The sequence below is a fragment of the Georgenia satyanarayanai genome (genome assembly GCF_009193135.1).
In the GTDB taxonomy this organism is placed as follows: Bacteria; Actinomycetota; Actinomycetes; order Actinomycetales; family Actinomycetaceae; genus Oceanitalea; species Oceanitalea satyanarayanai.
This window is the reverse complement of record NZ_VUKC01000008.1, coordinates 1-109,974: the sequence shown is the minus strand read 5'-3', so window position 1 is coordinate 109,974 and position 109,974 is coordinate 1. Positions and strand designations below refer to the sequence as shown.

Annotated in this window: 111 protein-coding genes, 4 tRNA genes, 1 other RNA gene and 1 pseudogene (1 of these 117 only partly in view); 56 read left to right on the top strand and 61 right to left on the bottom strand. The window is 73.2% G+C overall.

The genetic code is table 11. The features are described from left to right. Nucleotides 1-1,577 carry the 3' portion of a stealth family protein gene (locus GD632_RS10540; protein WP_152191852.1) on the top strand. It extends 253 nt beyond the left edge of the window, so the window shows 1,577 of its 1,830 coding nt (coding positions 254-1,830); its start codon lies off the left edge, out of view; it ends in the stop codon at nucleotides 1,575-1,577. An 80-nt stretch (nucleotides 1,578-1,657) separates the two neighbouring features. After that, nucleotides 1,658-2,134: a hypothetical protein gene (locus tag GD632_RS10535; RefSeq protein ID WP_152191850.1), complete on the top strand. Its 477-nt coding sequence runs from the start codon at nucleotides 1,658-1,660 to the stop codon at nucleotides 2,132-2,134. 129 nt (nucleotides 2,135-2,263) lie between these two features. On the opposite strand, the gene GD632_RS10530 is transcribed toward GD632_RS10535, so the two are convergent. From GD632_RS10530 to GD632_RS10520, 3 genes are all read right to left on the bottom strand, one after another. After that, nucleotides 2,264-3,217, bottom strand: a complete 954-nt coding sequence (locus tag GD632_RS10530; protein ID WP_152191848.1) for a TIGR03557 family F420-dependent LLM class oxidoreductase — start codon at nucleotides 3,215-3,217, stop codon at nucleotides 2,264-2,266. A gap of 192 nt (nucleotides 3,218-3,409) precedes the next feature. Then, on the bottom strand, nucleotides 3,410-4,021 hold the full coding sequence (locus tag GD632_RS10525) for an alpha/beta hydrolase family protein (protein ID WP_152191845.1): 612 nt from the start codon (nucleotides 4,019-4,021) through the stop codon (nucleotides 3,410-3,412). A gap of 179 nt (nucleotides 4,022-4,200) precedes the next feature. Continuing rightward, complete coding sequence (locus tag GD632_RS10520) at nucleotides 4,201-5,439, bottom strand: MFS transporter (protein ID WP_226924802.1); 1,239 nt, start codon at nucleotides 5,437-5,439, stop codon at nucleotides 4,201-4,203. A gap of 67 nt (nucleotides 5,440-5,506) precedes the next feature. On the opposite strand from GD632_RS10520, the gene GD632_RS10515 reads away from it, so the two are divergent. Beyond that, complete coding sequence (locus GD632_RS10515) at nucleotides 5,507-6,352, top strand: SMP-30/gluconolactonase/LRE family protein (protein WP_152191841.1); 846 nt, start codon at nucleotides 5,507-5,509, stop codon at nucleotides 6,350-6,352. Between the two features lie 4 nt (nucleotides 6,353-6,356). Continuing rightward, entirely contained in the window at nucleotides 6,357-6,695 is a 339-nt protein-coding gene (locus tag GD632_RS10510; RefSeq protein ID WP_152191838.1) for a YnfA family protein, read from the top strand. A 156-nt stretch (nucleotides 6,696-6,851) separates the two neighbouring features. Here GD632_RS10510 and GD632_RS10505 read toward each other — a convergent pair whose 3' ends face one another. Together GD632_RS10505 and GD632_RS10500 are read right to left on the bottom strand one after the other, a co-directional pair. After that, nucleotides 6,852-7,886 carry a sigma-70 family RNA polymerase sigma factor gene (locus tag GD632_RS10505; RefSeq protein WP_152191836.1) on the bottom strand — a complete coding sequence of 345 codons (1,035 nt, stop codon included), beginning with the start codon at nucleotides 7,884-7,886 and terminating at the stop codon, nucleotides 6,852-6,854. A 74-nt stretch (nucleotides 7,887-7,960) separates the two neighbouring features. Continuing rightward, nucleotides 7,961-8,431, bottom strand: coding sequence for a VOC family protein (locus tag GD632_RS10500; RefSeq protein WP_152191834.1), 471 nt, complete (start codon nucleotides 8,429-8,431; stop codon nucleotides 7,961-7,963). Nucleotides 8,432-8,572: 141 nt separating this feature from the next. Here GD632_RS10500 and GD632_RS10495 point away from each other — a divergent pair, with 141 nt between their 5' ends. After that, nucleotides 8,573-8,995 (top strand): VOC family protein, encoded by a 423-nt coding sequence (locus GD632_RS10495; protein WP_152191832.1) that lies wholly within the window; start codon nucleotides 8,573-8,575, stop codon nucleotides 8,993-8,995. Here the strand turns inward: GD632_RS10495 and GD632_RS10490 are convergent. The 3 genes from GD632_RS10490 to GD632_RS10480 are packed head-to-tail and all read right to left on the bottom strand — an operon-like array spanning nucleotide 8,971 to nucleotide 12,642. Beyond that, entirely contained in the window at nucleotides 8,971-10,191 is a 1,221-nt protein-coding gene (locus GD632_RS10490; RefSeq protein WP_152191830.1) for an amidohydrolase, read from the bottom strand. The genes GD632_RS10495 and GD632_RS10490 overlap by 25 nt on opposite strands. A gap of 46 nt (nucleotides 10,192-10,237) precedes the next feature. Then, a complete protein-coding gene (locus tag GD632_RS10485; RefSeq protein ID WP_152191828.1) occupies nucleotides 10,238-11,869 on the bottom strand; it encodes a thiamine pyrophosphate-binding protein in 1,632 nt (543 codons plus the stop codon). Between the two features lie 2 nt (nucleotides 11,870-11,871). Then, nucleotides 11,872-12,642: a cyclase family protein gene (locus tag GD632_RS10480; RefSeq protein WP_152191825.1), complete on the bottom strand. Its 771-nt coding sequence runs from the start codon at nucleotides 12,640-12,642 to the stop codon at nucleotides 11,872-11,874. 103 nt (nucleotides 12,643-12,745) lie between these two features. Between GD632_RS10480 and GD632_RS10475 the strand changes: the two genes are divergently transcribed. Together GD632_RS10475 and panB are read left to right on the top strand one after the other, a co-directional pair. After that, nucleotides 12,746-13,141 (top strand): DUF2237 family protein, encoded by a 396-nt coding sequence (locus tag GD632_RS10475; protein ID WP_152191823.1) that lies wholly within the window; start codon nucleotides 12,746-12,748, stop codon nucleotides 13,139-13,141. A gap of 85 nt (nucleotides 13,142-13,226) precedes the next feature. After that, nucleotides 13,227-14,090 carry a 3-methyl-2-oxobutanoate hydroxymethyltransferase gene (gene panB, locus GD632_RS10470; RefSeq protein ID WP_152191821.1) on the top strand — a complete coding sequence of 288 codons (864 nt, stop codon included), beginning with the start codon at nucleotides 13,227-13,229 and terminating at the stop codon, nucleotides 14,088-14,090. A 57-nt stretch (nucleotides 14,091-14,147) separates the two neighbouring features. Here the strand turns inward: panB and GD632_RS10465 are convergent, their stop codons facing one another. Then, nucleotides 14,148-14,396 carry an SPOR domain-containing protein gene (locus GD632_RS10465; protein WP_226924801.1) on the bottom strand — a complete coding sequence of 83 codons (249 nt, stop codon included), beginning with the start codon at nucleotides 14,394-14,396 and terminating at the stop codon, nucleotides 14,148-14,150. 37 nt (nucleotides 14,397-14,433) lie between these two features. On the opposite strand from GD632_RS10465, the gene map reads away from it, so the two are divergent. Continuing rightward, the gene (map, locus tag GD632_RS10460) at nucleotides 14,434-15,306 is read left to right on the top strand and encodes a type I methionyl aminopeptidase (protein ID WP_152191819.1); all 873 of its coding nucleotides are present in this window, start codon (nucleotides 14,434-14,436) and stop codon (nucleotides 15,304-15,306) included. A gap of 89 nt (nucleotides 15,307-15,395) precedes the next feature. Here the strand turns inward: map and GD632_RS10455 are convergent, their stop codons facing one another. After that, a complete protein-coding gene (locus tag GD632_RS10455) occupies nucleotides 15,396-16,247 on the bottom strand; it encodes an AraC family transcriptional regulator (RefSeq protein WP_152191817.1) in 852 nt (283 codons plus the stop codon). 27 nt (nucleotides 16,248-16,274) lie between these two features. On the opposite strand from GD632_RS10455, the gene GD632_RS10450 reads away from it, so the two are divergent. From GD632_RS10450 to GD632_RS10440, 3 genes are read left to right on the top strand one after another with little or no spacing between them, the layout of a single operon-like run. Further along, nucleotides 16,275-16,754: a VOC family protein gene (locus tag GD632_RS10450; RefSeq protein WP_152191814.1), complete on the top strand. Its 480-nt coding sequence runs from the start codon at nucleotides 16,275-16,277 to the stop codon at nucleotides 16,752-16,754. 56 nt (nucleotides 16,755-16,810) lie between these two features. Beyond that, entirely contained in the window at nucleotides 16,811-17,575 is a 765-nt protein-coding gene (ppgK, locus tag GD632_RS10445) for a polyphosphate--glucose phosphotransferase (RefSeq protein ID WP_152191812.1), read from the top strand. Nucleotide 17,576: 1 nt separating this feature from the next. Beyond that, complete coding sequence (locus GD632_RS10440; protein ID WP_152191810.1) at nucleotides 17,577-18,329, top strand: MBL fold metallo-hydrolase; 753 nt, start codon at nucleotides 17,577-17,579, stop codon at nucleotides 18,327-18,329. A 66-nt stretch (nucleotides 18,330-18,395) separates the two neighbouring features. Here the strand turns inward: GD632_RS10440 and GD632_RS10435 are convergent, their stop codons facing one another. The 4 genes from GD632_RS10435 to GD632_RS10420 are packed head-to-tail and all read right to left on the bottom strand — an operon-like array spanning nucleotide 18,396 to nucleotide 22,100. Continuing rightward, on the bottom strand, nucleotides 18,396-18,764 hold the full coding sequence (locus tag GD632_RS10435; protein ID WP_152191808.1) for an RNA-binding S4 domain-containing protein: 369 nt from the start codon (nucleotides 18,762-18,764) through the stop codon (nucleotides 18,396-18,398). Nucleotides 18,765-18,791: 27 nt separating this feature from the next. Next, nucleotides 18,792-19,955 (bottom strand): ABC transporter permease, encoded by a 1,164-nt coding sequence (locus GD632_RS10430; protein ID WP_152191806.1) that lies wholly within the window; start codon nucleotides 19,953-19,955, stop codon nucleotides 18,792-18,794. Beyond that, nucleotides 19,952-21,100: an ABC transporter permease gene (locus GD632_RS10425; RefSeq protein WP_152191804.1), complete on the bottom strand. Its 1,149-nt coding sequence runs from the start codon at nucleotides 21,098-21,100 to the stop codon at nucleotides 19,952-19,954. The genes GD632_RS10430 and GD632_RS10425 overlap by 4 nt, the downstream gene beginning before the upstream one ends. Before the next feature lie 19 nt (nucleotides 21,101-21,119). Then, complete coding sequence (locus GD632_RS10420) at nucleotides 21,120-22,100, bottom strand: ABC transporter ATP-binding protein (RefSeq protein ID WP_152191801.1); 981 nt, start codon at nucleotides 22,098-22,100, stop codon at nucleotides 21,120-21,122. Between the two features lie 340 nt (nucleotides 22,101-22,440). Between GD632_RS10420 and GD632_RS10415 the strand changes: the two genes are divergently transcribed. Continuing rightward, a complete protein-coding gene (locus GD632_RS10415) occupies nucleotides 22,441-23,337 on the top strand; it encodes a class I SAM-dependent methyltransferase (protein WP_152191799.1) in 897 nt (298 codons plus the stop codon). Here the strand turns inward: GD632_RS10415 and GD632_RS10410 are convergent. From GD632_RS10410 to GD632_RS10385, 6 genes are all read right to left on the bottom strand, one after another. Then, nucleotides 23,324-23,977, bottom strand: a complete 654-nt coding sequence (locus tag GD632_RS10410; RefSeq protein WP_152191797.1) for a hypothetical protein — start codon at nucleotides 23,975-23,977, stop codon at nucleotides 23,324-23,326. The two genes, GD632_RS10415 and GD632_RS10410, sit on opposite strands and share 14 nt — an antisense overlap. Nucleotides 23,978-24,146: 169 nt before the next feature. Then, nucleotides 24,147-24,528, bottom strand: an RNA gene (gene rnpB, locus GD632_RS10405) — RNase P RNA component class A. 14 nt (nucleotides 24,529-24,542) lie between these two features. Continuing rightward, entirely contained in the window at nucleotides 24,543-25,736 is a 1,194-nt protein-coding gene (locus tag GD632_RS10400; protein ID WP_319633115.1) for a histidine phosphatase family protein, read from the bottom strand. Further along, entirely contained in the window at nucleotides 25,733-26,470 is a 738-nt protein-coding gene (locus GD632_RS10395) for a zinc ribbon domain-containing protein (RefSeq protein ID WP_152191795.1), read from the bottom strand. Before GD632_RS10395 ends, GD632_RS10400 begins: the two co-directional genes overlap by 4 nt. Further along, entirely contained in the window at nucleotides 26,467-27,651 is a 1,185-nt protein-coding gene (locus GD632_RS10390) for a Nif3-like dinuclear metal center hexameric protein (RefSeq protein WP_152191793.1), read from the bottom strand. The genes GD632_RS10395 and GD632_RS10390 overlap by 4 nt, the downstream gene beginning before the upstream one ends. Before the next feature lie 143 nt (nucleotides 27,652-27,794). After that, nucleotides 27,795-28,229 carry an OsmC family peroxiredoxin gene (locus GD632_RS10385; RefSeq protein ID WP_152191791.1) on the bottom strand — a complete coding sequence of 145 codons (435 nt, stop codon included), beginning with the start codon at nucleotides 28,227-28,229 and terminating at the stop codon, nucleotides 27,795-27,797. A 143-nt stretch (nucleotides 28,230-28,372) separates the two neighbouring features. Between GD632_RS10385 and GD632_RS10380 the strand changes: the two genes are divergently transcribed. Beyond that, nucleotides 28,373-29,362 carry an aldo/keto reductase gene (locus GD632_RS10380; RefSeq protein WP_152191789.1) on the top strand — a complete coding sequence of 330 codons (990 nt, stop codon included), beginning with the start codon at nucleotides 28,373-28,375 and terminating at the stop codon, nucleotides 29,360-29,362. 83 nt (nucleotides 29,363-29,445) lie between these two features. Here GD632_RS10380 and GD632_RS16395 read toward each other — a convergent pair whose 3' ends face one another. Further along, the gene (locus GD632_RS16395) at nucleotides 29,446-29,568 is read right to left on the bottom strand and encodes a hypothetical protein (protein WP_264371888.1); all 123 of its coding nucleotides are present in this window, start codon (nucleotides 29,566-29,568) and stop codon (nucleotides 29,446-29,448) included. A 92-nt stretch (nucleotides 29,569-29,660) separates the two neighbouring features. Between GD632_RS16395 and GD632_RS10375 the strand changes: the two genes are divergently transcribed. Further along, nucleotides 29,661-29,867 (top strand): hypervirulence associated TUDOR domain-containing protein, encoded by a 207-nt coding sequence (locus GD632_RS10375; RefSeq protein WP_152191787.1) that lies wholly within the window; start codon nucleotides 29,661-29,663, stop codon nucleotides 29,865-29,867. Nucleotides 29,868-29,870: 3 nt separating this feature from the next. Next, a complete protein-coding gene (locus GD632_RS10370) occupies nucleotides 29,871-30,176 on the top strand; it encodes a hypothetical protein (RefSeq protein ID WP_152191784.1) in 306 nt (101 codons plus the stop codon). A 19-nt stretch (nucleotides 30,177-30,195) separates the two neighbouring features. Here GD632_RS10370 and GD632_RS10365 read toward each other — a convergent pair whose 3' ends face one another. Both GD632_RS10365 and GD632_RS10360 read right to left on the bottom strand, forming a co-directional pair. Further along, nucleotides 30,196-30,609: a hypothetical protein gene (locus tag GD632_RS10365; protein ID WP_226924800.1), complete on the bottom strand. Its 414-nt coding sequence runs from the start codon at nucleotides 30,607-30,609 to the stop codon at nucleotides 30,196-30,198. An 89-nt stretch (nucleotides 30,610-30,698) separates the two neighbouring features. After that, nucleotides 30,699-31,190 carry a beta-class carbonic anhydrase gene (locus GD632_RS10360; RefSeq protein ID WP_152191782.1) on the bottom strand — a complete coding sequence of 164 codons (492 nt, stop codon included), beginning with the start codon at nucleotides 31,188-31,190 and terminating at the stop codon, nucleotides 30,699-30,701. Between the two features lie 205 nt (nucleotides 31,191-31,395). On the opposite strand from GD632_RS10360, the gene GD632_RS10355 reads away from it, so the two are divergent. From GD632_RS10355 to GD632_RS16025, 3 genes are read left to right on the top strand one after another with little or no spacing between them, the layout of a single operon-like run. Then, nucleotides 31,396-33,102, top strand: coding sequence for an FAD-dependent oxidoreductase (locus GD632_RS10355; protein WP_152191780.1), 1,707 nt, complete (start codon nucleotides 31,396-31,398; stop codon nucleotides 33,100-33,102). Nucleotides 33,103-33,119: 17 nt separating this feature from the next. Further along, nucleotides 33,120-33,395: a metal-sensitive transcriptional regulator gene (locus GD632_RS10350; RefSeq protein WP_152191777.1), complete on the top strand. Its 276-nt coding sequence runs from the start codon at nucleotides 33,120-33,122 to the stop codon at nucleotides 33,393-33,395. A 30-nt stretch (nucleotides 33,396-33,425) separates the two neighbouring features. Then, nucleotides 33,426-33,584, top strand: a complete 159-nt coding sequence (locus GD632_RS16025; protein WP_193311440.1) for a hypothetical protein — start codon at nucleotides 33,426-33,428, stop codon at nucleotides 33,582-33,584. 51 nt (nucleotides 33,585-33,635) lie between these two features. On the opposite strand, the gene GD632_RS10345 is transcribed toward GD632_RS16025, so the two are convergent. Next, entirely contained in the window at nucleotides 33,636-34,055 is a 420-nt protein-coding gene (locus GD632_RS10345) for a VOC family protein (protein WP_152191775.1), read from the bottom strand. Between the two features lie 96 nt (nucleotides 34,056-34,151). Between GD632_RS10345 and GD632_RS10340 the strand changes: the two genes are divergently transcribed. After that, nucleotides 34,152-35,141, top strand: a complete 990-nt coding sequence (locus tag GD632_RS10340; protein ID WP_152191773.1) for a helix-turn-helix transcriptional regulator — start codon at nucleotides 34,152-34,154, stop codon at nucleotides 35,139-35,141. Nucleotides 35,142-35,290: 149 nt separating this feature from the next. Beyond that, nucleotides 35,291-36,670 (top strand): heparan-alpha-glucosaminide N-acetyltransferase domain-containing protein, encoded by a 1,380-nt coding sequence (locus tag GD632_RS10335; protein ID WP_152191770.1) that lies wholly within the window; start codon nucleotides 35,291-35,293, stop codon nucleotides 36,668-36,670. Between the two features lie 17 nt (nucleotides 36,671-36,687). Here GD632_RS10335 and GD632_RS10330 read toward each other — a convergent pair. The 4 genes from GD632_RS10330 to GD632_RS16230 form a co-directional block, all read right to left on the bottom strand. Beyond that, nucleotides 36,688-36,761: transfer RNA gene (locus tag GD632_RS10330), tRNA-Val, on the bottom strand. 36 nt (nucleotides 36,762-36,797) lie between these two features. Continuing rightward, nucleotides 36,798-37,250 (bottom strand): VOC family protein, encoded by a 453-nt coding sequence (locus GD632_RS10325; RefSeq protein ID WP_152191768.1) that lies wholly within the window; start codon nucleotides 37,248-37,250, stop codon nucleotides 36,798-36,800. Between the two features lie 26 nt (nucleotides 37,251-37,276). After that, nucleotides 37,277-37,723 (bottom strand): redoxin domain-containing protein, encoded by a 447-nt coding sequence (locus GD632_RS16235; RefSeq protein WP_226924799.1) that lies wholly within the window; start codon nucleotides 37,721-37,723, stop codon nucleotides 37,277-37,279. Continuing rightward, the gene (locus GD632_RS16230; protein WP_226924798.1) at nucleotides 37,707-38,129 is read right to left on the bottom strand and encodes a DUF3052 domain-containing protein; all 423 of its coding nucleotides are present in this window, start codon (nucleotides 38,127-38,129) and stop codon (nucleotides 37,707-37,709) included. The genes GD632_RS16235 and GD632_RS16230 overlap by 17 nt, the downstream gene beginning before the upstream one ends. A gap of 268 nt (nucleotides 38,130-38,397) precedes the next feature. On the opposite strand from GD632_RS16230, the gene aceE reads away from it, so the two are divergent. Further along, the gene (gene aceE, locus GD632_RS10315; RefSeq protein WP_152191763.1) at nucleotides 38,398-41,139 is read left to right on the top strand and encodes a pyruvate dehydrogenase (acetyl-transferring), homodimeric type; all 2,742 of its coding nucleotides are present in this window, start codon (nucleotides 38,398-38,400) and stop codon (nucleotides 41,137-41,139) included. Nucleotides 41,140-41,227: 88 nt separating this feature from the next. Here aceE and adhP read toward each other — a convergent pair whose 3' ends face one another. Further along, nucleotides 41,228-42,259 (bottom strand): alcohol dehydrogenase AdhP, encoded by a 1,032-nt coding sequence (gene adhP / locus GD632_RS10310; protein ID WP_226924797.1) that lies wholly within the window; start codon nucleotides 42,257-42,259, stop codon nucleotides 41,228-41,230. A 201-nt stretch (nucleotides 42,260-42,460) separates the two neighbouring features. Continuing rightward, on the bottom strand, nucleotides 42,461-43,129 hold the full coding sequence (locus GD632_RS10305) for a hypothetical protein (RefSeq protein WP_152191761.1): 669 nt from the start codon (nucleotides 43,127-43,129) through the stop codon (nucleotides 42,461-42,463). A 129-nt stretch (nucleotides 43,130-43,258) separates the two neighbouring features. On the opposite strand from GD632_RS10305, the gene GD632_RS10300 reads away from it, so the two are divergent. The 7 genes from GD632_RS10300 (at nucleotide 43,259) to lipA (ending at nucleotide 49,975) form a co-directional block, all read left to right on the top strand. Continuing rightward, nucleotides 43,259-44,452, top strand: coding sequence for a PucR family transcriptional regulator (locus GD632_RS10300; RefSeq protein WP_152191759.1), 1,194 nt, complete (start codon nucleotides 43,259-43,261; stop codon nucleotides 44,450-44,452). Nucleotides 44,453-44,574: 122 nt separating this feature from the next. Next, the gene (locus GD632_RS10295) at nucleotides 44,575-45,501 is read left to right on the top strand and encodes an ACP S-malonyltransferase (RefSeq protein ID WP_152191757.1); all 927 of its coding nucleotides are present in this window, start codon (nucleotides 44,575-44,577) and stop codon (nucleotides 45,499-45,501) included. Continuing rightward, entirely contained in the window at nucleotides 45,498-46,505 is a 1,008-nt protein-coding gene (locus GD632_RS10290) for a beta-ketoacyl-ACP synthase III (RefSeq protein WP_152191755.1), read from the top strand. Before GD632_RS10295 ends, GD632_RS10290 begins: the two co-directional genes overlap by 4 nt. An 81-nt stretch (nucleotides 46,506-46,586) precedes the next feature. Further along, nucleotides 46,587-46,838 (top strand): acyl carrier protein, encoded by a 252-nt coding sequence (locus GD632_RS10285; protein WP_152191752.1) that lies wholly within the window; start codon nucleotides 46,587-46,589, stop codon nucleotides 46,836-46,838. Between the two features lie 67 nt (nucleotides 46,839-46,905). Continuing rightward, nucleotides 46,906-48,147: a beta-ketoacyl-ACP synthase II gene (fabF, locus tag GD632_RS10280; RefSeq protein WP_152191750.1), complete on the top strand. Its 1,242-nt coding sequence runs from the start codon at nucleotides 46,906-46,908 to the stop codon at nucleotides 48,145-48,147. 141 nt (nucleotides 48,148-48,288) lie between these two features. After that, entirely contained in the window at nucleotides 48,289-48,957 is a 669-nt protein-coding gene (lipB, locus tag GD632_RS10275) for a lipoyl(octanoyl) transferase LipB (RefSeq protein ID WP_452176653.1), read from the top strand. 19 nt (nucleotides 48,958-48,976) lie between these two features. Beyond that, nucleotides 48,977-49,975: a lipoyl synthase gene (lipA, locus tag GD632_RS10270; RefSeq protein WP_152191746.1), complete on the top strand. Its 999-nt coding sequence runs from the start codon at nucleotides 48,977-48,979 to the stop codon at nucleotides 49,973-49,975. 35 nt (nucleotides 49,976-50,010) lie between these two features. Here the strand turns inward: lipA and GD632_RS10265 are convergent, their stop codons facing one another. From GD632_RS10265 to def, 3 genes are all read right to left on the bottom strand, one after another. Further along, complete coding sequence (locus GD632_RS10265; protein WP_110850683.1) at nucleotides 50,011-50,511, bottom strand: DUF3145 domain-containing protein; 501 nt, start codon at nucleotides 50,509-50,511, stop codon at nucleotides 50,011-50,013. A gap of 149 nt (nucleotides 50,512-50,660) precedes the next feature. Beyond that, on the bottom strand, nucleotides 50,661-52,097 hold the full coding sequence (locus GD632_RS10260; RefSeq protein WP_152191744.1) for a dicarboxylate/amino acid:cation symporter: 1,437 nt from the start codon (nucleotides 52,095-52,097) through the stop codon (nucleotides 50,661-50,663). Between the two features lie 312 nt (nucleotides 52,098-52,409). After that, nucleotides 52,410-52,898 carry a peptide deformylase gene (def, locus tag GD632_RS10255; protein ID WP_152191742.1) on the bottom strand — a complete coding sequence of 163 codons (489 nt, stop codon included), beginning with the start codon at nucleotides 52,896-52,898 and terminating at the stop codon, nucleotides 52,410-52,412. 391 nt (nucleotides 52,899-53,289) lie between these two features. On the opposite strand from def, the gene GD632_RS10250 reads away from it, so the two are divergent. From GD632_RS10250 to GD632_RS10240, 3 genes are all read left to right on the top strand, one after another. Then, the gene (locus tag GD632_RS10250) at nucleotides 53,290-56,661 is read left to right on the top strand and encodes an immunoglobulin-like domain-containing protein (protein ID WP_152191739.1); all 3,372 of its coding nucleotides are present in this window, start codon (nucleotides 53,290-53,292) and stop codon (nucleotides 56,659-56,661) included. Between the two features lie 177 nt (nucleotides 56,662-56,838). Further along, nucleotides 56,839-60,846: an endo-1,4-beta-xylanase gene (locus GD632_RS10245; protein WP_152191737.1), complete on the top strand. Its 4,008-nt coding sequence runs from the start codon at nucleotides 56,839-56,841 to the stop codon at nucleotides 60,844-60,846. Between the two features lie 67 nt (nucleotides 60,847-60,913). Beyond that, nucleotides 60,914-61,114 (top strand): hypothetical protein, encoded by a 201-nt coding sequence (locus GD632_RS10240; protein WP_152191735.1) that lies wholly within the window; start codon nucleotides 60,914-60,916, stop codon nucleotides 61,112-61,114. Between the two features lie 23 nt (nucleotides 61,115-61,137). On the opposite strand, the gene GD632_RS10235 is transcribed toward GD632_RS10240, so the two are convergent. The 4 genes from GD632_RS10235 to GD632_RS10220 all read right to left on the bottom strand — a co-directional run bounded on the left by GD632_RS10235 (nucleotide 61,138) and on the right by GD632_RS10220 (nucleotide 62,918). After that, nucleotides 61,138-61,212, bottom strand: a tRNA-Asn gene (locus GD632_RS10235). 72 nt (nucleotides 61,213-61,284) lie between these two features. Beyond that, on the bottom strand, nucleotides 61,285-62,130 hold the full coding sequence (locus GD632_RS10230; RefSeq protein ID WP_152191936.1) for an aldo/keto reductase: 846 nt from the start codon (nucleotides 62,128-62,130) through the stop codon (nucleotides 61,285-61,287). 127 nt (nucleotides 62,131-62,257) lie between these two features. Beyond that, nucleotides 62,258-62,330 (bottom strand) — tRNA-Asn (locus tag GD632_RS10225). Between the two features lie 81 nt (nucleotides 62,331-62,411). After that, the gene (locus GD632_RS10220; protein WP_226924796.1) at nucleotides 62,412-62,918 is read right to left on the bottom strand and encodes a hypothetical protein; all 507 of its coding nucleotides are present in this window, start codon (nucleotides 62,916-62,918) and stop codon (nucleotides 62,412-62,414) included. 65 nt (nucleotides 62,919-62,983) lie between these two features. On the opposite strand from GD632_RS10220, the gene GD632_RS10215 reads away from it, so the two are divergent. Then, nucleotides 62,984-63,057: transfer RNA gene (locus tag GD632_RS10215), tRNA-Ile, on the top strand. A gap of 80 nt (nucleotides 63,058-63,137) precedes the next feature. Here GD632_RS10215 and GD632_RS10210 read toward each other — a convergent pair. Continuing rightward, nucleotides 63,138-64,349: a tyrosine-type recombinase/integrase gene (locus tag GD632_RS10210; protein WP_193311438.1), complete on the bottom strand. Its 1,212-nt coding sequence runs from the start codon at nucleotides 64,347-64,349 to the stop codon at nucleotides 63,138-63,140. Continuing rightward, nucleotides 64,346-64,897 (bottom strand): hypothetical protein, encoded by a 552-nt coding sequence (locus GD632_RS10205; RefSeq protein WP_152191730.1) that lies wholly within the window; start codon nucleotides 64,895-64,897, stop codon nucleotides 64,346-64,348. The genes GD632_RS10210 and GD632_RS10205 overlap by 4 nt, the downstream gene beginning before the upstream one ends. A 36-nt stretch (nucleotides 64,898-64,933) precedes the next feature. Here GD632_RS10205 and GD632_RS16485 point away from each other — a divergent pair, with 36 nt between their 5' ends. The 5 genes from GD632_RS16485 to GD632_RS10180 all read left to right on the top strand — a co-directional run bounded on the left by GD632_RS16485 (nucleotide 64,934) and on the right by GD632_RS10180 (nucleotide 67,870). Continuing rightward, complete coding sequence (locus GD632_RS16485) at nucleotides 64,934-65,263, top strand: helix-turn-helix domain-containing protein (protein ID WP_152191728.1); 330 nt, start codon at nucleotides 64,934-64,936, stop codon at nucleotides 65,261-65,263. Then, complete coding sequence (locus GD632_RS16020) at nucleotides 65,260-65,514, top strand: MerR family transcriptional regulator (RefSeq protein ID WP_193311436.1); 255 nt, start codon at nucleotides 65,260-65,262, stop codon at nucleotides 65,512-65,514. The genes GD632_RS16485 and GD632_RS16020 overlap by 4 nt, the downstream gene beginning before the upstream one ends. A gap of 11 nt (nucleotides 65,515-65,525) precedes the next feature. Beyond that, nucleotides 65,526-65,885 carry a hypothetical protein gene (locus tag GD632_RS10190; RefSeq protein WP_152191725.1) on the top strand — a complete coding sequence of 120 codons (360 nt, stop codon included), beginning with the start codon at nucleotides 65,526-65,528 and terminating at the stop codon, nucleotides 65,883-65,885. Continuing rightward, on the top strand, nucleotides 65,882-67,039 hold the full coding sequence (locus GD632_RS10185) for an AAA family ATPase (protein WP_226924795.1): 1,158 nt from the start codon (nucleotides 65,882-65,884) through the stop codon (nucleotides 67,037-67,039). The genes GD632_RS10190 and GD632_RS10185 overlap by 4 nt, the downstream gene beginning before the upstream one ends. Before the next feature lie 387 nt (nucleotides 67,040-67,426). Next, entirely contained in the window at nucleotides 67,427-67,870 is a 444-nt protein-coding gene (locus tag GD632_RS10180) for a hypothetical protein (protein ID WP_193311435.1), read from the top strand. Here GD632_RS10180 and GD632_RS10175 read toward each other — a convergent pair whose 3' ends face one another. After that, complete coding sequence (locus tag GD632_RS10175) at nucleotides 67,871-68,101, bottom strand: hypothetical protein (RefSeq protein WP_152191723.1); 231 nt, start codon at nucleotides 68,099-68,101, stop codon at nucleotides 67,871-67,873. A gap of 168 nt (nucleotides 68,102-68,269) precedes the next feature. Between GD632_RS10175 and GD632_RS10170 the strand changes: the two genes are divergently transcribed. Both GD632_RS10170 and GD632_RS10165 read left to right on the top strand, forming a co-directional pair. Then, nucleotides 68,270-69,781, top strand: a complete 1,512-nt coding sequence (locus GD632_RS10170; protein WP_152191720.1) for a terminase large subunit domain-containing protein — start codon at nucleotides 68,270-68,272, stop codon at nucleotides 69,779-69,781. A 21-nt stretch (nucleotides 69,782-69,802) separates the two neighbouring features. Then, entirely contained in the window at nucleotides 69,803-70,543 is a 741-nt protein-coding gene (locus GD632_RS10165) for a hypothetical protein (protein ID WP_152191717.1), read from the top strand. 106 nt (nucleotides 70,544-70,649) lie between these two features. Here GD632_RS10165 and GD632_RS10160 read toward each other — a convergent pair whose 3' ends face one another. Continuing rightward, nucleotides 70,650-71,369 carry a hypothetical protein gene (locus GD632_RS10160; RefSeq protein ID WP_152191715.1) on the bottom strand — a complete coding sequence of 240 codons (720 nt, stop codon included), beginning with the start codon at nucleotides 71,367-71,369 and terminating at the stop codon, nucleotides 70,650-70,652. Nucleotides 71,370-72,243: 874 nt separating this feature from the next. Here GD632_RS10160 and GD632_RS16015 point away from each other — a divergent pair. Next, nucleotides 72,244-72,396: a hypothetical protein gene (locus tag GD632_RS16015; protein WP_193311434.1), complete on the top strand. Its 153-nt coding sequence runs from the start codon at nucleotides 72,244-72,246 to the stop codon at nucleotides 72,394-72,396. Nucleotides 72,397-72,706: 310 nt separating this feature from the next. Further along, nucleotides 72,707-73,363, top strand: a complete 657-nt coding sequence (locus GD632_RS10155) for an SMI1/KNR4 family protein (protein WP_152191713.1) — start codon at nucleotides 72,707-72,709, stop codon at nucleotides 73,361-73,363. 9 nt (nucleotides 73,364-73,372) lie between these two features. On the opposite strand, the gene GD632_RS10150 is transcribed toward GD632_RS10155, so the two are convergent. Further along, nucleotides 73,373-73,939 (bottom strand): nucleotidyltransferase family protein, encoded by a 567-nt coding sequence (locus GD632_RS10150; protein WP_152191711.1) that lies wholly within the window; start codon nucleotides 73,937-73,939, stop codon nucleotides 73,373-73,375. Nucleotides 73,940-73,996: 57 nt separating this feature from the next. On the opposite strand from GD632_RS10150, the gene GD632_RS10145 reads away from it, so the two are divergent. Beyond that, nucleotides 73,997-74,770, top strand: coding sequence for an endonuclease/exonuclease/phosphatase family protein (locus GD632_RS10145; RefSeq protein WP_152191930.1), 774 nt, complete (start codon nucleotides 73,997-73,999; stop codon nucleotides 74,768-74,770). A 4-nt stretch (nucleotides 74,771-74,774) separates the two neighbouring features. Here the strand turns inward: GD632_RS10145 and GD632_RS10140 are convergent, their stop codons facing one another. The 4 genes from GD632_RS10140 to GD632_RS10125 all read right to left on the bottom strand — a co-directional run bounded on the left by GD632_RS10140 (nucleotide 74,775) and on the right by GD632_RS10125 (nucleotide 80,675). Next, complete coding sequence (locus GD632_RS10140; RefSeq protein WP_152191708.1) at nucleotides 74,775-75,176, bottom strand: DUF6632 domain-containing protein; 402 nt, start codon at nucleotides 75,174-75,176, stop codon at nucleotides 74,775-74,777. A 111-nt stretch (nucleotides 75,177-75,287) separates the two neighbouring features. Next, a complete protein-coding gene (locus GD632_RS10135) occupies nucleotides 75,288-77,207 on the bottom strand; it encodes an amidase family protein (RefSeq protein ID WP_152191705.1) in 1,920 nt (639 codons plus the stop codon). A gap of 122 nt (nucleotides 77,208-77,329) precedes the next feature. Then, nucleotides 77,330-79,369: a DNA primase gene (gene dnaG / locus GD632_RS10130; RefSeq protein WP_152191703.1), complete on the bottom strand. Its 2,040-nt coding sequence runs from the start codon at nucleotides 79,367-79,369 to the stop codon at nucleotides 77,330-77,332. Between the two features lie 49 nt (nucleotides 79,370-79,418). Continuing rightward, nucleotides 79,419-80,675: a deoxyguanosinetriphosphate triphosphohydrolase gene (locus tag GD632_RS10125; protein ID WP_152191701.1), complete on the bottom strand. Its 1,257-nt coding sequence runs from the start codon at nucleotides 80,673-80,675 to the stop codon at nucleotides 79,419-79,421. 78 nt (nucleotides 80,676-80,753) lie between these two features. Between GD632_RS10125 and GD632_RS10120 the strand changes: the two genes are divergently transcribed. From GD632_RS10120 to GD632_RS10110, 3 genes are read left to right on the top strand one after another with little or no spacing between them, the layout of a single operon-like run. Continuing rightward, nucleotides 80,754-81,173: a pyridoxamine 5'-phosphate oxidase family protein gene (locus GD632_RS10120; protein ID WP_152191699.1), complete on the top strand. Its 420-nt coding sequence runs from the start codon at nucleotides 80,754-80,756 to the stop codon at nucleotides 81,171-81,173. Nucleotides 81,174-81,177: 4 nt separating this feature from the next. Beyond that, nucleotides 81,178-81,789, top strand: a complete 612-nt coding sequence (locus tag GD632_RS10115; protein WP_152191697.1) for a GNAT family N-acetyltransferase — start codon at nucleotides 81,178-81,180, stop codon at nucleotides 81,787-81,789. Nucleotides 81,790-81,793: 4 nt separating this feature from the next. Further along, the gene (locus tag GD632_RS10110) at nucleotides 81,794-82,981 is read left to right on the top strand and encodes a DUF3459 domain-containing protein (RefSeq protein ID WP_152191695.1); all 1,188 of its coding nucleotides are present in this window, start codon (nucleotides 81,794-81,796) and stop codon (nucleotides 82,979-82,981) included. Between the two features lie 18 nt (nucleotides 82,982-82,999). Here GD632_RS10110 and GD632_RS10105 read toward each other — a convergent pair whose 3' ends face one another. From GD632_RS10105 to GD632_RS10095, 3 genes are all read right to left on the bottom strand, one after another. Next, a complete protein-coding gene (locus tag GD632_RS10105) occupies nucleotides 83,000-83,899 on the bottom strand; it encodes a sugar ABC transporter permease (protein WP_152191693.1) in 900 nt (299 codons plus the stop codon). A gap of 1 nt (nucleotide 83,900) precedes the next feature. After that, on the bottom strand, nucleotides 83,901-85,514 hold the full coding sequence (locus GD632_RS10100; protein WP_152191690.1) for an ABC transporter permease subunit: 1,614 nt from the start codon (nucleotides 85,512-85,514) through the stop codon (nucleotides 83,901-83,903). An 83-nt stretch (nucleotides 85,515-85,597) separates the two neighbouring features. Then, entirely contained in the window at nucleotides 85,598-86,842 is a 1,245-nt protein-coding gene (locus GD632_RS10095; protein ID WP_152191688.1) for a sugar ABC transporter substrate-binding protein, read from the bottom strand. A 175-nt stretch (nucleotides 86,843-87,017) separates the two neighbouring features. Here GD632_RS10095 and GD632_RS10090 point away from each other — a divergent pair. After that, nucleotides 87,018-88,030, top strand: a pseudogene (locus GD632_RS10090) (LacI family DNA-binding transcriptional regulator). On the opposite strand, the gene GD632_RS16010 reads toward GD632_RS10090, so the two are convergent. Continuing rightward, nucleotides 87,926-89,773: an asparaginase gene (locus GD632_RS16010; protein ID WP_193311433.1), complete on the bottom strand. Its 1,848-nt coding sequence runs from the start codon at nucleotides 89,771-89,773 to the stop codon at nucleotides 87,926-87,928. The pseudogene GD632_RS10090 and the gene GD632_RS16010 overlap by 105 nt on opposite strands. A 168-nt stretch (nucleotides 89,774-89,941) precedes the next feature. Between GD632_RS16010 and GD632_RS10080 the strand changes: the two genes are divergently transcribed. From GD632_RS10080 to GD632_RS10070, 3 genes are all read left to right on the top strand, one after another. After that, a complete protein-coding gene (locus GD632_RS10080) occupies nucleotides 89,942-91,738 on the top strand; it encodes a glycoside hydrolase family 13 protein (RefSeq protein WP_152191686.1) in 1,797 nt (598 codons plus the stop codon). A 165-nt stretch (nucleotides 91,739-91,903) separates the two neighbouring features. After that, nucleotides 91,904-92,887 carry an ATP-binding cassette domain-containing protein gene (locus GD632_RS10075; protein ID WP_152191684.1) on the top strand — a complete coding sequence of 328 codons (984 nt, stop codon included), beginning with the start codon at nucleotides 91,904-91,906 and terminating at the stop codon, nucleotides 92,885-92,887. Beyond that, entirely contained in the window at nucleotides 92,884-93,711 is an 828-nt protein-coding gene (locus tag GD632_RS10070; RefSeq protein WP_152191682.1) for an ABC transporter permease, read from the top strand. The genes GD632_RS10075 and GD632_RS10070 overlap by 4 nt, the downstream gene beginning before the upstream one ends. Nucleotides 93,712-93,726: 15 nt before the next feature. On the opposite strand, the gene dusB is transcribed toward GD632_RS10070, so the two are convergent. The 3 genes from dusB to GD632_RS10055 all read right to left on the bottom strand — a co-directional run bounded on the left by dusB (nucleotide 93,727) and on the right by GD632_RS10055 (nucleotide 97,861). Further along, a complete protein-coding gene (gene dusB / locus GD632_RS10065) occupies nucleotides 93,727-94,941 on the bottom strand; it encodes a tRNA dihydrouridine synthase DusB (protein WP_152191680.1) in 1,215 nt (404 codons plus the stop codon). Between the two features lie 86 nt (nucleotides 94,942-95,027). After that, nucleotides 95,028-96,266, bottom strand: a complete 1,239-nt coding sequence (locus tag GD632_RS10060; RefSeq protein WP_152191678.1) for a YibE/F family protein — start codon at nucleotides 96,264-96,266, stop codon at nucleotides 95,028-95,030. A 206-nt stretch (nucleotides 96,267-96,472) separates the two neighbouring features. Then, a complete protein-coding gene (locus GD632_RS10055; RefSeq protein ID WP_152191676.1) occupies nucleotides 96,473-97,861 on the bottom strand; it encodes a glycine--tRNA ligase in 1,389 nt (462 codons plus the stop codon). A 227-nt stretch (nucleotides 97,862-98,088) separates the two neighbouring features. On the opposite strand from GD632_RS10055, the gene GD632_RS10050 reads away from it, so the two are divergent. Genes GD632_RS10050 through GD632_RS10030 form a run of 5 tightly spaced genes read left to right on the top strand, consistent with a single transcriptional unit; the run spans nucleotide 98,089 to nucleotide 101,647 of the window. Beyond that, nucleotides 98,089-99,024 carry a metal ABC transporter substrate-binding protein gene (locus tag GD632_RS10050; protein WP_152191672.1) on the top strand — a complete coding sequence of 312 codons (936 nt, stop codon included), beginning with the start codon at nucleotides 98,089-98,091 and terminating at the stop codon, nucleotides 99,022-99,024. Nucleotides 99,025-99,059: 35 nt separating this feature from the next. Further along, nucleotides 99,060-99,842, top strand: coding sequence for a metal ABC transporter ATP-binding protein (locus GD632_RS10045; RefSeq protein WP_152191668.1), 783 nt, complete (start codon nucleotides 99,060-99,062; stop codon nucleotides 99,840-99,842). Beyond that, on the top strand, nucleotides 99,839-100,744 hold the full coding sequence (locus tag GD632_RS10040; protein ID WP_152191666.1) for a metal ABC transporter permease: 906 nt from the start codon (nucleotides 99,839-99,841) through the stop codon (nucleotides 100,742-100,744). Before GD632_RS10045 ends, GD632_RS10040 begins: the two co-directional genes overlap by 4 nt. Nucleotides 100,745-100,752: 8 nt before the next feature. After that, entirely contained in the window at nucleotides 100,753-101,148 is a 396-nt protein-coding gene (locus tag GD632_RS10035; protein WP_319633114.1) for a Fur family transcriptional regulator, read from the top strand. Then, on the top strand, nucleotides 101,141-101,647 hold the full coding sequence (locus GD632_RS10030; RefSeq protein ID WP_152191662.1) for a DedA family protein: 507 nt from the start codon (nucleotides 101,141-101,143) through the stop codon (nucleotides 101,645-101,647). Before GD632_RS10035 ends, GD632_RS10030 begins: the two co-directional genes overlap by 8 nt. Here GD632_RS10030 and GD632_RS10025 read toward each other — a convergent pair. Further along, the gene (locus GD632_RS10025) at nucleotides 101,644-102,426 is read right to left on the bottom strand and encodes an isoprenyl transferase (protein WP_152191660.1); all 783 of its coding nucleotides are present in this window, start codon (nucleotides 102,424-102,426) and stop codon (nucleotides 101,644-101,646) included. The two genes, GD632_RS10030 and GD632_RS10025, sit on opposite strands and share 4 nt — an antisense overlap. After that, nucleotides 102,423-103,154: a DNA repair protein RecO gene (gene recO / locus GD632_RS10020; protein ID WP_152191657.1), complete on the bottom strand. Its 732-nt coding sequence runs from the start codon at nucleotides 103,152-103,154 to the stop codon at nucleotides 102,423-102,425. Before recO ends, GD632_RS10025 begins: the two co-directional genes overlap by 4 nt. 130 nt (nucleotides 103,155-103,284) lie before the next feature. Between recO and GD632_RS10015 the strand changes: the two genes are divergently transcribed. Together GD632_RS10015 and GD632_RS10010 are read left to right on the top strand one after the other, a co-directional pair. Beyond that, the gene (locus GD632_RS10015; protein ID WP_152191655.1) at nucleotides 103,285-103,815 is read left to right on the top strand and encodes a flavodoxin family protein; all 531 of its coding nucleotides are present in this window, start codon (nucleotides 103,285-103,287) and stop codon (nucleotides 103,813-103,815) included. After that, nucleotides 103,812-104,291, top strand: coding sequence for a GyrI-like domain-containing protein (locus tag GD632_RS10010; RefSeq protein WP_152191653.1), 480 nt, complete (start codon nucleotides 103,812-103,814; stop codon nucleotides 104,289-104,291). Before GD632_RS10015 ends, GD632_RS10010 begins: the two co-directional genes overlap by 4 nt. Nucleotides 104,292-104,416: 125 nt before the next feature. On the opposite strand, the gene leuA is transcribed toward GD632_RS10010, so the two are convergent. The 6 genes from leuA to GD632_RS09980 all read right to left on the bottom strand — a co-directional run. Beyond that, nucleotides 104,417-106,174 (bottom strand): 2-isopropylmalate synthase, encoded by a 1,758-nt coding sequence (gene leuA, locus GD632_RS10005; RefSeq protein ID WP_152191651.1) that lies wholly within the window; start codon nucleotides 106,172-106,174, stop codon nucleotides 104,417-104,419. Nucleotides 106,175-106,356: 182 nt separating this feature from the next. After that, nucleotides 106,357-107,514, bottom strand: a complete 1,158-nt coding sequence (locus GD632_RS10000) for an FHA domain-containing protein (RefSeq protein WP_193311432.1) — start codon at nucleotides 107,512-107,514, stop codon at nucleotides 106,357-106,359. A gap of 2 nt (nucleotides 107,515-107,516) precedes the next feature. After that, nucleotides 107,517-107,912 (bottom strand): hypothetical protein, encoded by a 396-nt coding sequence (locus tag GD632_RS09995; RefSeq protein WP_152191646.1) that lies wholly within the window; start codon nucleotides 107,910-107,912, stop codon nucleotides 107,517-107,519. An 11-nt stretch (nucleotides 107,913-107,923) separates the two neighbouring features. Beyond that, nucleotides 107,924-109,177: a WXG100 family type VII secretion target gene (locus GD632_RS09990; protein WP_152191644.1), complete on the bottom strand. Its 1,254-nt coding sequence runs from the start codon at nucleotides 109,175-109,177 to the stop codon at nucleotides 107,924-107,926. Continuing rightward, on the bottom strand, nucleotides 109,177-109,479 hold the full coding sequence (locus GD632_RS09985; RefSeq protein WP_152191642.1) for a hypothetical protein: 303 nt from the start codon (nucleotides 109,477-109,479) through the stop codon (nucleotides 109,177-109,179). The genes GD632_RS09990 and GD632_RS09985 overlap by 1 nt, the downstream gene beginning before the upstream one ends. A gap of 87 nt (nucleotides 109,480-109,566) precedes the next feature. Further along, nucleotides 109,567-109,974: FHA domain-containing protein (locus tag GD632_RS09980; RefSeq protein WP_152191639.1), on the bottom strand; the 408-nt coding region annotated here is incomplete at its 5' end.

Here is a 109,974-nt window from a genome sequence, read left to right as displayed (position 1 = left end):
TCGGCCGCCGGCCCGGCGCGGACGCGCGGGCGTGCCCGGACGAGCCGGGCGGCATCGCGCGCCACGACCCCGCCTCCGAGGTCAGGCGCCGGGAGCAGGTCCTCGCGGCCCTGCGCGACGCCGGGGTCCGCGCGACCGTCATGCCCGCGGGTGCCGGGAAGCCGGCGGCCGTCGTCGTCCGCCGGGGCGACCGGGAGCGCGCGGCGGCTGCCCTCGCGGACGGTCTGGACCGGACCTGGCGGGTCGTCCCGCTCGACGCCCGCGCGGCGCGTCCCCGCCGTCTCACGGCACGGCGCCTCGCCCGGGCCGTCACCACGCGGGACGGGTTCCGGGTGCTCCGTGAGGCACCAGGCGGGACCCGTCGACTGCTGGCTCCCGAGGTCGGGGTCGACGTCGAGGCCTGGCCGGAGGTGCTGCCCGCGCCCACCGGTCCGGGCGAGCTCCCCTCGGAGACGGTGGGCACCCTCGTCGCGCCGCGCCGCCAGGCCTGGACCACGCAGCTGACCGCGTCGCAGTGGGGGGAGGCGACCGGGAGCGGGTCGGTCGACGTCGGCCCGCTGCCCCACCTGTTCGACGCCACCGGCCCTGTCGACGTCGTCTACACGTGGGTCGACGGGACGGACCCCGCGTGGAACGCCGCGCGTCTCGCCGCCCTGGGCGTCCCCGCCGACCATCGCCGCACGGCCGAGGCGACGCACGCGGCGCGGTTCCGCTCCCAGGACGAGCTGCGCTACTCGCTGCGCTCGCTGGAGATGTTCGCCCCCTGGGTCCGCCGCGTCCACCTCGTCACCGCCGGGCAGGTCCCGGACTGGCTCGACACCGACCACCCGCGGCTGCGCATCGTGGACCACCGCGACATCTTCACCGACCCGGGCGTGCTGCCGGTGTTCAACTCCCACGCCATCGAGTCCCAGCTGCACCACGTCCCCGGCCTGGCCGAGCAGTACCTCTACCTCAACGACGACGTGTTCTTCGGCCGGCCGGTCGCCCCGGGCCTGTTCTTCCACGGCAACGGGCTGGCGAAGTTCTTCCCGTCCTCCGCTCTCATGGACACCCGCGACCACCAGCCGCACGACGCCCCCGTGACGAGCGCGGCGAAGAACAACCGCGCCCTCCTCGGGGACGTCTTCGGCAGACGGGTGACCCACCTGTTCCAGCACACCCCCCACCCGCAGCTGCGCTCGGTGCTCCAGCAGATGGAGAGCGACCATCCCGACCTCTTCGCCCAGGTGGCCGCGTCGACCTTCCGCCACCCGGACGACCTGTCGATCAGCTCGGCGCTGCACCACTACTACGCCTACGCCCTGGGCAGGGCGGTGCCGGGACGCCTCGCCTACCTCTACCTCGACCTGGCGCACCCGCGCGGCGCGGCCCGGCTGCGCCGGCTGCTGCGACGCCGCGAGTTCGACGTCTTCTGCCTCAACGACTCCCCCGCCGTCGGTGAGGTGGGCAGCGGTGGGCTCCTCGGCGACTTCCTCGCGAGGTACTACCCGGTGCCGAGCACCTTCGAGCTCCTCCTCGGCACCGCGTCCACGGTCCCGCTCGGCCACGGGATGACGACGGCGCGGCCGGTGTAGGGCACCGCCTTCCGGCGAGCGAGCACCGGCTACGGGTGCGAACCTGCCGGACACAGCCTGCGGACCGGGAGGAGCACGAGGTGACGAAGGACGACGAGGACGGGCGTCACAGCAGCACGATCGTCAGGGGCATGAGGAGCACGGTCGGCAGGGAGAGCACGACCTTCGGCTTCTCGATCCTCGTCACCGTGAGCTTCGGGATGCTCCAGGCGACGGAGGGGACACCGGACGCGGGGAGGATCGTCCTCTTCGCCGCCGGCGCGGTCATGTCCTTCACGCTGCTGGAGGGCATCCTGTCCCGCGGCTTCCGCCGGCCGATGCCCCAGCACCGCTCGCACGTCCTGGCGGTCGGGACGAGCCTCAACATCGTGTCCGTCCTGGGCGGGCTCGGTGCGGTGTGGCTGGCCGGCACGCTCGTGTCGCACGCGGCCGTCTGGGCGCTCGCGCCCTTCCTCGCCGGCATCGTGTACCTCCTCCTCGAGAGCGTGGAGACGGCACTGGGTGAGCGCGTGCTCGCCCACACTGGCGCGGCCGACGCCGACGACGTCGAGCCCTGAGCCGACCGGCCGGGGTGGGGTGTCACTGATCGGCGCACAACTGCGGCACGACCCGCCTGAGCGGCGCTCCTGCCGGCGTGTCGCCCGCGTGTCGCGGACTTGTGTGCAGATCAGCGACGGCCAGGTGTCTCAGCCGACCAGCCGCGGCCGCAGCTCGGCGCCGAAGAAGTCGAGGAACGCGTCCGGGTCCGGGCCGACGTTCATCGTGACGACGTGGTCGAAGCCCGCGTCGGTGAACTGCCGGATCGTCGCGAGGTGCCGCTCGACGTCGGGGCCGCAGGCGAACTGCTCCTTGACGTCCTCCTCGCGCACGGTGGCGGTCGCGGCGTCGAAGTTCACCGGGTTGGGCAGCTCGGACATGACCTTCCAGCCGGTCAGTGCCCAGCGGCTGGTCTCCAGGGCGTGTGCTGCCGCCTCCTCCTCCGTGGCGGCGTAGGCGAGGGGGGCCTCGGCGTAGAGCGGGCCGTCGCCGCCGGCCCCGCGGAAGGCCTCGATGAGCGAGGGGTCGGGCTCGGTGACAAACAGCCCGTCGGCGAGCTCGCCGGCCAGCCGCGCCGCCCGCGGCCCGCCCCCGGCGACGGCGATGCGCGGCAGCTCCTCGGGCAGGTCGAAGATGCGGGCGTCCTCGAGCTGGAGGTAGCGCCCGTCGTAGCTCTGGTAGCCGCCCTGCCACAGCAGCCGGATGATCTCCAGGGCCTCGCGCAGCATCGCCTGGCGCACCGTCGCCGAGGGCCACGGCTTGCCGACGACATGCTCGTTGAGCCGCTCACCGGACCCCAGGCCCAGGGTGAAGCGGCCCCCGGAGATGAGCGCCGTCGTCGCCGCGGCCTGCGCGACGACCGCCGGGTGGTACCGCATGGTCGGGCAGGTGACCCCGGTGACGAGCTCGATGCGCTCGGTCCGTGCCGCGATGGCGGCGAGCACCGACCAGGCGAAGGGGCTGTGGCCCTGGTTGTCGAGCCACGGGTGGAAGTGGTCGCTGATCTCGACGAAGTCGTAACCGACCTCCTCGGCGCGGACGGCCTGGCGGATGAGCTCCTGCGGTCCGTAGGCCTCCGCGGCGAGCTTGTAGCCGAGCTTCATGGTGGGTCTCCTTTGTCGGTGCGGTCAGTGGCCGGCGGCGCGCCGCACGAGTGCGGCCATGGCGCTGGTGTCGTCGCTGTCGAACGACGGGCACGTCGTCCTCGAGGTGGAACTCGATGCCGGGGTTGTGGACGTCGGAGCCGTCGGCGAGGCGTCCCGACGAGTCTCACCCCGGCCCGGCGGGCGGGCATCTCACGACGACGGCGTGAGCCTCTCGAGCCACGTGCGGACGGCCTCGGCGATGGCGGGCTGGTCCTTCTTCAGGCTGTGGTCACCCGCGACGACGACGACGGCCCGCCCCGGTCCCTCCGGCGGCATCCCGAAGGCGTCGCGCTCCCCCTGGACGACGAGCGTGGGCACGCCCGTGCCGTCGAGCTCGGGCAGCCGGCTGGGCCGCTCGGCCCTGCCCGGCGGCTGGAGCGGGAAGGCGAGGCACAGGACGCCGACGGCGCCGAGCACCGGGGCGGTGCGGCACGCCACCCGCGCCCCCGAGGAGCGGCCGCCGACGACGAGCGGCAGCCCCGCGCCGGGGCCGGCGAGCAGGTGGTGGACGACGTCGGTCCACGCGGAGTCGAGCTGCTTCGCCGGGGCGGGCGCGCGGCGGCCGGCCACCCGGTAGGGCTGCTCGACGAGGGCGACGCCCCACCCGAGGTCCCCCGCCGCGGCCGTCGCCGTCCGCAGGTCCGGTGCCTGGACCCCGCCGCCCGCCCCGTGACCCAGCACGAGCAGCCCGCGGGTGCCCTCGTGCAGGTGGACCCGCGCCGGCCCGTGCGTCGTCTCGATCTCGAGGGTCTCACCGCTCATCCCCCGATCGTAGGCGCCCACCTCCGCGCCCTCCCCAGGGGCACCCGCGTCCCCGGCCCCCACGCGACAACCGGGTTCTCCCTCCGGCGCTGGAGGTTCCGTCGCCCGGGGACGGTGGCCGAGGGATCCGGCTCTCGGCGAGGGAGCGGGCGGGTGGGGACCGGTGACGTGCCGCCGGGCTAGACGTCGGGGATGTCGCGGCTGATGCGGAAGCGGCGGAGCTCGCGGTTCGTCCCGGCGACGACGACGATGCCGACGAGGCAGGCGAGCCCGCCGGACGTGGCCGCGAAGGCGGCACTGGTTGCCCCGGCGACGACGCCGGCGCGGAAGTTGCCGACCTCAGGTCCCGCGACGCCGATGACGTGCTCCACCGAGGTCACCCGGCCGCGGTGGCTGTCGGGGGTGGCGAGCTGGACGGCGGCGCCGCGCGAGATCACCGAGACCGTGTCGGCCGCGCCGGCGACGACCAGCGCGGCCAGTGCCGACCACAGCGGCCCGACGAGCCCGAAGACGGCGAGCGCCGCGCCCCACGTGCCGGCCGCCCACAGCTGGACCGCGCCGGGCCGGTCGGAGCGCGTGACGGTGCCCGAGGCGAAGCCGGCGAGCACGCCGCCGACCGCGACGGCGCTGAGGAAGAGCCCCAAGGTCTCCGGGTCGCCGCCGAAGCGCTCCTCGTTGATGACGGGGAACAGGGCGATCGGCATGGCGAGCAGGGTGGCGACGAGGTCGGTGACGTACAGGCCGCTCACCACCCGGCTGCGGGCGATGAACCGCATCCCCTCGACGACGGCGCGCGGCCCACGGCCGCTCGGTGCCCCGACCGGCGGCATGGCGGGCAGCCGGACGACGGCGTAGAGCGCGAAGAGGGAGGCGACCGCCTGGACGAGGTAGGCCGGGGTGAGCCCCCACTGCCCGAGGACGAGACCCGCGAGCGCCGGACCCACGAGCATCGCCGCCTGGAAGCTCAGGTGCTGCAGGGCGATCCCGGCGGCGACGAGCTCGCGGCCGAGCAGCCGGACCGGGAAGGTGCGCTGGGCCGGGGCGCCGAGAGCCCCGAAACCCGCCTGGGTGGCGACGAGGAGGAGCAGGAGCCCGAGCGAGCCCACGTCGAGCAGCGCCTGGGCCCCGAGGCCGAGCGCGGCGACGAGCTGGGCGAGCATCGTCCAGCGCACGAGCGAGCGACGGTCCACCGCATCGGCCAGCGCCCCACCCACGAGCCCGAGGACGACGAGCGGCACGGCCCGCGCCAGCCCCACCGCGCCGGTCCACACCGGGCTGCGGGTCATCTCCCAGACCTGGAAGAGCACGGCGACCGACGCGATCTGCCCGCCCACCGCGGAGAGCGAGGTGCCCACCCACAGCCGCCGGTACGCCGCACTCACGCGCAGGGGACGGACGTCGAGCAGGCGGTGCCTCACCGCGCCACGGTAGCCGCTGCCACGGGCACGCCCTGACAACGGCGGCGGTCTCGGCAAGACTGGCGGCATGCGAAACGTGGAGCAGCTCACCGACGTCGTCACCTTCCACGGCGAGGGGCCGGTGTGGTCCCTGGAGTGGGGTGGTCTCCGCTTCGTCGACATGCACGCCGGCGGCGTGCTCACCCTGCGCGACGACGGCGCGGTCGACCGGATCACCGTGGGCAAGGTCGCCGCGATGGTGCGCCCGCGCGTGGACGGGGGCTACGTCGTCGCCACCGAGAAGGGGATCGCGCTGGCCGACGACCTCACGGCCGCCCCCACCCGCGAGATCCGGCTCACCGACCGGGAGAACGAACGGATGAACGAGGGCGGGGCCGCCCCCGACGGCAGCCTGTACGTCGGCTCGATGGCCTGGGACGGCTCCCCCGAGGGCGGGCGTCTTTACCGCGTCACCCCCGACGGCGGCACCGAGGTCGTCCTCGACCCCGTGACGATCTCGAACGGGCTCGGTTTCTCCCCCGACCACACCCGCGCGTACTACGCCGACAGCGGCCCCGGCCGCCTCGACGTGTTCGACGTCGACGGCGGGGTGCTGGGCGGGCGCCGCCCCCTCGTCACCTTCGACGACGACGACGGCGGTGTGCCCGACGGCCTGGTCGTCGACTCCCAGGGCTGCCTGTGGGTCGCGGTCAACGGCGCCGGGCAGGTGCGCCGCTACTCCCCGGACGGGGAGCTGCTCGAGACCGTCGCGGTCCCCGTCCCCGGCGTCACCGCCTGCACGCTCGGCGGCCCCAGCCTCACCGACCTGTTCGTCACCACCTCCCGCGAGAGCGACGACACCCCGGGGGCCGGCGCCCTCTACGCCACCGCCGTGGACGTGCCGGGGCTGCCGGTCCTGCCCTTCGCGGGCTGAGCGCGTGGACGTCCTGCGCTCGGTCGCGCTCTTCGGCGGGGCCGCGCTCTTCGAGATCGGCGGCGCCTGGCTCATCTGGCAGGGCGTGCGCGAGCACCGCGGGTGGGTGTGGATCGGGGCCGGTGTCGTGGCGCTGGGCATCTACGGGTTCTTCGCCGCCCTGCAGCCGGACGCGAACTTCGGCCGGATCCTCGCCGCCTACGGCGGGGTGTTCGTGGCCGGGTCCCTGGTGTGGGGCATGGTCGTCGACGGCTTCCGCCCCGACCGCTGGGACGTCACCGGAGCCCTCCTGTGCCTCGCCGGCGTCGCCGTCATCATGTACGCCCCCCGCAGCGCCGCCTGAGCCCCTGCCCACCAGCCCGCCGCCGGCTCCCCCGGTCCTCCCACCGTGCGCCTCTCGAGGTGACCGTGCGCCCGGTGGACGCACAGTGGACCAGGAGGCGCAAGGCCGGAGAAGGGAGCCCCGGCCGGGGCGCGGAGGCGCTGGTAGCGCTGCCAGTCAGCGCGGCGGGAGCTCCGGCGGGAGGGCGAAGTGGGCGAAGAGCTCGGGGCTGAAGAAGGCGGTCACCCGGGCCACGCCGTCCGGCCCCGGCACGAGGTGCTGGAGGTGGAAGGCGCGGTGCACGCCGTCGTCCTCGCGCATGTAGAGCGCGAGGACGGGCTCGCCGTTGGCGGAGGTCGGCAGCATCCGCATGTCGCCAGCCCGCTGGGCGGGGCACCACGTGCTGATGAGCGTGCCGACGTTCCGCGCGCCGCGGTACCACTCGGGGTAGGGCGGCATCTCCCACACGACGTCGGCGGCGAGGAGGTCGACGATCGCGGCGACGTCGTAGGCCTCGAAGGCCGCGACGTACGCGCGCAGCAGGGCCCGGCGGCGCTCGTCGTCGGGCAGCCGGGGCGGCTCGTCGGGGTCGATGTCCGCGAGGCGGGCGCGGGCCCGCTGGAGGGTGGAGTTCACCCCGGCGACGGTGAGGTCGAGCGCCTCGGCGACCTCCCGCGCACGCCAGGCCAGCACGTCGCGCAGGAGCAGCACGGCCCGCTGCTGGGCGGTGAGGTGCTGGAGCGCGGCGACGAACGCCAGCCGGACGCTGTCGCGGCTCACCACCTGGGCGGCGGGGTCGGGCTGCCCCTGGGACCAGAGCAGGTCGTCGGGCATCGGCTCGAGCCACGAGACGCCGACCTCCGGCAGCGGCTGGTCGTGCGGGTCGGCCGCCGGGGCCCCGAGGCCGGTGGGCAGCGGGCGGCGCTTGCGGCCCTCGAGGTGGGTGAGGCAGGCGTTGGTCGCGATGCGGAAGACCCACGTGCGCAGCGAGGAGCGGTTCTCGAAGCCGTGGTAGGCCCGCCACGCCCGCAGGTAGGTCTCCTGGACGAGGTCCTCGGCGTCGTGCACCGACCCGGTCATCCGGTAGCAGTGGGCGAGGATCTCGCGGCGCAGCGGCTCGAGCAGCTCCGCGACGTCCCCGGCCGTGACGGCCGGCCGGTCCGACGGGTCGGCGAGCGCCGTCGTCGGCTGCTCGGTCTGTGGGGCGACCATCCCCCGACGGTAGAGCGCGCCGTCGGGGCCTGTCACCCCTCCCCTCCATGTCCGACGGGTGCCGACGACAGCGCTCACGCGGCAGCCCGCTCGATCTCGGCGAGGTCGATCTTGACCATCTGCATCATCGCGCTGGCCACCCGGCCGGCGCGTGCGGGGTCGGGGTCGTTCATGAGCTCGAGCAGGCGGGTGGGCACGATCTGCCACGACAGCCCGTAACGGTCGGCGAGCCACCCGCAGACCGACTCACGGCCCCCGCCCTCGAGGAGCCGTGACCAGTAGTGGTCGACCTCCGCCTGGTCCGCGCAGCCGACCATGATCGACACCGCCTCGGTGAAGGGGCGTCCGGGTCCCCCGTTGAGGGCGACGAAGTCGCGGCCGTCGAGCCGGAAGGTCACCGACAGCGGCTTCCCGGCCTGCTCGGGGTTGTTCTCCCCCCAGCGCACCACCTCGACGATCTCCGAGCGGGGGAAGACCGACACGTAGAGCTCCGCGGCCTCCAGCGCCTCGGTGTCGAACCACAGGCAGGTACTCATCTCGGGCATGTGTGCTCCTCTCGTCCCCGCTACCGACCGACGACGACGGCGGAACTCATCGCCCGCCGCGCCCGCGACGAGTTCCGCGGGCGGCCCGGGTCGGTCTCGGGTGAGGCGGCACCGCGCTGCCCGCCGAGGGAGGACACCGCCATGGACCGTATGATCTTCGTCAACCTGCCCGTCCGGGACCTCGCGGCCACGCGCCGCTTCTACACCGGCGTGGGGTTCGAGGTGAACGAGACGTACTCCGACGAGCACTGCGTGTGTGTCGTCCTCTCCCCGACGATCTACGTCATGGCCCTGGACCACACCCGCTTCGCCGACTTCGTCACCACCCCGATCGCCGACCCGCGCACCAGCACCCAGGTCATCTCGTGCCTGTCGATGGCGACCCGCGAGGAGTCCGACGCCTTCGTCGCCGCGGCCCTGGCGCACGGCGGCGCGCGGCACCCCTACCCGGTGGAGCAGGGGGACATGACGGGCCCGGAGGGCGAGGAGATGTACGGCGCGGCCGTCACCGACCCCGACGGCCACATCTGGGAGGTCCTCTACATGGCGCCGGCGGCGGCCTGAGCGAGCCCGGCGCGGCGGGCGCGCAGCGCGGCGACGTCCTCCGCGGACGCCGCCACGGAGGCGACGGTCAGGGCCATGGCGGTCCCGGCGTCGAGCATGGTGTCGTAGGCGGGGGCCTCGTCGGCGGCGCGGGCGAAGTCGGCGGTGTGGATGGGCGCCTCGGTGTTCGGCAGGCTGATCCACGGGTGGATGGAGGGGATGACGCGGGAGACGTTGCCCATGTCGGTGGAGCCGCCGCGCGGGCCGCTGTTCGGGGTGGCGTCGTAGCCGAGCGTGTCCAGGGCGCCGGCCCAGTGGCGGCACAGGACGTCGTCGTGGTCGAGCGGCTGGTAGACCGGCTCGGTGGGGGCGATCTGGAGGGTGGCGCCGGTGGCGAGCGCCCCGGCCTCGAAGCAGCGGCGCACCCGCTCGAGGAGGCTGTCGTACTCGGGCATGGTGAAGGCGCGGCACTCGAAGTCGACGATCGCCGTCTCGGGGATGATGTTCGTCGCGTCCCCGCCGTGGGCGACGACGGCGGACACCCGGTGGTCGCCGGGAATCTGCTGGCGCAGCAGCCCGACGGCCACCTGCGCGATGACGGCGGCGTCGGCGGCGTTGATCCCGCGGTGCGGGGCGGCGGCCGCGTGGGAGCCGCGTCCGTGGAAGGTGGCGCGGTAGCGGCCCACGGCCTGGGTGGTCGTGCCCTGGGGGTTGAAGCCGTGGCCGGCGGGCAGGGCGTGGACCATGAGGGCGAGGTCGACGTCGTCGAGGACACCGCGCTCGAGGAGGAGCACCTTGCCGCCGCCGTGCTCCTCGGCGGGGGTGCCGACGACGACGACGCGCAGGCCGAGCTCGGCCGCCACCGGCTGCAGCGCGAGCGCCGCGGCGACCCCGGCGCCGGCGATGAGGTTGTGCCCGCAGGCGTGCCCCACGCCGGGCAGGGCGTCGTACTCGACGCAGATCGCGACGGTGAGCGGCCCCTCCCCCACGGACGCGGTGAAGGCGGTGGGCATCTCCGCGACGCCGCGCGAGACGGCGAAACCCTCGCGGGCGAGCAGCTCGGTGATCGCCGCGGCGGCGCGGTGCTCGGTGAACGCGAGCTCGGGCCACTCGTGGATCGCGCGGCTGAGGGAGACGACGGCCTCCGCGTGGCGGGTGACCGCCTGGGCGATGGCGGCGCGCGCGCCACCGGACGTCGCGAGCTCTGCGCGATCCATCGGTCCTCCTGCTGACGTGGGTGGGCTCATCGTCCCACGGCGCACCTCAGTGGCCGAAGGCCTCCGCCAGCCACCACGCGGGCTCGTCGGCGACGACCTTCGCGTCGATGAGCAGCGGCCGGTCCCGCGGGCCGTCGAGCCACGCGCGGACCTCCTCGAGGTCGCCCACCTCGCGCACCGTCACCCCCGCGAAGCCGTAGCCGGCGCCGACGGCGGCGATGTCGGTGGGCGGGAAGGTCACCGTCGCGTGGTCCTCGCCGGTGAAGTGGTGGACCTCGGCGCCGTAGGCGTCGTCGTTGTAGACGACGACGACCATCGGCAGCCCCAGGCGGCGCACCGTGTCGAGCTCGGCGGCGCCCATGAGCGCGCCGCCGTCCCCGAGGGCCGCGACGGGCAGCCGGTCCGGGCGCGCGAGGGCGGCGCCGATCGCCGTCGCCAGGCCCAGGCCGATGGACTGGAAGGCCTGGGTGAAGCAGAAGCCCTGCTCGTCGGGGACCTCGAGGAACATCGCCGGGTAGCCCATGAAGTTGCCGGAGTCGACGGCGACGACACGCTCGCGCGGGAGGAGGTCGTCCAGCGCGGCGGTGAGGGTGCGGGGGTCGATGCGCCCCCCGTCGGAGGTGTCGGTGTACGGGACGTCGCGCCACCGCAGCTCGCGCCCGAGACGCTCACGCACCTCCTCGCTGCGGTAGCCGACGGCGCGCTCGCTGCCGAGGAGGCGGTCGACGCCGCGGGCGGTGGCCGCGACGTCCCCGACGACGCCGAAGCTCAGCTTCCGGTGCAGCCCGAGCGCCTCGGGGGTGTCGTCGACCTGGACGACGGTCGCGCCCTCCCCGACGAGGCGGCCGTGGCGCATCGTCCACATGTTCAGCGCGCAGCCCCACCCGACGACGAGGTCGGCGCCGGCGATGAGCTCGGCGGCGAGCGGGGAGGAGAAGCCGCCGGAGACGTCGAGCGACCAGGGCTCGTCGTGGAAGAGCCCCTTGGCGACGGCGGAGGTCGCCAGCAGCGCGCCGCACGTGTCGGCGAGCGCGACGAGCGCCTCACGGGCCGGGGCGGATCTGGCGCCGCGGCCGGCGACGAACACGGGCCGGCGTGCGGCCCGCACGGCGGCGGTGAGGCGCTGGAGGTCGCCCTGGGCGACGGCACGGGCGGGCGACGGGACGGTCGGGGCGGGCAGCGGGACGTCCTCGACCTCGGCGTCGAGGACGTCGAGGGGCAGGTTGAGGACGACGGTGCGGCGCTCGGCACACGCCATGGCGACGGCGGCGGCCGTCTCCTCGGCCGCGGTGGCGGCATCGGTGATGCGCAGCGGGACCGCGCCGACCGCGTAGGCCAGGGCCTCCTGGTCGACGTGGAAGTTCGACGTGAGCGTCACCGCCTCCGGGGCGAGGACGACCAGGGGGGTGCGGGACTTGGCGGCCTCGGCGATGCCGGTGAGCGCGTTCGTCAGCCCGCAGCCCTGGTGGACGGTGAGGGCCGCCGGCGCGCCGGCCGTGCGCGCGTAGCCGTCGGCCATCGTGGCGGCCCCGCCCTCGTGCCGGGCGGCGACGAACCGCGCGCCGGCGTCGATCATCGCGCCCGTGACGTGGAAGTTGCCCGAGCCGACGACGCCGAAGACGTGGTCGACCCCGCAGGCCACCAGCGTGCGGCCCACGACCTCCGCTACCCGGACCACGTCTAGTGCTCGACGAGCGCGAGGACGCGCGTGGGAGACCCGGAGCCGCCCTCGATCTTGAGCGGCGAGGCGACGACGAGCGCGCCGGTGACCGGCAGCCGGTCGAGGTTGCGCAGCTGGGAGAGCCCGTACTTGCCGTTGCCGAGGAGGAAGTGGTGGCACGGGAAGAGCGGGTCGAACCCGCCCGCGGCACCCGCATCGGTGCCGACGGTCTCCACGCCGATGCCGTGCAGCGGGCTCTCCTCGGCGACCCACCGCGCCGCCTCGACGGACATGCCGGGGCTGTGCGGGCCGTCGTCGGCGCGGTTGATCATGTCCTCCTGGCTCGTGCGGGCCGACCAGCCGGTGCGGCACAGCAGCCAGCCGCCCTCGGGCAGCGGGCCGTGCTCGGCGACGAGGGCGTCGATGTGCTCGCGCTCGATGAGGAAGTCCGGGTCCGCGGCCACCTGCGCGGTGACGTCGAGGACGACGGCGGGGGCGACGAGGGCCCCCACCGGCACCGAGGCGATGTCGGCGAGGTCCCGGCCGCTCGCCCAGTGGTTGGGGGCGTCGAAGTGGGTACCGGTGTGCTCGCCGGTGCGGAAGTTGTTCCAGTACCAGGCCGGCCCGCGGTCGTCGTAGCGCGAGATCTCCTCGAGCTCGAACCGCGCCGTCTGCCCGAACTGCTCGGGCAGCTCGAGGATCGGCGTCTGCGAGGTGAGCGGCGCGGTGAGGTCGACGACCTCCACGGTGCCGGTCCGCAGCGCGGCGAGCAGGTCGGTGAGGACGGGCATGGAGGTCTCCTTCGACGGTCGGCCAGTTCCAGGGTGATCCTGGCACAGGAGGCGCGGGGTTGAGAGCCGCGCCCGCAGACCGCGGCCCTGCCATCATCGAGCCATGAGCGAGCGCAACGTCCTGGGCGGACCGCTCGAGGAGTGCGGGACGGACCCGATGACCGGGTTCTACCGGACGGGCAGCTGTGTGCCGAGCGCCGGGCACCCCGGTGGTCACAGCGTGTGCGTCGTCGTCACCGCCGAGTTCCTCGACCACCAGCGGCGCCTGGGCAACGACCTCGTCTCGGCGCGCCCGGAGCTGGCCTTCCCCGGGCTCGAGCCCGGCATGCGCTGGTGCGTCCTGGCCGCCCGCTGGCTGCAGTCCTACCGGGCCGGGCTGGCGGCCCCCGTCGTGCTCGCCGCGACGCACGAGCGGGCGCTGGAGGTGGTCGACCGTCTCGCCCTGCTCGAGCACGCCGTCGACGTCCCCGACGACCCGGGTCCGCTCACCGCGGGCTGACCGCGGCCACCCCGGCGTGGCGCCGCGCGTGGGCGAGGCGCGTAGGGTCGGGGCACCGGTACACCCTCCTGGAGAACGAACGACGATGAGCGAGCAGACCCCAGCCTCCACCCCCGCGGCGAGCGGCGCGCCGGGCGGTGTTCCCGTGCCCAAGCGGGTGCGTGTCCACCACCTCGCGCAGATGAAGGAGCGCGGTGAGCCGATCACCATGCTCACTGCCTACGACGCCGTCACCGGGCGGATCTTCGACGAGGCCGGCATCGACATGCTCCTCGTCGGGGACTCGATCGGGAACACCATGCTCGGTCTGCACGGGACCATCCCCGTGACGCTGGACGAGATGATCCCCGCCGCGCGCGCCGTCACCGGTGCCGCGCACCGCGCGATGGTCGTCGCCGACCTGCCCTTCGGCTCCTACGAGGCCTCCCCGCAGCATGCCTTCGCCTCCGCCGTGCGCATGCTCAAGGAGGGCGGGGTGCACGCCGTCAAGCTCGAGGGCGGGGAGCGGGTCGCCGAGCACGTGCGGCTGCTGTCCCAGTCCGGGATCCCCGTCGTCGGCCACCTCGGCTTCACCCCGCAGTCGGAGAACAGCCTCGGCGGGGCGCGCGTGCAGGGCCGCGGGGACGAGGCCGCCGAGCGGCTCGTCCAGGACGCCGTCGCGCTCCAGGACGCCGGCGCCGTCGCCGTCGTCCTCGAGATGGTGCCCGCCCCGGTGGCCGAGCGCGCCACCGAGGTGCTCCACATCCCCACGATCGGGATCGGCGCGGGACCGGGCTGCGACGGCCAGGTGCTCGTGTGGACCGACATGGCCGGCATGACCGCCTGGGCGCCGCGCTTCGCCCGCAAGTTCGGGGACGTCGGGGCGGCGCTGTACACCGCGACCCGCACCTACGCCGGGGCCGTGCGCGAGCGCACCTTCCCCGGGCCGGAGCACACCTTCGCCGAGTAGCGGCAGACGTGAGCTCCCCGGCCGAGGACCGGGGAGCTCAGCGGGTGGGGACGGGTGTCAGTCCTCGTCCCGCCACGCCTTGTCCGCCTCGTCCCAGGCCTCGTTGCGGTCCGCGGCCCGCTCGTAGGCCTCGGCCGCATCCTCGCGCGAGGGGTAGGGGCCCATCCGGTTGAGCGAGCCGGACACCTTGCCCTCCTCGATCTCCCCGGTGCGGGTGTTGAGGTAGAACTCCCCGAGGTCGTGGGGCTTGGTCACCTGCTCGATGCGGTCCTCGCGGTCCTCCGCGGGCTCGTTGACACTGGCCATGGCGCCTCCTTCGTCGGGCCGTACGTAGACTCGTCCCATGCTTGCCGATCGCGCCCCGCTGGGCACCCTGACACCCGGATCGATCTCCCCGCGGCGCCCGGTCCCCACCTCGATCGAGTACCCCGAGTACGTCGACAGGCCCGAGCCGCAGCCCTTCACCGGCAGCGAGGTCAACGACGCCGAGACGATCGCGCGCATCCGGCGCACCGCCCGCCTCGCGGCCCAGGCGCTCCAGCACGTCGGCGCCGCCGTCCGCCCCGGCATCACCACCGACGAGCTGGACCTCATCGGCCACGAGTTCGCCCTCGAGCACGGTGCCTACCCCTCCTCCCTCGGCTACCGCGGCTTCCCCAAGGGGCTGTGCACCTCGGTCAACGAGGTCGTGTGCCACGGCATCCCGGACAGCACCGTCCTGTCGGACGGGGACATCGTCAACGTCGACATCACCCTCTTCCGCGAGGGCGTCCACGGTGACAACAGCGCCACGTTCCTCGTCGGCGACGTCGACGAGGAGTCCCGCCTGCTCGTCGAGCGGACCCGCAAGGCGATGGAGCGGGGCATCCGGGCCGTCAAGCCCGGCCGCGAGATCAACGTCGTCGGCCGCGTCATCGAGGCCTACGCCAAGCGCTTCGACTACGGGGTGGTCCGCGAGTTCACCGGCCACGGCGTGGGCCGCGCGTTCCACTCCGGGCTCATCGTCCCCCACTACGACGCCGCCCCCGAGCACAACGAGGTCATCGAGCCGGGCATGGTCTTCACCATCGAGCCGATGCTCACCCTCGGCTCCCCCGAGTGGGACCTGTGGGACGACGGGTGGACCGCCGTCACCACCGACCGCGGCCGCACCGCCCAGTTCGAGCACATGGTCCTCGTGACGGACGACGGCGCGGAGATCCTCACCCTCCCGTAATCACCTCCTCGCGAGTACGCACCTATGGTCACCGGGCGGCCCCCAGGCGGGCGCCGTCGTGGCCGTATGTGCGTACTCGGCGAGGAGGGCTACCCGCTGCGGTAGCGCGAGGGCGGGACGCCGACGACGGCGGTGAAGGCGCGCGTGAGGTGGGCGTGGTCGGCGAAGCCGAGGTCCGCCGCGAGCGCCGCGAGGTCCGGCCCCTGCCCGGCGTCGAGCGCGGCCACCGCGTCCTGCAGCCGGTGGCGGCGCAGCACCCACAGCGGGGAGGCGCCGACGTACCGGGCGAAGAGCCGCTGCAGCGTGCGGACCGAGACGTGCAGCTCCTCCGCCACCGGCGCGAGCGTCACGTGCTCCCGCCGCCGCATGAGGGCCACCGCCTCGCGCACCGTGCGGTAGCCCTCGTCCGCGCGGACCGCGTCGAGCCGTGGCGCGAGCACCTCGGACAGGTGGCCGACGACGACGTCGCGGCGGGCGGCGTCGTCGTCCTCGGCGAGCACGCCACGGGCGAGGGGCCCGACGACGTCGCCCACCACCTCCCGCGCCGGCACGACGGTGTCGGTGAGGTCGGCGACGCCGCGGCCGAGCAGCGCGGCGAGCCCGCCGGGGTGGAAGGCCAGACCGGCGACCCGGCCGGCGACGGGCAGGTCGACGGTGAAGACCCGGGTGACGAGCCCGTGGACGAGCGCGGCGGGCACCGGCAGGCCGTGGAGCACGCCGCCCTCGGCCGCCTCGACCGTGAGGTGGGTGACCGGGTGGCTGAGGACCTGCTGACGGAACGGGACACGCTCCGCCCGGCGCCACGTCACCCACCAGTAGTAGGCGGCGACCTCCCCGAGCGGGCCGGGCAGCGGCAGGCGCCCGGTGTCGAACACGTCCATGCCCGCCGCCGGCCACAGCACGGCTCCTTCGCCACCCTGGCGCGGATCTTCAAGCCCCACGCGCAGCACTCTAGGCAGGCTGGGCACATGAGCACACACCTTCCCGAGGGCTACACCTCCCTCAGCCCCCTCGTCGTCGTCTCCCCCGCGAGCGAGGCGGTCGACTTCTACTGCGCCGTCCTCGGCGCCCGGGTCGCCACCCGCATGGACGGGCCGGACGGCTCGGTGTGGCACTGCGAGCTCGACCTCGGCCACGGGCGGATGACCGTCATGGACCCCAACCCGCAGTTCCACGCCGTCGCGAACGACCCGGGCTCCGACGACGCGCGCTTCTCGGTCGCCGTCTACGTCCCCGACGTCGACGCAGCCCTCGCCGCGGCACGCGAGCGCGGCGCACGGGTGCGCGAGGAGGCCGCCGACTTCGCCGTCACCGGGGACCGCTACGCCTCGGTCCAGGACCCCTACGGCGTGCGGTGGACCCTCATGACACGGGTGGAGGACCGGACGGACGCGCAGGTCCAGCAGGGGCTGGACGCGTGGCGGGCCTCCCTCGACCAGCCGGCGTGACGGCCTGGCGGTAGGCTCCCAGACGCCTCACGCCGCCGACCACCGGAGCCGTCCAGATGTCCACGCCCAGCACGCCCACCGCCTTCGGCATCGACATCGGCGGGTCCGGGATCAAGGGCGCGCCCGTCGACCTCGCCGCCGGCGAGCTCACCACCGACCGGGTCCGCATCCCCACCCCGGCCAAGTCCACGCCCGCGGCCGTGGCCGCCGTCGTCGAGGAGCTCGTCGCCGGTTTCGACCTCGCGCCGGACGTGCCGGTCGGGCTGACGTTCCCGGCGCCGATCAAGCACGGCGTCGTGCCGTTCATCGCCAACCTCCACAAGTCGTGGCAGGGCGTGGACGTCCCCGCGCTGATGAGCGAGGCGATCGGCCGCCGGGTCGTCGCCGTCAACGACGCGGACGCCGCCGGGTACGCCGAGGCCGTGTACGGCGCCGCCAAGGGGGTCGACGGCGTCGTCTTCGTCGCCACGCTCGGCACCGGCATCGGCTCGGTGCTCATCGTCAACGGCACCCTCGTGCCCAACACCGAGCTCGGGCACCTGGAGATCGACGGGCACGACGCCGAGAGCCGCGCCGCCGACTCCGCGCGTGAGCGCGAGGACCTCTCGTGGGCCAAGTGGGCCAAGCGCCTGCAGCGCTACTTCGAGACGATCGAGATGCTCTTCTCCCCCGACCTCATCGTCGTGGGCGGCGGGGTGAGCAAGAAGTCCGACCAGTTCCTCCCGCTCCTGAAGCTCCAGGCACCGATCGTGCCGGCCGCGCTGCGCAACCAGGCCGGCATCGTCGGGGCCGCCGCGCTCGCCGCCGCGAACCACCGCTGACGTGCTCGAGCAGGTCTCCGCGCGCGTCTGGGTCACCACCTCCCCCACGTGGCTCACCACCTCCACCGTCGTCGTGGACGACGACGGCGCGTGCCTCCTCGTCGACCCCGCCCTCACGCCCGCGGACCTCGTCTCCCTCCAGCGGGAGCTGACCGGGCGCGGCTGGCACGTCGCCGCCGCCTTCTCCACCCACCCCCACTGGGACCACGTGCTGTGGTCGGAGGCGCTGCCCGACGTGCCCCGCTGGGCCACCCCGGCGGCGGTCACGGCGTGCACCGACGAGGAGCTCGCCGCCCAGGCGGCACGTGACCTCCCGGGCCACCGGTGGGACGTCGTCGGCGGGACGACGGCCATGGCCGCTGACACGACCGAGCTGCCGTGGGCGGGCCTGCGGGCCGTCGTCGTCGCCACCCCCGGTCACGCTCCCGGGCACGCGAGCCTGCACCTGCCGCGCGAGGGCGTGCTCCTCGCCGGGGACATGCTCTCCGACGTCGAGGTGCCCCTGCTCGACGACGCCCCCGGTGCCGTGGACGGCTACCGCCGGTCCCTCCAGCGGCTCGCGGGCGTGGCCGCCGACGTCGTCGTGCCCGGGCACGGGCGGGTCGCCGACGCCGCGGAGGCCCGACGGCGCGTCGCGGCCGACCACCGCTACCTCGACGACCTCACGGCCGGCGTCGACCCGCTCGACCCGCGCCTGGCCGACCCGCGGGTGCACGCCGAGCACGAGGCACAGGCCGGGCGGGCGCACGCCTGACGCGTCGCACCGTCCGCTCCCCTCGGACGCCGGGTCTGGTGGCCGCGACCGGCACGAGACCTCGCGCTAGTAACCGCGCAGGCGGGTGATGTCGCGCCGCTCGCGCTTGGTCGGGCGCCCGGCGCCGCGCTCCCGGCGCGGGAGGGCCGCCTCCTCGACCTTCGGCGGGGGCGGCGGGGTCTCGTCGATCATCGCCTGGGCGGCGAGGGGTGCGCCGACCCGCTTGCGCAGCGGCCGCTGGACGACGACGGTGCGCTCCTGGGGTCCGCCCGTCACCACGACCCGGGTGCCGGTGCCGACCAGCGTGGACGGCTTGGCGCGGTCACCGTCGACGCGCACGTGGCCGCCGCGACAGGCGGCCTGGGCCTGGCTGCGGGTCTTGAAGATCCGCACCGCCCACAGCCAGCTGTCCACGCGCACGGAGTCCTCGGCCATGGCCCGATGCTACGTCGGCGCCCGCCGCTACATCGCCCGCGCGACACTGCGGCGCAGCGCCCACGCCCCGAGGAGGACGAGGACCGCGGCCATCGCGGCGAGCACACCGAGCTGCGGGGCGATGTCGGCCAGGCCGCCGTCGTGGCGCTGGATCTCGGCGAAGGCCTCGTAGCCCCAGGCGTGCGGGGTGACGTGGGCGACGGTGCGCAGGGTGTCGGGCATGAGCTCGAGGGGGAACATGCACCCGCCGAGCGCGGCGAGGACGAGCCCGAGTCCCACGGCCACCCCGTTGGCCGCGCCCTCGTGGTCCATGAGGGCGCCGAGCAGCATCGCCGCGCCCGTGGCGACCGCCCCGAAGACGAGGAGGAGGAGCAGGGCGAGACCGACGTTGCCGAAGTCGACGTCGAAGATCACCACGCTGGCGACCATGATGTAGACGCCCTGGAAGCTCGCGATGACCCACCGGCCGAGCAGCTGACCGAGGATCGCCTGCGTCCCGGACACCGGCGCGGCGAGCACCCGGGCCTGCACCCCGAGCCGGCGCGACTGGATGAGGGTGACGGCGCTGCCGAGGGTCGAGAGGAAGACGAAGAGCAGGAGCATCGTCGCGGCGCTGAGGTCGAACTGGCCCAGCCCGCCGAGCTCCTGGGCGACCTCGTCGACGTCGACGACGCGGAGCTCGACGGGGGCGACCGCCTGCCGCGCCTCCGCCAGCGCCGCGCTCGCCTCGGTCTCCGGGACGCCGAGGTCGGTGAGCCCGGTGAGCTGGACCCGGTCGAGCGACAGGGACTGCAGCGCGGTGGCGACGAGCTGGGTCGCCGCCCGGGAGGCGGCGCCGGACGCCGAGATGAGCTCGACCTCGGCCGGCTCACCGGCCGCGTAGGAACGCTCCGCGGCGTCCTCGACGAGCAGCCCGACGTCGGCCCGGCCGCGCGCCACCTGCTCGCGCATCGCGCCGGGGTCGGTGTCCGTCACGGTGGCCCCGCCGTCCTCGAGGGTGGCGGTCAGCGCGGCGCGCAGCGCGCCGTCGGTGCCGCTCACCGCGACCCGCCCCGACGTGCCGCCGCCGCCGAACTGCAGGCCGATGACGACGACGAGCAGGAGCGGGAAGATGAGCGCGAAGAAGATGTTCGACCGGTCACGCGCGAATCGGCGCAGCTCGGTGCCGGCGATCGCCAGGGGCGCGCTCACGCCGTCACCCCCCGGTCCGGGACCAGCCGGGAGACGGCGGCGGCCAGGACGGCGAAGCCGAGCATCATGCCGACGGGGCCGGCGACGTCGGCCAGTCCCCCGCCCCCGGCGCTGATGCCGAGGGCCCGGGTGAAGGCGGCCACCGGGTTGAGGTCGAGGAGCGTGGCGGCCAGCCCGGTGGCCGCGACGGGGAAGAACGCCCCACCGGCCATCCCGAGGACGACGGCGAGGATCGCCTGGGCCACCGAGGCCTGCTCCGAGGTCCGGGCCACCCGCGCGACGACGAACATGAGCGAGGTCGCCGCGGCGACGACGCTGAGCACGAGGACGGCGACGACGGGCAGCGAGCCGAAGTCGACGTCGAAGAGGAGCATCCCAGCGCCGAGGAGGACGAGGGTGGCGAGCACCCCGAGGACGTAGCTCGACAGCGCCTTGGCGGCGACGATGAGACCGGGGGCCATCGGCATGGAGCTCAGCCGGGCGAGCGTGCCCTGCTCGCGCTCACCGACGAGCGCGAGCACCCCGAAGCCCACGGTGAACAGGAGGAAGAGTCCGGCCTGGCCGGCGACCATCATGGCGCCGGGGTCGAGCTGCTCGGTCGCCGTCGTGCCCGCGACGGTCGTCACGACGGGTGGAGCCTGGGCCACCTGCCGCCCGAGCACCGCGAGCTGGGCACCGTCCAGGCCGAGCTCGCCGCCGGCGGTGGCTGCGACCGTGCCGGCCGTCATCTGCTCGGTGACGCCCCGGACGACGGAGAGGAGGATGTCGGTCTCCAGGCCCGCGCCGTTGCCCTCGACGACGTCGAGGGTGGTGTCCTCCCCCTGGGTGACGGCGGCGGTGAAGCCCGCGGGCACGACGATCCCCAGCTGCGCCTCGCCGGACTCGGCGCGGGTGCGGACGTCGTCGGCGGCGACCTCGTCCACCGTGACGGTGAGGCCGTCGACCTCGGTGAGGGTGGCGACGAGGACCTGGCCGAGCTCGTCGTCCGCGGCGACGGAGGCCGCGACGGTGACGGCGTCGAGCTCGATCTCCTCGGCACCACCGAAGACGAGGTTCATGACGACCATGAGGGCGACGGGCACGAGCACACCCATGATGAGGACCGACCTGTCCCGCACCCGCTGACGCAGGTCGTTCAGGGTCATGGTGAGGAGCGGTCGCATGTCAGTCCCGCAGCGCCTTGCCGGTGAGGTGGAGGAAGACCGACTCGAGGTCGGGGCGGGTGATCTCGACGTCGGCGAGCTCGACCCCGCTGGACCCGGCGGTGGTGACGACGGAGGCGACCGCCGTCGGCGCGTCACGGACGTGGAGGAGGATCGCGCGGCCGTCGACGACGGCGCGCTCGACGGCGGGCAGCGCGCGGACCGCGGTCGCGGCCGCCGGGAGGTCACCGGTGCCGACGAGGCGGATCTCGTCGAGCTCACCGATGATCCGGATGAGCTCCGGCCGGGTGCCCTCGGCCTGGATGCGGCCGGCGTCGATGATGCCGATGCGGTCGCACAGCCGCTCGGCCTCCTCCATGTAGTGGGTCGTGTAGAGGACGGCCATGCCCTCGGTCGACAGCGCCTCGACGGACTCGAGGATCGCGTTGCGTGACTGCGGGTCCACACCGACGGTGGGCTCGTCGAGGATGAGCAGCTCGGGGCGGTGGAGCAGCCCGATGCCGATGTTGAGGCGGCGCTTCATCCCGCCGGAGAACTCCTTGGTGTGGTCCTTGGCGCGGTCGGCGAGGCCGATGAGGTCGAGCACCTCGGCGGTGCGGCGCTTGAGCGCCGCACCGGCCAGACCGTGGAGGCGCCCGAAGAACTGGAGGTTCTCCCGGGCGGTGAGCTCGGGGTAGATCGCGAGGTCCTGCGGGACGAGGCCGAGGTAGCGCTTGGGCTCGACCTCCCGCGGGCCCATGCGTCGCCCACCCACCCGCACCTCGCCGTCGTCGGCGGCGAGCAGTCCGGCGACCATCGAGATCGTCGTCGTCTTCCCCGCGCCGTTGGGGCCGAGCAGGCCGTACGTCTCGCCGGGAGCGATGCTGAAGGAGACGCCGTCGACGGCGGTGAGGTCACCGAAGCGGCGGACGAGGCCGCTGACCTCGAGGACCGGGGAACCCGTGCGCGGCTCGGCGGAACGGTGGGCGACGTCGCTCGTCACGGGAGCTCCTGCGGGGTGGACGGTCGGTGCGACTTATCGTGGCACATCGCGGGACGCTCACACCGAGACTTTTCACCCACCGTCGCGGTCGGAGGGGGGCACGAGGCACCCACGTCCTCGGCCCCGCGACCGGTGCGGTCGGCGCGCCGCCCGCCGTCGCCGGCGACGCGACCGTCGTGTGCGGCGGTCCGTCCCTCGCGTGGACGCAGGCGGCCGACGACGGCGGTGAGCACCTGGTGACGCTCGCTCGGCTCACGGCACCGACCGGCGGGCGCTGAGCCCTGATCGCCGCGCGAAAACCGCTCGGCGGTGGTCCGCGGGCGCTGGTACCTTCCCGGCGATGAGCACCTTCCCGCCTCCCGACGAGGACGCGCCGTCCGGCGCCGACGTCGTCGTCGACCGCGAGCACGCGCTGCTGGCGAACCGCGCGAACTGGGACGACCGCGCCGAGATCCACGCTGCGTCGGCGATGTACGACCTCCCCGGGTTCGCCTCCGACCCGGAGCGGATCAGCGACGTCGCCGCCGAGGACCTCGCGATCCTCGCCCCGCACCTGCCGGGAGGAACGGTGCGCGGCCTGGACGTCGTCCACCTCCAGTGCCACGTCGGGAAGGACACGCTGTCCCTCGCCCGGCTCGGTGCCCGCGTCACCGGGGTGGACCTGTCCCCGCGCAGCCTGGAGATCGCCCGCGGCCTGGCGCAGGAGTGCGGCCTCGAGGCGCGCTTCGTCGAGGCCGACGTCCAGCACGCGGCCGACGCCGTCGAGGACACCTTCGACGTCGTCTACACGAGCATCGGCACGGTCACCTGGCTGCCGGACCTCACCGCCTGGGCGCGCAGCATCGCCCGGCTGCTCCGCCCCGGCGGCACCTTCTTCATCCGGGACGGGCACCCGATGCTCTACTCGCTCGACGACGCGCGCAGCGACCTCCTCGAGGTGCGCCACCGCTACTTCCCCTCGGCGCTGTCCCAGACCTGGGTGGACACCTACTCCTACACCGGGGACCCGACGCCGATCGAGCACGCCCGCACCTACGAGTGGCCCCACTCCCTGGCCGAGGTCATCGGCTCGCTGCTCGGGGCCGGCCTGCGGCTCACGAGCTTCGACGAGCAGCAGACGGTCCCGTGGCCGGCGCACCCGCTCATGGAGGAGACCGACGGCGTGTGGGCCTTCCCGGAGCCGCTCCGTCAGAACGTCCCGACGACCTTCAGCATCACGGCCGTCAAGGACGGCTGAGCCCCTCGGGGCACGGACCTTCCTGCGCGCTCTGGGTGGCGACGAGCCAGGTCCCGTCCTGGTCGGTGACGCGCACGACGACGTGGACGGGCTCGCCACCGAGGCCGTAGACCAGGGTGCCGTCGCTCTCCTCCAGGGCGCCCTCGATGTGGACGCACACGTCGAGGACGACGCCGAGACCCGTGCCGTCCTCCTCGGGGACGACGAGGGAGTAGAGGCCCGTCCCGAGAACCTCCGCGTGGCCGTCCACCACCCGGCCGGCCTCGGCCAGGGCGGTGGCCTCCGCGACCAGCGCGTCGAGGACGTCCCCGGTCGCGGTCGCGAAGAGCGCGTCGACGAGGTCGGCGTCGGCGAACCCCGTGCGGGCGGCGGCGTCGTACGCCGCCCGGTGGGCAAGGTAGGCCGCTTCGGCCTCCTCCACCATGCCGTCGACCTCCGCCTCCGGTGGCATGCGCGCGGCGAGATCCGGCGGCAGCGCGGGGTGCGCGCTGGCGTCGGGTACCGGCAGCGGTGGCGCGGGCGGCTCGGTGCTGAGCGCGGGACTCGACGGCGGCTCCCGCGCGGGATCGGCGCCGGGGCTGCACCCGGCGAGCACGAGGACGACGACGGCGACCGTGACGGCTGCTGGCAAGACACGCATCGGAACCTCCTGCGCCTCGCGGCGGAGGGGCCCGCCGGGAACGTCAGGATGGCGCTGGTCCCCCGGCGCGGGTCGCCCCGACGCATCCGCCGGTGGACAGGGCTCACGGGGAGCCGCCCTGTGGACCACGCGTCCCGACCGGGACGACGCGGCACGGCGGCCAGAAGGGCGGATGAGTCGGCCGGTACGCCGGGTTCTGTCCCGCGGCCCGTTGCCGGGGTCCGCGGTGGCGGCCATCCATCTACGACGTACGTTGCCGCACGCCTCCAGCGACCTACCCGCAGGCTCGGGCGAGCAGCCCTCGGGCGCCTGCTGTCTGGTCTTGCTCCGGGTGGGGTTTACCGAGCCGCACCGGTCACCCGGCACGCTGGTGGTCTCTTACACCACCCTTTCACCCTTACCGCCGCGGCCCGGAGGCTGCGACGGCGGTCTACTTTCTGTGGCACTGTCCCGCGGGTCACCCCGGGTGGGCGTTACCCACCACCCTGCTCTGCGGAGCCCGGACGTTCCTCGTCGCCCCCGGGGGGCGCCGCGACCGCCTGGCCGACTCATCCGCCCGTCGAGTCTAGCCGACCGAGTCCACCACGAGGCGCGCCGGGCAGCCCATGACGTGGACCTCCCCGCGCCCGCTCCACCGGCGCACGACGCTGATCGTGCCGGGCGCGATTCGGAACACGTCCCAGGCCGCCGTGGGGGCCTCGACGACCGTGCCGATGATGGCGGCGATGACGTCCGCGTGGGCCGCGACGACGACGGTGCAGCCCCCGCAGCTCTCGTCCAGGCGGTCCAGGGCGCGCCCGACCCGCGTGGCGACGTCCTCCCGGGACTCCCCGGGGGCGGTGGCCGCGAAGTCGTCGTCGACGGTCGGCAGGCCGAGGTCGGCGACCTCGCTGATGAGGACCGCGGTCTGCTGCGCGCGCACGAGCGGGGAGGCGAGGAGCACGGTCGGGCGGGCCAGGTGCGGCCACAGGGAGTGGCCGATCGTGTCGACGACGGCGGCCGCGGCCCCGGCCAGCTCCAGTCCTTCGTCGGTGAGCTCGGGGTCCTCCTCGCCGTCGCGCGGGGCCCAGCCGGGGCTCACGAGGACGATCGTCATCGCCTCGGGGTCCGCGAGGGAGGGTGCCTCCGTGTCGACGTCGGGGATGGGCGGCTCCTCGTCGTCGTCCGGGGGCGCGTTCCCGTCGGTAACTCGGCTGTCGGCGGAAACTCGGCTGTCGGCGGTAAGTCGGCTGTCGACGGTAACTCGGCTGTCGGCGGAGGGGTGGTCGTTGGTGATGGAGCCGCGGGAGTCCATGACGGCGTTGGCGAGGGCGTCGGCGGCGCCGTTCGCGGCGCGCGGGACCCACGTGTAGGTGACCTGGCCGGCGGGCAGGACGGCGCGGGCCTCCTCGGCGAGGCGGCGCATGTCGGCGTGCTTGATCTTCCAGCGGCCCGCCATCTGCTCGACGACGAGCCGGGAGTCCATGCGCACCTCGACCTGCGCCGTCGGGTCGATCTGCGCGGCGGCGCGCAGCCCGGCGACGAGGCCGCTGTACTCGGCGACGTTGTTCGAGCACTCCCCGAGGTACTCGGCCCGCTCGGCGAGGATCTCGTCGCCCTCGCGGACGAGCGCCCCGTAGCCGGCCGGGCCGGGGTTGCCGCGCGAGCCGCCGTCGGCCTCGACGACGAGCACCCGCCCGGAGGTGACCAGCCCCCGCCCGGCCGCGCCCTCCGCCGCGGGGGCGAGGGGATCGGCGTCGAAGAGGCTGGCCTGGCTCACTTCGGCTCCATCCTCACGATGATGTACCCGTAGTCCTCGTGCTGGACGACCTGCTCGGCGGGCGCCGAGTGGATCGCGTCGAGCTCGGTGAGGGAGAAGTCGAGCTGGGTGCCCTCGGTGCGCGACCCGTACAGCGCGACGGCGGCCAGGCCGCCGGTGCGCTCGCGCACCCGCTCGTACAGGGCCAGCAGCCCGGCGTCGGTCTGCTCCGCGGCGGCGGCCCGCTCCCGGGCGACCGACTCGAGCTGGCCGTCGATGGTGCCCCACTCGGTGTCGCGGGCCGCGACGTGCCGGGCGATGTCGGCGGCGATGGCGGCCTCCTGCTCGCCGAGCTCGGCGAGCCGGGACTCCGCCTCCTCGAGGCGCTCCATGACCTCGAGCTCGGTCTCCTCGAGGTCGCCCTGGCGGCGGGCGAGCTGCTCGAGCTCGGACTGCAGCGCCTGGGCCTCCTTGGCGGAGACGGCACCGGAGTCGAGGCGGGCCTGGTGGCGGGCGGCGCGCTCACGCACCTGCTCGACGTCGGACTCCGCCTTGGCGACCTCGCGTCGGATGTCCCCGACCGCGGTGCGCTCCTCGACCTGGGCGTTGTGCAGGTCCTCGAGGCGGCTCTCGAGCTCGGCGATCGTCTCGAGCACGGGCAGGGTGCGGCGCTGGTGGGCCAGCCTCGCGGCGCGCGTGTCGAGCGTCTGGATGTCGAGCAGTCGGCGCTGGTCGGCCACCGGGGCTGTGGTCACGGGGTGACTCCCTCGTTGTCGGTCGTGGTGCCATTGTCGGGGGCGCTGAGGCGCAGCGTCCACGGGTCGGTGACGATCGTGCTCACCCGGGTCCGCAGGGCGGCGCCGCGCTCGTGCGCGTCCTCCTCCAGCCGGGCCGCGGCGACGGGCAGCCAGGGCCACTCGCTGGCCCAGTGCGTCGCGTCGATGAGGTAGGGCGGGCCGGCCTCCAGCGCCTCGGAGGCCGGGTGGTGGCGCAGGTCGGCGGTGAGGTAGACGTCGGCGCCCAGGCCGCGCACGGTGCCGAGCAGCGAGTCCCCCGATCCGCCGCACACGGCGACCCGGCTCACCTCGGCGTCGAGGTCGCCGGCCACGCGGATGCCCTGGGCGGTGGTGGGCAGGACCGCCGCGACGTGCCCCGCGAGCGCGCGCAGCGTCGTCGGCGTCGGGAGCGTGCCGATGCGGCCGATGCCCGTGCCCGCCGGGTGGGGCGCGTGCTCGACGACGGAGAAGGCCGGCTCCTCGTAGGGGTGGGCGGCGCGGAGCGCGGCGAGGACCGCGGCCCGGCGCTCGCGGGGCAGGGTCATCTCGAGGCGGTCCTCGGCCACCTCGGTCACCTCACCGCGCTCACCGATGGTGGGGTTGGCGGCAGCACCGGCCCGGAAGGTGCCCTGGCCGGCGACGGTGAAGGCGCAGCGGTCGTAGTCCCCGATGTCTCCCGCGCCGGCCGCGGCGAGCGCGTCGAGGACGGTGGCGGTGTGGGCCTGCGGGACGAAGACGGTGAGCGTGTCGAGCGCGGCGGCATCGTGCGGGGTGAGCGGCTGGCGCTCGCGCAGGTCGAGGAGGTCGGCGAGCGCGTCGGCCACTCCCCCGGCCGCGGAGTCGGCGTTGGTGTGCGCGGTGTACAGCGCGCAGCCCGCACGGACGAGCTCGTGGACGACGCGTCCCTTGGGGGTGGTCGCGGCCACCGAGGTGGTTCCGCGCAGGTAGAGCGGGTGGTGGGTGACGAGGAGGTCCACCCCGGCGGCGATCGCCTCGTCGGCGACGGCCTGGACGGGGTCGACGGCGAACATCACCGTCCGCACCGGCGCGTCCGGGTCACCGGCCACCAGGCCGACGGCGTCCCAGCCCTCGGCGGTGCGGGGCGGGTATCGCTGCTCGAGGAGGCCGACGACGTCGGCCACGGTCAGGGTGCTCGCCATCGGCCCAGGCTATCCGTGCCCGCCGTCGTCCCCCGCCACACCGCTTCCGCCGAATACGCACATACGGTCACCTGGACGGGGCGGAACCCGCCGCGTGGTGACCGTATGTGCGTACTCGCGGGTGGTGAGGGGGTGGGGCAGGGTCAGGCGAGCTGGACGTCGCTGAGGGTGATCTCCGTGGCGGCGAGCGCCTGGCTCACCGGGCAGGTCTCCTTGGCCTTGCGGGCGAGCTCGTCGAAGGTCGCGGCGTCGATGCCCTCGACGGTCCCGCGGACGGTGAGCTCGATCCCGGTGATGCCGGTGCCCGCGACGAAGGTGACCGCGGCGGACGTGTTGAGCTGGGTGGGCGGGGTGCCGTTCTCCTTGAGCATGTTGGAGAACTGCATGGCGTAGCACGTCGCGTGGGCCGCGGCGATGAGCTCCTCGGGCGTCGTCGTCCCGCCCGCCTGCTCACCGCGCGACTGCCACGCGACGTCGAAGGTCGCCTTGCCGGAGGTCTCCAGGGTGGTGGTGCCGGAGCCGGTGAACAGCTCGCCGTTCCACTCGGTGCTCGCCTTGTTGACCACGGGGTTGGGCATGGGTCTCTCCTTCGCACACGGGGCGGCCCGGAGGCCGGCGGCGCCGGGACTGCGCCGACGCAGCCATCCCACCACAGGCCCGTCGGGAGCACATCGCAGGGGCCCGGTAACCTGGGCGCACCCGCCCGCATCGAAGGAGAAGCATGCAGTCGCGCACCCTGGGCCGTACCGGCCGCACCGTCTCGGCCATCGGCCTCGGCACCTGGCAGCTCGGCGCCGACTGGGGGGACGTGGCGGAGGCCGATGCCCTCGCCGTCCTCGACGCCTCGGCCGAGGCCGGCGTCACCTTCTTCGACACCGCCGACGTCTACGGTGACGGCCGCAGCGAGTCGATCATCGCGCAGTGGCGCCGCGCCAACCCGGGCGCGGACGTCACGGTCGCGACGAAGATGGGCCGGCGTCTGCCGCAGGAGCCCGAGAACTACTCGATGGACAACTTCCGGGCGTGGACCGAGCGCTCGCGCCGCAACCTCGGCGTCGACACCCTCGACCTCGTCCAGCTCCACTGCCCGCCGACCGCGGTCTACGGCATCGACCGGGTCTTCGACGATCTCGACACCCTCGTCGAGGAGGGCGTCACCGCCGCCTACGGCGTGAGCGTGGAGAAGGTCGAGGAGGCGCTGACCGCGATCGCGCGCCCGAACGTCGCGACCGTCCAGATCATCCTCAACGCCTTCCGGCTCAAGCCGCTGGAGGAGGTGCTGCCCGCGGCGCGCGAGGCCGGGGTCGGGGTCATCGCCCGCGTCCCGCTGGCCAGCGGCCTCCTCTCGGGGCGCTACACCCCCGAGACGACCTTCGCGGAGAACGACCACCGCAGCTTCAACCGCCACGGCGAGGCCTTCGACGTCGGGGAGACCTTCTCCGGGGTGGACTTCGAGACGGGGGTGCGTGCCGCCGCCGAGTTCGCCTCCGTCGCCCGCCTCCTCGTCCCGCAGGCGACGACGGCGCAGGTCGCGCTGGCGTGGGCGGCCGCCCAGGACGGCGTCTCCTCCGTCATCCCCGGCGCCCGCAACCCCGAGCAGGCCCGCGCCAACGCCGCGGCCGGCTCCCTCGAGCTGCCGGCCGAGCTCGACGACGCCGTCCGCTCCATCTACGACCGCGACCTGCGCGAGGCCATCCACCCGCGCTGGTGACCGGCCCCGGCCCGGCCCGCACGTCGACCGCACGGTCGGTGGCGGGCCGGGCCGCCGTCGTCACCCGCTGACACGTGCCCGGGTCAGCGCTCGTGGGCGGCGTCCGGGTCCTCCGGGGCCTGCTCGCGGAAGTGGACGACCAGCTCCTTGGACCTCACCACGCGGAGCGTCGTCACGAGGACGATGCCGCCGAGGACGTTGAGCACCTTCGGGTGGACGTGAGGCGCCGGTGCGCCCCGAGAGCGTGCCGGCCGCCCGCGGCTGTGCCACCGTGGTGGCCCGACCGATCGGAGGAGCCATGGCACTGTCCGAGGGCGACCACGTCTCGTGGAACACCCCGCAGGGAGTCACCCACGGCGTCGTCGTCGACGTCCGCACCACGGACTTCCAGCTCGCCAAGCAGCACTTCACCGCCTCGCCGGACGAGCCGATGCTCATCGTCGAGTCCGAGAGCAGCGGCAAGCGCGCCGCGCACCGGCCCGAGGCCCTGACGACGAGGGGCTGAGCCGTGGCCAGACCACCCAAGGGTGTGCAGCAGGCGGCGGCCCGAGCCGTCCGCTGGATCGAGGAGGGCAGGGCGGGCAAGGGCTTCACCGACGTCGGCCGGGGCCGCGCGTACCAGCTCGCGCGCGGTGAGGACGTGAGCGAGGAGGACCTCGCGACGATGCACGCCTACTTCGCCCGGCACGTCGTCGACCGCGACGCTCCCGGTTTCAGGGGCAACACCCCGGGCTTCCCCTCGCCCGGACGCGTGGCCTGGGACGCGTGGGGCGGCGACGCCGGACGGCGCTGGGCGGACCGCCTGGCCGGCTGAGGACTCGGCGCCCCTCGCGTCATGAACCGGGCAGGGAGCCGTAGCTGTTGCGGTACGTCTTCCCCGGCTTCGGTCGGGTGAACTTCAGGGCCGACCACGTGCCGTCCACGCGCAGGCACGTGCTCTCGACGAGGCCCGCGGCGTAGCCGAGGGCGATGACCGACCTGATCGTGAGGTCGGTGCCGAGCCGACCGCCCTTGGGCCAGGACACCCACAGCGTCCCGCCCGGACGCAGCCGGTCACGCAGCGGCGGGAAGGCCGCGTGCATCTCCTCCTGGCGGGTGACGAAGAGGTGGGCGTAGTCGACGTCGCCGTCGGTCACGTGCTCCAGCTCGGGCAGCTCGAGGGCGGCCAGTGCCTCGGCGGGCGCTCCGACGACGTGCGCGCGGGCGCCCGCCCGTACCCCCATCTTCTCCGCCACCGTGCGGGCCATGACGTCAGGCTATGCCGCGAAGCGCGTCGTCCCTCGGAGACCAGCTCGACGGACCCGTCGACGACCCCGGCGGAGCTGGGCGCGCCGTCCTACCGCACCTCGGTGAGGGTCCCGTCGGTGACCGAGTAGACGAAGCCGCGGACCGCGTCCTTGTGCGGGACGAAGGGGTTCGCGGCGATCCGCGCGATCGACTGGCGCACGTCCTCGGCCGGGTCGCGGAAGGACTCGGGTGACCACGGCGGGCGGATGCCCGTGTCAGCCTCGATCTGGGCCTTGAGCTCGTCGTCGGTGAAGGTGAGCATCCCGCAGTCGGTGTGGTGGATGAGGATGATCTCGCGGGTCCCGAGGAGGCGCTGGCTGATGGCGAGCGAGCGGATCTCGTCCTCGGTGATCACCCCGCCGGCGTTGCGGATGACGTGCGCGTCGCCCTCCTCGAGGCCGAGCAGCCCGTAGGGGTTGAGCCGCGCGTCCATGCAGGCGACGACGGCGACGTGACGCGCGGGTGGCATCGGCAGGTCGCCCTTGGAGAAGCCGGCGGCGTAGGCCTCGGCGTTGCGGAGGAGCTCGTCGGTGACGCTCATGATGTGACCTCTCGTGGACGGGCACGTCTTGCGGCCGGCCTGGCCGCTGCGCCCATCCTCGCCTCGCCCGTCTCCGCCGGGTAGAGGACTGCGGGGGCGTCTCGCATCGTGACCCGTGCCGGACCGCGGCGGCACACCCCGAGCGTGGTGGGCGTCATGCCCGCACCCCTGGTCCGTATACCCCCCGGGGTATATGCTCGTCGTCATGAGCACCTCCACCCCCACCCGGATCGTCGTCGTCGGCGGCGTGGCCGGCGGCATGAGCTGTGCCGCCCGCGCGCGCCGGCTCGACGAGAGCGCGGAGATCATCGTCCTCGAGCGCGGGGAGCACGTCTCCTTCGCCAACTGCGGGCTGCCCTACTACGTCGGCGGCGAGATCGCCGAGGCCGACAGCCTCCTCGTGCAGACGCCCGAGCGGCTGCGCGCCGCCCTCGACCTCGACGTGCGCCCGGGCCACGACGTCGTCGGCCTCGACGCGGCGGCCCGGGAGGTCGTCGTGCGCACGGCGAACGGCGAGGAGCGCCTCGGTTACGACGCCCTCGTCCTCTCCCCCGGCGCCCGCGCCGCGCGGCCCCCGCTGCCCGGCCTCGACTCCCCGCGGGTGCGCACCCTGCGCACCGTGGACGACGCCATCGCCCTGCGCGAGCGGGTCGACCGTGGGGACCGCCGGGCCGTCGTCCTCGGGGCGGGGTTCATCGGCGTCGAGGCCGCCGAGGCGCTCGCCGCCCAGGGGCTGGCCACCGCGCTCGTCGAGCTCGCGCCCCACGTCCTGCCCCCGCTGGAGGCGGAGCTCGCGTGGCCGGTCACCGAGGAGCTGCGTCGCCTCGGCGTCGCCGTCCACGCCGGAACCGGTGCTCAGGAGATCGTCACCGGCGGCGACCACGACGTCGTCGTCCTCACGGACGGGACCCGCCTGGAGGCGGACGTCGTCGTCCTGTCCGTCGGCGTCCGGCCCGACACCGAGGTCTTCGAGCGCGCCGGGGTGGCCACCGAGCGCGGCGCGATCGTCGTCGACGAGCACGGGCGCACGTCCCTGCCGGGCGTGTGGGCCGTCGGGGACGCGACCGTGAGCACCGACCCGGTCACCGGCGTGCGCCGCCCGGTGGCCCTGGCCGGACCCGCCAACCGGGCCGGCCGCCTCGTCGCCGACCACATCCTGCGGCCCGCGACGGCCCGTCCGGTGCCCGGACCGCTCGGCACCGCGATCGTTCGGGTCGGCGGGCTGACGGCGGCGATGACGGGCGCCAACCGCGCCGCCCTCGACGTCGCCGGGATCGCCTACCGCACCCTGCACCTGCACCCCAACCAGCACGCCGGCTACTTCCCGGGCGCCGACCAGATCCACCTCGTCGTCCACGTCCGCGAGCGGGACGGCCTCCTGCTCGGGGCGCAGGCCGTGGGCACCGACGGCGTCGACAAGCGCATCGACGTCCTGGCCACGGCGATCCGCACCGGGACGGAGGTCGCCGACCTCATCGACCTCGACCTCGCCTACTCCCCGCCCTACGGGCAGGCGAAGGACGCGGTCAACCTCGTGGGCATGGTGGGAGCGAACGTCCTGGACGGCACGCTGCGGCTGTGGGACGCCCGCGACCTCGACGACGTCCTCGCCGGCTCGCTCGTCCTCGATGTCCGCAGCGCCGGCGAGGTCGTGACCGGCACCCTGCCGGGCGCGTTTCACGTCCCCCACACCGAGCTGCGCGCACGCCTCGAGGAGGTGCGCGACGCCGCGGCCGGCCGGCCGGTGCGTGTCATGTGCGCCTCCGGCGTGCGCTCCGCCATCGCCCACCGGGTGCTGACGCAGGCCGGCCTCGACTCCGCGTCACTGTCCGGGGGCACGCTGACCCTGCGCGCCGTCCTCGGCGAGCGGGCCGACAGCCTCCTCACCCCTCGCGTCCACCAGCCCGCCTGAGCACAGGGAGACCACCCGTGAAGACCCCCGACGACGCCGCCCGGCGCCGCGTCCTCAACCGCCTGCGCCGTGCCCGCGGCCAGCTCGACGGCGTCATCGCGGCCGTCGAGGGCCAGGCTGACTGCCGTGACGTCCTCACCCAGCTCGCCGCCGTCACCCACGCGCTCAACCGCGGCGGCTTCGCCATCGTCGCCACGGCGATGGAGGAGTGCCTCGCCGACCCGGACACCACCCAGGAGCGCGAGGGGCTGACGACCACCGAGCTCGAGAAGCTCTTCCTGTCCCTCGCCTGACCGACCCCCACCCCCAGAAGGAGACCCCCGATGTGCCGACCGGTGACCTGCCCGACCTGCCAGAAGACGACCTGGGCCGGGTGCGGCGAGCACGTGGACGACGTCATGCGTGACGTGCCGCCCAGCGAGCGCTGCCCGGGCCACGAGTGGGCCGACGCCGGCTTCCTCGGCCGCCTCCTCGGCCGCTGAACCACCGACGGGCCGTGGCCGCCCGGCCGGGCGGCCACGGCCCGCCCGCGGTCAGCCTCTGGCCCACTCGACGTCGAGCACCCACGTGACGCCGAACGGGTCGGTGAGCATCCCGTACAGCGGCGCCCACGGGGCGGGTGCGAGGGGGACGAGGACGGTGGCGTCGGCGGCCAGCGCGTCCCAGTAGCGGCGCACCTCCTCGGCGTCGGCGCCGCGCACGGACACGTAGGACGCGTTGGTGCCCGGGTCCCAGGCGTCGGTGGACGGGACGTCGTAGGCCATGACGCGCACGCCGGCCGCGGAGACGAGCTGTCCCCAGCTGACGTGGCTCTCCTCCCCCGCCGGGACAGGACGGCCCGTGTCGGCGTGGGTGACGGCGACGACCTCCCCGCCGAAGACGGACCGGTAGTGCTCGAGGGCGGCGCGCGCCTGGCCGCGGAAGTTGAGGTGGGGGGTGACGGCGACGGACATGGTGGTGCTCCTTCAGGGTTGGCTTCACGGGGACACGGCCGACGCTGCCAGCAGTGGCGGTCAGATCGTGTCCTCCACCTTCGTTACGGTCGGGCGATGACGACGACGCCGACGTCCCGGCTGCTCCAGCTGCTGTCCCTGCTCCAGACGCGGCGCGACTGGCCCGGCCGGCACCTCGCCGACCGCATGGGGGTGAGCCCGCGGACCGTGCGCCGCGACGTCGACCGGCTGCGCGGGCTGGGCTACCGGGTGACCGCCGTCATGGGCCCCGACGGCGGGTACCGGCTCGAGGCCGGGGCCGAGCTGCCGCCACTCCTCTTCGACGACGAGCAGGCTGTGGCGCTCGCCCTCGCCCTGCGGACGGCCTCGGCCGGGGGCGTCGCCACGGACGTCGCGGCCGCGCGGGCCCTGGCCACCGTGCGTCAGCTCATGCCGGCCGCGCTGCGCCACCGGGTGGACGCCGTCACGGTCACCGCCGTCGGCCGGCACCCCGCGGTCCCCGCCGTCGACCCGGAGGTGCTCGTGGCCGTCAGCGCCGCCGCCCACCGTCGCGAGGTGCTGCGCTTCGACTACGGGGTCGACGCCGACCGGCCCGCCCGGCGCGCCGAGCCGCACCACGTGGTGAGCTCCGCGGGGCGCTGGTACCTCGTCGCCTGGGACCTCGACCGCGAGGACTGGCGCACCTTCCGCCTCGACCGGCTCCGCCCTCGGATGCGGACCGGCGTGCCCTTCCGCCCGCGCGCGCTGCCCGGCGGGGAGGTCGCCGCGTTCCTCACCGGCACGTTCCGCGGCTCGGTGGGGACGGGCGACTGGCCGTGCCGCGGGGAGGCCACGCTCGCCCGCCCCGCCCACGAGGTTGCCCCGTTCCTCGGCGACGGCACCGTCGTCGCCGTCGGCGCCGACCACTGCCGGGTGTCGGTGGGCTCGTGGTCGTGGCCCGCCCTGGCCGCCTCGCTCGGCCGCCTCGACACGGCGATCGACGAGGTCTCCCCCGCCGAGCTGCGTGAGGCGTGCACGCTGCTCGCCGCGAGGTACGGCCAGGCGGGCCAGGGCACCGTCGACAGGACACCCCCGGCCGGTCGCTGAGCCCACGGACGCCGCCTGCGGCGAGCCGCTCGGCAGTAGGGTGTGGCGCTGCCTGTGATCCTCCCGGCACTCACGCGACGGGGACGTGGCCGACCTCGACCACAGTCAGCGCGACGTCCCCCTGTCTGCTCCATCGTGAGGAACGTGTCATGACGACAGCTCCGCCCGCGCCCCCTCGGCCCGACACACTCGTCACACTCCCGGCACCGCCGGCGCCACCGGCAGCGCGGACCGGACCGGGCAGGCTCCGTACCTTCGGCCGGGCCCCGCGGGTCGTCGCCCTGGACATCGCCCGCGGGATCGCGGTGCTCGGGATGGCGGCCGCACACACGGCCGCCCTGCCGGGAGCGCTGCGCTGGGACGAGCCCGCGACGTGGGTGGACCTCGTCAACGGACGCTCCTCGATCCTCTTCGCCGTGCTGGCCGGCATCTCGATCGCGATCATGACCGGCCGCACCCGCATCCCGACCGGCGCCGAGCTGGGGCACGCGCGCCTGCGACTGGTCGCGCGCGGACTGGTGATCTTCGCGATCGGCCTCGTCCTGGAGCTGCTCGGCACGAGCATCGCGGTCATCCTCACGTTCTACGGTGCCGTGTACGCGGTCGCTGTCCTGTTCGTCGGCATGCGCGTGTCCCGCGTCCTCCTCTGGGCCGCGGCCCTCGCCGTCGCCGGACCTGCGCTGGTCGCCGGGCTCATGGCGCTCGCGCTGTGGTCCTCGGGCAGCGGGGTCGGGTTCGTCCTCGAGGGCACCTACTCGATCGTCGTGTGGACCGCGCTCATGCTCGCCGGCCTCGCCGTCGGCCGGCTCGACGTCACGAGGAAGCGGACCATGGCCCTCACCCTCGCCGTCGGCACCGTGCTCTCCGCGGTCGGCTACACCGCCGGCGCCCTGTGGGCCGGAGACCCCTACGACGTCGAGGGCAGCTGGTACTCCTCGTCGGGCGCCGAGTCCTCCGTCGTCGACGACGGGTCCTGGCCCGTGTTGATCCCGGGTGACGAGGCCGACCTCACCGGCATGGTGTGCGAGGACTACGGCGACGGCTACCTCTCCTGCTACCCGGAGGACGACGGCGCCGACCTCTCGGGTGACGACCTCGCCATCGAGGAGGACGGCAACGGCTGGGCGACCTATCCCGACGCGGTCGCAACGGCCGACGTGGGCGGGACCATGCTGGGTGCGTTCCTCTCGAGCTACCCCCACTCCGGCGGCACGATGGAGATCCTCGGCTCGGGCGGGCTCGCCCTCGCCCTGGTCGGACTGCTGCTGCTCACCGGCGAGGCCCTGCGGTACGTCCTCCTGCCGCTCGCCGCCGTCGGGTCGATGCCGCTGACCGCCTACACGGCCCACGTCGTCGCCATCTGGATGGTGATGGGGCCGGGCGGGTGGAGCCAGCCCCCCGAGCTGTTCTGGTTCCTCGCCGCGGGCCTGCTCCTCGGGTGCACGCTCTGGGCCGTCCTGCTCGGCCGGGGACCTCTGGAGCGGCTCACCGCGCGGGCGTCGGACCGGCTGGCACCTCGGCCACGCTGACGTTGGGGCTGGCACGGTGGGCCCGGCCGGCCTCGAACCGACGACCTCCGCGGTGTAAACGCGGCGCTCTGACCAACTGAGCTACAGGCCCCACGCAGCCGAGCGGCTGCCAGGGCCAGCGTACTGGTCAGCGCTCGTCGTCCGTGCCGAAGCCCTCGCGCGAGCGGCGCTCCTCCAGCGGCTCGGTCTCCTGGAAGAGGGTGATCTGGAGGCCGGCGGGCGCCTCGAGCCGGGAGTTCACCGACCGCCACGGCGTCATCACCGGGTCGGCCACCACCCGTCCCCCGGCGGAGGCGAGATCGGCCGTCGCGGTCGGGGAGTCGTCCACCTCGAAGGCGAGCCGGATGCGCGGGCTCGGCACCGTCACGCCCTCGACGCGGTCGATCTCGCGCTTGTGGGCGGTCGAGGCGATCTCGAGCGTCGCGCGGCCCGCGTCGAGGATGGCGACACGGTCCTCCTCCCCCTCGGCGAAGGCCGCCTGCTCGTCCATGCCGAGGACGTCCCGGAAGAAACGGACCGCCTCGTCGTAGTCCTCCGCCTCGACGACGACCCGGAGCTGTCGGACCCGCTGCTGTGTCATGACGACATCATGGGGGGTCGCCGCGCTCAGCCCGTCAGAGCGGCGACGGCGGCGCGGTAGTCGGCGACGGACCGCGCCACCCCGCCGGGGGTGCGCACGGACCAGGCGACCACGCCGTCGTCGTCGAGGAGAAAGGTGGCCCGCTGCGGGGCACCGGACGCGTCGTCGAGCACACCGAAGGCCCGCGCCGCCCGGCCGTGCGGCCAGAAGTCCGACAGCAGCGGGACGGTCACCCCCTCCTGCTCGCCCCACGCGCGCAGCGCGAAGACGGGGTCACAGGTGACGGCGACGACGTCGGCACCGGTGAGGGGCTCCGCGGCGAGCGCGCGGAGCTCGCCGCCGCAGACCCGGGAGAACGCGAACGGGAGGAACACGACCAGCTGCGGCCGCGTGCGCGCCCCACCGACACGCACGGGGGTGCCGTGCGTGTCGGGCAGCTCGAGGACGGGCGCCCGGTCAGCGACCGCGACCACGGGCGAGCAGACGCAGCCCGTTCCAGTCGGCCCCGGCGCCGACGGAACCGGTGGGCTGGAGACCGGCCGTGCGGGCGGCGTCCTCCACGACCGCGGGCCCGACGTGGCCGCCACGGCCCGGCTTGGGGGTGAGGACGACGATCGTCCCGGCGTCGTCCAGGTTGTCGAGGGCGTCGACGAGGAGGTCGGTGAGGTCGCTCTCGTCGCCGTCGTCGTCACGCCACCAGATGATGGCGCCGTCGACGACGTCGGAGTACTCCTCGTCCACGAGGTCCGTCCCCGTGACGTCCGAGACGGCCGAGCGGACCGCCTCGTCGACATCGGTGTCGTACCCGAACTCCTGGATCTCCTGCCCGGGGTTGAAGCCGAACCGGCTGCCGGCATCAGGGCCAGCGGTCGCTGCCACGTGTACTCCCACTCTCGTCTCGGTGGCGCTGAGGTGCGCCGAACCACCCCACCGGTCGTGGGGACGGGCACAACGCTACTGCCGCGACGTTCCCAATCCCAGACGAACCGCCTCGCGTCGCGCCGGCGCCTGTTGCCAAGGTCATAGCGCGGGGCCGCCGAGACGATGGTTTCTGGCTGCCATCGGGCGCAACAATGGGCCTAGTCTGGATGACACCGAGCACCAGCCACGCGCGTCGGCGCGCCGACGCCTGAGGGAAAGAGGACGTGTGAGTCCACAGGACGGATCTGGACCGCTCATCGACGGCCTGCTGAGCCAGGTCAGGGACATCGACACCGCTGAGACCCAGGAGTGGCTCGAGTCCCTCGACGGTCTCATCGACGAGCGTGGCGGCCCCCGGGCCCGGTACATGCTGCTCAACCTGCTGCGTCGCGCGCGGCAGCGCAACGTCGCCGTGCCGGCCCCCATGACCACCCCGTACGTCAACACCATCGGCGTCCACGAGGAGCCGTACTTCCCGGGCGACGAGGCCGCCGAGCGCAAGTACCGCGGCTGGATCCGCTGGAACGCCGCCGTCATGGTCACCCGCGCCCAGCGCCCCGGCGTCGCCGTCGGTGGCCACATCTCCTCCTACGCCTCCATCGCCACGCTCTACGAGGTGGGCCTCAACCACTTCTTCCGCGGCAAGGACCACCCCGGCGGCGGGGACCAGGTCTTCTTCCAGGGCCACTCCGCGCCGGGCAACTACGCCCGCGCCTACCTCGAGGGCCGGCTGTCCGAGGACGACCTCGACGGCTTCCGCCAGGAGCACTCCCACCCCGGTGGCGGGCTGCCCTCCTACCCGCACCCGCGCCTCATGGACGACTTCTGGGAGTTCCCCACGGTCTCCATGGGGCTGGGCCCGGCCGAGGCGATCCACCAGGCCTTCACCAACCGCTACGTCCACGAGCGCGGGATCAAGGACACCTCCCAGCAGCACGTGTGGGCGTTCCTCGGCGACGGCGAGATGGACGAGCCCGAGTCGCGCGGCATGCTCCAGCTCGCCGCCCAGCAGGGCCTGGACAACCTCACCTTCGTCGTCAACTGCAACCTGCAGCGTCTCGACGGCCCGGTCCGCGGCAACGGCAAGATCGTCCAGGAGCTCGAGGCCTTCTTCCGCGGCGCCGGCTGGAACGTCATCAAGGTGCTGTGGGGCCGCGAGTGGGACTCCCTGCTCAACGCCGACAAGGACCGCGCGCTGGTCAACCTCATGAACCAGACGCTCGACGGCGACTACCAGACCTACAAGGCGAACGACGGCGCCTACGTCCGTGAGCACTTCTTCGGCCGCGACCCGCGGACCAAGGAGCTCGTCAAGGACATGACGGACGACGAGATCTGGGCGCTCAAGCGCGGCGGCCACGACTACCGCAAGATCTACGCCGCCTACAAGGCCGCCATGGACCACACCGGGCAGCCCACGGTCATCCTCGCGCAGACGGTCAAGGGCTACGGCCTGGGCCCGAGCTTCGCTGGTCGCAACTCCACGCACCAGATGAAGAAGATGAAGACGACGGACCTCAAGATGCTCCGGGACGCCCTGCGCATCCCGATCTCCGACGAGCAGCTCGAGGACCCCTTCGACGCGCCGTACTACCGGCCCGAGGAGGACGACCCGGCGCTGCAGTACATGCTCGAGCGGCGCAAGGCGCTGGGCGGCTTCGTGCCCGAGCGTCGCGGCGATAAGGGCACCCTCACCCTGCCCGACGACAAGCCCTACGAGGTGCTCAAGAGCGGGTCGGGCAAGCAGGAGGTCGCCTCGACCATGGCCTTCGTCCGGCTCCTCAAGGAGCTGATGAAGGACAAGCAGATCGGCAACCGCATCGTGCCGATCATCCCGGACGAGGCCCGCACCTTCGGCCTGGACGCGATCTTCCCGACGGCGAAGATCTTCAACACCCACGGGCAGAACTACACCGCCGTGGACGCCGACCTCATGCTCTCCTACAAGGAGTCCGAGACCGGCCAGATCATGCACATGGGCATCAACGAGGCGGGCTCGGCCGCGGTCTTCCAGACCGTCGGCACCTCCTACGCCACCCTCGGCGAGCCGCTCGTGCCGGTCTACATCTTCTACTCGATGTTCGGCTTCCAGCGCACCGGTGACGCCTTCTGGGCGGCCGGGGACCAGCTGGCCCGCGGGTTCGTCATCGGTGCCACCGCCGGGCGGACCACGCTCGCCGGTGAGGGCCTGCAGCACATGGACGGGCACTCCCTCGTGCTCGCCCAGACCAACCCGGCCTTCGTCAACTACGACCCGGCCTACGCCTACGAGATCCGCCACATCGTGCGCGACGGTCTGCAGCGCATGTACGGGGCCGACGACCCGCGCGACCCGAACGTCATGTACTACCTCACGGTGTACAACGAGCCGATGGTCCAGCCGGCCGAGCCGGAGGACGTGGACGTCGAGGGCATCCTCAAGGGCATCCACCAGGTCGCCGCGTCCGAGGGCGACGGGCCGTGGGTGCAGCTGCTCGCCTCCGGCGTCGGGGTGCCGTGGGCGCTGCACGCCCGCGAGATCCTCGCCGAGGACTGGGGCGTGCGCGCCGGCGTGTGGTCGGTGACCAGCTGGGGCGAGCTGCGCCGCCAGGCCCTCCAGGTCGAGCGCCAGCGTCTCCTCGAGCCGGGCGGCGACCACGGCGAGGCCTACGTCACCGCCAAGCTGCGTGACGCCGGCGGCCCGTTCATCGCCTCGAGCGACTGGGACCACATGGTCCCGGACATGATCCGCCAGTGGGTGCCGGGCGACTACCACGTCCTCGGCGCGGACGGTTTCGGCTACTCCGACACCCGCCCGGCAGCCCGCCGCCAGTTCCTCATCGACTCCCACTCGATGGTGGTCAAGGCGCTGCAGGCCCTCGCGGCCCAGGGCGCGATCGACGCCGACATCCCGCGTCAGGCGGCCGAGCGATACCGCCTGTCCGACGTCAACGCCGGTGAGTCCGGCACCGCCGGCGGCGACGCGTAAGGCGCCTCCCGCCGGACACGCACGCACGTGAGCGCCGAGAGCCGGATTCCTCCACGGAGGAATCCGGCTCTCGGCGTACGGGGGTCGGTCACCCGGTCATGGTCATGACGACGCGGCCGTCGATCTTCCCCTCCTCCATCTCGGCGAAGATCTCGTTGATGTCGTCCATCGGGCGCACCGTGTAGGTGGGGCTGACCTTCCCGCGGGCGAAGAAGTCCAGCGCCTCGACCATGTCCTTGCGCGTCCCGACGATCGAGCCGCGCACGGTGAGCCCGAAGAGCACCGTGGTGAAGATGTCGAGCGGGAACTGCTCCGGCGGCAGGCCGACGAGGGACACCGTGCCACCGCGGCGCAGCGCCCCGACCGCCTGCGGGAAGGCGTGGGCGTTGACGGCCGTGACGAGGGCGCCGTGCACGCCGCCGGTCGCGGCCTTGATCTCGGCGGCCGGGTCCTCGCTCGTGCGGGCGTTGACGGTCACCTCGGCCCCGTGCCGGCGGGCCAGCTCGAGCTTGCCGTCCTCGACGTCGACCGCGGCCACCCGCAGCCCCATGGCGACGGCGTACTGGACGGCGATGTGCCCGAGCCCGCCGATCCCGGAGATGAGCACCCACTCCCCCGGCTTGGTGTCGGTGACCTTGAGGCCCTTGTAGACGGTGACCCCGGCGCAGAGGATCGGTGCGGCGGCGGCCGGGTCGACGCCGTCGGGGATGACGGGGCAGTACCGCGAGTCGACGAGCATGTACTGCCCGAAGGAGCCGTCGACGGAGTAGCCGCTGTTCCGCTGGGACTCGCACAGGGTCTCCCAGCCCGTCTGGCAGTACTCGCACGCGCCGCACGCGCTGGCGAGCCACGCGTTGCCGACCGTGTCCCCCACCGCGACCCGCTCGACGCGGTCGCCGACGGCGACGACCGTCCCCACCCCCTCGTGGCCGGGGATGAAGGGGGCGACGGGCTTGACCGGCCAGTCGCCGTGAGCGGCGTGGAGGTCGGTGTGGCAGACGCCGGTGTACTCGACCTTCACCAGCGCCTCGTAGGGCCCGGGCTCGGGGACCGCCAGCTCGCGGATCTCGAGCGGGCTGCCCAGCTCCGGGACGACGGCGGCGCGCATGGTCTGGGACATGGTGGTCCTCCTTGGCTCTCGTGCCGAGGGCCAGGGTGAGACCCTCGGGCTCCTTCACCGGTGCGGTGCTGAGCCCAAGTCAAGCAGCACCGGCGTGCCGGCACGGGGGACCCACGTCCCAGCAGGCACCCCCACCCCTCACGCCGAGAGCCGGGTCCCTCCGCGGAGGGACCCGGCTCTCGGCCGGACGGGCGGGCTGCGTCAGGTGCGTTCGGCGGCCTGGACGCGGGGCTCGAGCTCGGTGGCGACGGCACGGGTCTCGGCGTCGTCGCGGGCCTTGAGCTCGTCGAGGTGGCGGCGCGCGTCCAGCGGGCGCTCGGCGTCCAGGGCCGCGAGGACGATCTGCCGTCCGGCCTCGACGATGTGGTCGCGCGGGGACCACTGGCCCACGCCCAGGCCCAGGCCGTCGCCCGGCAGGTCCGCCTCGCGGAGCGTGCGGACGCCCTCGGCAAGGGCGAGACCGGTGTGCTCCCGCTCGCAGGCGGCGTTGAGACGGCGCATCGCGCCCTCGTGGTCGTCGTGGAGGGACAGGCGGGCGAGCTCGATGAGCGGGTACCAGGCCCGCGGGTTGCCCGCGAGCTCCTCGGCGAGCGCCCAGATCGCGACGTCGGCCGTGATGTGGTGCTCCGCGGGGTCGTGCTCGGCGATGAGCGGGTCGACCGGCTCGACCGAGTCCGCGCGACGGCGGACCAGCTCGGCGAGCTCACGGAACGCCTGGATGTCGTTGGGGTCGTCCACCAGCTTGGCGCGCAGCGTGGCCTCCTGAGGGAGGTCCGCGCTGCGGGCAGCGGTGGTGGCCTGCCGGGTACCCGGCCGCCGCATCGGGCTGCGCCGGGTCAGCAGCGCCTTCAGTCGCGCGAGAAGAGCCATGTCCTCGACCCTACTGTCAGATGGCTCTCGCCTCACGCCGACGGCGTCGCACGCCGGACATCGGGCGCCGATTCTCACCAGCCGGGCGCTCTTGTCGGCTTCCCACAAGCGCTCCCTTATGCTCTGGCCATGGTCCCCGGCAGTGCGTCCGCCGACGCGCACGACAGCTCCGACGTCGTCCGCCGCCTGCGGGGCGGTACGGACCTGCTCACCTCCGCGGCCCTCAAGCGGCTCGACGCGGAGATCCCGTGGTACCGCGAGCTCGCCGCCGAGGACCGCTCGTGGATCGGCCTCGTCGCCCAGTCCGGCATCGCGGCCTTCATCACCTGGTACGAGAGCTCCTCCGCCGCGACCTACAACGCGGCCGAGATCTTCCGCGCGGCGCCGCCCGAGCTCACGCGCTCGATCTCGCTGCAGCACACCCTCCAGCTCGTGCGGCTCGTCGTCGAGGTCGTCGAGGACAACGCCGTCCAGCTCGCCGCCCCCGGCCAGCAGCGCGACCTGCGCGACGCCGTCCTCCGCTACTCCCGCGAGGTCGCCTTCTCCGCCGCGGAGGTCTACGCCCGCGCCGCCGAGGCACGGGGGGCGTGGGACGCGCGCCTCGAGGCACTCGTCGTCGACTCCCTCGTGCGCGGTGACACCGACGCCTCGCTGCGCTCGCGCGCCTCCGCGCTCGGCTGGTCGGGCAGCGGCTCGACGGTGGTCCTCGTCGGCACCACCCGCGGCCCGCTCGACGAGCGCAGCACCGCCGAGCTGCGCCGCGCCTGCCGCCGCGCCGCCCACGACGCCCTCGTCGGCATCCAGGGCGACCGGCTCGTCGTCGTCCTCGGTGGCGAGGAGCTGCGTGCGGCCGCCGACTCCCTCATGCCCCGGCTGCGGCCGGGCACCGTCGTCATCGGCCCGCAGGTGGCCGACATCGCCGACGCCGGCCGCTCGGCCCGCGCCGCCCTCGCCGGTCTTCTCGCCGCGCCGGCGTGGCCGGACGCCCCCGAGCTCGTCGAGGCCGACGAGCTGCTGCCCGAACGGCTCGTCAACGGTGACCCGCTGGCCCGCCGCACCCTCCTCGCCGAGATCTACCGGCCCCTCGCCACGGCCGGCGGCCCGCTCCTTGAGACGCTCGGCGAGTACCTCGCCCAGGGCCGCTCCCTCGAGGCCGCGGCCCGCGCCCTGTACGTCCACCCCAACACCGTCCGCTACCGGCTGCGCCGCATCTCCCAGGTGGTCGGCTGGGACGCGACGGTCCCCCGGGAGGCCTTCGTCCTCCAGGTCGCGCTCGTCGTCGGACGGCTCTCCGCGGGGGCCGGGGACCACTCCGGCGTGTGACCGGCGTCGCCCCACGACGAGGACGCACCCCGAAGTTTGTGGACACTCCACAAGGCCTCGGAAACGAGTTGGTAGGCGTCGTAGGCGTGGGCGGTGACCGGATTGTTGGCAGAGTGGAATCCGTGCTCGCCATCCTCTGCCCCGGTCAGGGCGCCCAGGCCCCCGGCATGCTCAGCCCCTGGCTCGAGCTGCCCGCGCTCGACGCCTCCCTCGAGGCCTTCAGCGAGGCCGCCCAGACCGACCTGCGCCAGCTCGGCACCCGGGCGGACGCCGAGACGATCCGGGACACGCGGTACGCGCAGCCGCTCATCGTCGCCGCGTCCCTGCTCTCCCTGCACGCGCTGCTCGGTGAGGACACCAGCACCGTCGGCGTCACCGCGGGCCACTCCGTCGGCGAGCTCGCCGCCGCGGCCGTCGCCGGCACGCTGAGCGCCACCGACGCCCTCACGCTCGTCGGGGTGCGCGGACGGGCCATGGCCGCGGCTGCCGCCGTCACGCCCACCGGGATGAGCGCCGTCGTCGGTGGGGACCCGGACGAGGTCGACGCCGCACTCACCACCCACGGGCTCACCGCCGCCAACGTCAACGGCGGCGGCCAGGTCGTCGCCGCCGGCACGCTCGAGCAGCTCGCCGCGCTCGCCGCCGCGCCGCCCGCCAAGGCCCGCGTCGTGCCGCTCCAGGTGGCCGGCGCCTTCCACACCGAGCACATGGCTCCCGCCGTCGAGCAGGTCCGCGCAGCGGCCGGGGCGATCGCACCCGCCGACCCGCGCGCCACCCTCCTGTCCAACGCCGATGGCGCCGCCGTCAGCTCCGGCGCCGACGCCCTCGAGCGGATCGTCGCCCAGGTCGCCCGCCCGGTGCGCTGGGACCTGTGCTGCCAGACGATGCTCGACCTCGGCGTCACCGCCGTCATCGAGCTCGCGCCCGCCGGTGTCCTCACCGGTCTGGCCCGACGTACGCTGCCGGGCGTGCAGACCCTCGCCCTGAAGTCCCCCGACCAGATCGACGCGGCCCGCGAGCTGGTGCGCGAGCACGGAGGCTCCCGATGACCCGTCCCGCCCTGCGCTCGGCGCAGCCGACCACCTACTCGCGCATCCTCGGCATCGGCGGGGTCCGCGGCGACAACGTCGTGCCCAACGACGACATCGTCGGCCCCATCGACAGCTCCGACGAGTGGATCCAGCAGCGCACGGGGATCATCGAGCGTCGCCGGGCTACCGAGGAGCAGACCATCGCGGCGATGACCGAGGAGGCGGCCCGCAAGGCGCTGGCCGCCGCGGGCATCGAGGGCTCCCAGCTCGGCGCCGTCATCGTCGCCACGGTCACCCACCTCGAGCAGACCCCGGCCCTGGCGACGATCATCGCCGACCGCATCGGCGCCACCCCCGCCGCGGCCTACGACATCTCCGCGGCGTGCGCCGGGTACTGCTACGGCATCGCCCAGGCCGACGCGCTCGTGCGGGCCGGCGCCGCCGACTACGTCCTCGTCGTCGGCGCGGAGCGGATGTCGGACTTCATCGACCCCACCGACCGCACGATCTCCTTCATCCTCGGCGACGGCGCGGGGGCCGCCGTCGTCGGCCCGTCCGACACCCCGGGCATCGGCCCCACCGTGTGGGGCTCGGACGGCGGCCAGGCCGACGCGATCTACCAGACGCACTCCTGGCTCACCTTCCGCGACGGGACCGACACCTCGTGGCCGACGCTGCGCCAGAAGGGCCCGACGGTGTTCAAGTGGGCGAGCTTCGAGATGGCGAAGGCGGCCCGCGCCGCCATCGAGGCGGCCGGGCTCGCGCCGGAGGACATCGAGGTGTTCATCCCGCACCAGGCCAACATGCGGATCATCGACCAGCTCGCCAAGCAGCTGGGGCTGCCCGAGTCCGTGGTCATCGCCCGTGACATCGCCCAGACCGGCAACACCTCCGCCGCCTCCATCCCCCTCGCCACCGAGCGGTTGCAGCGTGAGGGCGCCGTGGAGCCCGGGGCACTGGCCCTGCAGATCGGCTTCGGCGCCGGTCTCGCCTACGCCGCCCAGGTCGTGGCCCTGCCGTGACGGGCGCGTCGCCAGGAGCGGCGAGCACGTCGTAGACCACACTGTTTTTCGACCAACCCACACCGAATTGGAGCAACGCCCATGGCTTACAGCGAGCAGGAGATCCTGGCTGGACTGGCGGAGATCGTCAACGAGGAGACCGGTCTGCCGGTCGACGCCGTCCTCCCGGAGAAGTCCTTCACCGACGACCTCGACATCGACTCCCTGTCGATGATGACGATCGTGACGCTGGCCGAGGAGAAGTTCGAGGTCCGCATCCCCGACGAGGAGGTCGCCAACCTCGCGACCGTGCAGGACGCCGTCTCCTTCATCCAGGGCGCCCAGAACGCCTGACCGAGTCGACCGGGGCGGCCCCGCCGCCCCGGTCGTCCCCCACCCCCGCCACACCCGAGGAGCTGCCATGGCCACCACCACCGTCGTCGTCACCGGGCTCGGAGCCACCACGCCGCTGGGCGGCGACGTGTCCTCCACCTGGGCCGGTGCGCTCGCCGGACGCTCGGGTGTGCGCACCCTCGAGAACGACTGGTCCGAGCGCTACGAGATCCCGGTGACCTTCGCCGGCCAGCTCGCCGTGCCGGCCGCGGACGTCCTGGCGCGCAACGAGACCCGCAAGATGGACCCCAGCGCCCAGTACGCCGTCATCGCGACCCGTGAGGCGTGGGCCGACGCCGGTACCCCCGAGGTCGAGCCCGAGCGCCTCGGCGCCGTCGTCTCCTCCGGGATCGGCGGCGTGTGGACGCTGCTCGACGCCTGGGACACCGTCAAGGAGCGCGGCGCGCGTCGCGTCATGCCGCTGACCGTCCCCATGCTCATGCCCAACTCCCCCTCCGGCTACGTCTCCCTCGAGGTCGGCGCCCGGGCCGGGGCCCACGCCCCCGTCTCCGCCTGTGCCTCCGGCGCCGAGGCGATCGCCATGGGCGTGGAGATGATCCGCTCGGGCCGCGCCGACGTCGTCGTCGCCGGCGGCACCGAGGCCGCGATCCACCCGATGCCGCTCGCCGCCTTCGCCAAGATGCAGGCGCTGTCCACCCGCAACGACGACCCTGCCGGCGCCTCGCGCCCCTACGACGTGAGCCGCGACGGCTTCGTCATGGGTGAGGGTGCCGGGATCCTCGTCCTGGAGAGCGCGGAGCACGCCGCTGCCCGCGGCGCCCGCGTCTACGCCGAGATCTGCGGCGTCGGCATGACGTCCGACGCCTACGCCATCGCGCCGCCCGACCCGACCGGCCAGGGCCAGGAGCGCGCCATGCGTCTCGCCCTCGAGGACGCCGGGGCCACCGGCCGCGACGTCGTCCACGTCAACGCGCACGCGACGTCCACCCCCGTGGGTGACGGCATCGAGGCCGCCGCCATCCGCCGCGGCCTGGGCGCCGAGGCCGACCACGTGACGATCTCCGCGACGAAGTCGATGACCGGCCACCTCCTCGGTGGCGCCGGCGCGCTGGAGACGATCTTCACCGTCCTCGCGATCAAGGAGCGCACCGCTCCCCCGACGATCAACGTCACCGAGATGGACGCGGACCTGGAGATCGACCTCGTCCGCAACACCCCGCGCGACCTGCCCTCGGGCGACGTCGTCGCCGTCAACAACGCCTTCGGCTTCGGCGGCCACAACGTGGCGCTGGCCGTCCGCAACGCCTGACGCACCACCCCTCTCCCCGCCGAGTACGGACCCACGGTCATCGGGACGCCCCTGAGGGGCGGCCTGGTGGCCGTTGGTGCGTACCCGGGGGCGTGGAGCGGGTACGGTGGGTCCGTGGACATTGTTCGACTGCGTCTAGGAATGTCTCTCGTGGGCTTCCGTGAGGCGTGGGAGCTGCAGCGGGAGATCCACGACGACGTCGCTACCGGGCGCCGCCCGGACACCGTGCTGCTCCTCGAGCACGCGAGTGTCTACACCGCCGGACGGCGTACCGCGCGCTCGGACCGGCCCACCGACGGCAGTGACGTCGTCGAGGTCGACCGCGGCGGGCGCCTCACCTGGCACGGGCCCGGGCAGCTCGTCGTCTACCCCGTCGTGCGGCTCGCCGATCCCGTCGACGTCGTCGCCTACGTCCGTGCCCTGGAGCAGACCGTCATCGACCTCGCCGCCGAGTGGGGGGTGCGCGGGGTCCGTGTCCCGGGACGCTCCGGCGTCTGGGTGACGGGTGACCCCGACCGCAAGCTCGCCGCCGTCGGTGTCCGGGTCGCCCGCGGGGTCACCATGCACGGGGTGGCGGTCAACGCCGACGCCGACCTCGCCCCCTTCGCCACCATCGTCCCCTGCGGCATCACCGACGCCGGGGTCACGTCGCTGACGCGCGAGGCCGGTCGGAGGGTCACCGTGCTCGACGTCGCCGACTCGACGGCACACCACCTGCCCGCGGCCCTCGCGCCGTGTCTCGCCACGCCGCCCGACGACGGGCCCGCCCCGGCCGCCGTCGTCGTCCCGTCCGCAGTCCCTGCCCGGTAGCCAGCCCGAACGGAGAACCATGACGATCGCCCCCGAGGGCCGCCGGATGCTGCGGGTCGAGGCCCGCAACGCGCAGACCCCGATCGAGCGCAAGCCGCCGTGGATCAAGACCCGCGCCACCATGGGCCCGGAGTACCGGGACCTCAAGGAGCTCGTGCACGGCAACGGCCTGCACACGGTGTGCGAGGAGGCCGGTTGCCCGAACATCTTCGAGTGCTGGGAGGACCGCGAGGCGACCTTCCTCATCGGAGGTTCGCAGTGCACCCGCCGCTGCGACTTCTGCCAGATCGACACCGGCAGGCCCGATGCCCTCGACCGGATGGAGCCCGTCAAGGTCGCGCGTTCGGTCGCCACGATGGGCCTGCGGTACGCGACCGTGACCGGCGTGGCACGCGACGACCTCGACGACGGCGGCGCCTGGCTCTACGCCGAGACGGTGCGCCAGATCCACGCGCTCAACCCGGGCACCGGGGTGGAGCTGCTCATCCCGGACTTCGACGCCCGCCCCGAGCAGCTCGCCGAGGTCTTCTCCTCGCGCCCCGAGGTGCTGGCCCACAACATCGAGACGGTGCCGCGGGTCTTCCGCCGGATCCGCCCGGGCTTCCGGTACGAGCGCTCCCTGGGCGTGCTCCGGGCTGCGCGGGAGGACGGCTTCGTCACCAAGTCCAACCTCATGCTCGGCATGGGCGAGACCATGACCGAGGTCCTCGAGGCGATGGAGCTGCTCCGCGACGCCGGCTGTGACCTGCTGACGGTCAACCAGTACCTGCGTCCCTCGGTGCGCCACCACCCGGTGGAGCGCTGGGTGCGGCCGGAGGAGTTCGTCGACCTGTCCGAGGCCGCGGAGGAGATGGGCTTCCTCGGGGTGATGGCGGGGCCGCTCGTGCGCTCGTCCTACCGGGCCGGGCGGCTGTGGGGCACGGCGATGCGCCGGCGCGGCGAGCAGGTGCCGCCCTCCCTGGAGCACCTCCTCGAGCCGGCCCGGTCACGCCAGGAGGCGTCCGCGCTCATCCGCTGACCGCCTCGATCTCACCGCCCACCGCCCACGCGGGGTCAGCCGACGCGGTGGAGCCAGCGCACGGGGGCGCCGGCGCCGGCGTAGCGGAAGGGCTCGAGCTCGTCGTCCCAGGCCTGGCCGAGCGCCAGGTTCATCTCGTGGCGCATGCGGGCGGGGTCGGCGGCGAACTCGAGGGCCGCGCGGATGCGGTCCTCGGGCACGACGACGTTGCCGTGGGCGTCGGTCTGGGCATGGAAGATCCCCAGCTCGGGCGTGTGGGACCAGCGGCCGCCGTCGACGCCTGGCGCGGGGTCCTCGGTGATCTCGTAGCGCAGGTGGGTCCAGCCGCGCAGCGCCGAGGCGAGGCGCGCCCCGGTGCCGACGGGCCCGGCCCACGAGTACTCGGCGCGGAAGAGTCCGGGCGCGGCAGGCTGCTCCGTCCACTCCAGGGAGACGCGGCCGTCGAGGACCGTCCCTGCCGCCCACTCGATGTGGGGGCACAGCGCGCGGGGCGCAGAGTGCACGAAGATGACGCCGCGGGTGATGGCACCACTCATGTCGACCCTCCTGGTTCCGGTTGAGGTACGTCTTCCCCTACGACCTCAGTGCTGGAACCAGCGGCTCGTCACGATCACGACGTAACGGGTTCATCATGCCACACCGGCGCCGGGGCGGCCCGCGGCTGCGGACCGTCCCGGCGCTCGGCTCAGGCGCGCGTCGGCAGCGGCTCGGCGGCCTCGGGCCGCCCACTGACCTGCTCGGGCGCCTCGGCGGCGCGCTCCTCGTCCTCCTCCGAGAAGATGTTCTCGGCGTTGGCGGAGTTGTACCGCTCGAGGTCGAGGATGCCCTCGCGCTTGGCGACGACGGTCGGCACGAGCGCCTGGCCGGCGACGTTCGTCGCCGTGCGGCCCATGTCGAGGATCGGGTCGATGGCGAGGAGCAGGCCCACGCCCTCCAGCGGCAGACCCAGGGTCGACAACGTGAGGGTGAGCATGACGATCGCGCCGGTGAGGCCCGCCGTCGCGGCGGAACCGACGACGGACACGAACGCGATGAGGAGGTAGTCGGTGACGCCGAGCTCGAGCCCGAAGAATTGGGCGACGAAGATCGCGGCGAGGGCCGGGTAGATCGAGGCGCAGCCGTCCATCTTCGTCGTCGCACCCAGCGGCACGGCGAAGGAGGCGTAGGCCGGCGGGACGCCGAGGTTGCGCTCGGTCACCCGCTGGGTCAGCGGCAGCGTGCCGATGGAGGAGCGGGAGACGAAGGCCAGCTGGATGGCCGGCCACGCGCCACGGAAGAAGCGCATGACGCCGAGCCCGTTGGTCCGCAGGACGATCGGGTAGACGACGAGGAGCACGAGCGCCAGACCGATGTAGACGGCGCCGGCGAAGGTGCCGAGCGGCGCGAGCGCGTCCCAGCCGTAGGTGGCGATCGCGCGGCCGATGAGGCCGAGGGTGCCCAGCGGCGCGAGGCGGATGATCCACCACAGCACCTTCTGGATGATGGCGAGCAGGGAGCGGTTGACCGAGAGGAACGGCTCGGCCTTGTCGCCCACCTTGAGTGCGGCGATGCCGACGACGAGCGCCATGACGAGGATCTGCAGCACATTGAAGCTCAGCGAGCTGCCGACACCGAGGACGTCACCCGTCTCGCTCCGCTCGAGCGAGGCCGAGGTCTCCAGGCCGAGGAAGTTCACCGGCACGAGGCCGCTGAGGAAGTCGAGCCAGCTGCCGGAACGCCCGGGGTCGCTCGCGGCGTCGGCACCCACGGAGGTGTTGATGCCCGGCTGCATGAGCAGGCCGAGCCCGATGCCGATGACCACCGAGGCCGCCGCCGTGATGGCGAACCACAGGAGCGTCTGGCCGGCGAGGCGGGCCGCGTTGGCCACGCCGCGCAGGTTGGCGATCGAGGCGACGATCGCGGTGAAGACGAGCGGCGGGACGGTGGCGCGCAGCAGGCTGACGAAGGTCGAGCCGATCGTGCTGAGCGCGACGGTGAGCCCGTTGGGCTCCTCGTTCGGGCCCTCACCGATCGCGAGCGCCCACCACCCGAGCAGCACGCCCAGGACGAGGGCGGCCAGGATCTGGACGGTGAAGGACGGCGCCCGCAGACGCCGTCGGGTAGGTGCAGTGGACGTGGACATGACTGCCTTTCCGGGTACGCGAAGGTGACAGGGGTGACGGCGCGCGACAGGCGCGCGCGTCGACGCGGGTACTCGGACGCGTGCCGACACGGGTCGGCGAGATGTGGGTCGGCGTCGTTGCCGGGGGGCGTCCGGGGCTCAGGTCCCGCGGGTGCTCAGGGTCGACAACACAGCGCGCTGGCCTGACGACCGAGGTCGCAGTCGTAGCGCGCGGTGAGGCTAAAGAGGTTGAGCACGCACCCTCCCCAAGGTGAGGTCCGAGGGCCGGACCAGCGGCTTACCCTAACCGACGATCAGCGCCGGCGGAAGGGGTCAGAGCATCTCGCGGATCGCGCGCATCGCCTTCTTGCGCTGGGCCCGCTCGAGCCGGTCGATGTAGAGCATGCCGTCGAGGTGGTCGCACTCGTGCTGGAGGCAGCGGGCCATGAGCTCCTCACCCTCGACGACGACCGTCTTGCCGTCGAGGTCGGTGCCCTCGACGCGGGCGTACCAGGCGCGCTCGGTGGGGAACCACAGGCCCGGCACGGACAGGCAGCCCTCGTCGCCGTCCTGGTACTCCTCCTCGGAGACCTCGACGAGACGCGGGTTGAGGACGTAGCCGATCTCGTCGTCGATGTTCCACGAGAACGCGCGCAGGCTCACACCGATCTGGTTGGCGGCCAGTCCGGCGCGTCCTTCGGTGTCGACCGTCTCGAGGAGGTCCTCGACGAGCATCTTGACGCGGTCGTCGATGTCCGTGATCGGTTCGCACGGGGTGCGCAGGACGGGGTCACCCACGACGCGGATGTCACGCATAGCCATGGGGACCAGTTTCCCACGGTTCACCCAGTGCTCGGGATCACGCCCACCTGCGACCTCAGCCCTCCTGTGTGTGGACTTCTCGACGGAGGAGGTCGAAAAGTCCACACACACGACGGCGGCGGCGGCCGCGCGCACCCAAGCACCACCCGGCGTCCCGCTGCGGCGATCTCGGCCGTGGCGACCGCTGGCGGGTGGCCTCGCGGGCCGGCCGCTGACGGCGTCCTCTTCGTGGAAGCACCCTTGACACCCGCCGATGTGAGCGGCAACATCGCCGGTTCAGGCGCATTTCCACCGGTCCACGCCGACGCGGACCGGTCGCGCGCCGTGGTCGGGGGAAGCCTCCAGCCGCGCGCGCTTGCAGGCCCGATCACGACGAAGGAGTACGCGATCCATGACACCTGACCCGACCGCGACGAGACAGCGGCGAACGCGGCTGCTCGGCGCCATCACCGCCCTCACCGTGGGGATCGGCGGGCTCGGCAGCTCGGCAGCTGCGGGCTCCGTCTCCCCGGACGCGGAGCCCGACCTCGAGGGGCTGGTCCACCACTTCCGGCTGGACGAGACGAGCGGAACCGTCCTGGCGAACTCCGGCTCCGACGGGACACCCGCCACCCTGGTCAACGCGGACAAGGCCACGCTGACCGGTGAGGGGGTGCGGCTCAACCCGGACTCCTACGAGACCGCCCTCGAGGGCGCGTACGTCGAGCTGCCGGACGACCTCACCGCGGGGATGACCGACCTCACGGTCGACTACGACGTGTGGGTCGACCCCGCGAACGTCGGCCACCACCAGATCTGGAGCCTGGCCAGCAAGGCCGGCACCTGCGACGTCGACACCGGGCTCCAGGGCTCCATCTTCGCCTCCAACACCGCGGCGAACCGGCCCGGTGCCCGCTTCCGCGTCCAGGTCGGGAACCAGGCGTTGCACCAGGAGCGCCTCCGCGAAGGAGCCTGGAAGCACGTCACCTACACCCAGTCCCTCAACGAGGACGGCACCACCTGGACCGGGACGGTGTACGTCGACGGCGCCGAGCAGAGCCAGGTCACGGGCCTCACCACCCCGCCGTCGGTCAACGCAGCCGCCGGCACGAACTGCAACTTCCTCGGCCGTTCCCAGACGTCCGGGGACTACTCCTTCCGCGGGACCCTGCGCGACTTCCGCGTCTACGACCGCGCCGTCGACGCCGACGACGCCGCCGCCCTCGCGGCCGACACGGTCGCCACGGGCGCCCAGGAGGACGCGGACGCGCTCGACCTGGGCCTCACCGACGCGATCGTCCGCGACATCGTCCTGCCGAAGTTCGGCGCGGTGGCCGGGTCGACGATCACCTGGGAGTCCTCCGACCCGTCCGTCGTCGAGGTCGTCACCCCGCCGGCGAGCGCGCCGAAGGTCGACGTCACCGGCCGGGTCACCCGGCCCGCCGTCGGGGAGCCCGACGCCAGCGCGACGCTGACCGCGACCGTGCGCAAGGGCAGCGAGGTCGTCACCCGCGACATCGAGGTCACCGTCAAGGCCGAGTTCCAGGACTCACCGGCCGTCGAGCGCGACATCTACGACCTCGAGCTCTACGCGACCGACGACGTCCGCGGGCACATCACCCTGCCCGCGGAGGGCGAGTTCGGCTCGACCATCACGTGGGAGTCCAGCGTCCCCGAGGTCGTCAGCCCGACCGGTGAGGTGACCCGCCCGGCCTACGGCCACCCCGACGTCGACGTCACCCTCACCGCCACCGCCACCAAGGGCGAGGCGTCGGAGACGAAGACCTTCGAGGCCACGGTCAGGGCCATGCCCCGCGTCGAGGAGTACGAGCGCTACTTCCTCGGCTACTTCAAGGGCGAGCACCTGGCCGACGGCGAGCAGATCATGTTCGCGACGTCGAACGGCAACACCGCCCTCGACTGGACCGGCCTCACCGGGGGGCAGCCCTCGCTCATCTCCGAGCTGGGCGACCAGGGCCTGCGTGACCCCCACATCGTCCGCTCCCCCGACGGCGACACCTTCTACATGATCGCCACCGACCTCAACTGGTACGACCAGGGTGGGTACAACATCAACGACACCCAGTACATCGAGGTCTTCGAGTCCAACGACCTCGTTAACTGGACGCCGCAGCGGCACGTCAAGGTCGCCCCCGACGACGCCGGCAACGCCTTCGCGCCGGAGTCGCTGTGGGTGGAGGAGATCGGCGCCTACGCCGTCTTCTGGGCCCAGTCCCTGTGGGACGACCCGGTCAACCGCACCGGCCAGGGCAACGCGCAGATGTGGTACAACGTCACGCGCGACTTCCAGACCTTTTCCGAGCCGCAGGTGTGGCAGGACCCGTTCCCCCGGTCGTCGATCGACACGACCGCCCTCAAGGTGGGCGACTACTACTACCGGGTGACCAAGGACGAGGCGGGCAACGCCGGGTCCGACCTCTTCTCCGAGAAGCACACCGACTTCCTCGACAGCGACCTCGACAACTGGGAGCTGCTCGCCCCGGCGCTGGGCCGGACCACGTGGGACCCGAACCAGGGCTACGAGGGCCCGGTCCTCTTCCAGGCGAACCCCGGTGACACCGCGTGCCCGGGCGAGTTCTACCTGTGGGGCGACCGGTACACCAACGGCGGCGGCTACCAGGCCGCGTGCAGCGAGGACATCGAAGCCGAGACCTGGGACCCCAAGCAGATCACCATGACCAACGCCGGCGTGCCGCGACCCCGCCACGGCACCGTCATCCCGATCACCCTGCGGGAGTGGAACGACATCCGCGGCATCGAGAACGAGGACGTGCCGACGACGACGGAGCTCACCGTCGACGCCGAGGTGCAGGAGGGGCAGACCGCCACGGTCAGCGCCACCGTCACCGCGGAGGACACCTTCGAGACCGGTGGTGAGGTGACCTTCAGCGCCGGCTCGTGGACCGAGACGGTCCTCCTCGAGGACGGCGTCGCGACCGCGACGCTGCCGGCCGGCCTCGCGCCGGGCGAGCACACCGTCACCGCCGAGTTCCTCGGCTTCGACGTCCTCGAGGCCTCCGCGGACAGCGCGGTCGTCGTCGTCGTGCCCGCCCCCGAGGAGCCCACCGACCGCCGGAGCGCGGAGTTCCACCTGTCCAACTCGTGGCGCGGGTCGACCGACGTGTTCTTCACCTACGGCCGCTGGACCGACGCGGTCTACGTCGGCGACTGGAACGGGGACGGCAAGGACACCATCGCGGTGCGGCGCGGCAACCGGTTCCACGTGACCGACAGCCAGCGCGGCGGTGACGCCGACGTCGTCCTCACCTACGGCCGGCCCGACGACACCATCCTCGTCGGCGACTGGGACGGCAACGGCACCGACACCTTCGCCGTCCGTCGCGGGGCCGAGTACCACGTGAAGAACTCCCTGCGCGGCGGGGCCGCCGACGTCGTCTTCCGGTACGGCCGGGAGGCGGACCAGGTGCTCGTGGGCGACTGGGACGGGGACGGCACGGACACCTTCACGGTGCGCCGCGCCGCCACCTACCACGTGAAGAACTCCCTGCGTGGCGGCGACGCGGACGTCACCTTCCGGTACGGCCGGGCCGGGGACGTCACCCTGGCCGGGGACTGGGACGGCAACGGCACCGACACCTTCGCCGTCCAGCGTGGCCGCACGTACTACGTCAACAACGCCCTGCGGGGCGGGGACGCGGACACGGTGGTCACCTTCGGGCGCGCAGGAGACGAGGTCTACGTCGGCGACTGGGACGGCAACGGGACCGACACCCTCGGGATCCGCCGCCCCGCGGCAGGCTGAGACCGGGCGCTCCCCCGAGGGCGCCGACGAACGCAGGACGCCCGGCCGGAGCTGCTCCGGCCGGGCGTCCTGTGTGCTGCGGGCCGCCCTCGCCCCTCGACACCGTTATCGACAACGTTTTCGAACTCGGCTAGCGTGCTCCTCGGCACCACCTCGACCATCTGCGAAGGAGCAGAGATGACGCGGAACCGACCACGTTGGCGACCCCTGGGGGCCGGCCTGCTGGCCCTCACGATGACCGGAGGGGTCGCCGCCTCGGCAGCGCCGAGCCAGCCCTCCCCCGCGGCGGCGGGCGACCCCGTCGTCGTCGTGAGCACCGATTTCGAGGACGACTCGTGGGAGCCGTGGACGCCCAGCGGTGAGCCCACCCTGTCCGTCGTCGACGACCGCGACGGCGGCAAGGCCCTGCAGGTCGCGGGCCGGAGCGCCGACTACATCGGCATCCAGACGCCCGCCGGGCTGCTCGAGGAGGGTACGGAGTACACCTTCTCCATGCGCGCCCGGCTCGCGGAGGGCACGCCCGGGTCGGCCGGCGTGCGCTTCGTCATGAAGCCGGGATACACGTGGATCGGCAACACGACGATGACCGCCGACGCGTGGACCACCGTGACCGGCACCCTCACGGCGCCCGCGGACGGTCAGGTCTACATCGGCACCGCCGACCTGCCCGAGGGCCCCTACACCTACCTCGTCGACGACCTCCTCATCACGGTCGCACCCGACGACGGCGGGGAGTGGGAGCCGGCACCGGACCCGGACTTCGTCCCGGGCGGGGCGACGAACCCGGTCGAGGCGCAGGTGACGACGGCGCGTGGCACCGGTGACGTGGCCGCGCTGACCTTCGACGACGGCCCGAACCCGGGCGAGACCACGGACCTCCTCGACTTCCTCGCGGAGAACGACCTCACCGCGACGTTCTGCGTCATCGGCCAGAACATCCAGGCCGAGGGCGGCGCGGACCTCCTGCGCCGGATGGTCGCCGAGGGGCACACCCTGTGCAACCACACGACGAGCTACGCCGACATGGGTGCGTGGTCCCACGAGCAGGTCGAGGCGGACCTCAAGGAGAACCTCGCCATCATCCGGGAGGCGCTGGACGACCCGGACCACCCGGTCCCCTACTTCCGGGCGCCGAACGGCAGCTGGGGCGTCACGCCCGAGGTCGCCGTCGCCCTCGGGATGCAGCCGCTCGGTCTGGGCAACCTCATCTTCGACTGGGACGGCAACGACCTGTCCGAGGCGACGCTGACCGCGAACCTGCGCGCCGCCGTCACCCCTGGCGCCGTCGTCCTCGTCCACGACGGCGGAGGGAACCGGGCGAGCTCGGTCGCCGCGGTCCGCACCGTCGTCACCGAGAGGCTGGCCGAGGGCTTCACGTTCACGCTGCCCAGCGGCGGGCTGCTCGACCCCGTCGCCCCGCTCGACCTCACCTTCGACTTCGAGGACGGCCTGCAGGGCTGGACCCCGCGCGGTGACGCGGACGGGGACCCGACGGTGTCCGTCACGACCGCGGAGGCGCACGGCGGCGCACAGGCGGCGCTCGTCTCTGACCGTACCTCCCAGGGCGACGGCATCGGCCTCGACCTCACGGGGCGGGTCGAGACCGGCGTGACGTACGAGGTCACCGCGTGGGTGAAGATGGCCGCCGGTGAGGCCCCCGACGACATCTGGCTGAGCATGCAGCGCACCACCGCCGGGGCCGACGCCTTCGACACCGTCGCCCAGGTCCCCGGCGTCACGGCCGCGGAGTGGACGCAGGTGACGGCCACGTTCACCATGCCGGCCGCCGACAGCGCCCGGCTCTACTTCGAGACGAGCTACAACACCGGCAGCGACGGCGACTTCCTCGTCGACGACGTGACGATCCGCTCCCAGGACAGCACCGGGATCGAGGACCTCACCCCGCTCAGGGACACGGTGCCCTTCCCCGTGGGCGTGGCCATCGACCGCCGCGAGACCCTCGGCGACTCCGCGGCGCTCACCACCCGCCACTTCGACCAGGTGACCGGCGAGAACCACATGAAGCCGGAGGCCTGGTACGACGGGCGCACCTTCCGGATGCACCCCGAGGCCGCGGCGATCATGGACTTCGCCCAGGCCGAGGACCTCGACGTGTACGGCCACGTGCTCGTGTGGCACAGCCAGACCCCGGCCTGGTTCTTCCAGGACGCGGCCGGCGCGCCACTCACCACGAGCGCGGCGGACCAGCAGGTGCTGCGGGACCGGATGCGCGAGCACATCTTCTCCGTCGCCGAGACGATGAGTGAGCAGTACGGGCTGTTCGGCAGCGAGACCAACCCGCTCAACGCCTGGGACGTCGTCAACGAGGTCGTCTCCGACAGCGGCGAGTTTGCCGACGGGCTGCGCCGCAGCGAGTGGTACCGGGTCCTCGGCGAGGAGTTCATCGACCTTGCCTTCGAGTACGCGGACGAGGCGTTCAACGACGTCTACGCCGCGCCGGGCACCGACCGCCCGGTCACGCTGTTCATCAACGACTACAACACCGAGCAGTCAGGCAAGCAGACGCGGTACTTCGACCTCGTCGAGCGGCTGGTCGACCGCGGCGTGCCGATCGACGGCGTGGGCCACCAGTTCCACGTCAACCTCGCCGTGCCGGTCCAGGCGCTGGAGGACGCGATCGTCCGTTTCCAGGACACCGGGCTCGTCCAGGTGGTCACCGAGCTCGACGTCACCACCGGCACCCCCGTGACGCAGGCGCTGCTCGTCGAGCAGGGCTACTACTACCGCGACGCGTTCCGCGTGTTCCGGGAGTACGCCGAGGACCTGTACTCGGTGACGGTGTGGGGGCTCATCGACACCCGCAGCTGGCGCAACGACAACGGCGCGCCGCTGCTGTTCGACGGCGCCCTCCGCGCCAAGCCGGCGTACTACGGCGCCGTCGACAGCGAGGAGCTGCCGCCGCGCCAGCGCTCGGCGTTCGTCTTCGCCGGGGACGTCGCCCTCGACGACGACGCGTGGGACGCCGTCGAGTGGGCCCAGCTGCCCCTCCACACGGTCCAGGACGAGGCCCTCGACGAGCTGGCGGCGTTCCAGCTGCGCTGGGCGGAGGACCACCTCACGGTGCTCGCCGCCGTCACGGGCGATGCGGACGCGGTCGAGATCGTCGTCGGCGAGGATACCTACACCGTCGGGCGTGACGGCTCGGGCGACGTCGACGCCGTCACCGCCGACCTCGACGACGCCTGGCTCGCCGTCGTCCACGTCCCGCTCGACGGGGCGGGCGAGGGGGACATCGTCGGCTTCGACCTCCGGACCGTCGGTGACGACGGCACGGTCGGCTGGAGCTCCCCGGGCACGCTCGCGCAGCTCACGCTCGTCGAGCCGCTCTCCTACCTGGAGGTGGCCCCCGCCGAGGAGCTGCCGGACGTCGACGGGGAGGTCGACGACGTGTGGGAGTCGGCGAACGTCGTCACCACCGGCAAGCAGACCTTCCTCTCCGCGGGGACGGGCGCGGACGAGGCGGCGACGGCGCAGGTCCGCACCCTGTGGGACGACAGCACGCTCTACGTCCTCATGGAGGTGACCGACGACGAGCTGAACGCCGAGCACAGCGACCCGTGGGCGCAGGACTCGGTGGAGATCTACGTCGACGCGGGCAACTACAAGAACGGCCCGTACCGCTACGACGACACGCAGATCCGGGTCAGCTACGAGAACGTCGTGTCCTTCGGCACCGGCGACGAGGCGTTCCAGGCGAACCGCGTGGAGAGCGCAACGTCGGTGACCGAGGACGGGTACGTCGTCGAGGTGGCGATCAGCCTCCTCGAGGAGGGCGGCCTCGGCACGTTCCACGGCCTGGACTTCCAGGTCAACGACGCGAGCACCCTCGACGGCGTCGCGACCCGCACCGCGATCCGCAACTGGGCCGACCCGACCGGGCTCGGCTACCAGAGCACGGCCCGGTGGGGCGTGGGCCAGCTCGTGGACGCGGCCGAGGAGCCGACCACGCCGCCCACGGAGGAGCCGACGGAGCCGCCGACCGGTTCCCCGGCCCCGACGGACGGGCCGACCGACGGGGCCACGCCGCCGGCGGGCGGGTCGGACGGTCCGGGCCGCGGCGGCCTGCCCGTCACGGGTGTCGAGCTCACCGTCCTGCTGCTCGCGCTGCTCCTGGTGGCGGGCGGTGGTGGGCTCGTCGTCCGCCGTCGGATGACCACCGGCTGACCGGCTGGGTGAGGAGGGGCCCCGGCAGGCGATCGCCTGGCGGGGCCCCTCCGTGCACACCGGACCCATGCCGTACGGGCTCTGCTGGGGCGCACCGTGGTCGGAGGTCGAGGCGGCCTGGGGCCCTCCGGCACGCCAGCTCGACCAGACGCTGGACCAGAGATTCTCGGTCGTCTACGAGGGCCTGTCCGAGAACTGCTCGACCGTCTCTCTCGACTTCACGGCCGACACCGGCCAGCTCGTCCAAGCCACGTCCACGGCTGACTGAACGTCTCCCGAAGGAGGCTCGGCTGGCTCCCGCGGCTGGATTCGAACCAGCAACCGTCCGATTAACAGTCGGATGCTCTGCCGTTGAGCTACGCGGGACTGCGGGGACGATGCTACCAGGGACGGGGCGCCGCCCCGCCGTCGTCATCACGACGGCGGGGCCCGCGCTGCCTAGCCGAGCCGCACGCCGCCCAGCTTCTTGGCCACCTTGGGGTCGTGGTGGTCCAGGGCGATGGAGCGGCCGGTCTCGAGCCCGGCGATCCGGCCCATCTCCTCCTCGCTCAGCTCGAAGTCGAAGATGTCGATGTTCTCCGCCATGCGCTCGGGGCGCACGGACTTGGGGATGACGACGACGTCGCGCTGGACGAGCCAACGCAGCGTCACCTGCGCGACGGTCTTGCCGTGCGCCTCGCCGATCGCGGTGAGGGTGGGGTTGGAGAAGATGTCGTTCTTGCCCTCGGCGAGCGGCCCCCACGACTCGATCTGCACGCCGAGCCCGGCCATGACCTCCTGGTCGGTGGTGCGCTGGTAGAAGGGGTGGGTCTCGACCTGGTTGACGGCCGGGACAACGTCGGCGTGCTGGACGAGGTCGACGAGGCGGTCGGGGAAGAAGTTCGAGACGCCGATCGCGCGGGCGGTGCCCTCGCGGTGCAGCTCGGACATCGCGCGCCAGAAGGAGTAGTAGTCGCCGAAGGGCTGGTGGATGAGGTAGAGGTCGAGGTAGTCGAGGCCGAGCTTCTCGAGGGAGGTCGCGAAGGCGCGGCGGGTGCCCTCCTCACCGCCGTCGTGGTTCCACAGCTTGGTCGTGATGAACAGCTCCTCGCGCGGGATCCCGCTGGCGGCGACCGCGCGGCCCACGGCCTCCTCGTTGCGGTACCCGGCCGCGGTGTCGAGGTGGCGGTAGCCGGCGGCGAGCGCGTCGGTGACGACCCGCTCGGTCTCCTCCGGCGGCACCTGGAAGACACCGAAGCCGAGGACGGGCATCGTCGTGCCGGTGTTGAGCGTGACGGTGGGGATCTGGGTCATGCGGGGTGCCTCCCGGTGGGTGGGTGCTGGGCCCTGCCATGGTGCGCGCCGCAGCGCCCGCCCGCGAGCGCGGGAAGCACAAAGGCCCGGGACCGCGTGCGGTTCCGGGCCTTGCCTGCTCCCGCGACTGGACTCGAACCAGTAACCGTCCGATTAACAGTCGGATGCTCTGCCAATTGAGCTACGCGGGATCGTGCGGCTCGACTCTAACAGGACGACGGCGTGATCCGGGAGCCGCCGGCGGGCGCCCCGGCTGTGAGGTGGGCCGCACTTCAGCCGGTGAGACCGACCGCCTCACGGACCCGGCGCTCGAGAGCGTCGATCTCGCGGTCGGCGTCCTCGCCGCGGGGCAGCGGACCGAAGGCGGTGACCTGCGAGTACAGGCTCCCGTCCTCGCGACGGCGGACGATCGCCCGCACGCGGGTGCCACCCACCTCGATCGTCTCGTGGTGGACGACGGAGGCCTGGACGCGTTCCCGCAGGGCGGAGGTGAGGACCTCGACGTCGTCGGACTCGAGGACGAGCACCTGGTCCCGGCGCTCCCGGTCGGCCCAGGTGATCGTGAAGGTGCGGGTGTCCCCGTCCCACGAGCCGTTCTCGATCTCGTGCCACGCGGTGCGCTGCCCCAGCCCGTCCTCACCGACGACGATCAGCGCGTCACGGGCGACGACGGCGAAGGAGCCGTTGGTCATCGCGGCGAAGGCGAGCGGCCGGTCACCCCTGGGCAGGTGCGCGGCGACGGCGTCGGGCAGGCGAGCGGAGCGACGGAAGATCGGCACGCCCTCACGGTATCCCGACGGCTGCCCGCTAGGATTGCCGGGCCGTGGCGGCCCGGGTCGCCCGCGCCCCAGTAGCTCAGCCGGTCAGAGCAGCGGACTCATAATCCGTCGGTCGTGGGTTCAAGCCCCACCTGGGGCACCGCATAACCGCAGTTGAGGGCGTTGTAACCCTCACTGTTCGCCGGAACAGGCCGTTCTGTCCCCCAGTCCGTCCCCCAGTCACTGTGGGACCGCCCCTGCGCCCCCCAACGCCGCCGCGAAACTGGCCGCTGCCAGCGCCTGCTGATCCGGCATGACGTGGCTGTAGTAGTTCAGCGTCACCGTGGCCGACGCGTGTCCCAGGCGTTCCTGAACCACGTTCACCGGCACCCCGGCCTTCAGCAGGATGGTGGCGTGCGTGTGCCGCAGCCCGTGAAGCGTGATCGTCGGCAGTCCGGAGGTCACCAGCATGGCGTCGAACGTCCCCGACACAGTGTCGGGGTGCGGCGGCTGCCCGTCCTCCGTCGTGAACACCAGCCCGTGGCCAGGCCACGGCCCCGGGAACGCCATGCGCTCCTCGGCCTGACGCTTCCGCCACGCCCTGAGCACCGCCACCGTGTCCTGGCCCAGGGCGATGCCTCGGCCCTTGCCGGACTTCGGCTCACCGACGATGACCACGGTTCCCGGCTCGCCGTCCGCGCGCGCCGCGCTCGTCCTCGTCTGGCGCACGGCTAGGGTCGCGCCCTCCAGGTCCACGTCCTCCCACCGCAGCCCGCACAGTTCCCCGCGCCGCATCCCGGTGTGCGCCGCCAGGTGCAGCAGCGGGAACAGTCGGTGGTCCTCGGCACCGCCCAGGAACGCCTGCAACTGGACCTCGGTCCAGTAGCGCAGCTTCGACCCACCGGGGCGGGTCTGCTTGGGCCTCTGGATGGTGGGCACCTGCCGGGCCGGGCTGACGGCGATCATGCCCAGTTCCACGGCGTCACGGAACGCCCGCGAGACGGTGGCGTGGACGCGCGCCACGGTGGCCGGTGCGAGCGCCTTGCCGCCCTTGCCGCCCGACTTCCGCAGCTGGGCATAGAACGCTCCGAGGTCCTGGCCGGTCACCTGGTCCAGGCGGCGCACCCCCAGGCTGGGGACGATGTAGGCGCGGACGTGCAGCCGGTAGGACGCCACGGTGGTGTCCCGCAGCCCGTCCAGGCTCGGCAGCCACCGCTCCTCCAGGTACTCGCGGACCGTCAGGCGCTCGGTGGAGGGCTTCCACGTCTTGTTGTCCTGAGCCGTGAGCGCGGCCCGTAGGGCACGCTTGGCCGTCGCCTCGGTCTTGCAGCCGGGCAGCCACCGTTCCTTCCGCACCCCGGCGTCGTCGTAGTAGCGGACGACCGGGAACCACGGCAGCGCCCGCCCCTCCTTCTTCCTGATGGTCCCGCTGGGACCCCTTCCCTGGCTCATGCCTGGCCCTTCCGCTCGTCTCGCGCACGTCCGACGCCGTTCAGCAGGCCCGGCCCGTGCTCGCGGTCCCATGCCCGCGTCCTGTCGATCCGCTTCCTGTACGTCGCTTCGGTGAAGCCCGGTTCCAATTCCCTGAGGGCCTGGAGCATCGGCCTGCGCTCGTCCCACGCCTGCCGCATCGCCACCGCTCGCCGGTGCCAGGCAGCGTCATCCCGCGGAACACCTCGCGCGCCCTCGGGCGCTCTGCCTTGGTCGTAGGCGGGCACCTGCCGGGAGGCGCGCCGCCCGACCTCGCCACCCATGCGAGCCGTGCGCCGCACCTTCTCGGCCCTGACCTCGCGCCAGCGCCGGACCTCCGCCTCTACCTGGCGGACCACCGTGGACGTAATGCGGCCCCGCCCGTGACTGTCCATCGTGAGCGCTGAGCACTCCACCCGGCCGCCGATCACGGTCCACTGGCCTTCGACGTCCCAGGCGACCCCTGAGGCATCGGACCACTGAAACGAGAACGGCCCAGCAGGCCCATCCTTCTGCCTTTCAGTACGCATACAGACAGCATACGGTCCAATAGCGGTCCTGCCAAGATGCGTACCGATTGCGTACCGCTTGGCTGGCGGCCTGACGTGTCGGTACGCATGTGGTCCCGATGCGGACAGACCTGCCCTAGCGTCGGTGCCATGGAGAACCCCACGACGGACCTGCTGGCGCTGAAGCGCGTGCGCGCCCTGGTCCGGTCCGGCTCAGCACGCGCCGTCCGCATCGGTGCTGGTCTTACCCGAACGGAGGTGGCTCGCGCCGCGAAGGTCTCGGCACGGTCCCTTGCTCGGTGGGAGTCGGGCGAACGCCTACCCCACGGCGCCGCCGCTCTCCGGTACGGGGCCATCCTGGACAGCCTCATGGACGAGCACCGATGAGTGCCGCCCCGTCTGTCGCGGACCTGCGCCGCGTCACCACGACGACGATCACCACCGCCGGGGCCTTCCTCGGCATGAGCAAGTCGGCCGCCTACCGCGCCGCCGACGCCGGGGACCTTCCCACCATCCAGGTGAGTGGCCACCGCCGCGTTCCCACCCCCCTACTGCTCGGCCTCGTCGGCCTGCCCTACGAAGTCGGCGCCCTCCCAACCACGACAGGCCCTCACATCACCCAGGAAGTGACGAGCTGAGGGAAGTCAGCATGAGCAAGCAGCATGCCCCCATGCGGGTCAGCACCACCATCTACCTGCCCCTGCGCCCCGAGCGCGGCGGCCGCCTCAGCCTGGAGAACGTCCGGCGCGCCCGGTGGAACCTTACCGAGGGCAGCACCGTCCGCCTCTCCATCTACGGCCTGGGCTCCTGGGAGGCGGGCGTCCCTGAACTGATCGGGCGCCGCCTGGCCGAGTCCGGCGTGACAGCCGTCGAAGTCCAGGCGAGCACCAGCCCTCGGACCCTCGCCGCGTTCGAGCAGGCCATCCTTTCGGCCTCCGAGGCGTACTGGGAGAGCATCGCCCAGGCCACCGCGTCCGGGAAGTACGCGACGGCGGGAGACCTCCCGTGAGCGTCAGCTACGACAACGACACGGCCACCTGGTGCGACCAGCACGCCGTCGTCCGCATCGACTGTGGGTGCGCTGTTCCCCTGAACAGCAGCGGTGATGCTCGTCCCGCCATCCTCCAGCGCATCCGGTCCGGCGCGTGGCTGGACGCCCAGAAGTTCCCGCCGCTCGCATGGGCGGTCCACGGCCTCATCCCCGAGGGCTTCGGCCTGTTCACCGGCCCACCGAAGGCCGGAAAGTCATGGGCAACCCTCGGCATCGCCCTGGCCGTCGCCGCAGGTGGACGCGCGTTCGGAAAGGTGCCCACCGGGGAGCCGCGCCCCGTGCTGCTGCTCGCCCTGGAGGACGGCGACCGTCGCTTGCAGGGACGCGCCCGCACCCTGCTGAAGGGCGCCGACAGCATCCCCCAGGCCCTGCACTACGTCACCGAGGCCACCCCGAACGAGGTGCTCGACCTCATCGCCGCATGGCTCAGCGTCTACGGGAGCCAGCGGCCCCTGGTCATCCTGGACACCCTCGGCAAGGTCATGCCCCAAGCCCACCCCGGCGAAGGCGCGTACCAGCGGGACTACCGCGTGGGCAGTGGCCTGAAGCGCCTCGTAGACGCGCACCCCGGCGCGTGCCTGCTCGTCGTCCACCACACCCGCAAAGCAGGGTCCGAGGACTGGATGGACTCCACCAGCGGCACCAACGGCCTGAACGGCGCAGCTGACTTCACCCTCAGCCTCTCCAGGAACCGCAACGAGGGAGACGGCATCCTCCGCGTCACCGGACGCGACGTGCCCGAAGGCGAGTACGCCGCCCGTGTAGACGACGGCACCTGGACCCTCACCGGCGACACCCTCGCAGACGCCGCCCGAGCCGCACAGCAGACCCGCGCCACCGAGAACCTAGGTGACCGCTCCGCACAGATCGTCGCCATCGTCGGCGACCACCCCGAGGGCATCGCACCGGCAGCCGTCGCCACCATGCTCGCCATCAGTGGCAAGGACGCAGGCCAGTACCTCGGACGCCTTGCCGATAAAGGACGCATCAGGAAGGCCGGCCGAGGCCTCTACACCCCTGTCGAAAGTGTCGAAAGTGTCGAAACCGAAGAACCCGGATACGACACACCACCGCTCCCTTTCGACACAACAAAGGTGGGGAATCCCCAGTGACCTGCGCTTTCGACACTTTCGACACATTCGACACCCACCCCAGGAAGGACAGGGAGATGACCACCAGCACAGCGCGGACCGTCGCTGTCTCGCCGTGGCCCTGGCGTCGTGGAGGGATGCCGCACGCGTGCGTGGACCTCCTCGCGCTAGTGGCTGCTCGTCAGGACGCCGTGGCCGCCAGGCTCAACGCGCTGGAGGCCACGCCCACGGATTACCAATCCGTCCCGGCCTCTCGTCAGCCCGCTGACCTGCAAGGACGCGGGACTGTCCCCCACCTGTCCCCCAGCGTGGAGGGCCTGAGCACCACTGGAGGCCGCCGTGGCTGACGCGTCGGAGGGCTGGGTCCCGGCGTTCCCGGGCCAGCGCCCACCGTTCCAGAAGGGCCACATGCTCACCGTGACGCACGGGGCGCAGTCGGACCGGCTGGTGAGGCCCCGCGCCCTGGAGATTGCCACTGACCTGGCCGAGGACGACGCCCTTCCCGCGTACCTCGCTGAGCGGTCATACCGCCCGGCGCTGATGGCCTATGCCACGACGCTGGCCCGCATCGAGCGGGTGGAGTCGTGGCTGGAGCGCACGGTCCCTGAGCACGGTGTCCCTGAACTGGACGGGGAGGGGGCTGTGAGGGGCGCGACGAAGCTGCTGGAGCGGCTGGAGCGGAGCGCGGACAGGCAGCGGCAGGAGTTGGGCCTGACGCCTCTCAGTAGGGCGCGTCTGGGCCGTGATGTGGCGGTGCAGCAGGTGTCGCTGCTCCAGGTGTGGGAGGCCGAGGACAGGGCGCGTGAGGCGCAGCAGGACGACGACGTGGAGGTGGAAACCGATGGTGAGTAGTCAGCCCGCGAGGGTGGCCCAGATGAGGCCGACGGTGGCGAGGGCGAGGACGACCGTGGCAGCGGAGAGGACCCATGTAGCGATGGCGACCTGGCGCGCCTGCGCCTTGGCGACCTCGCTGTACTCGCGGCGGTCGTGGAAGTCTCTATCGGTCCGCATGGCGTTGGCGTGGGCGAACAGGTGGGTGGACAGGTCTCGGAGGAGTCCGAGGTGCTCGTCGGCTGCCCGCATCCGCACAGGGTCACCGCTCTTGCGCGCGGCTTCGCGGGCTTTCAACGCGTCGGCAATCTTCCCGTTGAGGTTGTCGAGAGTCTGCTCAGTTCGGAGTAGCACCTCCTGTGGGGTCAGGGCGGCAGACTCTGGCGTGGCGCTTTCGTTGTCCATGCACGGGAGCCTGGCATGAGCGCGGCGACCGTGGGGCGTAACGCGCGGGTGTCGATGAAGGCTGACCTGCTGGCGGCGCGTGAGGACCTGGGCGTGTTCGCGCGGACGGTGGGTGTCCCGCTGGAGGACTGGCAGGTTGGGGCGCTAAGCCTAAAGCAGCCGACGACGGTGCTGCTAGCGCCTCGGCAGACGGGGAAGTCTCGTTCGCTGTCGGTGCTGGCGGTGCATCGGTCGTTGACTCGGCGCGAGCACATGACGCTTGTCGTGAGCGCGGGTGAGGACGCGGCGCGGCGGCTGCTGGCGACAGTTCGGGGGATGCTGACTCACCCGCTGCTGACAGGTGCGGTGCTGGATGAGGGCGCGGGGCAGGTGACGTTCGCGAACGGGTCGGTGATCCGTGCGGTTCCGGCGTCGGAGCGACAGGTGCGTGGCTGGTCGGTGGACCTGCTGCTGCTGGATGAGGCGTCGTTCATCAGCGATGACCTGATCTACGGGGCGGCGCTGCCGACGACGGCGGCGCGTGACGGTGCCCGGGTGGTGCTGGCAAGCACGCCGTGGGAGGCGTCGGGCGCGTTCCATGCGTTCGCGACGATGGATCGGCCGGACGTGGCGGTGCATCGGTGGCCGTTGTCGCGGGCGTCGTGGATCAGCGCGGCATTCGTGGCGCAGATGAAGGCGACGATGCCGCCGCTGCGGTTCCGGGCCGAGTTCGACGCGGAGTTCGTGGACGGCGGTAGCGGTCTGTTCGCCCGAACGGACCTTCTGGACGCGGTGGCGCCCTACCGGCTGCTCGAGCCTGCCAAGGCCGTGGGCGGTGCGGTGCTGCTGGGCGCCGACTGGGGCCGCGCCAGGGACTCCCACGCGCTGGCGATGATCGGCGCGCTGGACGACGGTGGCCGCAACCCGGACCCGGTGCTGTTCGTGCCGTGGGTAGAGACGTCCCAGCGGTCCTACGCGGACCAGCAGGACCTCATCTTCCAGACGGCGGCAATCGGCCCGGAGGCGAGGGCACGGGCGTACCTGACAGGCCCGACCCAGGGCCGGACGATTGTGCCGCGCATGGGCGCGTACGACGTGACCATGGTGTTCTCCGAGTCCAACGGGGTCGGCGCCGCCCCCACGGAGGCGCTGCTGGCGCGCCTGCCTGGACGGGTGCAGGCGGTGACGACCACCCAGCGGTCGAAGGAACTGGCGTTCTCCCGGCTGGCCGGGTTGCTGTCGAACCACCAGCTGGTGCTGCCGGACCACCCCCAGCTGTTGCGGGAACTGTCCGCGTTGGAGGCGACGCCCACGGAGAACGGCGGGGTGCGGATCGGTGGCGCGGACGGCCACCCGGGGGACTTGGCCATGGCGCTGTCGCTGGCGGCGCTGGGCCTGCATGACGACGTGACGGTGGGCCGCTGCGCGCGGCGCCGACCGGAGCGTGAGGACTGGCTGGAGACCACTTCGGGGCTTCAGGTGCCCGCTGTGCCGAAACCTCGGGACGGCGGGATGGGCCGCGACCGGTTCACGGTGCGCGGTGTCTGACCGAGATGAATGGAGAGACCGATGACGACGACCAAGTTCCCGGCCCTGGCAGGTTGGAGCGAGTACACCGACGCCGTTCAGGCGTACAGCGACCTGGAGACGCAGCGGCGTGCCCACGGCCCTGTCCTGGAGGCGCTGGAGCGCGGCAAGGCTGACGCCATGAAGGCCGACGATGCCGCCCAGGCGGAGGCCCTGAGGTCAGGTGGCAAGGACCCTGGGCGCAAGCACACCGTGAAGTGGGAGAAGGACCTGGAGGCGGCAAGGAACCGCGCCAGGGTCCTCTCCCAGGCGTTGGAGCAGCAGGAGCAGGCGGTGATGGCCCTCCTGCGGGACACCGAGCGTGCCGCCCAGGCTGTGGACCAGCCGGTGGAGGATGCCGCCGAGGCGTACGAGGCCGCCGTGGATGCGCTGCTGGCCGCCCGTGACACCTACTTCCGCGCAACGCGCGCCCGGACGTGGGTGCTGGAGGGCGTCCCGGCCGGGCGACGGTTCAAGGGCGCTGGCAGTGCCCCTCCGACGTTGACGGACCCGCGTGTGGCCGCCGGGACCGTCTCGGTGTGGGAGGAGCTTCCCGAGCCGACTGTGGCGGCCAAGGTCCTGGAGGCGTTCCGCGTGGAGGCCGACAGCCACCGCCCCAAGGCGCCCCGGGAGGAGACCCGTCGGGTGCTGCGGAAGGTCCCCGATTTCCGGGGCGAGGCCACGGACAGCATGACGTACCGCTCCATCCCTGTGGACGCGGCAGGCAAGCCCCTGAACCGATAAGGGGAACGCGGCAGGCCACGCCTAGTAGGACGGGGCGGCCTGCCGCGCTTTGTCGATCCCGAACAATGGGTTCCAGAGATTGCCACACGCGACCGCGAACGGATGCTCAGTTGCCGATCAGCCTGGTGGCTACCGTCTCCCAGCCCTCGATAGCCTCAGTCACCTGACCGGCGAAAGTGAAGGCGCTCCAAATACGCCCGGCGACCGTTAGCACCTTCGCAACCGCCGGGTGGTGGTCTCGCAAAGCCGGGTCGACGGCTACAGCGCCCGCAAGACGCTCGGCCGCCGCCTTAACGCCCTCCGGTCCCATGACGTTTAGGTGGTCGATCGCCCACAACATGTCGTGGAGCCTCGCGACGAGGAGCCGCTTTATCTCTGGAGGGAGGGTCTGGTCTCCGCGGACGGCGCCGAGCGCCTCGTCCAGTGATTCCCTCAGGGCACCAAGCGTCTCGCCATCGGGCGCGCTGCCTTCCGAACCGAGCACAGAGAGCAGGCTGGACAGCGCGCCGAGCGAGGCAAGCGCCCCCGCGTCGACGAGTTCCCCCTTAGCGGCCGACCAATTCCCGTTCGGCATCAGCACGCTTCGGCGCCATTCTGGCGAATAGTGTTCGTAGAGAGTCGTGATGCGCTCGTCCTCGATCCTGTCGACGAGGCGCTCGATGTCCGCGAGAAGGCCCGCAACCCTAACCATGCTTCGGGTAACCGTCGTGCTGTCACCGCCAAGCACCGTTGTCCACGCAGTGATGAACGAGGTACCGCCGCCCTCCTGAGCTTTAACAGCTGTGAGAATCGCATGGAGACGGGCTGCAGGGTTGTCCAGGGTCATGCCACCAGGCTAGTGCGCTACCCGTGTCGGCCACGCCGTGGTTACCCCGCAAGTTCAGCGTGGCACCTCACGAACAGTTGTTCCCTGCTGAGCATCGAGTCCCGCATGATGCCACTCGGCGTCGAGTCGATCCGGACACCCTGGCGGGTTCTGCAACCGCAACGCCCCCTGCCGTCCAGCCTCCCGGAACCGGGCAATGGGAGCGGCGAGCAGGCCCTAATAGCCGAGGCGGGCGTACCGGCTGAGGGCGGGACCGCCGCGCTTGACCTCCAGTGGGACCAGACCCGCATGTGGTGGCGCCGATGGCTTCCCAGTCCCATGGGCGGGGTGAGCGTGAACCGCACACCGGTTGCCTGCACGGTCCTGCCACAGGTCCACAGTGACCCCCTCCACCACCTCCGTGGCGGCGCAGACCCAGCCGCAGTCCCTCAGTAGTGCTGCTCAGGCTTCGCGCATGTCCTCCCTGTGCCCCCCACCTTGCCCCCCAGAAGCGCGGGAACGGGCGGGGATAGGCGGCAAGAGCGCCCCACTCGATCCCTATCTGGCCTGCACAGATGCGACCGCGCGGGAATCGACGGGACGGCCGGAACGAACTCATAATCCGTCGGTCGTGGGTTCAAGCCCCACCTGGGGCACCCTCGTTCTCCCGCCCCGCCCGCGCGGCAGGTTGCGGGCCTCCTGGCCCGGCCCGACGACGACCGGCCCGACGACGACCGCATGTGGCACACCTCCTTCCTTCGGAGGGGCCCGGCTCGTGCGCAGGCGTGAGTTTTCCCCGGGGAGCCTCGGTTTTACGCCCCGGCAGGTTACGTTGCAGTCAGCGGTTGATCGGCGCCACGGGCGGTGGCGCCGGCACCCACCGGGAGGGAGACCCATGGGCGAGCAACCGATGAGCGCGGCAACCTCGCAGGCCAGCGCCGCGCGCGCGTCGTCCTGGCGTGACGTCGTCGCCGCACAGTACGAGTTCCAGCAGGCGCGGCTCCGCGTCGCCATCGAGGACGACGGCGGCACGGAGGAGCACCTGTAAGCCTCGGCCCCGTCCCGGGGAGGCACCGGCGGCATGGACATGAAAGCACCGCCCCGGGCGGCGTTCCTACCTCTGGGGGGAGAAGGAGGAACCCGGGATCCGGGGCGGCGTAGTCCTACATTAGTAGCAGAACTCTTCCTACGGAAGTCGTAGACGCCACCTGTGACGCACAGCACGCGAAACGCCGGCGACAATCTGGACACATCAGGACGGATCGCCCACCAGCGCGGGGCGGGTCGTCCCCGGCTCACGCCGTCTGCTCGACGGAGCGGTCCGACGTGCCGAACGACCCGTCCGGCACACTGCTCTCGTGACCACACCTGACATCGCCCGGGTCCTGCGCGCGTGGCGTGCCGCGGGAGCCCACGTCGACCTTGGCGCGCCGGTCGACGAGAGACTCCTCGCCCGCGCCGAGTCCGAGCTCGGGTTCCCGCTGCCTCAGGACGTCCGTGATCTCTACGCCGCGTGCGACGGGATGGCGCTGGCCTCCGGGGACCTTGTGCTCCACCCGCTCGTCGCGCCGGACGGCGAGGGCGTCACCACCGCCTCGCGGCAGCTGCGCGCGGAGGGCTGGCCGGTGCCCGAGGAGCTGCTCGTCCTGGGCGGCACCGGCGGTGACGAGGTGCTCGGCGTCTGGGTGGTGCCCGACGCACGCCGCACGCTCGTCGTCGTGATGGGCTCGCCCTCCGAGGAGCCGGACCTCGCGGTCCTCGGCACCAGCCTCGCCGGCTTCCTCGCCGCATGGTCCGCCTACTTCCTCCCGCTCGGCGACCCGGGCGACGACCCGGCGATCGGCGAGTGCCTGACCGAGCTCGGAGCGCCCGCAGGCCCCGCCGTCCTCGACGACGAGGAGCACGTCCTGCGCCTGCTCGCCTGGGCCTCCCCCGACATCCCCGATCCGCGCCCCGACCCCTACGAGCGCCCGCTCTCCCCCGCCGAGCTCACCCGCCTCGCCCAGCAGGGCTGACCCGCCGGCTCAGCCGACCTGGGCCGGCTCCACGATCTGGAGGTCCTCCACCAGCTGCAGGAAGGCCCGCGCGTAGGGGCTGTAGGACACCTCGTCGCGCACCCGCTCCCAGTCGATCTGCTCACGCAGGGCCCGGGTGAAGGGCAGCAGCCGGCCGAAGTCGCAGTAGTGCTCCCCCAGCACCCGCAGCTTGGAGGACAGCACGTCGGTGGCGCTGAGCACCGGCATCCGCACGGCCAGCACCTCGAGCACGTCGGCCCGCTCGAAGAGCTCGTCGTGCACCGGCTCCCCGGACATCCGGTAGAGCACGTCGACGAGCTGGCCCTTGTGGTACGCCTTGAACAGCCAGTTCTCCGGCGGCTCGTGGACATCGAGCCCCGCAGCGCCGATCGCGGCGCGCGCCTGGTCGATGTGCTCCTCCTTGATGACGAAGTCGGCGTCGTGCTCCGGCTCCGGTGCACCGCGCACCCAGGCGGCGTAGCTGCCGCACAGCGCGAAGGGGATCTCCGCCTCCGTCAGCGCGACCGCCGCCATCCGCAGCGCGTCGTGCAGCGCCTCTCGTTCCTCGTCTGCCATGGCACGGGTCTACACGAGGGTGTGCGCTCCTGCACCGTGAGAACCACAATCGAGGCCATGCGCCTGGCCACCTTCAACATCCTGCACGGACGGTCCCTCGTCGACGACGCGGTGGACCTGGACCGTTACGCGCGTGCGGTCCGGACCCTGGACGCCGACATCCTCGCCCTGCAGGAGGTGGACCGCGACCAGCCCCGCTCCCACGGTGCGGACCTCACGACGATCGCCGCGGAGGCGATGGGTGCCGTCGAGCACCGCTTCGCGGCGACCCTCGCGGGCCTCCCGACGGCGTGGTCCGCCGCCACGGGCGACCTCCAGCCGGGCACCGCGAGCTACGGCGTCGCGCTCCTGTCCCGCTGGCCGGTGAGCTCGTGGACCGTCATCCCGCTCGAGGCCATGCACGGCGAGGTGCCCGTCGTCTTCGAGGGTGCGACCGAACCGACGATGGTGACCGACGAGCCGCGCGTCGCCGTCGTTGCCGTCGTCGAGACGCCCGAGGGACCGATGACGGCGGTCTCCACCCACCTCACCTTCATCCCCGACTGGACGAGGGTCCAGCTCGAGCGGCTCGTCGCCGCCCTGGCGGAGATGCCGAGGCCGGCCGTCATCATGGGCGACCTCAACATGGCGGGCTCGCGGCCCACCGTCGCGACCGGCTGGCGGTCCCTCGCGGACGCGCTCACCTTCCCCGTCACCCACCCCGACCGGCAGATCGACCACATCCTCGCCGAGGGCGCGGTCCGGGCCGCCGGGGAGGCCCGTTCCGTGGCCACCGGGATCTCCGACCACCGGGCGCTCGTCGTCGACGTCGAGCGCGGCTGGCACGGCTGAGCGCTCACGTGGTCTGCGCCGCGACCCGCGCACCGACCGCCCGCCTCAGGAGCACCGTGAGCACGACGGCGACGAGGAGCAGCCCGGCGACGTCGCCCCACAGGTGTCCACGGTGGAGCGGCTCGCCCGCCGCGAGCGCCGCCATGACGACGGCGTGGACCACGCTGGACCAGACCGTGAACCACAGCAGGCTGGTGTGCGCCAGCGGGTCACCGGCGGCCCGCAGGAGGAAGATCCCCAGCGTCGCGTAGAGGCCGACGACCATGAGGAAGTACTCCGAGTCGTGCGGCGGCCCGGTGTGCCACTGCCAGCCGGCGGGCCACACCGCCGCCAGCGGGTAGACGAGCAGGAAGACCACGCCGACGGCGGCGAGGGCGAGCTGGAGAGGCCGGTACACGGGTCGCATCGGAGCTCCCTGTGGTGGGGAGGCTCATTGTGCGCCCGGCGCCCAGCCGGCGTCGACACCGTCGGGGTCCCGGGTCGGGGGGCACCGGAGGCCGCCCCGACCCGGGCACGGTCAGCGGGTGCCCCCGAGCCGGCGGCGCAGCGCGGGCAGGCCGGCCGCGGCGAGCCCGCCGGCGAGGAGCAGGGCCGCGGCTGCGGCGGCCACCCCCACCCCGGCTCCGGTGCTCGCGAGCGACCCGCCGGTGGCAGGGGCGACAGGAGCCGGGTCCGCGGCCGGCGGCGCGGTGGGCTCCGGCGCGGGCTCGGTGGGCTCGGGCACGGTCGGTGCGGGCTCCGTCGGCTCCGGCTCGGTCGGCTGCGGCTCGGTCGGCTCCGGCTCCGGCTCGGTCGGCTCCGGCTCGGGGGCCGCGATCTCCGGTGTGCTCGCCGGCGCGGTGCGGTGGCCGGTGGCCTGCTCGTAGTCGAAGGCCATCGCGAGCAGCTCGGGCTCGCTGAACGGCAGCCCCATGAGCTCGAGGCCGACGGGCAGCCCGGCGTCGGTGAAACCGGCCGGCACGGTGAGCGAGGGGAAGCCGGTCTGCGCCGAGGAGGCGCAGTTGGTGCCGGGCTGGGACTCCCCGACCGGCTGGGCGACCTGCCGGATCGTCGGGTAGGCGAGGGCGTCGATGCCCCCCTCCTCGAAGGTCGAGGTGAGGATCTCGCGGGCCAGCTCCTGCTTCTCCAGCCGCTCGAGGTACTCCGGGCTCGGCATCTCCGGCGCGGCGTCGAAACGCTCGAGGCTCGTGAGCACCGTGGGCGTGACGTCACCGCTCGCGATGATGTCGGAGAGCGTGAGCACGTCCGCGGGGGCGGTCAGCGCCGCCAGCCCCTGCGGCCACCGGGCCCCGTCCTGCGCGAGGTAGGTGTTGAGGTCACGCTTGAACTCGTCGCCGATGACGCCGGACTGGGCGATCGCGTCGACGTACTCCTGGGGCATCTCGACCTCGACGACGGTCGCGCCCTGGTCCTCGAGGTCGGCCGCCGCCGCGCGCACGAGCGCGCTGGTGGGTTCCTCCGCGGGGGTGACCCCGAGGTACTCCGGGTTGACGAGCAGGCCGATCGTCCGGCCCTCGAGCGCGTCGGGGGCGAGGGAGTCGAGGTAGGACTCGGGGAGCAGGCCCTCGGAGCGGGCGGTCACCGGGTCCTTGGGGTCGTAGCCGACGGTCGCGTCGAGGAAGATCGCGACGTCCTCGACGGTCTTGGCGATGGGCCCGCCGACGTCCTGGGTGTCGGACATCGGGGCGATCCCGTCCCGGCTCAGCAGGCCCATCGTCGGGCGCAGCCCGACGAGGTTGTTCTGGGCGGCCGGGATGCGGATGGAGCCGCACGTGTCGGACCCGAGTCCCGCCGTCGCGAAGCTCGCCGCCACGCTCGCGCCGGTGCCGCCGCTGCTGCCGCCGGGGTTGCGCGTCTGGTCGTAGGGGTTGCGGGTCTGCCCGCCGAGGGAGCTGATGCTCGTGATGCCGGCGGCGAACTCGTGGAGGTTGGTCTTGGCGACGACGATCGCGCCGGCCGCGCGGAGCCGCTCGACCTGCGTCGCGTCGTCCGGCGGCTGGAAGTCCGCGAGCGCCACCGAGCCGTTGGACGTCGGCATGTCCCCGGTGTCGTAGTTGTCCTTGACGACGACCGGCACGCCGTGGAGCGGGCCGCGGACCCGGCCGGCGGCACGCTCGGCGTCGAGGGCCGCCGCCTCCGCGAGCGCGTTCTCGTTGACCGTGATGACCGAGGAGAGGCCGGGCTGGTCGTCGTACGCGTCGTCGTACATCGAGATGCGCTCGAGGTAGCGCCCGACGAGCGCGACGGACGTCGTCGCCCCCGAGTCGAGGAGGGCGGCGGCGTCGGCGACGCCGAGCTCGACGACCGCCGGGGACGGGTCGGGTGTCACCACGACACCGAAGGCGGACGGCGCGGCGACGCTCAGGCAGGCGAGGCTCGCGGTGGCGGCGAGCAGGCCGACCCGCCGTCGGGCGGGTCGCGTGTCGGGTGTGCGCATGGTTCTCCTCGTCTCAGGGACGCGCATGGGGCGCGAGGGCCACCGGGGCCCTGCCCGCACGCTAGGAGTGGCGTGTTTCGCCGCAGTTGCCCCCGCGTTTCGTCAGGTGACGATGTGGCCGCTCAGGCGTCCTCGCGCAGGGCGCGGCGGCGGTTCTCCATGGCGACGAGCTCCCCGAAGAGGGCCACCGCCTCCTCGCTGTCGGGGGGCGTGCGCTGCAGCCGGCCCTTGAGGTCGGCGATCTGACGGGTCAGGCCCATCTGGATGAGGGAGAGCAGGACGCCGCGGGCGTAGTTGCCCAGCGCCTCGGGGCGGTCCTCGGGCAGCGGCGCGACGGCGAGCTCGGTGATGACGCCGGCGACCGGTCCGACGGAGTTCTCCCGCAGCGTCTCGGTCCACCAGCTCGCGGCGTGCCGCTCACCGTCGGCGCGGCCGCGCTCGGGGCTGGCGCGGTCCAGTTCGGCCCCGTAGGCCCGGGTGCCGCCGGCCGCGCGGATCGCGTCGTGGACCCCGCGGTAGGCGGGGACGGTGAAGGTGTCCGGCGGGAGGTCGTCGAAACCGGCGCTGAGGGCGAGGTGCGGCAGCTGGAGGACGACCTCGAGCACCTGCCGCTCGAGGCGTGCCACCGGGTCCTCACGGCCCGGGCGCGACCCCTGACGGGCGGAGGCCGGCTCGGCGGGGTGCCGGCCGCCGTCGTCGCCGCGTCCGCCGCGTGGCGGACCGCCGTAGCGCCCGCCCTGCTCGCCGCGTCCGCCCTGCGACGCTTCGCCGGCCGCTCCCCCGCGCCCGCCGCCCCCACCCCGCTCGGCCTGGCCGACGGCGCGCCGCACCGCCGTCTCGTCCATCCCGAGCCAGCCCGCGAGCTCACGCGCGTACTCCGCGCGCAGCGCGCGGTCACGGATCCCGGCGACGACGGGGGCGGCGGACCGCAGGCCGGCGACGCGGCCCTCGGCGGTGTTGAGGTCCACCCGCCGCAGCGCCGAGCGGATCGCGAAGGCGAAGAGCGGCTCGCGGCTGTCGACGAGGCCGCGGACCGCGGCCTCTCCGCGCTGCTGGCGCAGGTCGCACGGGTCCATCCCGCTCGGCTCGACGGCGACGAAGGTCTGGGAGGCGAACTTCTGGTCCTCCCCGAAGGCCCGCAGCGCCGCCTTCTGCCCGGCCTCGTCGCCGTCGAAGGTGAAGATGACCTCCCCGCCGCGCGTGGCGCCGGAGGAGAGCATGACCCCGGAGGCGGCGTCGCCGCTGTCCCCGAGCAGGCGGCGCACGATGCGCACGTGGTCGGCACCGAAGGCGGTCCCGCACGTGGCGATCGCGGTGCCGACGCCCGAGAGGTGGGCCGCCATGACGTCGGTGTAGCCCTCGACGACGACGACCCGCTTGTCCTTGGCGATCGCCCGCTTGGCGAGGTCGATGCCGTAGAGGACCGAGGACTTCTTGTAGATCGGCGTCTCGGGGGTGTTGAGGTACTTGGGACCCTGGTCGTCCTCGGACAGCTTGCGCGCGCCGAAGCCGATCGTGTCGCCGGTGACGTCGCGGATGGGCCACACGAGGCGGCCGCGGAAGCGGTCGTAGACACCGCGGTTGCCCTGGCTGACGAGGCCGGAGGCGATGAGCTCGGGCTCGGTGAAGCCGCGGCCGCGCAGGTGGCGCAGCAGGCCGTCCCAGCCCTGGGGCGCGAACCCGACACCGAACGTGGCCGCGGCCTGCTCGTCGAAGCTGCGCTCGGCGAGGAAGCGGCGCCCGGCCTGCGCCGGCGGGGTGAGGAGCTGCTCGCGGAAGAACTCCTCGGCCACCCGGTGGGCGTCGATGAGGCGCTGGCGGCGGCCGTGGTCACCACCGGGCCGGGCGGGACCGCCGTCCTCGTAGCGCAGCTGGATGCCGGTGCGCCCGGCGAGGTGCTCGACGGCCTCGGCGAAGGTGAGGCCGTCGATCTTCTGGACGAAGGAGATGACGTCCCCGCCCTCGTCGCAGCCGAAGCAGTGCCACAGCCCCAGCTGGGGGCGGACGTGGAAGCTGGGGGTGCGCTCGTCGTGGAAGGGGCACAGGCCCTTCATCGAGCCGACACCCGCCTGGCGGAGCGTCACGTGGGCGCCCACGACCTCCTCGATGCGGGCGCGCTCGCGGACGGTCGCGATGTCCTCCCGCTTGATCAGCCCTGCCACGCCCCGAGTGTAGGTCGTCTGTGCCGGCCCCTGGACGGACCCGGGGCGGTCAGCGGCAGAGGCGCTGGTGCCAGGTGTGGGCGCTGGTGTCGGTGAGGGAGGCGACCTGGTCGACGACGACGCGCAGCCGGGCACCGTCGTCCTGTGCCTCCTCCCAGTCGGCGACGAACGTCGGCTCGAGCTCGGCGGGCCCCGCGGCGAGGAGCGCCTCGGTGATCTGCGTGAGCATCGTCCGCTGCTGGCGGTAGACGGGCTCACTCTCCCGCGGCGCCATGACGTAGTGGGCGGTGACGCCCTTGAGCACGACGATCTCGGCGAGCGTGTCGTCCGGGACGACGAGGTCGGCGCCGTAACGGGTGAGGGGCCCGGCGCCGAAGCGCGCGCGGGTGGCGTCGTGCGCGGCGTTGCAGAAGCGGCCGATGAGCTGGGAGGTCATGTCCTTGAGCGCCGCGCGGTCGCGCCGGCTCTCGCTCCAGGACTCCAGCCACACCGGCAGCGCGACGAGTCGCTCGAGCGCCGCGCCGAGGACGTCGTCGGACACGGCGGGGTTGTACCACTGGCGGGTCTGGGCGACGACGGCGGCCTGCTGGTCGGACCGGCGCAGCACCGCGAGGTCGATGCGTCCGCCCACGACGGCGTCCTCGACGTCGTGCACCGAGTAGGAGATGTCGTCGGCGAGGTCCATGACCTGTCCCTCGATCGACAGCCGCCGGTCGGGCGCCCCCTGCCGCATCCAGGTGAAGACGGGCAGGTCGTCGGCGTAGACGCCGAACTTTCGCGAGGGGCGCCCGCCCGGCTTCTTCGGGGCCTCCTCCACCGGCCACGGGTACTTCGTGGCGGCGTCGAGGCTGGCGCGAGTGAGGTTGAGGCCCACGGGGGTGCCGTCCGCGGTGAAGGCCTTGGGCTCGAGGCGGGTGAGCAGCCGCAGGGTCTGCGCGTTGCCCTCGAAGCCGCCGATGTCCGCCGCGGCCTCGTCCAGCGCCCGCTCCCCGTTGTGCCCGAAGGGCGGGTGGCCGAGGTCGTGGGCCAGGCACGCCGTGTCGACGACGTCCGGGTCGCAGCCCAGCGTCTTGCCGAGCTCGCGCCCCACCTGCGCCACCTCCAGGGAGTGGGTGAGGCGGGTGCGGACGAAGTCGTCGCTCGAGGGGCCCAGCACCTGGGTCTTCGCGCCGAGGCGCCGCAGCGCCGAGGAGTGGACCACGCGGGCGCGGTCCCGCTCGAAGGCGGTGCGGTTGGGGTTCTTCGGCTCCTCCTGCCACCAGCGCTCGCGGTCGGCGTCGCCGTACGGGGCGTCCAAGTCCTTCACGGGCCTGAGCCTATGGCCGGCCGCCGCGAAACCGCGCCCATCCGCGCCGGTGTCGGTGCCCGGGTCTACCGTGTGGCCATGGTGCTGACCCGTGAGGACCGTGAGCGGTTCCTGGCCGAGCCCCACATCGGTGCGCTGTCCGTGGCGGGCGAGCCGGGCCGGGCCCCGCTCGTCGTGCCGCTCTGGTACCAGTACACGCCCGGCGGGCGGCTGTGGGTGCTCACCGGCGGGCAGTCGCGCAAGGCGCGGCTCATCGCGACCGCCGGGCGCTTCAGCCTCATGGCCGAGCGCGTGCGCCCCACCGTCCGCTACGTCTCCGTCGAGGGACCGGTGACGGGCGTGCTGCCCCAGACCGACGAGCGCCTCGTCGAGATGACCTACCGCTATCTGTCCGGGGAGGCCGCGGAGGGCTACCTCGCGATGGCCCGGCGTGATCTCGGGGACCACGTCGTCATCGAGATGCAGCCCGAGCGCTGGCTCAGCGCGGACCTCGGCTAGCGCGGTGGCCACCTCCCCCTGGGCGCTCAAGCCCGTCCTCACCGGCGCCCTCACCACCCTGCGCCCCTACCGCGAGGAGGACCTGCCCCACGTCCTCGAGGCGCTCACCGACCCGGAGCTGCTGCGCCTCACCGGCAGCGTCCACGGCGAGGAGGAGGCCCGCGCCGCCGAGCACGACCCCGCCCGGCTGCGCTCCTGGTACTCCGGGCTCGCCGGCCGCGAGGACCGGCTCGACCTCATGGTCGTGGACAACGCCACCGGCACCTGGGTCGGTGAGGTGGTCCTCAACGACTGGGACCCCGGCAACGAGTCGTGCAACTTCCGCATCCTCATCGGTCCGCGCGGCAGGGACCGCGGCCTCGGCACCGAGGCCACCCGGCTGCTGCTCGACCACGCCTTCACCCACCTGCCCCTGCACCGGATCGCCCTCGGGGTCTACGCCTTCAACCCGCGGGCGCTGCGCGTGTACGAGAAGGCCGGCTTCGTCGTCGAGGGCCGTGAGCGCCAGGCGCTGCGGTACGACGACGAGCGCGTCGACCAGGTCCTCATGTCCGTCCTGCGGCCCGAGTGGGCCGGCGGTCGACGGGTCCCGGGCCCACCGTTGGTGCCACAATGACGCCATGACCGACCCCGCACCCAGCGCGCCAACGACGGCCGCGACTCCGGGGACGGTGACCACCCGCCTGGTCCACCGTGCCCCCGCCGGCTCGCCGGAGTGGTGGCGCTCCTCCGTCGTCTACGTCAACGAGCCGCCCCTCCTCAGCGGCACCACCACCCTCGCCGAGGTCGCCGCGCGCGGCGAGCAGCTCCGCGCGGTCTCGCGCCTCGGTGTCCAGGCCGTGCGCATCGGCTGCCCTCCGCTGCCGGGCGAGGCGCCCGCGGAGATCATCGACGCCGTCGTCGACCTCCTCGCCCGGGCCCGCCGCACGGGCCTGCGCGTGGTGCTCCGCATCGACCCCCTCGACCCGCGCGAGGAGGCCTGCGCCCGTTACTGGCTCGGCCGTGGCGCCGACGGCCTCGACCTCGGCCCGGTCACCGACTCCGAGCCGGTGTCCCACGCCCGCTACCGCGAGCTGCACGCCGTGCTCGCCGAGCACGCCCGCTACGAGGACCCGATCCTCTCCACCCGGCTCAGCCCCGCCACCCAGTCCCGGGTGGCGGAGATGCTCCACGAGGACTGGCTGCACCACCTCGTCGACGCCGACCTCCTCGACGTCGGCGACCCCCCACAGGTCATCGAGTCGGTGACCGAGAGCCTGCGGATCCGCGACGCCCTCGGCAGCGCCGGCGCCTGGCTCGTGCCCGACGTCCTCGAGGCCGGCTCTCCCGAGCTGGCGCTGGCGACGGCGCTGGTCGTGCTCGCCATGCCGGGCGCGGTCTACCTGCGCCAGGGCATCGAGCTCGGCATGCCGGTCAAGACCACCCAGCACCCCGAGCCCGAGCGCCTCGCCCTCGCCGTCCGGCTCAAGGAGGAGCAGCGCGGGCAGACCGGCTCGTGCTTCGAGACCGTCCGCGCCGCCCTGCGCCTGCGCGCCGACCACCGCCTCGGGGTGGCGCCCCTCGCCTGGGTCGACGAGCTCGACGGGCCCGTGCCGGACACCGTCCTCGCCTTCCTCAGCGGGGAGATGCTGGTCGTGGTGAACGTCGGTGACGACGCCGTGCCCCTGCCCGCCGAGCGCGAGGTGCTGCTGTCCTCCGGGCCGCTGTCCACCGGCACCGGCGGCCGCCTCCTGCTCCCGCCGCGCACCGCCGTGTGGCAGTGGCTCGAGCCGCAGCCGCGCGAACGCGACCCCCGCGCCCGCCGCTGACCCGGGAGCCGGCGGCGCTCAGCCCTTGACGGACCCGGCGGTGAGGCCGGAGACGATGAAGCGCTGGAGGAAGAGGAAGATGACCACGATCGGGATCGCGCCGATCGTCGCACCGGCCGCGAAGAGTCCCCAGTTCGCCGAGAGCTGGTCCGAGACCCACTGGTAGAGCCCCACGGCCAGCGTCCACTTCGACTCCGACTGGAGGATGAGCTTGGCGAGGAGGAAGTCGGAGAAGCTCGAGATGAAGGACAGCAGCGCGACGACGGCGAGGATCGGCGCGACGAGGCGCAGGATGATCGTCCAGTAGGTCTGTGCGTGGGTGGCGCCGTCGATCTTCGCCGCCTCGTCCAGCTCCCGCGGCACGGTGTTGAAGAAGCCGTACATGAGGAAGGTGTTCACCCCGAGCGCGCCGCCGAGGTACACCATGATGAGCGCGACCCGGGAGTTGAGGCCGAGCACCGGGGTGACGTCGCCGAGGACGAGCAGGAGCAGGAAGATCGCGACGAACGCGAGCAGCTGCGGGAACATCTGGACGATGAGGAGGGCGATGAGCCCACCCCGGCGCCCGCGGAAGCGGAACCGGGAGAAGGCGTACGCGGCCGCCGCGCCCATGAGGACGGTGCCGACCGCCGTCGTCGACGCGATGACGAGGGTGTTGGCGAGCCAGGTCCAGAAGTAGGTGTCGGCGAGCCTGCCGTAGTTCGCCGGGCTCACGTCGGCGAAGAGCGCGTTCGACCCGGTGAGGGTGCCGCGCTCGGCGAGCGAGGCCGAGACGATGTAGACGATGGGCCAGACGGCGTAGACGATCGCGGCGGCGGCGACGACGTAGCGCCAGCCGACCTCGCTCCACCAGCGGCGGCGGCTGGGACGGTGCTGCGGCGCGGCGGTGGCGCGCCCGGGGACGGTCGTGGTGGCCATGTCAGTTGATGTCCTCCAGCGCCTGGGTCTTGCGGAACGTGATCGCCGAGATCGTCGCGACGATGAGGAAGATGACGAGCGACAGGGCCGAGGCGAGGCCGTAGTTCGTCGTCGCGCGGCCGTCGAGCCCCGAGATGGAGTAGACCATCGTGATGAGGATGTCGGTCGCGCCGACAGGCACGGAGGTGTCCTGGAACCGCGGCCCGCCCTCGGTGAGCATCTCGATGCCGTTGAAGTTGTTGAAGTTGAAGGCGAAGGAGGAGATGAGGAGCGGGGCGACGGCGATGAACAGGAGCGGCAGGGTCAGCGAGCGGAAGATCCGCAGCCGGCCGGCGCCGTCGATGCGCGCCGCCTCGGTGACGTCGCTGGGGATGGACTGCAGCGCGCCGGTCGTGATGAGGAACATGTACGGGAAGCCCACCCACAGCTGGACCCCGAGGACGACGGCGCGGGCGAGCCACTCGCTCGTCAGCCACGGCACCTCCGCGCCGCCCAGGATCACCTGGTTGACGAAGCCGAAGTCCGTGTTGAGCATGCCGCGCCACAGCAGGTAGGACATGAGGGCGGGGAAGGCGTACGGCAGGATGAGCAGCGCGCGCATGACCTTGCGGCCGCGGACCCGCTCGTCGTTGAGGACGAGGGCGAAGAACAGACCGAGGAAGAAGGTCAGGCCCACGGTGAGGATCGCGAAGGCGAAGGTCCAGACGAGCACCTTGAGGAACGGCTCGGCGTACCGGGAGTCACCGAACGCCGTCGTGAAGTTGTCCAGGCCCACGGGCACGCGCCACCCGACGTTGAGGGTCGAGCCGTCCTCCGCCTCGAACCGGCCGGTGTCGTTCGGGCTGTAGACGACGCCCGTCTCGAGGTTCGTCATCGTGTCCGCCGCCTCGTCGTACTCGAGGACCGAGCGGTAGACGAAGCCGTTGCGGGCGTCCTGCGTGCGGATCGAGCCCTGCTCGGCGTCGTCGGACACCGGGACGCGCAGCGCGACGACGTCGTTCTGCCGGGCGATGACCTCCTGCCGGTCGACGAGCTCCCACCCCGGCACCTCGGTGAGGACCCCGTCGCTGACGACGGCGTCCTCGACGTCCTCGAGCGGCGCCTCCGCGGTGCCGGCCCGGACGACGCCGTCGTCGACGACGGCGAAGCCGAGCTCGCCGTCCCGCTCGACGACGGCGAGCGGGTAGGAGCTGGACCCCTCCACCCGCTGCTCGTTCTGGATGAGGAGGGCCTCGATCGCGTCGCCCTTGGTCGAGTTGTGGCCCTGGCCGTAGTTCGTGAACGCGACGTAGCCGGTGTAGACGACGGTGAAGACCTGGAAGACGAGGAGGAACGCCAGCCCGGGCAGGATGTACTTCATCGGCAGCGCGCGGCGGGAGAAGTACACGTAGTCGGCCGCGACGATGAGCGCCACCATGGCCGCGAGCACCCCCCACGACCCCGCCACCCACGCCTGGATGACGATGAAGACGCCGAGGGCGTTGACGAGCGCCATGATGGCGACCTTGACGAAGAAGCCGGGCGTGTACGTCCGCGAGTGCGGCGTGCGCCGGACGTGGAGCGTCTCGGGCTCCGCGTCCGCCGTCGTGAGCTGGGGGGCCTGGGGCTGGGACATCGCGTGCCTTCCGGGGCGAAGAGGCGAGGGGTGCAGGCGCGTGCGCGGCACGCCCGGCTGGCCGGGCGCGCCGCGCACGTCCGTCATCCGCCGATCGCGGCCTCGATGTCAGCGACCATCTTCTCCCAGCCGTCGACCGGGTCGAGCTGGCCGGAGATGATCTGCCCCTCGGTGACGCCCCAGAAGTTCCACACCTCACCCATCTCGGGGATGGAGGGCATGGGTACGGCGTCGGCGCCGACCTCGCGGAAGCCGGCCGCGACCGGGTCCTCGGAGACGGTGTCGGCGGCGGCGGTCAGCGCCGGGGTGCGGTCACCGGCCTCGTAGAGCGCGATCTGCGCCTCCTCGGTGGCCATGTAGTTGACGAGGAAGTCGGTGGCGAGCAGGGCGTTGTCGCTCTGCGCGCTCACGTAGAAGCCCTGGACCCCGGTGAAGGGCTGCGCCGGCTCCCCGCCGGCCGACGGGATGGGGTCGACGGCGACGTCCACGCCCTCGAAGGACGCGAGCATCCACGGGCCGCCGAGGAGGTAGGCCGCCTCGCCGTTCGCGAAGGCCTCGACGACGATGTCGTACTCCCACGAGGTGTTGAGCGTGCCGGCCTCGCCCTGCTCGGCGAGCCACTGCGCGAAGGCGTTGCCGTTCTCCCCACCCAGCGCGAGATCGGCGGTGTAGCTGCCGTCGGCGTTCGTCTCGAAGACCGGCGCCCCGAAGGACGTCTGGAACGGGTACATCGTGTACGGGTCGCCGACCTCGGTGATCTGGACGAGGAAGGGGTACTGCGCGCCGGACTCCTCACCCATGACGATCATCTCGTCGAAGGTCGCCGGGGTCTCGTCCACGAGCGCGGTGTTGCGGTAGATGGCGATGTTCTCGATCGCGTAGGGCAGTCCGTAGACCTGGCCCTCGTAGGTGAAGGCCGAGGTCGCGACGTCCTCGAACTCGTCGGCCTTGTCGCCGAGCTCGACGGGGGCGACGACACCGTTGGCGGTGAGCTCACCGAGCCAGTCGTGGGCGCCCACGGTGATGTCCGGGCCCTCACCCGTGGGGACCTGGGCGAGGAAGTCGGGGCGGATGTCGTCGAAGTTCTTCTGGACCAGCTCGACGGTGGTGCCGGTCTCGGCCTCGAACGCCTCGGCCGCGGCGGCGACGGCCGCCTCGCGGGTGTCGTCGACCCAGATGGTGAGCGAGCCGCCCTCGGCGGCGGTGGGCTCCTCGGACTCCTGTGTCGCCTCGGGGGTGGACTCCTCCGGCTCCTCCGACTCGCTGCCGCACGCGGCAAGTCCGAGCGTCAGGGCGACGGCTGCGGTGATCACGATGCTACGGCGCATCCGATATCTCTCCTCTGTCGGGGCCGAGGCGACGCCGGCGTCATAGCCGCGTCGCTGTGCCGTTTCGGCGCAGCGTAGGCCGGTCCGGCAACGGAGTGCAACACGTTGCAGTAACTTTCATGCAACGATTGCACCCGCACACCGGGACGGACAGGACAGCAGGGAGGAGTCTGCGATGCAGGGACGCACCAGACTGACGGACGTCGCCGACCAGGCAGGGGTCAGCACCGCGACGGTGTCCCGGGTCCTCAACGGCAAGCCGGAGGTCGCCGCCGACACCCGCAAGGCGGTCCTCGCGGCCCTCGACATGCTCGGCACGAGCGCCCGGAGCGGCTGCGGGCACGCTCGGCAGGACTCATCGGGCTCGTCGTGCCCGAGCTGACCAACCCGGTCTTCCCGGCCTTCGCCCAGTCCATCGAGTCGGTGCTCTCGACGCTCGGCTACACCCCGCTGCTGTGCACGCAGTCCCCCGGCGGGACGACCGAGGACCAGTACGTCGAGATGCTCCTCGACCACGGGGTCGACGGGATCGTCTTCGTCTCCGGCCTGCACGCCGACACCGAGGCCGACGTCGACCGCTACCTGCGGCTGCAGTCCAAGGGCGTGCCCTTCGTCCTCGTCAACGGCTACACCGGCGCGGTCGACGCCGCCGCCTTCTCCACCGACGACTCCGGCAGCATGGAGCTCGCCGTGCGCCACCTCGTCTCCCAGGGGCACACCTCGCTCGGCCTGGCCATCGGCCCGGACCGCTTCGTCCCGGCCCAGCGCAAGCGCGCGGGCTTCGAGCGCGCGGTCGGCGCGCTCCTTCCCGACGGCGCCGCGCACGTCGTGCCCACCCTCTTCACCTTCGAGGGGGGCCAGGCCGCCGCCGGCATCCTCCTCGACCAGGGCTGCACCGCGATCATCTGCGGCTCCGACCTCATGGCGCTCGGCGCCGTCCGCGCCGCCCGCAGCCGCGGGCTGTCGGTTCCCGAGGACGTGTCCGTCGTCGGCTTCGACGACTCCCCGCTCATGGCCTTCACCGACCCGCCGCTGACGACGCTGCGCCAGCCGGTCGACGCGATGAGCCACGCGGCGGTCACGTCACTCGTCGCCGAGATCAACGGCTCGCGAGCCCCCCGCAGTGAGCTCCTCTTCGTCGCCGAGCTCATCGTCCGGGGCTCCACGGCCGCCGCACCCCGGCGCTGAGGGCGCCGGCGCGCGGGTCTCGCGCACACGTCCGCGCGTGGGGGTCGTGGGAGACACCTGTCCCGGCGTGTCGCCGGGGTGTCGTCGACTTGTGCGCAGATCAGCGACAGCGGCCGACCGAGAGCGCGGGCAGCTGCCCTGCGCACGCCCGGGCGACCCGCGCGGCAGCGCGCGGCGGGGGGGGGCGGCCCCGCCCCCCCCCCCGGCGCGCCCGCCGCACGCCGCGGGGGGGGGGCCCCCCGCCCGGCGGCGGGGCAGCGCGTAGAGCGTGCCGCCGGCGAGGACCGCGAGCGCCGCCGCGGTGAGCGCGGCCTGGACCGGCGCGCCGAGGGCGGGCAGCCCACCGCCGCCACTGCCGCTGCCGCTCCCGCCGGCGGCGGCGTCGGTCCCCTCCTCGGGCGCCGGCGGCTCCTCACCGGCGGGCTCCTCACCGGCAGGCTCCTCGCCGGCGGGCTCCTCCCCGGCCGGGACCTCACCGGTCGGCTCGTCCCCGGGTGTCGCGGGCGGGGTCGTCGGCCCGGCCGTCGGTCCGGGCGTCGGCTCACCGGGCTCGGTCGGCTCGCCGCCCGGGGTCGGGCTCACGGTGCCGGCGAGGGCGGACTGGTCGAAGCTCGGCGTGCCGAGCGTGGCGAACCAGCCCCGCGCCTGCTCGATGTCCTCGGTGAAGGCGCGGCTGAGCAGGAGCAGCAGGCGGGCCTTCTGCGGCAGCAGGTCCCCGCCGGCGATGATCCCCTCCCCGCCGCCGTCGACGGTGCCGCTGCCGGTGCGGCTGGTGCTGACGAACCACACGCCGTCGGCGATCGCGTCGCGGCGTGCCTGACCGGGAGCGGAGGAGATGCCACCGGCGCCGGTGCCCGCGGTGACGATGCCGGTGACGCCGGCCTCGGCGAAGGCGGTGATCGCCTCGCCCCCGGCCTGCTGGTAGTTGTAGAACACCTCGGTGCGGGGCAGCGGCGCCGGGTCGAGCGAGTCGAGGTCGAAGGGCGTGAACCACTCCTCGTCGGCGCAGTCGAGCACCCGGGCCGGCGCCCGCTGGACGTGGACGGTGGCACCGTCGATCCAGCCGAGCGCACCCAGCTGGCGGGTGACGAAGGTGTCGGTGCGGGTGGTGTTGCCCTTGGTGACGTCGCGCGCGGCGTGGATCTCGTCGTTGAGCATGAGGACGGTCCCGAAGCAGAAGGTCTGCTGGCTCGCGCCGAGTCGCACCGCCTGGAGGAGGTTGGCCGGGCCGTCCGCGCCGATGACGCCGGCCTCTCCGGCCGTGTCCCCCGCCGCCCACGGCCGCATGGCACCGGTGAGGATCACCGGCTTGCGGTTCTGCACGGTGAGGTCGAGCCAGTAGGCGAACTCCTCCATCGTGTCGGTGCCGGTCGTGACGACGACGGCGTCGGACTCCTCCAGCGCCTCCTCGACCGTGGCGGTGAGCTCGCGGTACTGCTCGATCGTGTAGCCGCCGGACCCGGAGTTGCCGAACTGGACGACGTCGACGTCGGCGAAGGCCCCGATCTCCGGCTCGAGCTGGGCGACCATGTCGGCCATCGGGTAGGTCCCGGCGCGGTAGCTCGTGAAGGTGTCGCGGCCCTGCGCCTTGCCGGCGATCGTGCCGCCGGTGGCGACGACCGTGACGTGCGGCAGGTCCTCGGCCGGGGCGGCGCCCGCCGCGGGCGCGAGCAGGACGCCCGCCGTGAGCGCGACGGCGGTGAGGGCGGTGAGGGCACGCCCCCGTGGGTGAGTCGTGTTCATGTGGCTCCTCGCGTGTGCGGCCGGGCCGGGCGCCCGGTGGGCACACGGTCCCAACGCGGTGTTTCGCGACCGTTGCGCAGCGGCGTCGGTGGCGTTTCGGGGCCTCGGGTCGTTGGGCAGGGCTCCGGAGCGCGGGTAACGTACTGCGGACCCCCCACCCGCCGAGAGATGGACGCGCCTGTGACCGCCAGCCCTCACCCGCCTCAGACCCCGCTCACCGGACAGGTCGTGCACCGGCCGACGGCCGACGCGGAGTGGTGGCGCACCGCCGTCATCTACCAGGTCTACCCGCGCTCCTTCGGGGACGCCGACGGCGACGGGATCGGCGACCTCCCCGGCATCACCGAGCGCCTCGACCACCTCGCGCGGCTCGGTGTCGACGCCGTGTGGCTCTCCCCCTTCTACCGCTCCCCGCAGAAGGACGCCGGCTACGACGTCGCCGACTACCGCGACGTCGACCCGCTCTTCGGGACCCTCGCCGACGCGGACGCGCTCATCGCGCGCGCGCACGAGCTGGGCCTGCGGGTCGTCGTCGACCTCGTCCCCAACCACACCTCCGACCAGCACGTGTGGTTCCGCCAGGCGCTGGCCGACGGTCCCGGCTCGGCGGCCCGGGCGCGCTACATGTTCCGTGAGGGTGGCGGCGAGCGCGGCGAGGAGCCGCCGAACAACTGGCAGTCGGTCTTCGGCGGCTCCGCGTGGACGCGGGTGAGCGAGCGTCCCGACGCCCCGGGCAGCTCCTGGGAGCGCGACGGCCAGTGGTACCTCCACCTCTTCGACTCCAGCCAGCCCGACCTCAACTGGGACTCCCCCGAGGTCCACGACGAGTTCCGCAGCATCCTGCGCTTCTGGCTCGACCGCGGCGTCGACGGCTTCCGGGTGGACGTCGCCCACGGCCTGGTCAAGGCCCCGGGCCTGCCCGACTGGGCCGGGCACGTGCGCATGGTCGAGGGCACCGACGTCGAGGAGGGGCTCTCGGACGGTGACGTCATCGCCCCGGACGCGAGCGACGACGCCGTGACCGGCCGCAGCCCGATGTTCGACCAGGACGGCGTCCACGAGATCTACCGCGAGTGGCGGGCCGTCCTCGACGAGTACGACGGCGAGCGCATGCTCGTCGCCGAGGCCTGGGTGGAGCCGCTCGAGCGCCTGGCGCTGTACGTGCGCCCCGACGAGATGCACCAGGCCTTCAACTTCGACTTCCTCGTCACCCGGTGGGACGCCGCGGCGCTGCGCGCGTCGATCGCCGGGTCCTACGCCGCCAACGACGCCGTCGGGGCGCCGACCTCGTGGGTGCTGTCCAACCACGACGTCGTGCGGCACGCCTCGCGCCTCGGCCTGGCCGAGACCGGCAAGGGCCCCAACGGCATCGGCGCCGAGGACACCCAGCCGGACGCCGAGCTCGGCCTGCGCCGCGCCCGCGCTGCCTCCCTCCTCATGCTCGGCCTCGCCGGCAGCGCCTACGTCTACCAGGGCGAGGAGCTCGGGCTGCCCGAGCACACCACCCTGGACGACTCGCTGCGCCAGGACCCGGCGTGGTGGCGCACCGGCCACGCCGAGAAGGGCCGCGACGGCTGCCGCGTGCCGCTGCCGTGGCGCTCGGACGCCCCGGGCCTGGGCTTCTCCCCCACCGGCCGCACCTGGCTGCCCCAGCCCGAGTCGTGGTCGGAGCTCGCCCCGGACGTCCAGGAGCAGCAGGAGGACTCCACCTTGCGCCTCTACCGCCGGGCCCTGGCCCTGCGCGCCGAGCACCGCCTCGGCGCGGGCGCGATGGAGCTCCTGCCGGCCGGCGAGGACGTCGTCGCGGTCCGCAACACCGCCCGTGCCGCCGTCGTCGTCATCGCCAACCTCGGGGCCGAGCCGGTCGCGCTCCCCGCTGGCCACGAGGTGCTCGTCGCGAGCGGTCCGCTGGACGGCGACACCCTGCCGACCGACACGGCCGTCTGGCTGCGCGAACGCGCCTGACACCCACCGCGCGGAGCCGGACCCCCCGACGGGGTCCGGCTCTTCGTGTCCCCGGCATGCCCGAAAAGCCCTGTCCGGGTGTCGGTGGCCGGGCGTACCCTCCCCTCGGGCGATGACTTCCGGGTCCGGCAGCGGTCAGACCGACCACAACGCGAAGGAGCCACCATGGGAAACGGACCAGCCATCGAGGCCGAGGGCCTCGTCAAACGCTTCGGGGACACGACCGCCGTCGACGGCGTCGACCTCACCGTCGAACGCGGGACCGTCTACGGCCTGCTCGGGCCCAACGGTGCGGGCAAGACGACGATCGTGCGCATGCTCGCCACGCTGCTCGTGCCGGACGCCGGCACGGCGCGCGTCCTGGGCCACGACATCCGCAGCCAGGCGGACGCCGTGCGCACCGACGTCGGCCTCACCGGCCAGTACGCCTCCGTCGACGAGGACCTCACCGGCACCGAGAACCTCGTGCTGCTCGCCCGCCTGTACGGCTTCTCCGCCGCCCGGGCCAAGCAGCGGGCGGCGGACCTGCTCGCCGCCTTCGACCTCGCCGACGCCGCGGGCAAGCAGGTCAAGACCTACTCCGGCGGCATGCACCGCCGCATCGACCTCGCCGCGAGTCTCGTCATGAGCCCGCGGGTGCTCTACCTCGACGAGCCGACCACCGGGCTGGACCCGCGCAGCCGCAACCAGGTGTGGGACATCGTCCGGCTCCTCGTCGCCCACGGCACCACGGTGCTCCTCACCACGCAGTACCTGGACGAGGCGGACCAGCTCGCCGACCGGATCGCCGTCATCGACCACGGCCGGCTCATCGCCGAGGGCACCGCACCTCAGCTCAAGGCGTCCGTCGGCACCGGCACGGTGACGCTGCGGGTCGCCGACCGCGCCGAGCGGCCCCGCGCCGTGGCCGTCCTCGACGACGTGCTCGGCACCCCCGTCACCGAGCTGCCCGACGGCCTGGGCCTCAGCGCCCGGGTGCCCGACGACGCCCCCGACTCCCCCGCCCGGGCGCTCGCCGCCCTCCATGCGGCCGGCGTCACCGTCCCGGAGTTCGCGCTCGGCCAGCCCAGCCTGGACGAGGTGTTCCTCGCCCTCACCGGCAGCCCGGCCGAGGAGCCGGCCGAGCAGAAGGCGGAGGCCACGCCATGAGGTCCCTCGACATCGGCGCGAACACCGCGCTCCGCGAGGCCGTGGAGGTCCTCGACAGGCCGGGGCGCGCCTCGGCGGTGAGCTCGACCTTCACCTTCGCCCACCGGGCGCTGCTCAAGATCAAGCACGTGCCCGAGCAGCTCTTCGACGTGACGCTCACCCCGGTCATCTTCACGCTCATGTTCACCTACCTCTTCGGCGGCGCGATCGCCGGGGACACCCGGACCTACCTGCAGTTCCTGCTGCCGGGGATCATGGTCCAGACGGTGCTCATCGTCAGCGTCTACACCGGCTTCACGCTGAACACCGACATCACCAAGGGCGTCTTCGACCGTTTCCGCTCGCTGCCGATCTGGCGGCCCGCGCCGATCGTCGGGGCACTCCTCGGGGACACGGTGCGGTACACGATCGCCTCCTGCGTCACGCTCGTCCTCGGGCTGCTTCTCGGCTTCCGACCGCAGGGCGGGGCCACCGGGGTGGTCCTCGCGCTGCTGCTGCTGCTCGTCTTCGCCTTCTCGCTCAGCTGGATCTTCACGATCCTCGGCCTGGTCATGCGCAGCCCCAACGCCGTCATGGGCGTGTCGATGCTCGTGCTCATGCCGCTGACCTTCGCGTCGAACATCTTCGTCGACCCCCGGACCATGCCCTCGGCGCTGCAGACCGTCGTCGAGGTCAACCCGGTGAGCCACCTCGTCACCGCGGTGCGCGGCCTCATGAGCGGCGGGGCGACGTTCTCCGACGTCGGCTGGGTCCTCGTCGCCTCGGCCGTGCTCACCGCGGTCTTCGCGCCGATCACCATGCGCATCTACCGCACCCGCGGCTGAGGCCGGGCCCGGCGGTCAGCCGCCGGAGACGGAGAGCTCGGCCTCGGTGAGGAGCCGCCGCAGGCGCTCGTCGATCTCCGGGCTGTCCAGCCAGGCCTCGGGCAGGTGGGGGACCTTCGGGGACCCGGCGCGGCCGCGCGGGCCCTCGGCGCCCTCGCCCGGGTAGGCCTGGGTGAGGTCGAGGGCGGCGAGACGCTCGTCGAGCTCGGTCAGGGTGCTCACCAGGCCGAGCTCGCGGCGCGCGTCCCCGCCGACGACGTAGCCCTTGAGGTACCAGGCCATGTGCTTGCGCAGCTCCCGCAGCGCCTTGGTCTCGGACTCGAAGTGCTCGACCATGAGCTCGGCGTGCCTGCGGATGACGGCGGCGACCTCCGCGAGCCCCGGCTGCACCCGCAGCGGGGACCCGGCGAAGCCGGCGACGAGGTCGGTGAACAGCCACGGCCGCCCCTGGCAGCCACGCCCGACGACCACGCCGTCGCAGCCGGTCTGCTCGACCATCTCGACGGCGTCCTCGGCGGACCAGATGTCGCCGTTGCCGAGCACCGGGACACTGCGGACGGTCTCCTTGAGCCGGGCGATCGTCTCCCACCGTGCCTCCCCGGAGTAGTGCTGGGCGGCGGTGCGGGCGTGGAGGGCGACGGCGGAGACACCGGCCTGCTCGGCGATGCGCCCGGCGTCGAGGTAGGTGAGGTGGTCGTCGTCGATGCCCATGCGCATCTTGATGGTCACCGGGACCTCGCGGTCGCGGTGGCGTGAGCCCTCGCGGGCGGCCGCGACGGCGCCGGTGACGATGGCCCGGAAGAGGTCGCGCTTCCACGGCAGCGCGGCGCCGCCGCCCTTGCGGGTGACCTTGGGGACGGGGCAGCCGAAGTTGAGGTCGACGTGGTCGGCCCGGTCCTCCTCGACGAGGATGCGCACCGCCGCGGAGACGGTCGCGGGGTCGACGCCGTAGAGCTGGACGGAGCGGACCGGCTCGAGCGGGTCGGCGCTCACCATGCGCATCGTCTCCGGCGTGCGCTCGACGAGCGCCCGCGAGGTGACCATCTCGGTGACGTACAGCCCCGCCGGGGCGTGCTCGCCGGGGCGGGCAGCGGCGCGCGCCTCGTCGTCGAGCGCGGCCAGGCCGGCCTCGCGGCACAGGCGGCGGAAGGGCGGGTTGGTGACGCCGGCCATCGGGGCCAGCACCACCGGGCTGCCCACCGACACCGGGCCGATCTGGAGGGAGGTCATCAGGGCATTCTCCCAGGCGCGGGCGGGGCCGTCACCGTGGCTGCCGTCACGCCATCCGGCCCGGGCGGGACAGCGTCCGCCGGACGTCAGACCGGGGCACCCGGTGAGGTGCTGGGACGCGCCGTGACGACCTTCTCTCGCCGGTGGGTGCGTCCCTCGAGCGGCGCGCGCCTGGCGCTCACCCGGACGAGCGCCGCGGCGATCGCCGTCGTCGCGGGGATGGCGAGGACCAGGCCGATGGAGGACACGAGCGTGCGGACGATCTCCTCAGCGATCTCCCCGGCCATGAGCGTCTCGAGGAAGGCGCGGTCGTAGGAGGCGGCCATGAGGAGCACGGGCAGCGCGGTCCCGACGTAGGCGAAGGCGAGGGTGTAGACCGTGGAGGCGATGTGGTCCCGCCCGATCCTCATACCGCCGAGCCACAACCGGCGCCGCGGCATCGTCTGGTCCGCGGCGTGCAGCTCCCACACCGCCGAGGCCTGGGTGATCGTCACGTCGTTGAGGACACCGAGGCCGGCGATGACGATGCCGCAGAGCAGCAGGTCCTGGAGCCGCAGTCCCGGGAAGGTGCCGGAGAGCATGAGCGCGGTCTCGGAGGTCGTGCCCGTGAGGTTGGCGGTACGGGTCCCCCACGTCGCCAGGCCCGTGGTCACCGCGAGCCCGATGAAGGTCCCGAGGATCGCCGTCGTCGTGCGGATCGAGACCCCGTGGGCGAGGTAGACCGAGAAGAACATCATCGCGCTCGAGCCGACGAGCGCGACGAGCAGGGGCGGCGCACCCGTCATGAGCGCGGGCAGCACGAACACCACGACGACGGCGAGGGAGGCGGCCAGCCCCGCCATCGCCGCCAGCCCACGCCAGCGCGCGACGAGGACGACGACGAGGGCGTAGAGGACGGCGAGCCAGGCGACCGGGACGGTGCGCTCGAAGTCCCAGAAGATGTACGGGCTGCCCGAGCCGAGGCCCGCGGCACTGAACAGCAGCCGCATCCGGTCCCCGACGTCGGTCCCGTTGTCCATCACCTCGGGCGGGACCTGGACCGGGATGACCTGCCCCTTCCCGACGCCGGTGAGGAGCTCGGCGCGCACCTCCTGGCCGGGCGTGGCGGTGATCTCGACGACCTCGGCGATCTCCACGCTCATGCCCTCCGCGAGGAGCTGCCGGGAGCCGACCGGGCTCTCCCCCGTGGGCCACAGCCACACGAGCCCGGCCAGCGTCGCGAGGATGAGCGGCACGACGAGCGCCGCGAGCACGATCCGTGCCCGCCGCGCCTGCACGGGTGGGAGCTGCGCAGGCGTCTCGTCTAGCACGTGGGTGTGGGTCATCGGGGTGAACCTAACCCGGCCCGCGGCGCCGTCGGCGGCACGACACCCCGTCTGCCGGAGGCACGGGTCGCGGCTCGCCGGCCGGGGAGAGAGCCCGTCGCATGACGTCCGGCTGACTCACCTGGTGACTCAGCTGGACGTCTCGCGCACACGCCCTCCCCCGGCCAGTGGGAGCCGCCGCCGGGGCGGCCCCCCGGCGGCGGCGATCAGGCGCCGACGAGGCGCTCGGCGAGGTAGCTGCGCACCTGGCTCAGCGCGACGCGCTCCTGGCTCATGGTGTCGCGGTCGCGGATGGTCACGGCCTGGTCCTCGAGCGTGTCGAAGTCGACCGTCACGCACAGCGGGGTGCCGATCTCGTCCTGGCGGCGGTAGCGACGGCCCACGGCACCGGCGTCGTCGAAGTCGACGTTCCAGTACTGGCGCAGCTCCGCGGCCAGGTTGCGGGCCACCGGGGAGAGCTGCTCGTTGCGGGACAGCGGCAGCACCGCGGCCTTGACCGGCGCCAGGCGCGGGTCGAGCTTGAGGACGGTGCGCTTGTCGACCCCACCCTTGGCGTTGGGCGCCTCGTCCTCGCTGTAGGCCTCGACGAGGAAGGCCATGAGCGAACGGGTGAGGCCGGCGGCCGGCTCGATGACGTAGGGCACCCAGCGCTCGTTCTTGGCCTGGTCGAAGTAGGACAGGTCCTGGCCCGAGTGCTCGGTGTGGGTCTTGAGGTCGAAGTCGGTGCGGTTGGCGATGCCCTCGAGCTCGCCCCACTCGCTGCCCGCGAAGCCGAAGCGGTACTCGATGTCCACGGTGCGCGTGGAGTAGTGGGAGAGCTTCTCCTGCGGGTGCTCGTAGAGGCGCAGGTTCTCCCGCCTGATCCCGAGGTCGGTGTACCACTCGGTGCGGGCGTCGATCCAGTACTGGTGCCACTCGGCGTCCGTGCCCGGCTCGACGAAGAACTCCATCTCCATCTGCTCGAACTCGCGGGTGCGGAAGATGAAGTTGCCGGGGGTGATCTCGTTGCGGAAGGACTTGCCGATCTGCGCGATGCCGAACGGCGGCTTCCTGCGTGCGGCGGTCATGACCTGTCCGAAGTTGACGAAGATGCCCTGGGCGGTCTCGGGGCGCAGGTAGTGCATCCCGGACTCGTCCTCGACGGGGCCGAGGTAGGTCTTGAGCATCATGTTGAAGTCGCGCGGCTCGGTCCACTGGCCGCGGGTCCCGCAGTTGGGGCAGGAGATCTCGGCGAGGCCGCCCTCGGGGGCCCGGCCCTTCTTCTCCTCGAACTCCTCCTCCATCTGGTCGGCGCGGAAGCGCTTGTGGCAGGAGAGGCACTCGGTGAGCGGGTCGGTGAACACCCCGACGTGGCCGGAGGCGACCCACACCTGGCGGGGCAGGATGATCGAGGAGTCCAGCCCCACGACGTCCTCACGCGCCTGCACGACGGTGCGCCACCACTGGCGCTTGATGTTCTCCTTGAGCTCCACGCCGAGGGGCCCGTAGTCCCACGCGGACCGGGTGCCGCCGTAGATCTCCCCGGAGGGGAAGACGAAGCCTCGCCGCTTCGCGAGGTTGATGACGGAATCCAGTCGGGAAGGCGCAGCGGCCACGTCAATCACTCCAAATGTCGTAGGTCCGCACCTGGCTGGTACGAACTGGGCAGACCCGCACCTGGCTGGTGCGAGCGTCGGACAGCCGCACCGCGGTGCGGACGTGGTGCCCGTCGGGCACCGCCCTAACCTACCCCCGCGGACCGGCGCGGCCCGGGCGCCGGGGCGAGGCTTGTCACAGCCCACCGAGTTGACAACCATTCTCAACAGTTCTGAGAATGAGTCTCATGCGTCGCCTCCGCTCCCTCCTCGTCCCCGCCGCCGTCGCCGCTCTCGCGCTGGGCGGGTGCGCGGCCCTCACCGGTGAGGACGGCGGCGCGGACGAGGACGGCGCGCTCGACGTCCTCGTGAGCTTCTACCCGCTCCAGTTCGTCGCCGAGCAGATCGGCGGCGAGCGCCTCGACGTCTCCTCGCTCACGCCTCCGGGTGCGGACCCGCACTCCCTCGAGCTGGCACCGCGCACCGTCTCGGACATGGACGGCGCCGCGCTCGTCGTCTACCTCTCGGGCTTCCAGGCCGCCGTCGACGAGGCCGTCGCCGGCACGGCGGCCCCCACCTTCGACGCCGCTGACCACACCGAGCTCCTCTCCCCTGACCACACCGAGCACGACGACCAGGACGGTCACGACCACGGGGCGGAGAACCTCGACCCGCACTTCTGGCTCGACCCCGCCCGCCTCGCGGAGGTGGCCGACGCCCTCGCCGAGGAGCTCGCCGGCCTCGACCCCGACGGCGCCGCGACCTACCGCGAGAACGCCGACGCGCTCGTCGACGAGCTCCAGGACCTGGACGAGGACCTCACCGCGACGCTGACCCGGTGCGAGCGCGACACGATCGTCGTCGCCCACGAGGCCTACGGGTACCTCACGACCGACCGCGGCCTGCACCAGGAAGGGCTGTCCGGCATCGACCCCGAGTCCGAGCCCTCGCCCGCCCGCCTCGCCGACATCACCCGCGTGGTCTCCGAGCACGACGTCGAGACGATCTTCGTCGAGTCCCTCGTCAGCCCCGCGGTGAGCGAGGCGCTCGCCCGCGACCTCGGCGTGTCCACCACGGTCCTGGACCCGCTGGAGAACCAGCTCGACGAGTCGGCGGACTACCTCGACGTCATGCGCGCCAACCTCGCCGCCCTGAGCGAGGCCCTCGGCTGCTCCTCCCGATGACCGGCTCGCGGCAGGACGTGGCAGCATACGAGTCCATGGCCCCACCCGTCCGCGTCCGCGGCCTCCACGTCACCCTCGACAGCGCCCGGATCCTCCAGGGCGTGGACCTCGACGTGCGGCAGGGCGAGATGGTCGCCCTGCTCGGTGCCAACGGCTCGGGCAAGTCCACCCTCGTCAAGGCGCTGCTGTCGGTCGTGCCGGCGAGCGCGGGCACCGTCGAGCTCTTCGGCACCGACGTCACCACCCAGCGCCGGCGCGTCCCGTGGAGCCGGGCGGGGTACGTGCCGCAGCGGGTCGGTGCGGCGTCCGGCACCCCGGCGACGGCGCTCGAGGTCGTCTCCTCCGGCCTGCTCGACAACCGCCGCCTGCGCCCGCCGCGCGGCTGGCGCGACCTTGCCCTGTCGGCCCTGGACGAGGTCGGACTCGCCGACCGCGCACACGAGACCGTCCGGGTCTTCTCCGGTGGACAGCAGCAGCGGGTGCTCATCGCCCGCGCCCTCGTCCGCCGGCCCGACCTCCTCGTCCTCGACGAGCCGCTCTCCGGTATCGACCGGCACTCCCAGGAGGCGCTGGCCGCCACGCTCACCGGCCTGCGCGAGCGTGGGACGAGCGTGCTCGTCGTCCTCCACGAGCTCGGACCACTCGCCGGCCTGCTCGCGCGGGCAGTCGTCCTGCGGCACGGCCGGGTGGTGCACGACGGGCCGCCGCCGCCGGCGGCGGCGGGCCACCGCGACCCCGAGCACGAGCACCACCACGCGCACGACGGCGAGCCCGCCGTCGACCCGCACCGCCCCGAGCTGCGGCTGGAGCTGCCATGACCCTCCTCCTCGACATGCTCGCCAGCCCGCTCATGCAGCGCGCCCTCATCGCCGCCGTGCTCGTCGGACTCATCGCACCGGTCATGGGCACCTACCTCGTCCAGCGTCGCCTTGCGCTCCTGGGCGACGGCATCGGGCACATGGCGCTCATCGGCGTGGCGGTGGGCTGGCTCGTCGGCGGCGCCCTGAGCCTCACCCCCCACGACACCCTCGCGATCCCCGGCGCCGTCGTCGCGTCCGTCCTCGGCGCCGTCGCGATCGAGGTCGTGCGCGAGCGGGGCAGGACGAGCGCGGACCTCGCGCTCGCGCTCCTCTTCTACGGCGGCATCGCCGGCGGCGTGCTGCTCATCGGGCTCGCCGGCGGGACGACGGCGAACCTCAACGGCTACCTCTTCGGCTCCATCGCCACCGTGTCCCTCTCCGACCTGTGGGTGACCATCGCGCTCGCCGCCGTCATCCTCGTCGTCGGGGTCGGCCTGCGGCCCGCCCTGTTCATGCTGTCCCACGACGAGGAGTTCGCCCGCGCGAGCGGCCTGCCGGTCCGGCTGCTCAACGTCGTCGTCGCGGTGCTGGCGGCGCTCACCGTCTCTGTCGCCATGCGGGTCGTCGGCGTGCTCCTCGTCTCGGCCCTGATGATCGTGCCCGTGGCGACCTCCCAGCTCGTCATGCGGTCCTTCGCTGCCACGATGACGCTGGCGATGGCCATCGGGGTCACGGTGAGCATCGCCGGGCTGACCATCACCTACGCCTACCCGCTCTCCCCCGGGGCGATGATCGTCGTGCTGGCCATCGGGATCTTCGGCGTAGTATCACTGGTACGTCCGCTGCTCGGGCGGCGCCGCCCGTCGACCGACCCGCACCCGGACCTCCAGGACGACGTCGAGCTTCGTGAGGCCATATGAGACCCCGGATGACGCGGCAGCGCGCCGCGGTCAGTGACCTCCTCGAGCGCACCGACGACTTCCGCAGCGCCCAGCAGCTGCACGAGTCGCTCCGCGACGCCGGTGACGCCGTGGGGCTCGCCACCGTGTACCGCACCCTGCAGACCATGGCGGAGACAGGCGAGGTCGACGTCCTGCGGACCGACGACGGCGAGGCCCTCTACCGGCGTTGCGAGAGCGTCAAGCACCACCACCACCTCGTGTGCCGCACGTGCGGCACCACGGTGGAGATCAGCGGGGAGGCGGTGGAGGCGTGGGCCGAGGAGATGGCCGCGCACCACGGGTTCACCGACATCGAGCACACCATCGACCTCTTCGGCCAGTGCGCGGACTGCTCGCGGCAGCGCGCGGTCGGCCGTGCCTGAGCTCCTCACCGGTTGGCCGTTCTGGCTGGTCTTCGCCTTCCTCTTCCTCGGGGCGATGCTCCGCGGCCAGGGCATCTACTGGCTCGGGCGCCTCGCCACCGTCCAGGCGCTGCGCCACACCCACCCGACCGGGGGCTGGCGGCTGCGGGCGCACCGCGTGCTCAACGGCGAGGGCGCCCAGCGAGGTGTCGACGCGATCCGCCGGTGGGGGCTGGTCGTCGTGCCGCTCGCCTACCTCACCGTCGGCTTCCAGAGCATGGTCATGGCCGGCGCCGGCGTCCTGCGCATCCACTGGCTGCGCTTCACGCTCGCCCAGGTGCCCGGTGCCCTCGCGTGGGCCGCGATCTACTCGACGATCGGCTTCGCGGTGTGGACCGCGGCGCTGGCCGCGGCAGCGGGCTCCCCGGCGGGGGTGGTGGTCCTCGTCGTCCTCGGGGGCGCGGGCGTCACCATCGTCGCCCTGCGCCTGCGCGCGCGCCGGGCGGGCAACCTCCGCTAGGACGGCGGCGTGGCCGCGTCCACGGCGCCGCCGTAGCGGCGGTCGCGGGAGGCGTAGATCTCGACGGCGCGCCACAGGCTGCGCCGGTCGACGTCGGGCCAGTGCTCCTCGAGGAAGACCATCTCGGCGTAGGCCGACTGCCACAGCATGAAGTTCGACGTCCGCTGCTCCCCGGAGGTGCGCAGGAAGAGGTCGACGTCCGGCAGCTCCGGCTCGTCGAGGTACCGCGCGACCGTCCGCTCGGTGACCTTCTCCGGGTCCAGCCGGCCGGCGGCGACCTCCCGCGCGATCTGCTTGGCGGCGTCGGCGATCTCGGCGCGCCCGCCGTAGTTGACGCACATCGTCAGCGTGCACAGGGTGTTGCCGGCGGTGAGCCGCTCGGCCTCCTCGAGCTCGGAGACCACCGAGCGCCACAGCCGCGGGCGGCGCCCCGCCCAGCGGACCCGCACCCCCCACTCGTGCATCTGGTCGCGCCGGCGGCGCAGGACGTCGCGGTTGAACCCCATGAGGAAACGGACCTCCTCCGGGGAGCGCTTCCAGTTCTCGGTGGAGAAGGCGTAGGCGGAGACGTGCGTGACGCCGATCTCGATGGCGCCGGCCACGAGGTCCAGGAGGCTCGCCTCCCCCGCCTTGTGCCCCTCGACGCGCGGCAGCCCGCGCGCGTTGGCCCACCGGCCGTTGCCGTCCATGACGACGGCGACGTGCCTGGGCACGAAGCGGGCGTCGATCGCCGGCGGGCGGGCCCCGGAGGGGTGCGGCGGGGGCGGGACAGGGTTCACACGCGCTCCACGTGACGCAGGGAGCGCAGCTGGCGCTCGAGGTGGTACTGGAGGTGGGCGGCGACCAGGCCGGAGGCCTCGTCCCGCTCCCGCTGGGCGGCGGACTCAGCGGCGGGCCAGTCGCCCGACAGCAGCGCGCCCAGGAGCTCGAGGGTCTGCGGTGCGGGCGCCGAGGAACCCGGCGGGCGGCAGCGGTCGCACACCGCACCGCCCTGGGCGACGTGGAAGGCGTGGTGGGGGCCCGGCCGCCCGCACTGGGCGCAGTCGTCGAAGCTCGGCGCCCACCCGGCGACGGCGAGGGAGCGCAGCAGGTAGGAGTCCAGGACGAGGCTCGCCGGGTGGCGGCGGGTGGCCAGGGCGTGGAGCCCGCCGACGAGCAGAAGGTACTGCTGCGGTGCCGGCTCGGCCTCCTCCTCGGTGAGCCGCTCGGCGGTCTCGACCATCGCCGTCGCCGTCGTGTACAGGGAGTAGTCCGCGCCGAGGGCCCGCCCGTAGGGGGCCTGCGACTCGACCTGGGTGATGATGTCGAGGCTGCGCCCGATGTGGAGCTGGACGTCGACGAGCGAGAAGGGCTCCAGCCGCGCCCCGAACTTCGAGCTCGTGCGGCGCACGCCCTTGGCCACCGCCCGGACCCGGCCGTGGGCGCGGGTGAGCAGGGTGATGATCCGGTCTGCCTCACCGAGCTTGTGGGTGCGCAGCACCACGGCCTCGTCCCGGTAGAGCTTCACCGGCCCATTCTCCCCCGCGGCGCGGTCCGGCAGCGACCCGGCTCGCCGGGCAGGGCCTCGGGCCCTTCTCGGTGCGCCCGCCCGGCGTTACGCTCGGGGTGCGGGCGCCAGCACGGCTGGAGGGGTCTGGGTGAGCGCGGTCGTCGTCTACGAGTCGGAGCTGGGGAACACCGCTGCTGTCGCACGGGCGGTGGCCGAGGGGATCGGCTCGTTCCTCGCCGTCGAGCTCCTCGACGTCGCGTCCGCACCGCTCCCCCACGAGGTGGTCGCCGACCTCCTCGTCGTCGGTGGCCCGACCCACGCCCTGGGCATGAGCCGCCCGAGCACCCGGCGGGACGCCGCCGCCCGCGGCGGGCGAGTCGTCACCTCCGGGATCCGGGAGTGGCTCGCCGCCTCCGGTCCGCTGGCCGTGCGGGCCACCACCTTCGACACCCACGTGCGCCACCCCGACCTGCCCGGCCACGCCGGCCGGAACGCGGCCCGCGTACTCCGGCGGCTCGGCGCCGAGCTCGTCGCCGAGCCGGAGAGCTTCTACGTCCGCGACGCCGAGGGCCCCCTGCTGCCGGGCGAGCTCGACCGCGCCCGGGCCTGGGGCCGGAGCCTCGGCTCGCTCGTCACCCGTGCCTCCATGCCGGAGGCGTCACTCGAGGAGGAACCATGACCGACATCGCACTCATCGACGTCGAGGAACGCCCGACGGTCGGCATCCGCCGTCGGGTGCCCGTGGCGGAGCTGCCCGCCTTCTTCGACGAGGTGTTCGACGCGGTGGCCGCGGCGGTCGAGCGCGCCGGGGCGCACCTCGGCGGCGCACCGTTCGCGCGCTACCGGGGCGCCCCGACCGACGTCGTCGACGTCGAGGCCGGGTTCCCGCTCACCGAGCCCTGGAGCGGGGGCGGCGACCTCGTCGCCGGCTCGCTGCCGTCCGCCCGGGCAGTCGAGGCGATCCACCGGGGCGGCTACGACGCCCTCAGCGACACCTACGCGGAGCTCGAGCGCTGGACCGGGGAGCACGACGTCCACGTCCGCGACGAGAGCTGGGAGCTCTACGAGGCGGGGCCGCAGTCCGACCCCGACCCGGCGACGTGGCGCACGCGCATCGTCTGGCCGGTGGCCACGCCGGAGCTGGACGCCGGCTGATCTCGCCCGCCCCGCGAGCAGGGCAGGCAGGTGAGCAGACCCGCCGTCGTGGACATGAGCCCGAGGTCCTCGCGACCGGAGGACCGTGCCAGCGCGAGCGGGGGCAGGCGCGTGCCCGGCTCCGGCTAGCGGACCGCGCGGTTGACGGCGGAGACGATGGCCTGGAAGGACGCCGTCGTGATCGACGGGTCGATGCCCACGCCCCACAGCACCTGGCCGTCGACCTCGCACTCGACGTAGGCCGCGGCGGTCGCGTCCCCACCGGTCGAGAGCGCGTGCTCGGCGTAGTCGAGGACGTTGACCTCGACCCCGAGCTCGGCGAAGGCGTTGGTGAAGGCGTCGACGGGACCGTTGCCCGTCGCCGTCAGCTCGCGGGGGGTGCCGCCGTCGACCATCTCCATGGAGAGCGTGGCGCCCTCCCCCTCACCGCCGGAGGTCAGCGTCGTCCCGCGCAGCGCGAACCGTCCCCACGGGGCCAGGCCGGAGCCGACCGGGGCGGGCAGGTACTCGTCGCAGAAGATGTCCCACAGCCGCTCGGCGCTGATCTCCCCGCCGTAGGCGTCGGTGACCTTCTGGACCACTCCGGAGAACTCGATCTGCAGGCGGCGCGGCAGGTCGAGGTTGCGGGTGCTGGCGAGCAGGTAGGCGACCCCGCCCTTGCCGGACTGGGAGTTGACGCGGACGACGGCCTCGTAGCTGCGGCCCACGTCCAGCGGGTCCACCGGCAGGTAGGGCACGTCCCAGGCCACGGCGGTCGGGTCACCGCCCGCAGCGGCGACGCGCTCCTCGCGCACGGTGAAGCCCTTCTTGATGGCGTCCTGGTGGGAGCCGGAGAAGGCGGTGTAGACGAGGTCGCCGCCGTAGGGGTGGCGCGGGTGGACGTCCATCTGGGTGCACTGCTCGACGGTGCGCCGGATCTCGTCGATGTCGGAGAAGTCGATCTGCGGGTCGATCCCCTGGCTGAAGAGGTTCATCCCCAGGGTGACGAGGTCGACGTTCCCGGTGCGCTCGCCCTGGCCGAACAGGCAGCCCTCGACCCGGTCCGCGCCGGCCATGACGGCGAGCTCGGCGGACGCGACGGCGGTACCGCGGTCGTTGTGCGGGTGGACCGACAGCGCGACGAACTCCCGGCGGGAGAGGTGGCGGCTCATCCACTCGATCTGGTCGGCGTAGACGTTGGGGGTGGCGCGCTCCACGGTGGCGGGCAGGTTGAGCACGATCTCGCGGGTGGCGTCGGGCTGCCACACGTCCATGACGGCCTCGCACACCTCCAGCGCGTACTCGATCTCGGTGTCGATGAAGATCTCGGGCGAGTACTCGTAGGAGAAGACGGCGTCGGGGTCGAGCACCTTCTCCGCGTAGGCCATGACCTCACGGGTGCCGGCGACGGCGAGCTCCTTGGTGGCCTCGCGGTCGTTGCGGAAGACGATGTCGCGGAAGACGGGCGCCGTCGCGTTGTACAGGTGGACGGTGCCGCGCGCCGCCCCGACGAGGGAGTCGACGGTGCGCTGGATGAGCTCGGTGCGGGCCTGGGTGAGGACGGAGATCGTCACGTCCTCGGGGACGGCGCCGTCCTCGATGATCGAGCGGACGAAGTCGAAGTCCGTCTGGCTCGCGGCCGGGAAGCCGACCTCGATCTCCTTGTAGCCCATGCGGACGAGGAGGTCGAACATGCGCCGCTTGCGGGCCGGGTCCATCGGCTCGATGAGCGCCTGGTTGCCGTCACGCAGGTCGGTGGACAGCCAGCGCGGCGCCTGGGTGATGCGGCGCGAGGGCCACTGCCGGTCCGGCAGGTCGATGCCGTTGACCTCGTGGAAGGGGCGGTACTTGCCGGTCGGCATCCGCGAGGGCTGCTGGGCGTTGGAGGGGGTGCGGGTCTTCATCGTTCATCCACTTCGCTGTTGTCTGGTGCGCCGGGCACGAGAGACACCGCGACGAGGGGCCGGCTGCTAGAGGGCCTCGCCGCGGCAGCGAAGGAGGAGAAGACTCCGGAGGTGGTGCACGCCACCGACTGTAGCGCACCGCGCCGACCGGCCCGCGCAGCGTCCGACGACAGCGGCCTCCGTCACCCGTGGACGACGCGCAGGACGGCCCGCCCGAGGTTGAGCTCGTCGCCGGCGACGAGGGTGACCTCCTCGCCCGCGGGCAGGGCGTGCACCCGGCCCTCCCGCCGCACCACGGTGCCGTTGGTGGAGTGGAGATCGGTCGCGGTGACCGTGCCGTCGCCCACGCGCAGGGCGAGGTGCGTCCGGGACACCGAGGCGTCGGGCAGCGTGACCGTGTGGTCGGCCGGACGCGCGTCGGTGCGGCTCGGTCCCCGCCCGAGGAGGACCAGGCCCGCCGGCACGGGCGTGCCGTCGGGCAGGAGGACCCGCAGGGAGGGCGTCACCGCGCCGGTCGCCGGGCCGCCGTCCCGGTGCGCGGCCGGCTCGGCGTGGTGCCCGGGCGTCGCGGCGGCGTCGTCGGGGCCGTCGCCGAGAGCCTGCGCCCCCTCGGTGCGCCGGCCCGGGGTCCGCAGCCGCACGCTGCGGGCCATGCTGCCCGCGAGCAGCACGGCCCGGTCGACGGCGCCGGCCTGCGCGGTCGCGGCGGTGACGGTGACCATCGCGCCGTCCTCGACGAACGGGACCCGCACCTCGGCGAGGACCGTGGCGGGCGGGGCGGTCTGCTCCGCCGGCGGGTGGTCGTCCCCGGCTGCCCGGCGCGTCGCGGGCGGCTCGACCACCCGGACGGAGGCCACCGCCTGGCGCTTGCCGTAGGAGACGAGGTGGACGTGCGCGTCCTCACCGAACTGCGCCCGCAGGGTGCGGCTGATGAGCCCGGCCGCGGTGAGCGGCCCCGACGGCGGGAGGCTGACCGGGGAGACGCCGACGCTGAGCGTGAGGAGCAGGGCGTCCTCGACGTCGGCGAGGGCCCGGACGCGGTCGGCCTCGGCCGGGTCGTCGGGCAGGGCGGTGGGGTCGAGCGTGAGGTCGAGCCCGGACGCCGCGTGCGAGGCGAGGAGCAGGAAGCCGCTCCACAGCACCGGCTTGCCGACGTACTCGGCCCGGGCGCGGCGGAACTCCCGCTCCGCCGCCGGGCCCACCTCGGCCGCCCGCTCCGCCCCGAGGGCCTCGGCGAGCTGGCGGCGGAACCGGGAGGCCGCCTCGTCCTCGTCGCGGTGCAGGCCGAGGTCACCCAGCCCGTCGGGGACTGCGACGTCCACCTGCCACGGGCTCGCCACGCTCACAGCCACGTGCCGGCGTGCTCGTGCGGCGGGGGCGGGAGCTGCCCCTGCCAGCCGTCGGGCGTCACCGGGATGACGCCGCGCGCGGCCCGCGCGTCCACCTCACGGCTGAGGCCGTCGACCGCCTCCCTCACCTGCCGGGCGCCGCGCAGCCTGCGCAGCACCCGCCAGCCGAGGAGGACCGTGAGGACCCCCGCGAGGGCGGCCATCGGCAGGCTTCCGTCCTGGCCCGTGGCCACGCCGACCAGCGCGACGACGAGGAGGATGCCGAACGCGCCGAGCCCCGCCCAGGTGAGGAAGAGGTCGAGGACCACGCGCCCGGTCATCGCCCGGTTCTTCACCGGCCAGGCCGCCGTCCGGAACTCGGCCACCGACGTCGTGGGCAGATCACCCACCCGTGCCCGTGTCACTTGACGAGCTCCCCGTCGCGGTCCTCGAGGTAGGCGATGTTGGGCGGCAGGTCCCACGGGTTGCCGCCCTCGAAGGCGGAGTAGCCCTGCTCGACCGGCTGCGCCTCCCCGTCCTGGACGAAGCTCTGGGACAGCGAGTACCCGTTGATGGCCCACTCGGCCTGCTGCCCCTTCATGCTGACGAAGTGCCACCACAGCTCGTCGGAGTGCATCTCGGTGGCCGTGAAGAGGCTCGGGCGGTAGGTGCCGCTGACGTTCCCGACCCGCACGTTGATGAGCTCGTCGGCGCGGCCGGTGCGCTGGTAGACCTCGATGATCTTGTCACCGGCCTTGGCCACGCCCTTGCCGATGCCGATGGTGACGAGGCCCAGCCCCACCGCTCCCCACCCGCCGAAGCCGCTCGCGGCGAGCATCCCGTCGGCGACGGTCGCGGCACCGCCGGCGATCGCCGCGCCGCCGAAGAGGAACGGCGCGGCGGGCGGGAAGACGAACAGCGACACCGCGCCGAGCACGGTGAGCCCCGCCGAGATCCAGCCGCCCCACTCGCTGACGACGTCCCAGAACGGTGCCGACCAGCGGGCGAAGTCCCCGATGAAGGAGTCCTCGACCCAGTCGCCGATCCCGTCGAAGACGTCCCCGACGGAGGCCCAGAAGCCCCCGCCCCACGCGTCCCCGGCGGCCGTGCTGATGAGGCCGCCGTAGTGGACGGCACGCTCCCGGTACTCCGACTCCAGGTCACCGATCCGGCGCTCGACGTCGCGGGTGTTCTCGCTCGCCGTGCTGAGGTCACCGTCGAGCCGGTTGAACTGGTCGATCTCGTCGTCGTCGGTCCATCCGACGTCGGTGCGGTTGTCGAGGAAGGTCTGGCGAGCCGTCTCGGCGGCCGCCTCGGCCTCCCGGGCGGTGCCGAGCTCGGCGTCGAGCTCGAGGCTGCGCGTCTGGAAGTCGGTGAGCTCGCCCGCCCAGTCGCGGATCGCCTGCTGGAGGGTGTCGAAGGCGGAGGAGACCCGGGTGAGGCGCGGGGGGAACTCGACCATCGTCTCCTGGAAGGCACGCCGGTTCTCCCCCGCCCAGCCGGCGAGCTCGAGGTCGTTGCGCGCGCCCTGGAGGAAGGTCTGCATCTCGTCGATGCGGTCGGCGAAGCCGCGCACCTGCTCCGCGAGGGCGGTGCTTCCCTCGGGCGACCCCGGGCAGGGGTCGTAGCCGATGTTCGCGTGCTCGCGCGTCTGGACCGTGACGTAGTTGCCCATCAGCCGTCCGCCTCCATCCGGTCGAGGAACTGCTGGGCGATCTGGAGGTCGACGTCCGCGAAGACCTCGAGGACGAGGCGCAGGTAGTCCGCCGCCTTCGTCGCGTCCTCGGAGAGGTCCTCCGCGGTCCGCGACCACTTGCCGCCGAACTCGTGGATCTCGTCGAAGACCGGCGCGGCACCGACGACGAGCCCGTCCATCCCGCGCACGGTCTCGCACAGCCCGCTCAGGTCGGAACTGAGGTTGTCGAGATCGGTGATCGTCCCGTTCAGGTAGCTCTCGTCGACGACGATGTCACTCATCGTGGCCTCTCCTCTCGCGTGTCACAGTCTCGTTGTACCGCAGGCCGGTCCGCGGTGTCGCGCGCTCCCCATGGGGACAACTCCCCGTCACCGGGGCTCACGCAGGACGGTGTGCTCGACGTCGGCGTCCCCGACGGTCAGCGTCGTCGCGCCGAGGAGGACGACGTCGCCCTCGCCCAGCTCGACCGGCTCGCCCGCCGTCAGGGGCCGGCTGGAGCCGTCGGGCAGGTGGAGGACGGTGCCGTTCGTCGAGCCGCGGTCGACGACGACGACCCGGTCCGCCTCGACCGTCACCGTGAGGTGGGTCTTGGACACGCGCTCGTCGGGGACGGGGAGCAGCGCGGCCGGCTCCTCGTCCGCGCGGGGCTGCGGCGCGCGCCCGAGGAGGGTGCGGCCGGCGGCGAGGACACGGCCGTCGGACAGGCGGACCGTGGGGAGCACCTCCTCGGCCGGTCCCGGGTGGGCCGGGGGTGCCGTGTCGTGCGCCGGGGGCGG

Bases quoted from the DNA above. Each gene is read 5' to 3' on its own strand.
- lipA (WP_152191746.1), top strand. From the start codon at position 48,977: ATGACGATCGCCCCCGAGGGCCGCCGGATGCTGCGGGTCGAGGCCCGC.
- GD632_RS10425 (WP_152191804.1), bottom strand. From the start codon at position 21,100: ATGACCCTGAACGACCTGCGTCAGCGGGTGCGGGACAGGTCGGTCCTC.
- GD632_RS10340 (WP_152191773.1), top strand. From the start codon at position 34,152: ATGACGACGACGCCGACGTCCCGGCTGCTCCAGCTGCTGTCCCTGCTC.
- GD632_RS10380 (WP_152191789.1), top strand. From the start codon at position 28,373: ATGCAGTCGCGCACCCTGGGCCGTACCGGCCGCACCGTCTCGGCCATC.
- GD632_RS10150 (WP_152191711.1), bottom strand. From the start codon at position 73,939: ATGGCAGACGAGGAACGAGAGGCGCTGCACGACGCGCTGCGGATGGCG.
- GD632_RS10095 (WP_152191688.1), bottom strand. From the start codon at position 86,842: ATGCGCCGTAGCATCGTGATCACCGCAGCCGTCGCCCTGACGCTCGGA.
- GD632_RS10450 (WP_152191814.1), top strand. From the start codon at position 16,275: ATGAGCACACACCTTCCCGAGGGCTACACCTCCCTCAGCCCCCTCGTC.
- GD632_RS10500 (WP_152191834.1), bottom strand. From the start codon at position 8,431: ATGCCCGAGATGAGTACCTGCCTGTGGTTCGACACCGAGGCGCTGGAG.
- GD632_RS16015 (WP_193311434.1), top strand. From the start codon at position 72,244: ATGGGCGAGCAACCGATGAGCGCGGCAACCTCGCAGGCCAGCGCCGCG.
- adhP (WP_226924797.1), bottom strand. From the start codon at position 42,259: ATGTCCCAGACCATGCGCGCCGCCGTCGTCCCGGAGCTGGGCAGCCCG.
- GD632_RS10040 (WP_152191666.1), top strand. From the start codon at position 99,839: ATGACCCTCCTCCTCGACATGCTCGCCAGCCCGCTCATGCAGCGCGCC.
- GD632_RS10300 (WP_152191759.1), top strand. From the start codon at position 43,259: ATGGTCCCCGGCAGTGCGTCCGCCGACGCGCACGACAGCTCCGACGTC.
- lipB (WP_452176653.1), top strand. From the start codon at position 48,289: ATGTCTCTCGTGGGCTTCCGTGAGGCGTGGGAGCTGCAGCGGGAGATC.
- GD632_RS10010 (WP_152191653.1), top strand. From the start codon at position 103,812: ATGACCGACATCGCACTCATCGACGTCGAGGAACGCCCGACGGTCGGC.
- GD632_RS10360 (WP_152191782.1), bottom strand. From the start codon at position 31,190: ATGAGCGTCACCGACGAGCTCCTCCGCAACGCCGAGGCCTACGCCGCC.
- GD632_RS10505 (WP_152191836.1), bottom strand. From the start codon at position 7,886: ATGGTCGCCCCACAGACCGAGCAGCCGACGACGGCGCTCGCCGACCCG.
- GD632_RS10335 (WP_152191770.1), top strand. From the start codon at position 35,291: ATGACGACAGCTCCGCCCGCGCCCCCTCGGCCCGACACACTCGTCACA.
- GD632_RS16485 (WP_152191728.1), top strand. From the start codon at position 64,934: ATGCGTACCGATTGCGTACCGCTTGGCTGGCGGCCTGACGTGTCGGTA.
- GD632_RS10530 (WP_152191848.1), bottom strand. From the start codon at position 3,217: ATGAAGCTCGGCTACAAGCTCGCCGCGGAGGCCTACGGACCGCAGGAG.
- GD632_RS10390 (WP_152191793.1), bottom strand. From the start codon at position 27,651: ATGGCGAGCACCCTGACCGTGGCCGACGTCGTCGGCCTCCTCGAGCAG.
- GD632_RS10375 (WP_152191787.1), top strand. From the start codon at position 29,661: ATGGCACTGTCCGAGGGCGACCACGTCTCGTGGAACACCCCGCAGGGA.
- GD632_RS10260 (WP_152191744.1), bottom strand. From the start codon at position 52,097: ATGTCCACGTCCACTGCACCTACCCGACGGCGTCTGCGGGCGCCGTCC.
- GD632_RS10345 (WP_152191775.1), bottom strand. From the start codon at position 34,055: ATGTCCGTCGCCGTCACCCCCCACCTCAACTTCCGCGGCCAGGCGCGC.
- panB (WP_152191821.1), top strand. From the start codon at position 13,227: ATGAGCGAGCAGACCCCAGCCTCCACCCCCGCGGCGAGCGGCGCGCCG.
- GD632_RS10165 (WP_152191717.1), top strand. From the start codon at position 69,803: ATGACGACGACCAAGTTCCCGGCCCTGGCAGGTTGGAGCGAGTACACC.
- GD632_RS10245 (WP_152191737.1), top strand. From the start codon at position 56,839: ATGACGCGGAACCGACCACGTTGGCGACCCCTGGGGGCCGGCCTGCTG.
- dusB (WP_152191680.1), bottom strand. From the start codon at position 94,941: ATGACCTCCCTCCAGATCGGCCCGGTGTCGGTGGGCAGCCCGGTGGTG.
- GD632_RS10180 (WP_193311435.1), top strand. From the start codon at position 67,427: ATGCTCACCGTGACGCACGGGGCGCAGTCGGACCGGCTGGTGAGGCCC.
- GD632_RS10480 (WP_152191825.1), bottom strand. From the start codon at position 12,642: ATGCCCGTCCTCACCGACCTGCTCGCCGCGCTGCGGACCGGCACCGTG.
- GD632_RS10385 (WP_152191791.1), bottom strand. From the start codon at position 28,229: ATGCCCAACCCCGTGGTCAACAAGGCGAGCACCGAGTGGAACGGCGAG.
- GD632_RS10465 (WP_226924801.1), bottom strand. From the start codon at position 14,396: ATGGCCAGTGTCAACGAGCCCGCGGAGGACCGCGAGGACCGCATCGAG.
- GD632_RS10110 (WP_152191695.1), top strand. From the start codon at position 81,794: ATGACCGACCCCGCACCCAGCGCGCCAACGACGGCCGCGACTCCGGGG.
- GD632_RS10190 (WP_152191725.1), top strand. From the start codon at position 65,526: ATGAGCAAGCAGCATGCCCCCATGCGGGTCAGCACCACCATCTACCTG.
- GD632_RS10210 (WP_193311438.1), bottom strand. From the start codon at position 64,349: ATGAGCCAGGGAAGGGGTCCCAGCGGGACCATCAGGAAGAAGGAGGGG.
- leuA (WP_152191651.1), bottom strand. From the start codon at position 106,174: ATGAAGACCCGCACCCCCTCCAACGCCCAGCAGCCCTCGCGGATGCCG.
- GD632_RS10490 (WP_152191830.1), bottom strand. From the start codon at position 10,191: ATGGATCGCGCAGAGCTCGCGACGTCCGGTGGCGCGCGCGCCGCCATC.
- GD632_RS16020 (WP_193311436.1), top strand. From the start codon at position 65,260: ATGAGTGCCGCCCCGTCTGTCGCGGACCTGCGCCGCGTCACCACGACG.
- GD632_RS10145 (WP_152191930.1), top strand. From the start codon at position 73,997: ATGCGCCTGGCCACCTTCAACATCCTGCACGGACGGTCCCTCGTCGAC.
- fabF (WP_152191750.1), top strand. From the start codon at position 46,906: ATGGCCACCACCACCGTCGTCGTCACCGGGCTCGGAGCCACCACGCCG.
- GD632_RS10325 (WP_152191768.1), bottom strand. From the start codon at position 37,250: ATGACACAGCAGCGGGTCCGACAGCTCCGGGTCGTCGTCGAGGCGGAG.
- GD632_RS10075 (WP_152191684.1), top strand. From the start codon at position 91,904: ATGGGAAACGGACCAGCCATCGAGGCCGAGGGCCTCGTCAAACGCTTC.
- GD632_RS09990 (WP_152191644.1), bottom strand. From the start codon at position 109,177: ATGGGCAACTACGTCACGGTCCAGACGCGCGAGCACGCGAACATCGGC.
- GD632_RS10100 (WP_152191690.1), bottom strand. From the start codon at position 85,514: ATGTCCCAGCCCCAGGCCCCCCAGCTCACGACGGCGGACGCGGAGCCC.
- GD632_RS10070 (WP_152191682.1), top strand. From the start codon at position 92,884: ATGAGGTCCCTCGACATCGGCGCGAACACCGCGCTCCGCGAGGCCGTG.
- GD632_RS10170 (WP_152191720.1), top strand. From the start codon at position 68,270: ATGAGCGCGGCGACCGTGGGGCGTAACGCGCGGGTGTCGATGAAGGCT.
- GD632_RS16025 (WP_193311440.1), top strand. From the start codon at position 33,426: ATGTGCCGACCGGTGACCTGCCCGACCTGCCAGAAGACGACCTGGGCC.
- GD632_RS10250 (WP_152191739.1), top strand. From the start codon at position 53,290: ATGACACCTGACCCGACCGCGACGAGACAGCGGCGAACGCGGCTGCTC.
- GD632_RS16010 (WP_193311433.1), bottom strand. From the start codon at position 89,773: ATGAACACGACTCACCCACGGGGGCGTGCCCTCACCGCCCTCACCGCC.
- GD632_RS10515 (WP_152191841.1), top strand. From the start codon at position 5,507: ATGCGAAACGTGGAGCAGCTCACCGACGTCGTCACCTTCCACGGCGAG.
- GD632_RS10435 (WP_152191808.1), bottom strand. From the start codon at position 18,764: ATGGCCGAGGACTCCGTGCGCGTGGACAGCTGGCTGTGGGCGGTGCGG.
- GD632_RS10120 (WP_152191699.1), top strand. From the start codon at position 80,754: ATGGTGCTGACCCGTGAGGACCGTGAGCGGTTCCTGGCCGAGCCCCAC.
- GD632_RS10365 (WP_226924800.1), bottom strand. From the start codon at position 30,609: ATGGCCCGCACGGTGGCGGAGAAGATGGGGGTACGGGCGGGCGCCCGC.
- GD632_RS10265 (WP_110850683.1), bottom strand. From the start codon at position 50,511: ATGAGTGGTGCCATCACCCGCGGCGTCATCTTCGTGCACTCTGCGCCC.
- GD632_RS10495 (WP_152191832.1), top strand. From the start codon at position 8,573: ATGGACCGTATGATCTTCGTCAACCTGCCCGTCCGGGACCTCGCGGCC.
- GD632_RS10140 (WP_152191708.1), bottom strand. From the start codon at position 75,176: ATGCGACCCGTGTACCGGCCTCTCCAGCTCGCCCTCGCCGCCGTCGGC.
- GD632_RS10160 (WP_152191715.1), bottom strand. From the start codon at position 71,369: ATGACCCTGGACAACCCTGCAGCCCGTCTCCATGCGATTCTCACAGCT.
- GD632_RS10205 (WP_152191730.1), bottom strand. From the start codon at position 64,897: ATGCGTACTGAAAGGCAGAAGGATGGGCCTGCTGGGCCGTTCTCGTTT.
- GD632_RS10035 (WP_319633114.1), top strand. From the start codon at position 100,753: ATGACGCGGCAGCGCGCCGCGGTCAGTGACCTCCTCGAGCGCACCGAC.
- GD632_RS10305 (WP_152191761.1), bottom strand. From the start codon at position 43,129: ATGGCTCTTCTCGCGCGACTGAAGGCGCTGCTGACCCGGCGCAGCCCG.
- map (WP_152191819.1), top strand. From the start codon at position 14,434: ATGCTTGCCGATCGCGCCCCGCTGGGCACCCTGACACCCGGATCGATC.
- GD632_RS10525 (WP_152191845.1), bottom strand. From the start codon at position 4,021: ATGAGCGGTGAGACCCTCGAGATCGAGACGACGCACGGGCCGGCGCGG.
- GD632_RS10045 (WP_152191668.1), top strand. From the start codon at position 99,060: ATGGCCCCACCCGTCCGCGTCCGCGGCCTCCACGTCACCCTCGACAGC.
- GD632_RS10240 (WP_152191735.1), top strand. From the start codon at position 60,914: ATGCCGTACGGGCTCTGCTGGGGCGCACCGTGGTCGGAGGTCGAGGCG.
- GD632_RS10355 (WP_152191780.1), top strand. From the start codon at position 31,396: ATGAGCACCTCCACCCCCACCCGGATCGTCGTCGTCGGCGGCGTGGCC.
- GD632_RS10105 (WP_152191693.1), bottom strand. From the start codon at position 83,899: ATGGCCACCACGACCGTCCCCGGGCGCGCCACCGCCGCGCCGCAGCAC.
- GD632_RS10410 (WP_152191797.1), bottom strand. From the start codon at position 23,977: ATGCGTGTCTTGCCAGCAGCCGTCACGGTCGCCGTCGTCGTCCTCGTG.
- GD632_RS10050 (WP_152191672.1), top strand. From the start codon at position 98,089: ATGCGTCGCCTCCGCTCCCTCCTCGTCCCCGCCGCCGTCGCCGCTCTC.
- GD632_RS10475 (WP_152191823.1), top strand. From the start codon at position 12,746: ATGAGCGAGCGCAACGTCCTGGGCGGACCGCTCGAGGAGTGCGGGACG.
- GD632_RS10415 (WP_152191799.1), top strand. From the start codon at position 22,441: ATGAGCACCTTCCCGCCTCCCGACGAGGACGCGCCGTCCGGCGCCGAC.
- GD632_RS10135 (WP_152191705.1), bottom strand. From the start codon at position 77,207: ATGCGCACACCCGACACGCGACCCGCCCGACGGCGGGTCGGCCTGCTC.
- GD632_RS10060 (WP_152191678.1), bottom strand. From the start codon at position 96,266: ATGACCCACACCCACGTGCTAGACGAGACGCCTGCGCAGCTCCCACCC.
- ppgK (WP_152191812.1), top strand. From the start codon at position 16,811: ATGTCCACGCCCAGCACGCCCACCGCCTTCGGCATCGACATCGGCGGG.
- def (WP_152191742.1), bottom strand. From the start codon at position 52,898: ATGGCTATGCGTGACATCCGCGTCGTGGGTGACCCCGTCCTGCGCACC.
- GD632_RS10175 (WP_152191723.1), bottom strand. From the start codon at position 68,101: ATGCGGGCAGCCGACGAGCACCTCGGACTCCTCCGAGACCTGTCCACC.
- GD632_RS10285 (WP_152191752.1), top strand. From the start codon at position 46,587: ATGGCTTACAGCGAGCAGGAGATCCTGGCTGGACTGGCGGAGATCGTC.
- GD632_RS10290 (WP_152191755.1), top strand. From the start codon at position 45,498: ATGACCCGTCCCGCCCTGCGCTCGGCGCAGCCGACCACCTACTCGCGC.
- GD632_RS10080 (WP_152191686.1), top strand. From the start codon at position 89,942: ATGGACGCGCCTGTGACCGCCAGCCCTCACCCGCCTCAGACCCCGCTC.
- GD632_RS09985 (WP_152191642.1), bottom strand. From the start codon at position 109,479: ATGAGTGACATCGTCGTCGACGAGAGCTACCTGAACGGGACGATCACC.